At 69.9% G+C, this 111,545-nt stretch carries 115 protein-coding genes and 4 tRNA genes (2 of these 119 only partly in view); 36 read left to right on the top strand and 83 right to left on the bottom strand.

Annotated elements, in window-relative coordinates:
* The 3 genes in view from ACFYY1_RS07155 to glmS are tightly spaced (at most 20 nt apart) and all read right to left on the bottom strand, a layout consistent with a single transcriptional unit that may run on beyond the window.
* Positions 1-1,166: the 5' portion of an NAD(P)H-hydrate dehydratase gene (locus ACFYY1_RS07155; RefSeq protein ID WP_388581937.1), read on the bottom strand. It extends 304 nt beyond the left edge of the window; only the first 1,166 of its 1,470 coding nucleotides appear in the window; it begins with the start codon at positions 1,164-1,166; its stop codon lies beyond the left edge, outside the window.
* A gap of 4 nt (positions 1,167-1,170) precedes the next feature.
* Positions 1,171-1,539, bottom strand: a complete 369-nt coding sequence (locus tag ACFYY1_RS07150) for a holo-ACP synthase (RefSeq protein WP_266730350.1) — start codon at positions 1,537-1,539, stop codon at positions 1,171-1,173.
* Positions 1,540-1,559: 20 nt separating this feature from the next.
* A complete protein-coding gene (gene glmS / locus ACFYY1_RS07145; RefSeq protein WP_388581934.1) occupies positions 1,560-3,407 on the bottom strand; it encodes a glutamine--fructose-6-phosphate transaminase (isomerizing) in 1,848 nt (615 codons plus the stop codon).
* A gap of 177 nt (positions 3,408-3,584) precedes the next feature.
* Between glmS and ACFYY1_RS07140 the strand changes: the two genes are divergently transcribed.
* The 4 genes from ACFYY1_RS07140 to ACFYY1_RS07125 all read left to right on the top strand — a co-directional run bounded on the left by ACFYY1_RS07140 (position 3,585) and on the right by ACFYY1_RS07125 (position 7,314).
* Positions 3,585-4,184 carry an RNA polymerase sigma factor gene (locus ACFYY1_RS07140; RefSeq protein ID WP_388581932.1) on the top strand — a complete coding sequence of 200 codons (600 nt, stop codon included), beginning with the start codon at positions 3,585-3,587 and terminating at the stop codon, positions 4,182-4,184.
* Positions 4,172-5,158 carry a CU044_5270 family protein gene (locus tag ACFYY1_RS07135; RefSeq protein ID WP_388581930.1) on the top strand — a complete coding sequence of 329 codons (987 nt, stop codon included), beginning with the start codon at positions 4,172-4,174 and terminating at the stop codon, positions 5,156-5,158. Before ACFYY1_RS07140 ends, ACFYY1_RS07135 begins: the two co-directional genes overlap by 13 nt.
* A gap of 168 nt (positions 5,159-5,326) precedes the next feature.
* Entirely contained in the window at positions 5,327-6,322 is a 996-nt protein-coding gene (coaA, locus tag ACFYY1_RS07130; RefSeq protein WP_388581928.1) for a type I pantothenate kinase, read from the top strand.
* Positions 6,323-6,357: 35 nt separating this feature from the next.
* Entirely contained in the window at positions 6,358-7,314 is a 957-nt protein-coding gene (locus tag ACFYY1_RS07125; protein ID WP_388581925.1) for a DUF389 domain-containing protein, read from the top strand.
* Between the two features lie 17 nt (positions 7,315-7,331).
* On the opposite strand, the gene glmM is transcribed toward ACFYY1_RS07125, so the two are convergent.
* From glmM to ACFYY1_RS07105, 4 genes are all read right to left on the bottom strand, one after another.
* Positions 7,332-8,690: a phosphoglucosamine mutase gene (gene glmM, locus ACFYY1_RS07120; RefSeq protein ID WP_388581922.1), complete on the bottom strand. Its 1,359-nt coding sequence runs from the start codon at positions 8,688-8,690 to the stop codon at positions 7,332-7,334.
* Between the two features lie 175 nt (positions 8,691-8,865).
* Positions 8,866-9,393 (bottom strand): 30S ribosomal protein S9, encoded by a 528-nt coding sequence (rpsI, locus tag ACFYY1_RS07115; RefSeq protein WP_030979658.1) that lies wholly within the window; start codon positions 9,391-9,393, stop codon positions 8,866-8,868.
* A 44-nt stretch (positions 9,394-9,437) separates the two neighbouring features.
* Positions 9,438-9,881 (bottom strand): 50S ribosomal protein L13, encoded by a 444-nt coding sequence (gene rplM / locus ACFYY1_RS07110; protein ID WP_072486702.1) that lies wholly within the window; start codon positions 9,879-9,881, stop codon positions 9,438-9,440.
* 277 nt (positions 9,882-10,158) lie between these two features.
* Complete coding sequence (locus ACFYY1_RS07105) at positions 10,159-11,787, bottom strand: ABC-F family ATP-binding cassette domain-containing protein (protein ID WP_376635743.1); 1,629 nt, start codon at positions 11,785-11,787, stop codon at positions 10,159-10,161.
* Between the two features lie 57 nt (positions 11,788-11,844).
* On the opposite strand from ACFYY1_RS07105, the gene ACFYY1_RS07100 reads away from it, so the two are divergent.
* Positions 11,845-12,699: a hypothetical protein gene (locus ACFYY1_RS07100; protein ID WP_388581918.1), complete on the top strand. Its 855-nt coding sequence runs from the start codon at positions 11,845-11,847 to the stop codon at positions 12,697-12,699.
* A gap of 33 nt (positions 12,700-12,732) precedes the next feature.
* Here ACFYY1_RS07100 and truA read toward each other — a convergent pair whose 3' ends face one another.
* From truA to rpsJ, 31 genes are all read right to left on the bottom strand, one after another.
* Positions 12,733-13,587 carry a tRNA pseudouridine(38-40) synthase TruA gene (truA, locus tag ACFYY1_RS07095; RefSeq protein WP_388581915.1) on the bottom strand — a complete coding sequence of 285 codons (855 nt, stop codon included), beginning with the start codon at positions 13,585-13,587 and terminating at the stop codon, positions 12,733-12,735.
* 97 nt (positions 13,588-13,684) lie between these two features.
* The gene (rplQ, locus tag ACFYY1_RS07090) at positions 13,685-14,185 is read right to left on the bottom strand and encodes a 50S ribosomal protein L17 (protein WP_383763928.1); all 501 of its coding nucleotides are present in this window, start codon (positions 14,183-14,185) and stop codon (positions 13,685-13,687) included.
* 211 nt (positions 14,186-14,396) lie between these two features.
* Positions 14,397-15,419 (bottom strand): DNA-directed RNA polymerase subunit alpha, encoded by a 1,023-nt coding sequence (locus ACFYY1_RS07085; protein WP_003966937.1) that lies wholly within the window; start codon positions 15,417-15,419, stop codon positions 14,397-14,399.
* Between the two features lie 134 nt (positions 15,420-15,553).
* Entirely contained in the window at positions 15,554-15,958 is a 405-nt protein-coding gene (gene rpsK, locus ACFYY1_RS07080) for a 30S ribosomal protein S11 (RefSeq protein WP_003956432.1), read from the bottom strand.
* A gap of 105 nt (positions 15,959-16,063) precedes the next feature.
* A complete protein-coding gene (rpsM, locus tag ACFYY1_RS07075; protein ID WP_018519286.1) occupies positions 16,064-16,444 on the bottom strand; it encodes a 30S ribosomal protein S13 in 381 nt (126 codons plus the stop codon).
* Positions 16,445-16,638: 194 nt separating this feature from the next.
* Positions 16,639-16,752, bottom strand: coding sequence for a 50S ribosomal protein L36 (gene rpmJ, locus ACFYY1_RS07070; RefSeq protein WP_003956441.1), 114 nt, complete (start codon positions 16,750-16,752; stop codon positions 16,639-16,641).
* 60 nt (positions 16,753-16,812) lie between these two features.
* Positions 16,813-17,034 carry a translation initiation factor IF-1 gene (gene infA, locus ACFYY1_RS07065; protein WP_003956442.1) on the bottom strand — a complete coding sequence of 74 codons (222 nt, stop codon included), beginning with the start codon at positions 17,032-17,034 and terminating at the stop codon, positions 16,813-16,815.
* A gap of 177 nt (positions 17,035-17,211) precedes the next feature.
* Entirely contained in the window at positions 17,212-18,048 is an 837-nt protein-coding gene (gene map, locus ACFYY1_RS07060; protein ID WP_376425377.1) for a type I methionyl aminopeptidase, read from the bottom strand.
* 137 nt (positions 18,049-18,185) lie between these two features.
* Positions 18,186-18,842 (bottom strand): adenylate kinase, encoded by a 657-nt coding sequence (locus tag ACFYY1_RS07055; RefSeq protein WP_358944316.1) that lies wholly within the window; start codon positions 18,840-18,842, stop codon positions 18,186-18,188.
* Positions 18,842-20,161 (bottom strand): preprotein translocase subunit SecY, encoded by a 1,320-nt coding sequence (gene secY, locus ACFYY1_RS07050; RefSeq protein WP_388583425.1) that lies wholly within the window; start codon positions 20,159-20,161, stop codon positions 18,842-18,844. Before secY ends, ACFYY1_RS07055 begins: the two co-directional genes overlap by 1 nt.
* A 214-nt stretch (positions 20,162-20,375) precedes the next feature.
* A complete protein-coding gene (gene rplO, locus ACFYY1_RS07045) occupies positions 20,376-20,831 on the bottom strand; it encodes a 50S ribosomal protein L15 (protein ID WP_018550610.1) in 456 nt (151 codons plus the stop codon).
* Position 20,832: 1 nt separating this feature from the next.
* A complete protein-coding gene (gene rpmD, locus ACFYY1_RS07040; protein ID WP_030914154.1) occupies positions 20,833-21,015 on the bottom strand; it encodes a 50S ribosomal protein L30 in 183 nt (60 codons plus the stop codon).
* Positions 21,015-21,620: a 30S ribosomal protein S5 gene (gene rpsE / locus ACFYY1_RS07035; RefSeq protein WP_072485533.1), complete on the bottom strand. Its 606-nt coding sequence runs from the start codon at positions 21,618-21,620 to the stop codon at positions 21,015-21,017. Before rpsE ends, rpmD begins: the two co-directional genes overlap by 1 nt.
* Before the next feature lie 46 nt (positions 21,621-21,666).
* On the bottom strand, positions 21,667-22,050 hold the full coding sequence (rplR, locus tag ACFYY1_RS07030) for a 50S ribosomal protein L18 (RefSeq protein ID WP_072485534.1): 384 nt from the start codon (positions 22,048-22,050) through the stop codon (positions 21,667-21,669).
* 2 nt (positions 22,051-22,052) lie between these two features.
* Complete coding sequence (gene rplF, locus ACFYY1_RS07025) at positions 22,053-22,592, bottom strand: 50S ribosomal protein L6 (RefSeq protein ID WP_266747962.1); 540 nt, start codon at positions 22,590-22,592, stop codon at positions 22,053-22,055.
* Between the two features lie 21 nt (positions 22,593-22,613).
* Positions 22,614-23,012 (bottom strand): 30S ribosomal protein S8, encoded by a 399-nt coding sequence (rpsH, locus tag ACFYY1_RS07020; RefSeq protein WP_037688013.1) that lies wholly within the window; start codon positions 23,010-23,012, stop codon positions 22,614-22,616.
* Between the two features lie 224 nt (positions 23,013-23,236).
* Positions 23,237-23,422: a type Z 30S ribosomal protein S14 gene (locus tag ACFYY1_RS07015; protein WP_003948630.1), complete on the bottom strand. Its 186-nt coding sequence runs from the start codon at positions 23,420-23,422 to the stop codon at positions 23,237-23,239.
* A gap of 2 nt (positions 23,423-23,424) precedes the next feature.
* Positions 23,425-23,982, bottom strand: a complete 558-nt coding sequence (rplE, locus tag ACFYY1_RS07010) for a 50S ribosomal protein L5 (RefSeq protein WP_072485537.1) — start codon at positions 23,980-23,982, stop codon at positions 23,425-23,427.
* On the bottom strand, positions 23,982-24,305 hold the full coding sequence (gene rplX, locus ACFYY1_RS07005; RefSeq protein ID WP_003966949.1) for a 50S ribosomal protein L24: 324 nt from the start codon (positions 24,303-24,305) through the stop codon (positions 23,982-23,984). Before rplX ends, rplE begins: the two co-directional genes overlap by 1 nt.
* A gap of 2 nt (positions 24,306-24,307) precedes the next feature.
* A complete protein-coding gene (rplN, locus tag ACFYY1_RS07000) occupies positions 24,308-24,676 on the bottom strand; it encodes a 50S ribosomal protein L14 (RefSeq protein WP_003966950.1) in 369 nt (122 codons plus the stop codon).
* Between the two features lie 107 nt (positions 24,677-24,783).
* A complete protein-coding gene (rpsQ, locus tag ACFYY1_RS06995; protein ID WP_030977953.1) occupies positions 24,784-25,068 on the bottom strand; it encodes a 30S ribosomal protein S17 in 285 nt (94 codons plus the stop codon).
* Positions 25,068-25,292 (bottom strand): 50S ribosomal protein L29, encoded by a 225-nt coding sequence (rpmC, locus tag ACFYY1_RS06990; RefSeq protein WP_014047786.1) that lies wholly within the window; start codon positions 25,290-25,292, stop codon positions 25,068-25,070. The genes rpsQ and rpmC overlap by 1 nt, the downstream gene beginning before the upstream one ends.
* Positions 25,292-25,711: a 50S ribosomal protein L16 gene (gene rplP, locus ACFYY1_RS06985; RefSeq protein ID WP_072485538.1), complete on the bottom strand. Its 420-nt coding sequence runs from the start codon at positions 25,709-25,711 to the stop codon at positions 25,292-25,294. Before rplP ends, rpmC begins: the two co-directional genes overlap by 1 nt.
* A gap of 5 nt (positions 25,712-25,716) precedes the next feature.
* Positions 25,717-26,556 carry a 30S ribosomal protein S3 gene (rpsC, locus tag ACFYY1_RS06980; RefSeq protein WP_072485539.1) on the bottom strand — a complete coding sequence of 280 codons (840 nt, stop codon included), beginning with the start codon at positions 26,554-26,556 and terminating at the stop codon, positions 25,717-25,719.
* A complete protein-coding gene (gene rplV / locus ACFYY1_RS06975; RefSeq protein ID WP_004571827.1) occupies positions 26,556-26,903 on the bottom strand; it encodes a 50S ribosomal protein L22 in 348 nt (115 codons plus the stop codon). Before rplV ends, rpsC begins: the two co-directional genes overlap by 1 nt.
* Positions 26,904-26,946: 43 nt before the next feature.
* On the bottom strand, positions 26,947-27,228 hold the full coding sequence (gene rpsS, locus ACFYY1_RS06970; RefSeq protein ID WP_093540761.1) for a 30S ribosomal protein S19: 282 nt from the start codon (positions 27,226-27,228) through the stop codon (positions 26,947-26,949).
* A 12-nt stretch (positions 27,229-27,240) separates the two neighbouring features.
* Positions 27,241-28,077, bottom strand: coding sequence for a 50S ribosomal protein L2 (gene rplB / locus ACFYY1_RS06965; protein WP_376625345.1), 837 nt, complete (start codon positions 28,075-28,077; stop codon positions 27,241-27,243).
* A gap of 39 nt (positions 28,078-28,116) precedes the next feature.
* Entirely contained in the window at positions 28,117-28,440 is a 324-nt protein-coding gene (gene rplW / locus ACFYY1_RS06960) for a 50S ribosomal protein L23 (RefSeq protein WP_003966958.1), read from the bottom strand.
* Positions 28,440-29,090 (bottom strand): 50S ribosomal protein L4, encoded by a 651-nt coding sequence (gene rplD, locus ACFYY1_RS06955; protein WP_266730369.1) that lies wholly within the window; start codon positions 29,088-29,090, stop codon positions 28,440-28,442. The genes rplW and rplD overlap by 1 nt, the downstream gene beginning before the upstream one ends.
* 4 nt (positions 29,091-29,094) lie before the next feature.
* The gene (rplC, locus tag ACFYY1_RS06950; RefSeq protein WP_072485542.1) at positions 29,095-29,739 is read right to left on the bottom strand and encodes a 50S ribosomal protein L3; all 645 of its coding nucleotides are present in this window, start codon (positions 29,737-29,739) and stop codon (positions 29,095-29,097) included.
* A gap of 13 nt (positions 29,740-29,752) precedes the next feature.
* Positions 29,753-30,061 (bottom strand): 30S ribosomal protein S10, encoded by a 309-nt coding sequence (gene rpsJ / locus ACFYY1_RS06945; protein ID WP_003948644.1) that lies wholly within the window; start codon positions 30,059-30,061, stop codon positions 29,753-29,755.
* Positions 30,062-30,567: 506 nt separating this feature from the next.
* Between rpsJ and ACFYY1_RS06940 the strand changes: the two genes are divergently transcribed.
* The 4 genes from ACFYY1_RS06940 to ACFYY1_RS06925 all read left to right on the top strand — a co-directional run bounded on the left by ACFYY1_RS06940 (position 30,568) and on the right by ACFYY1_RS06925 (position 37,297).
* Complete coding sequence (locus ACFYY1_RS06940; protein WP_388581902.1) at positions 30,568-32,238, top strand: RNA ligase family protein; 1,671 nt, start codon at positions 30,568-30,570, stop codon at positions 32,236-32,238.
* A gap of 17 nt (positions 32,239-32,255) precedes the next feature.
* Positions 32,256-34,550, top strand: coding sequence for a poly(A) polymerase (locus ACFYY1_RS06935; protein ID WP_388581900.1), 2,295 nt, complete (start codon positions 32,256-32,258; stop codon positions 34,548-34,550).
* A gap of 23 nt (positions 34,551-34,573) precedes the next feature.
* Positions 34,574-35,032 (top strand): GNAT family N-acetyltransferase, encoded by a 459-nt coding sequence (locus ACFYY1_RS06930; protein ID WP_388581897.1) that lies wholly within the window; start codon positions 34,574-34,576, stop codon positions 35,030-35,032.
* 198 nt (positions 35,033-35,230) lie between these two features.
* Positions 35,231-37,297 carry a PIG-L family deacetylase gene (locus ACFYY1_RS06925; RefSeq protein WP_388583424.1) on the top strand — a complete coding sequence of 689 codons (2,067 nt, stop codon included), beginning with the start codon at positions 35,231-35,233 and terminating at the stop codon, positions 37,295-37,297.
* Positions 37,298-37,462: 165 nt separating this feature from the next.
* Here ACFYY1_RS06925 and tuf read toward each other — a convergent pair whose 3' ends face one another.
* The 4 genes from tuf to rpsL form a co-directional block, all read right to left on the bottom strand.
* Complete coding sequence (gene tuf, locus ACFYY1_RS06920) at positions 37,463-38,656, bottom strand: elongation factor Tu (protein ID WP_356479249.1); 1,194 nt, start codon at positions 38,654-38,656, stop codon at positions 37,463-37,465.
* Positions 38,657-38,816: 160 nt separating this feature from the next.
* Positions 38,817-40,943, bottom strand: coding sequence for an elongation factor G (gene fusA / locus ACFYY1_RS06915; RefSeq protein WP_388581894.1), 2,127 nt, complete (start codon positions 40,941-40,943; stop codon positions 38,817-38,819).
* 38 nt (positions 40,944-40,981) lie between these two features.
* Positions 40,982-41,452 carry a 30S ribosomal protein S7 gene (gene rpsG / locus ACFYY1_RS06910; RefSeq protein ID WP_072485550.1) on the bottom strand — a complete coding sequence of 157 codons (471 nt, stop codon included), beginning with the start codon at positions 41,450-41,452 and terminating at the stop codon, positions 40,982-40,984.
* A 2-nt stretch (positions 41,453-41,454) separates the two neighbouring features.
* Positions 41,455-41,826: a 30S ribosomal protein S12 gene (rpsL, locus tag ACFYY1_RS06905; protein ID WP_003948652.1), complete on the bottom strand. Its 372-nt coding sequence runs from the start codon at positions 41,824-41,826 to the stop codon at positions 41,455-41,457.
* Positions 41,827-42,210: 384 nt separating this feature from the next.
* On the opposite strand from rpsL, the gene ACFYY1_RS06900 reads away from it, so the two are divergent.
* From ACFYY1_RS06900 to ACFYY1_RS06875, 6 genes are all read left to right on the top strand, one after another.
* Entirely contained in the window at positions 42,211-42,957 is a 747-nt protein-coding gene (locus ACFYY1_RS06900) for a Crp/Fnr family transcriptional regulator (protein ID WP_388581891.1), read from the top strand.
* 153 nt (positions 42,958-43,110) lie between these two features.
* The gene (locus ACFYY1_RS06895; RefSeq protein WP_388581890.1) at positions 43,111-43,893 is read left to right on the top strand and encodes a hypothetical protein; all 783 of its coding nucleotides are present in this window, start codon (positions 43,111-43,113) and stop codon (positions 43,891-43,893) included.
* Positions 43,890-46,064 (top strand): hypothetical protein, encoded by a 2,175-nt coding sequence (locus tag ACFYY1_RS06890; protein ID WP_388581887.1) that lies wholly within the window; start codon positions 43,890-43,892, stop codon positions 46,062-46,064. Before ACFYY1_RS06895 ends, ACFYY1_RS06890 begins: the two co-directional genes overlap by 4 nt.
* 33 nt (positions 46,065-46,097) lie before the next feature.
* The gene (locus ACFYY1_RS06885) at positions 46,098-47,603 is read left to right on the top strand and encodes a hypothetical protein (protein ID WP_388581885.1); all 1,506 of its coding nucleotides are present in this window, start codon (positions 46,098-46,100) and stop codon (positions 47,601-47,603) included.
* Positions 47,600-48,109 carry a Pycsar system effector family protein gene (locus tag ACFYY1_RS06880; RefSeq protein WP_388581882.1) on the top strand — a complete coding sequence of 170 codons (510 nt, stop codon included), beginning with the start codon at positions 47,600-47,602 and terminating at the stop codon, positions 48,107-48,109. The genes ACFYY1_RS06885 and ACFYY1_RS06880 overlap by 4 nt, the downstream gene beginning before the upstream one ends.
* A gap of 153 nt (positions 48,110-48,262) precedes the next feature.
* Positions 48,263-49,177: a M48 family metalloprotease gene (locus ACFYY1_RS06875; protein WP_388581879.1), complete on the top strand. Its 915-nt coding sequence runs from the start codon at positions 48,263-48,265 to the stop codon at positions 49,175-49,177.
* A 92-nt stretch (positions 49,178-49,269) separates the two neighbouring features.
* On the opposite strand, the gene ACFYY1_RS06870 is transcribed toward ACFYY1_RS06875, so the two are convergent.
* The 10 genes from ACFYY1_RS06870 to ACFYY1_RS06825 form a co-directional block, all read right to left on the bottom strand.
* Positions 49,270-53,169, bottom strand: a complete 3,900-nt coding sequence (locus ACFYY1_RS06870) for a DNA-directed RNA polymerase subunit beta' (protein WP_266730404.1) — start codon at positions 53,167-53,169, stop codon at positions 49,270-49,272.
* Positions 53,170-53,298: 129 nt separating this feature from the next.
* Positions 53,299-56,784, bottom strand: coding sequence for a DNA-directed RNA polymerase subunit beta (gene rpoB, locus ACFYY1_RS06865; protein WP_266730405.1), 3,486 nt, complete (start codon positions 56,782-56,784; stop codon positions 53,299-53,301).
* A 619-nt stretch (positions 56,785-57,403) separates the two neighbouring features.
* On the bottom strand, positions 57,404-57,787 hold the full coding sequence (gene rplL / locus ACFYY1_RS06860; protein WP_114246089.1) for a 50S ribosomal protein L7/L12: 384 nt from the start codon (positions 57,785-57,787) through the stop codon (positions 57,404-57,406).
* Positions 57,788-57,898: 111 nt separating this feature from the next.
* Positions 57,899-58,429, bottom strand: a complete 531-nt coding sequence (gene rplJ, locus ACFYY1_RS06855; RefSeq protein ID WP_093540771.1) for a 50S ribosomal protein L10 — start codon at positions 58,427-58,429, stop codon at positions 57,899-57,901.
* Between the two features lie 274 nt (positions 58,430-58,703).
* The gene (locus ACFYY1_RS06850; protein WP_388581875.1) at positions 58,704-59,606 is read right to left on the bottom strand and encodes a hypothetical protein; all 903 of its coding nucleotides are present in this window, start codon (positions 59,604-59,606) and stop codon (positions 58,704-58,706) included.
* 162 nt (positions 59,607-59,768) lie between these two features.
* Positions 59,769-60,491: a 50S ribosomal protein L1 gene (rplA, locus tag ACFYY1_RS06845; protein ID WP_072485562.1), complete on the bottom strand. Its 723-nt coding sequence runs from the start codon at positions 60,489-60,491 to the stop codon at positions 59,769-59,771.
* A gap of 82 nt (positions 60,492-60,573) precedes the next feature.
* A complete protein-coding gene (gene rplK, locus ACFYY1_RS06840; protein WP_006126872.1) occupies positions 60,574-61,008 on the bottom strand; it encodes a 50S ribosomal protein L11 in 435 nt (144 codons plus the stop codon).
* A gap of 177 nt (positions 61,009-61,185) precedes the next feature.
* Positions 61,186-62,073, bottom strand: a complete 888-nt coding sequence (gene nusG, locus ACFYY1_RS06835; RefSeq protein WP_388581871.1) for a transcription termination/antitermination protein NusG — start codon at positions 62,071-62,073, stop codon at positions 61,186-61,188.
* Between the two features lie 73 nt (positions 62,074-62,146).
* Positions 62,147-62,434, bottom strand: coding sequence for a preprotein translocase subunit SecE (gene secE, locus ACFYY1_RS06830; RefSeq protein ID WP_072485564.1), 288 nt, complete (start codon positions 62,432-62,434; stop codon positions 62,147-62,149).
* A gap of 106 nt (positions 62,435-62,540) precedes the next feature.
* Positions 62,541-62,613, bottom strand: a tRNA-Trp gene (locus tag ACFYY1_RS06825).
* 225 nt (positions 62,614-62,838) lie between these two features.
* Between ACFYY1_RS06825 and ACFYY1_RS06820 the strand changes: the two genes are divergently transcribed.
* Positions 62,839-64,065 (top strand): pyridoxal phosphate-dependent aminotransferase, encoded by a 1,227-nt coding sequence (locus ACFYY1_RS06820; RefSeq protein WP_388581867.1) that lies wholly within the window; start codon positions 62,839-62,841, stop codon positions 64,063-64,065.
* Positions 64,066-64,184: 119 nt separating this feature from the next.
* Positions 64,185-65,207 (top strand): adenosine deaminase, encoded by a 1,023-nt coding sequence (locus tag ACFYY1_RS06815; RefSeq protein WP_388581864.1) that lies wholly within the window; start codon positions 64,185-64,187, stop codon positions 65,205-65,207.
* A gap of 16 nt (positions 65,208-65,223) precedes the next feature.
* On the opposite strand, the gene ACFYY1_RS06810 is transcribed toward ACFYY1_RS06815, so the two are convergent.
* Positions 65,224-65,829, bottom strand: a complete 606-nt coding sequence (locus tag ACFYY1_RS06810) for a TetR/AcrR family transcriptional regulator (RefSeq protein ID WP_388581862.1) — start codon at positions 65,827-65,829, stop codon at positions 65,224-65,226.
* Between the two features lie 87 nt (positions 65,830-65,916).
* On the opposite strand from ACFYY1_RS06810, the gene ACFYY1_RS06805 reads away from it, so the two are divergent.
* Complete coding sequence (locus tag ACFYY1_RS06805; protein ID WP_388581859.1) at positions 65,917-66,552, top strand: NAD(P)-dependent oxidoreductase; 636 nt, start codon at positions 65,917-65,919, stop codon at positions 66,550-66,552.
* Between the two features lie 12 nt (positions 66,553-66,564).
* Here the strand turns inward: ACFYY1_RS06805 and ACFYY1_RS06800 are convergent, their stop codons facing one another.
* The 6 genes from ACFYY1_RS06800 to ACFYY1_RS06775 all read right to left on the bottom strand — a co-directional run bounded on the left by ACFYY1_RS06800 (position 66,565) and on the right by ACFYY1_RS06775 (position 69,327).
* Positions 66,565-67,620, bottom strand: coding sequence for a UDP-N-acetylmuramate dehydrogenase (locus tag ACFYY1_RS06800; protein WP_388581857.1), 1,056 nt, complete (start codon positions 67,618-67,620; stop codon positions 66,565-66,567).
* Between the two features lie 257 nt (positions 67,621-67,877).
* On the bottom strand, positions 67,878-68,306 hold the full coding sequence (locus ACFYY1_RS06795; RefSeq protein ID WP_266730417.1) for a MaoC family dehydratase: 429 nt from the start codon (positions 68,304-68,306) through the stop codon (positions 67,878-67,880).
* Entirely contained in the window at positions 68,306-68,758 is a 453-nt protein-coding gene (locus ACFYY1_RS06790) for a MaoC family dehydratase N-terminal domain-containing protein (protein ID WP_326767196.1), read from the bottom strand. The genes ACFYY1_RS06795 and ACFYY1_RS06790 overlap by 1 nt, the downstream gene beginning before the upstream one ends.
* A 123-nt stretch (positions 68,759-68,881) precedes the next feature.
* Complete coding sequence (gene rpmG / locus ACFYY1_RS06785; protein ID WP_003956487.1) at positions 68,882-69,046, bottom strand: 50S ribosomal protein L33; 165 nt, start codon at positions 69,044-69,046, stop codon at positions 68,882-68,884.
* 89 nt (positions 69,047-69,135) lie between these two features.
* Positions 69,136-69,208 (bottom strand) — tRNA-Met (locus tag ACFYY1_RS06780).
* 46 nt (positions 69,209-69,254) lie between these two features.
* Positions 69,255-69,327, bottom strand: a tRNA-Thr gene (locus tag ACFYY1_RS06775).
* Positions 69,328-69,628: 301 nt separating this feature from the next.
* Between ACFYY1_RS06775 and ACFYY1_RS06770 the strand changes: the two genes are divergently transcribed.
* Both ACFYY1_RS06770 and ACFYY1_RS06765 read left to right on the top strand, forming a co-directional pair.
* Positions 69,629-70,930: an amidohydrolase family protein gene (locus tag ACFYY1_RS06770; protein ID WP_388581854.1), complete on the top strand. Its 1,302-nt coding sequence runs from the start codon at positions 69,629-69,631 to the stop codon at positions 70,928-70,930.
* A gap of 34 nt (positions 70,931-70,964) precedes the next feature.
* Positions 70,965-71,621 (top strand): SDR family oxidoreductase, encoded by a 657-nt coding sequence (locus ACFYY1_RS06765; protein ID WP_388581851.1) that lies wholly within the window; start codon positions 70,965-70,967, stop codon positions 71,619-71,621.
* A gap of 44 nt (positions 71,622-71,665) precedes the next feature.
* On the opposite strand, the gene ACFYY1_RS06760 is transcribed toward ACFYY1_RS06765, so the two are convergent.
* Positions 71,666-72,115: a DUF523 domain-containing protein gene (locus tag ACFYY1_RS06760; RefSeq protein WP_388581848.1), complete on the bottom strand. Its 450-nt coding sequence runs from the start codon at positions 72,113-72,115 to the stop codon at positions 71,666-71,668.
* A 112-nt stretch (positions 72,116-72,227) separates the two neighbouring features.
* Positions 72,228-72,309, bottom strand: a tRNA-Tyr gene (locus ACFYY1_RS06755).
* 376 nt (positions 72,310-72,685) lie between these two features.
* Here ACFYY1_RS06755 and ACFYY1_RS06750 point away from each other — a divergent pair.
* From ACFYY1_RS06750 to ACFYY1_RS06740, 3 genes are all read left to right on the top strand, one after another.
* A complete protein-coding gene (locus tag ACFYY1_RS06750) occupies positions 72,686-73,174 on the top strand; it encodes a YajQ family cyclic di-GMP-binding protein (protein ID WP_388581846.1) in 489 nt (162 codons plus the stop codon).
* A 161-nt stretch (positions 73,175-73,335) separates the two neighbouring features.
* Entirely contained in the window at positions 73,336-73,836 is a 501-nt protein-coding gene (locus ACFYY1_RS06745) for a methylated-DNA--[protein]-cysteine S-methyltransferase (RefSeq protein ID WP_388581843.1), read from the top strand.
* Position 73,837: 1 nt separating this feature from the next.
* Complete coding sequence (locus tag ACFYY1_RS06740) at positions 73,838-74,551, top strand: alpha-ketoglutarate-dependent dioxygenase AlkB family protein (RefSeq protein WP_388581841.1); 714 nt, start codon at positions 73,838-73,840, stop codon at positions 74,549-74,551.
* Here the strand turns inward: ACFYY1_RS06740 and ACFYY1_RS06735 are convergent.
* A complete protein-coding gene (locus ACFYY1_RS06735; RefSeq protein ID WP_376625427.1) occupies positions 74,512-74,784 on the bottom strand; it encodes a GlsB/YeaQ/YmgE family stress response membrane protein in 273 nt (90 codons plus the stop codon). The two genes, ACFYY1_RS06740 and ACFYY1_RS06735, sit on opposite strands and share 40 nt — an antisense overlap.
* 302 nt (positions 74,785-75,086) lie before the next feature.
* On the opposite strand from ACFYY1_RS06735, the gene ACFYY1_RS06730 reads away from it, so the two are divergent.
* On the top strand, positions 75,087-75,488 hold the full coding sequence (locus ACFYY1_RS06730; protein ID WP_388581837.1) for a YccF domain-containing protein: 402 nt from the start codon (positions 75,087-75,089) through the stop codon (positions 75,486-75,488).
* A 96-nt stretch (positions 75,489-75,584) separates the two neighbouring features.
* On the opposite strand, the gene htpX is transcribed toward ACFYY1_RS06730, so the two are convergent.
* The 12 genes from htpX to ACFYY1_RS06670 all read right to left on the bottom strand — a co-directional run bounded on the left by htpX (position 75,585) and on the right by ACFYY1_RS06670 (position 87,282).
* Complete coding sequence (gene htpX, locus ACFYY1_RS06725) at positions 75,585-76,448, bottom strand: zinc metalloprotease HtpX (protein ID WP_376625429.1); 864 nt, start codon at positions 76,446-76,448, stop codon at positions 75,585-75,587.
* 215 nt (positions 76,449-76,663) lie between these two features.
* A complete protein-coding gene (locus tag ACFYY1_RS06720; RefSeq protein ID WP_383722811.1) occupies positions 76,664-77,119 on the bottom strand; it encodes an MscL family protein in 456 nt (151 codons plus the stop codon).
* Positions 77,120-77,213: 94 nt separating this feature from the next.
* The gene (locus ACFYY1_RS06715) at positions 77,214-78,827 is read right to left on the bottom strand and encodes an NADH-quinone oxidoreductase subunit N (protein WP_388583422.1); all 1,614 of its coding nucleotides are present in this window, start codon (positions 78,825-78,827) and stop codon (positions 77,214-77,216) included.
* A 26-nt stretch (positions 78,828-78,853) separates the two neighbouring features.
* Positions 78,854-80,401 (bottom strand): NuoM family protein, encoded by a 1,548-nt coding sequence (locus ACFYY1_RS06710; RefSeq protein WP_388583420.1) that lies wholly within the window; start codon positions 80,399-80,401, stop codon positions 78,854-78,856.
* Positions 80,402-80,428: 27 nt separating this feature from the next.
* A complete protein-coding gene (locus ACFYY1_RS06705; RefSeq protein ID WP_388581834.1) occupies positions 80,429-82,429 on the bottom strand; it encodes an NADH-quinone oxidoreductase subunit L in 2,001 nt (666 codons plus the stop codon).
* Positions 82,426-82,833, bottom strand: a complete 408-nt coding sequence (gene nuoK / locus ACFYY1_RS06700) for an NADH-quinone oxidoreductase subunit NuoK (RefSeq protein ID WP_358944363.1) — start codon at positions 82,831-82,833, stop codon at positions 82,426-82,428. Before nuoK ends, ACFYY1_RS06705 begins: the two co-directional genes overlap by 4 nt.
* Positions 82,833-83,441: an NADH-quinone oxidoreductase subunit J gene (locus ACFYY1_RS06695; protein ID WP_388581831.1), complete on the bottom strand. Its 609-nt coding sequence runs from the start codon at positions 83,439-83,441 to the stop codon at positions 82,833-82,835. The genes nuoK and ACFYY1_RS06695 overlap by 1 nt, the downstream gene beginning before the upstream one ends.
* Positions 83,438-84,073 carry a NuoI/complex I 23 kDa subunit family protein gene (locus tag ACFYY1_RS06690; RefSeq protein ID WP_388581828.1) on the bottom strand — a complete coding sequence of 212 codons (636 nt, stop codon included), beginning with the start codon at positions 84,071-84,073 and terminating at the stop codon, positions 83,438-83,440. Before ACFYY1_RS06690 ends, ACFYY1_RS06695 begins: the two co-directional genes overlap by 4 nt.
* The gene (locus ACFYY1_RS06685) at positions 84,073-85,041 is read right to left on the bottom strand and encodes an NADH-quinone oxidoreductase subunit H (RefSeq protein ID WP_376306688.1); all 969 of its coding nucleotides are present in this window, start codon (positions 85,039-85,041) and stop codon (positions 84,073-84,075) included. The genes ACFYY1_RS06690 and ACFYY1_RS06685 overlap by 1 nt, the downstream gene beginning before the upstream one ends.
* Positions 85,038-86,261 (bottom strand): NADH-quinone oxidoreductase subunit C, encoded by a 1,224-nt coding sequence (locus ACFYY1_RS06680; protein WP_388581825.1) that lies wholly within the window; start codon positions 86,259-86,261, stop codon positions 85,038-85,040. Before ACFYY1_RS06680 ends, ACFYY1_RS06685 begins: the two co-directional genes overlap by 4 nt.
* Positions 86,258-86,890 (bottom strand): NADH-quinone oxidoreductase subunit B, encoded by a 633-nt coding sequence (locus ACFYY1_RS06675; RefSeq protein WP_388581823.1) that lies wholly within the window; start codon positions 86,888-86,890, stop codon positions 86,258-86,260. The genes ACFYY1_RS06680 and ACFYY1_RS06675 overlap by 4 nt, the downstream gene beginning before the upstream one ends.
* The gene (locus tag ACFYY1_RS06670) at positions 86,881-87,282 is read right to left on the bottom strand and encodes an NADH-quinone oxidoreductase subunit A (RefSeq protein ID WP_189544080.1); all 402 of its coding nucleotides are present in this window, start codon (positions 87,280-87,282) and stop codon (positions 86,881-86,883) included. The genes ACFYY1_RS06675 and ACFYY1_RS06670 overlap by 10 nt, the downstream gene beginning before the upstream one ends.
* Positions 87,283-87,460: 178 nt before the next feature.
* Between ACFYY1_RS06670 and ACFYY1_RS06665 the strand changes: the two genes are divergently transcribed.
* The 6 genes from ACFYY1_RS06665 to ACFYY1_RS06640 all read left to right on the top strand — a co-directional run bounded on the left by ACFYY1_RS06665 (position 87,461) and on the right by ACFYY1_RS06640 (position 96,798).
* Entirely contained in the window at positions 87,461-88,720 is a 1,260-nt protein-coding gene (locus tag ACFYY1_RS06665; protein WP_388581820.1) for a sensor histidine kinase, read from the top strand.
* Between the two features lie 225 nt (positions 88,721-88,945).
* Positions 88,946-90,301 (top strand): sensor histidine kinase, encoded by a 1,356-nt coding sequence (locus ACFYY1_RS06660; RefSeq protein ID WP_388581817.1) that lies wholly within the window; start codon positions 88,946-88,948, stop codon positions 90,299-90,301.
* Positions 90,302-90,630: 329 nt separating this feature from the next.
* Positions 90,631-91,305, top strand: a complete 675-nt coding sequence (locus tag ACFYY1_RS06655; protein WP_388581815.1) for a LuxR C-terminal-related transcriptional regulator — start codon at positions 90,631-90,633, stop codon at positions 91,303-91,305.
* Positions 91,306-91,623: 318 nt separating this feature from the next.
* A complete protein-coding gene (locus ACFYY1_RS06650) occupies positions 91,624-93,579 on the top strand; it encodes a 2-oxoacid:acceptor oxidoreductase subunit alpha (protein WP_388581812.1) in 1,956 nt (651 codons plus the stop codon).
* Positions 93,572-94,630: a 2-oxoacid:ferredoxin oxidoreductase subunit beta gene (locus tag ACFYY1_RS06645; RefSeq protein WP_388581809.1), complete on the top strand. Its 1,059-nt coding sequence runs from the start codon at positions 93,572-93,574 to the stop codon at positions 94,628-94,630. The genes ACFYY1_RS06650 and ACFYY1_RS06645 overlap by 8 nt, the downstream gene beginning before the upstream one ends.
* 212 nt (positions 94,631-94,842) lie before the next feature.
* Positions 94,843-96,798 carry an APC family permease gene (locus ACFYY1_RS06640; protein WP_388581807.1) on the top strand — a complete coding sequence of 652 codons (1,956 nt, stop codon included), beginning with the start codon at positions 94,843-94,845 and terminating at the stop codon, positions 96,796-96,798.
* Between the two features lie 79 nt (positions 96,799-96,877).
* Here ACFYY1_RS06640 and ACFYY1_RS06635 read toward each other — a convergent pair whose 3' ends face one another.
* Positions 96,878-97,267: a winged helix-turn-helix transcriptional regulator gene (locus ACFYY1_RS06635; protein ID WP_388581804.1), complete on the bottom strand. Its 390-nt coding sequence runs from the start codon at positions 97,265-97,267 to the stop codon at positions 96,878-96,880.
* Between the two features lie 109 nt (positions 97,268-97,376).
* Between ACFYY1_RS06635 and ACFYY1_RS06630 the strand changes: the two genes are divergently transcribed.
* From ACFYY1_RS06630 to ACFYY1_RS06620, 3 genes are all read left to right on the top strand, one after another.
* Positions 97,377-98,237: an SDR family oxidoreductase gene (locus tag ACFYY1_RS06630; RefSeq protein ID WP_388581801.1), complete on the top strand. Its 861-nt coding sequence runs from the start codon at positions 97,377-97,379 to the stop codon at positions 98,235-98,237.
* A gap of 118 nt (positions 98,238-98,355) precedes the next feature.
* Positions 98,356-99,348 (top strand): EamA family transporter RarD, encoded by a 993-nt coding sequence (gene rarD, locus ACFYY1_RS06625; protein ID WP_388581799.1) that lies wholly within the window; start codon positions 98,356-98,358, stop codon positions 99,346-99,348.
* 70 nt (positions 99,349-99,418) lie between these two features.
* Complete coding sequence (locus ACFYY1_RS06620) at positions 99,419-100,984, top strand: FAD-dependent monooxygenase (RefSeq protein ID WP_388581798.1); 1,566 nt, start codon at positions 99,419-99,421, stop codon at positions 100,982-100,984.
* 209 nt (positions 100,985-101,193) lie between these two features.
* Here the strand turns inward: ACFYY1_RS06620 and ACFYY1_RS06615 are convergent, their stop codons facing one another.
* Both ACFYY1_RS06615 and ACFYY1_RS06610 read right to left on the bottom strand, forming a co-directional pair.
* A complete protein-coding gene (locus tag ACFYY1_RS06615) occupies positions 101,194-101,484 on the bottom strand; it encodes a hypothetical protein (protein ID WP_388581795.1) in 291 nt (96 codons plus the stop codon).
* Positions 101,485-101,580: 96 nt separating this feature from the next.
* Positions 101,581-102,489: a nitroreductase/quinone reductase family protein gene (locus ACFYY1_RS06610; RefSeq protein ID WP_388581792.1), complete on the bottom strand. Its 909-nt coding sequence runs from the start codon at positions 102,487-102,489 to the stop codon at positions 101,581-101,583.
* A gap of 317 nt (positions 102,490-102,806) precedes the next feature.
* On the opposite strand from ACFYY1_RS06610, the gene ACFYY1_RS06605 reads away from it, so the two are divergent.
* Entirely contained in the window at positions 102,807-103,613 is an 807-nt protein-coding gene (locus ACFYY1_RS06605) for an HAD family hydrolase (RefSeq protein ID WP_388581790.1), read from the top strand.
* Between the two features lie 25 nt (positions 103,614-103,638).
* On the opposite strand, the gene ACFYY1_RS06600 is transcribed toward ACFYY1_RS06605, so the two are convergent.
* From ACFYY1_RS06600 to ACFYY1_RS06575, 6 genes are all read right to left on the bottom strand, one after another.
* Positions 103,639-104,085 (bottom strand): hypothetical protein, encoded by a 447-nt coding sequence (locus ACFYY1_RS06600; protein ID WP_388581787.1) that lies wholly within the window; start codon positions 104,083-104,085, stop codon positions 103,639-103,641.
* A gap of 41 nt (positions 104,086-104,126) precedes the next feature.
* Positions 104,127-104,720, bottom strand: coding sequence for a TetR/AcrR family transcriptional regulator (locus ACFYY1_RS06595; protein WP_388581784.1), 594 nt, complete (start codon positions 104,718-104,720; stop codon positions 104,127-104,129).
* 269 nt (positions 104,721-104,989) lie between these two features.
* Positions 104,990-105,877 carry an ABC transporter permease gene (locus ACFYY1_RS06590; RefSeq protein ID WP_388581781.1) on the bottom strand — a complete coding sequence of 296 codons (888 nt, stop codon included), beginning with the start codon at positions 105,875-105,877 and terminating at the stop codon, positions 104,990-104,992.
* The gene (locus ACFYY1_RS06585; RefSeq protein WP_388581778.1) at positions 105,864-106,847 is read right to left on the bottom strand and encodes an ATP-binding cassette domain-containing protein; all 984 of its coding nucleotides are present in this window, start codon (positions 106,845-106,847) and stop codon (positions 105,864-105,866) included. Before ACFYY1_RS06585 ends, ACFYY1_RS06590 begins: the two co-directional genes overlap by 14 nt.
* Before the next feature lie 167 nt (positions 106,848-107,014).
* The gene (locus ACFYY1_RS06580; protein WP_388581775.1) at positions 107,015-108,316 is read right to left on the bottom strand and encodes an outer membrane lipoprotein carrier protein LolA; all 1,302 of its coding nucleotides are present in this window, start codon (positions 108,314-108,316) and stop codon (positions 107,015-107,017) included.
* Positions 108,317-108,565: 249 nt separating this feature from the next.
* A complete protein-coding gene (locus ACFYY1_RS06575) occupies positions 108,566-109,576 on the bottom strand; it encodes a polyprenyl synthetase family protein (RefSeq protein ID WP_388581772.1) in 1,011 nt (336 codons plus the stop codon).
* Between the two features lie 240 nt (positions 109,577-109,816).
* Here ACFYY1_RS06575 and ACFYY1_RS06570 point away from each other — a divergent pair, with 240 nt between their 5' ends.
* Together ACFYY1_RS06570 and ACFYY1_RS06565 are read left to right on the top strand one after the other, a co-directional pair.
* Entirely contained in the window at positions 109,817-111,232 is a 1,416-nt protein-coding gene (locus tag ACFYY1_RS06570) for a peptide MFS transporter (protein ID WP_388581769.1), read from the top strand.
* A gap of 19 nt (positions 111,233-111,251) precedes the next feature.
* A protein-coding gene (locus tag ACFYY1_RS06565; RefSeq protein WP_388581766.1) for a CocE/NonD family hydrolase crosses the window boundary here: on the top strand, positions 111,252-111,545 show its start. 1,701 nt of this gene lie beyond the right edge of the window; the window shows 294 of its 1,995 coding nt (coding positions 1-294); its start codon is at positions 111,252-111,254; the stop codon falls past the right edge of the window.

Genomic DNA, 111,545 nt, shown 5'->3' with positions numbered 1-111,545 from the left:
GCCAGCTCCCGTACGGCGGCGAGCCGCCCCGCCTCGACCTCCTCGCGCGGGACGCCCAGCAGGGCCGCGGCCTCACCGGCGTGCGGGGTGAGGACGGTCGGCGCGGTGCGTTCCCGTACGGCACCGGCGTCCAGCAGCCGCAGCCCGTCCGCGTCCACCAGCACCGCGACCTCCGTCGCGAGCACGTCCCGGACCGCCTCGGCGGCCTCGGCTCCGTCCCCGAGTCCGGGCCCGACGACCCATGCCTGCACCCGCCCCGCCTTCGACGGCGGTCCCGCGTGGACCAGCGTCTCCGGGTGGCGGGCGATCACCGCGCCGGCCCCCGGACCGACGTACCGCACGGCCCCCGCGCCGCCCCGCAGCGCCCCGGAGACGGCCAGCACCGCCGCGCCCGGGTAGCGCGCGGACCCGGCGACGACGCCGACGACCCCGCGCCGGTACTTGTCGCTCTCGGCGCCGGGGACCGGCAGCAGGGCCGCGACGTCCGCGTACTGGAGCACCTCCAGCTCGGGCACCTCGGGCAGTTCGGGCCCGAGCCCGATGTCGACGAGGTGCAGCGCGCCGGCCCGTTCGGCGGCCGGGTCGACGAGCAGGCCCGGCTTGTACGTGCCGAAGGTGACCGTCGCGTCGGCGCGCACCGCCTCGCCGAGCACCTCGCCGGTGTCGGCCTCGACCCCGCTGGGCAGGTCGACGGCGATCAGGGGCGCGCCGGTCGCCGTGAAGGCCCGCACCAGTGCGGCGGCGTCCGGGCGCAGCCCGCCCCGGCCGCCGATGCCGGTGATCCCGTCCACCACGAGGTCGATGCGGCCGCCCCAGGCGTCGGCGCCGTCCGCCCCCGCCACGCCGTCCGCGAGCCGCCCACCGGCCGCGAGCAGTGCCGCGAGACCGCCCTCGTGGGCGCGGCCGGGCGCGGTCAGCACGGCGCGCACGCCGGCGCCGCGCCGGGCGAGCCGGGCGCCCGCGTACAGCGCGTCGCCGCCGTTGTCGCCGCTGCCGACGAGGAGGACGACCCGGGACCCGTACACCCGGCCGCGCCGCCGCAGCACATCGGCGCAGGCCGCCGCGAGTCCGGCGGCGGCGCGCTGCATCAGCGCGCCCTCGGGGAGCTTGGCCATCAGGGCCCGTTCGGCGGCCCGTACGGTCTGAACGCTGTAGGCGGTACGCATGTGCTCAACCCTCCGCGATCACCACGGCCGACGCCACCCCCGCGTCATGGCTGAGGGACACGTGCCAGTGCCGTACGCCCAGCTCGGCGGCGCGGGCGGCGACGGTGCCGCGGACCCGCAGCCGGGGCTGCCCGCTGTCCTCGACCCACACCTCGGCGTCCGTCCAGAGCAGTCCGCCGGGTGCGCCGAGCGCCTTCGCGAGGGCCTCCTTCGCGGCGAACCTGGCGGCGAGCGAGGCGATCCCCCGCCGCTCACCGCTGGGCAGCAGCAACTCCCGTTCCACGAAGAGCCGTTCGGCCATCTGCGGCGTACGCTCCAGCGCCGCGTCGAACCGTTCGATCTCGGCCACGTCGATCCCGACCCCGATGATCACGCGCGTTCCCTCATCCCTCGCTACTCCACGGTCACGGACTTCGCCAGATTGCGCGGCTGGTCCACGTCGTTGCCGCGGGCCGTGGCCAGTTCGCAGGCGAAGACCTGGAGCGGCACGGCCGACACCAGCGGCTGGAGCAGCGTAGGCGTAATGGGGATGCGGATCAGATGGTCGGCGTACGGGACGACCGCCTCGTCGCCCTCCTCGGCGATGACGACGGTGCGGGCGCCGCGGGCCCGGATCTCCTGGATGTTCGACACGATCTTGTCGTGCAGCACGGACCGGCCGCGCGGCGACGGCACCACCACGACGACCGGGAGGCCGTCCTCGATGAGCGCGATCGGGCCGTGCTTGAGCTCACCGGCGGCGAACCCCTCGGCGTGCATGTACGCGAGCTCCTTGAGCTTCAGCGCGCCTTCCAGGGCCACGGGGTAGCCGACATGGCGGCCCAGGAAGAGCACGGTGTCGTGCCCGGCCAGCGAGCGGGCGAGCTCGCGCACCGGCTCCATGGTCTCCAGGACCTGTTCGACGGCGCCGGAGATCGCGGAGAGCTGGCGGATGACGGTGCGGATCTCGTCGCCCCACTTGGTCCCCCGGAGCTGTCCGAGGTACAGGGCGACGAGGTAGCAGGCGACCAGCTGGGTGAGGAAGGCCTTGGTGGAGGCGACGGCGACCTCGGGCCCGGCGTGCGTGTAGAGCACGGCGTCGGACTCCCGGGGGATGGTGGAGCCGTTGGTGTTGCAGATGGCGAGGACCTTGGCGCCCTGTTCGCGGGCGTGCCGCAGGGCCATCAGGGTGTCCATCGTCTCGCCGGACTGCGAGATCGCGACGACCAGGGTGCGGTGGTCGAGGATCGGGTCGCGGTAGCGGAACTCGCTGGCCAGCTCGGTCTCGCAGGGGATGCGGGTCCAGTGCTCGATGGCGTACTTGGCGATCATCCCGGAGTGGAACGCGGTGCCGCAGGCCACGATGACGACCTTGTCGACCTCCCGCAGCTCGTGCGGCGGGATGCGGACCTCGTCGAGGTGGAGCGAGCCGGCGGCGTCGATCCGGCCGAGGAGGGTGTCGGCGACGGCCTTGGGCTGTTCGGCGATCTCCTTGAGCATGAAGTAGTCGTGGCCGCCCTTCTCGGCGGCGGAGACGTCCCAGTCCACGTGGTACTCGCGGACCTCGGCGGGCCGCCCGTCGAAGTCGGTGACGGTGACGCCGTCCCGGCGCAGCTCGACCACCTGGTCCTGGCCCAGTTCGATCGCGGAGCGGGTGTGCGCGATGAACGCGGCGACGTCGGAGGCCAGGAACGACTCCCCGTCCCCCACCCCCACCACGAGCGGTGAGTTGCGCCGGGCGCCGACCACCGTGCCGGGCGCGTCCGCGTGCACGGCGACGAGGGTGAAGGCGCCCTCCAGCCGGCGGCAGACCTGCCGCATCGCCTCCGCCGGGTCGGCGCAGGAGGAGAACGCCTCGGCGAGCAGATGGGCGACGACCTCGGTGTCGGTCTCGGAGGCCAGGTCGTGGCCGCGCTCGGCGAGTTCGGCGCGCAGGGCGGCGAAGTTCTCGATGATCCCGTTGTGCACGACGGCGACCCGGCCCGCGTTGTCCAGGTGCGGGTGGGCGTTGGCGTCGGTGGGGGCGCCGTGGGTGGCCCAGCGGGTGTGCCCGATGCCGGTGTTCCCGGCCGGGAGGGGCGCCTCGGCCAGCGCCTTCTCCAGATTGACGAGTTTGCCGGCCCGCTTCGTCGCGGCCAGGCCGCCGTCCGCGAGGACGGCGATGCCCGCCGAGTCGTAGCCCCGGTACTCAAGACGCCTGAGCCCGGCGACGACGACGTCCTGCGCCGACTGCCCACCGACGTAACCAACGATTCCGCACATACCGTTCCCTTCGTGGTCACTCCCCCCTCTTCTTCGCATCGTCGCAGAAGCCGAACGGGGCGGCGGGGAGGACGGCACGGCGTGCGCGGCGGTCTCCCCGCATACCCTGTGAACCTTTCCGGCCCCTGCGGGGAACAAGGGGTGACACGCCCACCCGACGAGCCCCCAGGAGCCGATGTGACCGGACCGCCGGCCAGCCCCGACGACGATGCCGAGGTCATCGCGCAGTCGCTGGAGGAACCCGAGATCTTCGCCGGGCTCTACGACCGTCACGCACCGGACATCCACCGCTATGCCGCCCGCCGCCTCGGGGAGGGCGCGGCGGACGACATCACGGCGGACACCTTCCTCGTCGCCTTCCGCTCCCGGCGCCGCTTCGACGGTTCCCGGCGCAGCGCCCGTCCCTGGCTGTACGGCATCGCGGCGAACCTCATCGGCAAGCACCGGCGCAGCGAGGAGCGGGGACTGCGGGCCCTGGCCCGTACCGGGCAGGACCCGGTGGCCGCGTCCTGGAGCGAGCGCTGCGACGACCGGATCGCCGCCCAGGCACCGCTGGCGGCGGCGCTGGCCGCGCTCTCGCCCGGCGACCGCCACGTCCTGCTGCTCGTCGCCTGGGCCGACCTCGGTTACCAGGAAGTCGCCGACGCGCTGGGCATCCCGCTCGGCACCGTACGGTCCCGGCTCAACCGCGCCCGCCGCACAGTCCGCGAGGCCCTCGGCACGGACCCCTCGTTCACGCCCGACGCCATGGAGCTGAATCCGTCATGGACGAAATGACCCGGCTGCGCGAACTCCGCGCGGACGCGCCCGTTCCCGACCGTGCCGCCCTCGCCCCGGGCCGGCAGCGGCTCACCGAGGCCGCGGCCTCGGGCCGCCGCGTCCGCCGCCTGCGGGCCGACTGGCGGATCGCCGCGGCCGGCGCGGCCGCGGCGATCACCGTGGCGGCGGTGCTGGGCACCCAGCTCGGGGACGCCGCCGCGCCCAGCCGCTCCGGGCCCGCGTCGACCGCCAAAGCCCTGCGGCTGGACAGCGCGGCCGAGGTACTGAACCGGGCCGCCGAAGCGCTGGAGAAGCAGCCCGCCGTGCCGGAGCCCCGCGACGACCAGTGGATCTACACCAGAACGGCGCAGGTGGCCTCGCAGGGCGGCCCGAACGGCTCGTCCGTCGGCCCCGTCACCTTCGACCCCGACAGCTGGGTCCCGTACGACAACTCCGCCGCCGCCGAGAACGGCAAGGACGACGACTACCGCACCGCCCGCCAGGTCTACCGGGCCGCCGAGAAGCTGCCCGAGGACCCGGCGCGGCTACTGGCAGAGGTCCGCACCTTCTACCCGACCGGCAGCACGGCCGACAGCCCGCCCGAGAGCAAGGCACAGCACAGCTTCCGCGCGATCGGGCTGATGGCCGAGGCGTACCCGGTCCCCCCGGCCGCCCTCGCCCGGATCTACCGCGCCATGGCCACCATCCCCGGCGTCCGCGTCACCGGCCACCTGGTGAAGGACGCGGCCGGGCGCGAGGCCATCGCCATCACCCGGAAGGAGGACGGCAGCCACGAGCGGCGGGAGATCCTGCTCGACCCGCACGACTTCGGCTACGTCGGAATGCGCTTCGTGGTCGCCGAGGACTACACGTACGAGCTCGTCGGCGGCAAGACCAAGGGCCCGACGATCAAGCTCAAGGCAGGGCAGATCCTGACCAGCGAAGCCCGGGTCGAGGCCGCCGTCGTCGACGCGAAGGGCGAGAAGCCCTGACGTCACCGGGCCGGTGTCCGCCACAGGGGTGCGGACACCGGCCCGGAGGCCCGCCGCTCGTGCTGCCCCGCAGCCGGCAGGACGAGGACGGCGGCGGTCCCCCTGTCTTCTCCCCTACGTGACCGAGCCCACCCTCCACCGCGGCGGAACTCCCGCAACAATGAACCCGTGATCACTTCGCCGCCACGGAGCACCCAGCGACGCGCCGAGCACGCGGCGACGCCGTACGTCGACCTGTCCCGCGCCGAGTGGAGCGCCCTGCGCGACAAGACACCGCTGCCGCTGACCGCCGACGAGGTGGAGCGGCTGCGCGGGCTCGGGGACGTCATCGACCTCGACGAGGTGCGCGACGTCTACCTGCCGCTCTCCCGGCTCCTCAACCTCTACGTCCAGGCCACCTCGGGACTGCGCGGCGCCCTGAACACCTTCCTCGGGGACGCGGGCAACGGCCACGGCGCACAGCGCGGCACCCCGTTCGTCATAGGCGTCGCAGGCAGTGTCGCGGTCGGCAAGTCCACCACCGCGCGCATCCTCCAGGCGCTGCTGGCCCGCTGGCCCGAGCACCCGCGCGTCGAGCTGGTGACCACGGACGGGTTCCTGCTGCCGATGAAGGAGCTCCGGGCCCGCGGGCTGATGTCGCGCAAGGGGTTCCCCGAGTCGTACGACCGGCGCGCCCTGACCCGGTTCGTCGCCGACATCAAGGCCGGCAAGGACGAGGTGACGGCGCCCGTCTACTCGCACCTGATCTACGACATCGTGCCGGACGAACGGCTCACCGTACGCCGTCCCGACATCCTGATGGTCGAGGGGCTGAACGTGCTCCAGCCCGCGATGCCCGGCAAGGACGGCCGCACCAGGGTCGGTCTCGCCGACTACTTCGACTTCAGCGTGTACGTGGACGCGCGCACCGAGGACATCGAGAGCTGGTACCTCAACCGGTTCCGGAAGCTGCGGGAGACGGCGTTCCAGAACCCCTTCTCGTACTTCCGCCAGTACACCCAGGTCTCCGAGGAGGAGGCCATGGAGTACGCGGCGACGATGTGGCGGACCATCAACAAGCCCAATCTGGTGGAGAACGTCGCGCCCACCCGGGGCCGTGCCACCCTGGTGCTCCGCAAGGGCCCGGACCACAAGGTCCAGCGGCTGTCCCTGCGCAAGCTCTGATCCTCCGAACCTCCGATCCTCCTGGGAGTGGCCGCGTGCTGCATCTGCGCCTGATCGTCCCCGCCGACCGCACGGACGAGGTGGTGCACCTGGTGGAGAGCACCCTCGGTACGACACACCTCGTCGTGATGACCGGGGCCGCCCGCAACCCGGCGGGCGACCTGGTCCTGTGCGACGTGGCCCGTGAGGCGGGCGACGAGCTGATCTCCGCGCTGCGCCGGCTCGGTATCGACAAGTCCGGTTCGATCACCGTCGAGAACATGGATCTGACGCTCTCCGCCCACGCCGACAAGGCCGAGGAGGACGCGCCGGGCGAGGGCGCGGACGCGGTGCTGTGGGAGGAGCTGACGGAGGCGACCCACGAGGAGTCGACGTTCAGCGTCACGTACGTGGCGTTCCTCACCGTCGCGACGATGCTCGCGGCCTGCGGTGTGATGCTCGACAACGCGATCCTGATCGTGGGCGCGATGGCGGTCGGTCCGGAGTTCGGTCCGCTGGCCGGGATCTCCACGGCCCTGGTGCAGCGTGCTCCGCGACTGGCGCTGCGTTCGCTGTACGCGCTGATCGGCGGTTTCGCCGTCGCGATGGTGCTGACGGCCGGGTTCGCCTGGCTGATGGACGCCTTCGGGCTGTTCACCCGCTCGATGATCGAGGCCGACCGCCCCAACACGGCGTTCATCTGGAAGCCCGACGCGATGTCCTTCGTGGTGGCCTTCCTGGCCGGGATCGCGGGGACGCTCTCGCTCACCTCGGCGAAGTCGGGCGCGCTGATCGGCGTCGCGATCTCGGTGACGACCGTGCCGGCCGCGGCCAACGCGGCGGTGGCGTTCAGTTACAGCGACTACAGCCAGATGTGGGGCTCCACGGCCCAGCTGCTGGCGAACCTGGGCGGGATCGTGGTCGCGGGGACGCTGACCCTGCTGGTCCAGAAGGCGCTGTGGGCGGTACACCGCCGCCGGACGGGCCTGGTCACGCGCCCGTCCGGCGAATAGGGCGCCGGGGCCACCGGCTACCCGAGCGCGGACTTCACCACATCGGCCAGCCGCTCGGCGACCGCCCGTGCCTGCTCGATGTCGGCCGCCTCGACCATGACCCGCACCAGCGGCTCGGTGCCCGACTGGCGCAGCAGCACGCGGCCGGTGGAGCCCAGCTCGGCCTCGGCCTCGGCCACGGCGGCGGCGATCTCCGGGGAGGTCCCGACCCGGGACTTGTCGACGTCCCGGACGTTGATCAGCAGCTGCGGCAGCCGCTGCATGACCCCGGCCAGATCGGCGAGCGTACGGCCGGTGGCGGCGACCCGGGCCGCCAGCAGCAGGCCGGTCAGCGTGCCGTCGCCGGTCGTGGCGTGGTCCAGGACGATGACGTGGCCGGACTGCTCGCCGCCCAGCGCGTAGCCCTCGGCCTTCATCGACTCCAGTACGTAGCGGTCGCCGACGGCGGTCTGGACGAGCTGGATGCCCTCCCGCTCCATCGCGATCTTGAAGCCGAGGTTGGACATGACGGTGCCGACCACGGTGTCCTTGCGCAGCTGCCCGGCCTCGCGCATGGCGAGGGCGAGGACGGCCAGGATCTGGTCGCCGTCGACCTCCTCGCCGGTGGAGTCCACGGCCAGGCAGCGGTCGGCGTCGCCGTCGTGCGCGATGCCGAAGTCGGCGCCGTGCTCGACGACGGCGGCCTTCAGCGGCTCCAGATGGGTGGAGCCGCAGCCGTCGTTGATGTTCAGGCCGTTCGGGTCCGCACCGATCGTGATCACCTCGGCGCCGGCCCGCGCGAAGGCCTCGGGCGAGACCCGGGCGGCCGCGCCGTGCGCCTCGTCGAGCACGATCTTCAGCCCGTCGAGCCGGTTCGGCAGGACCGCGACGAGGTGTGCCACGTAACGGTCGAAGCCCTCCGCGTACTCGGTGACGCGTCCCACCCCGGCACCGGTCGGACGCTCCCACGGCTCACCGGTGCGGTGCTGCTGGTAGATCGACTCGATCCGGTCCTCCAGCTCGTCGGAGAGCTTGTGACCGCCGCGCGCGATGAACTTGACACCGTTGTCCGGCATCGAGTTGTGGCTCGCGGAGAGCATCACACCGAGGTCGGCGCCCAGCGCACCGGTGAGATACGCCACCGCCGGGGTGGGCAGCACACCGACGCGCAGGACGTCCACGCCGGCGCTGGCGAGACCTGCCACGACGGCGGCCTCCAGGAACTCTCCGGACGCGCGCGGGTCACGGCCCACCACGGCTGTCGGCCGGGTCCCGTCGAGGGTGCTCCCCTCGGCGAGAACATGCGCCGCAGCGACCGAGAGTCCGAGCGCCAGCTCGGCCGTCAGATCCGCATTGGCGACACCGCGCACACCGTCCGTGCCGAAGAGTCGTCCCACTGGTGTCCTCCGAAGATGCTCCGAAACCGCAAAACCAAATCAACCAAATCAAAGCAACGCAACAAGCCTATGAACGCCTTATGCCGTTATACGCCCGAGGGTGCCGATAAACGAACGCCCCGGCAGCACGAGGTGTGCCGCCGGGGCGAACGTGTACAGCAGATGAGCAGGCGGATTAGCGCTTGCTGTACTGCGGGGCCTTACGGGCCTTCTTGAGACCGGCCTTCTTGCGCTCGACCGCACGGTCGTCGCGGGAGAGGAAGCCGGCCTTCTTCAGCGGGGCGCGGTTGTTGTCCACGTCCGCCTCGTTCAGCGCACGGGCCACGCCGAGACGCAGGGCGCCGGCCTGACCCGAGACGCCGCCACCCGAGATGCGGGCGATGACGTCGTAGCGGTTGTCGAGCTCAAGCACCTTGAAGGGCTCGTTGACTTCCTGCTGGTGCACCTTGTTGGGGAAGTAGTCCTCAAGGGTGCGACCGTTGATCTTCCACTTGCCGGTGCCCGGAACGATCCGGACGCGGGCGATGGCGTTCTTCCGACGGCCCAGGCCGGCGGCGGGCTGCGGGTCGCCGAAGCGGGACGCCAGCGACTCGCTGGTGTACTCGCCCTCGACGGGAACCTCGGACTCGAAGGTGGTCACCTCGGCGAAGACCTCTTCGCCCTCGGTGCCCTCGATGGGGTTCTCAACAGTGGTCTCGGCCACGATTCTCCTCAGATCTTTCTTTTGGTCTTAGGGGGAGGCCGGAACTACTGCGCGACCTGGGTGATCTCGAACGGGACCGGCTGCTGAGCAGCGTGCGGGTGCTGGTCGCCCGCGTAGACCTTGAGCTTCGAGAGCATCTGACGGCCCAGGCTGTTCTTGGGGATCATGCCCTTGATGGCCTTCTCGACGGCCTTCTCGGGGCTCTTGGCGAGCAGCTCGTCGTAACGGACGGAGCGCAGACCACCCGGGAACCCGGAGTGGCGGTACGCCATCTTCTGGGTCTTCTTGTTGCCGGAGAGGTGAACCTTCTCGGCGTTGATGATGATGACGAAGTCGCCCATGTCCATGTGGGGGGCGTAGATCGCCTTGTGCTTGCCGCGGAGGAGGTTCGCAGCCGTGGTGGCCAGACGGCCCAGGACGATGTCCTGCGCGTCAATGATGTGCCACTGGCGCGTCACATCGCCGGGCTTGGGGCTGTACGTACGCACTTCGTAGCCTTCGCTTCTTCAGTGGATGGGGTCCAGACACATGGCACCTCTGAAGCGATCATGCAGCTGGGGCTCACAATGCCGGGGACGCTGCCCGTATGCGAGCCACTGGTAACTGCTCCAGAGAACCTACGTAAGGGCCCAACGCGTGAGAACGACGAAGCCAATACGCATAACAATCACCGAGACTACCCGCCCCGCCCCGGACGGGTCAAAACGCGTGGCCCTCGGGCCGGCGGCTCCACGGTCCCCCGCGGGGGACCGTGGAGCGACCGCGTCACCGGGCCCGTTCCACCCGCCGCTCGTCCCACACCGGCTCCGCCGTCTCGCGTACGACGCCGTCCGAGCCGAACACCAGGTAGCGGTCGAAGGACTTCGCGAACCAGCGGTCGTGGGTGACGGCCAGGACCGTTCCCTCGTACGCCTCAAGACCGTCCTGGAGGGCCTCGGCCGACTCCAGGTCCAGGTTGTCCGTCGGCTCGTCGAGGAGCAGCGCGGTCGTGCCGGCCAGTTCCAGGAGGAGGATCTGGAACCGTGCCTGCTGGCCGCCGGACAGCTTCTCGAAGGGCTGGTCGCCCTGGCGTTCCAGCTCGTAGCGGCGCAGCACGGACATCGCCCCGCCGCGGTCCTTGGCGTGCTCGGTCCACAGGATCTCGACGAGCGTCTTGCCCAGCAGCTCCGGATGGGCGTGGGTCTGCGCGAAGTGACCCGGCACGACCCGGGCCCCGAGCTTCCACTCCCCGGTGTGCGCGACCTGCTCGCCCGCGAGGAGCCGCAGGAAGTGCGACTTGCCCGATCCGTTCGAGCCGAGGACGGCGACCCGCTCCCCGTAGAAGATCTCCAGGTCGAACGGCTTCATCAGCCCGGACAGCTCAAGGTTCTTGCAGGTCACCGCGCGTACCCCGGTCCGCCCGCCGCGCAGCCGCATCTTGATGTCCTGCTCGCGCGGCGGCTCCGGCGGCGGGCCCGCGTCCTCGAACTTCTTGAAGCGGGTCTGCATCGCCCGGTAGCGGGACGCCATGTCGGGGCTGATCGCCGCCTGCTGCCGCAGCCGATGGACCAGCGCCTTCAGCCGGGCGTGCTCCTCCTCCCAGCGCCGCAGCAGCTCCTCGAACCGGGCGAACCGGTCCTTGCGGGCCTGGTGGTACGTGTCGAAGCCGGCGCCGTGCACCCACACGTCGCTGCCCGCCGGGCTCGGCTCCACACTGACGATCTTCTCGGCGGCCCTGGACAGCAGCTCGCGGTCGTGCGAGACGAACAGGACCGTCTTGCGGGTCTCCTTGAGCCGGTCCTCCAGCCACCGCTTGCCGGGCACGTCGAGATAGTTGTCCGGCTCGTCGAGCAGCAGCACCTCGTCGGGCCCCCGCAGCAGCGCCTCAAGCACCAGGCGCTTCTGCTCGCCCCCGGAGAGCGTGCGCACCTCGCGCCACTGCGCCTTCTCGTACGGGACGCCGAGCGCGGCCATGGTGCACATGTCCCAGACGGTCTCGGCCTCGTACCCCCTGGCCTCCGCCCAGTCGCTCAGGGCCTGCGCGTACTTCATCTGCGCGGCCTCGTCGTCGACGGTGAGGATCAGCTCCTCGGCCTTGTCGACCGCCAGGGCCGCCTCCCTGATGCGCGGCTGGGACACGGAGACGAGCAGGTCCCGGACCGTGCGTTCGTCCCGCACCGAGCCCACGAACTGCTGCATCACCCCGAGCCCGCCGCTCACCGAGACCGAGCCGCCGTGCGGCTGGAGCTCCCCGGCCAGCAGCCTGAGCAGCGTCGTCTTGCCGGCCCCGTTGGCCCCCACGAGGGCGACCACGGCGCCGTCCGCCACCCGGAACGAAGCATCGCCGAGCAGCACCCGCCCGTCCGGTAGGTAGTACTCCAGGTGGCCCGCTTCAAGATGTCCCATGCACAGCATTGTCACGGCCCGCGAAGCCCTGGCCCAACCGGTTTACCTCTCCTCTAGGATCGCGGCATGAGCTTTGGGCAAGGGGGGCCCTCCTGGGGGCCCGGGGGCACACAGACTCCGGACTGGGCAGCGCTGGCCGACGAGTCCGCCGCGCGGGGCCGGCGCAAGAAGTGGCTGCTGATCGGCGGCGGCGTGCTCGCCACCGCCGCGATCGGCGCGATCGTGGCCACCGCGGTCATCTCGACCAACAAGAACAACAGCCCCACCGGCTCCGGCAAGAACGCGAGCGAGCTGCCCGCGCCGAGCGACCTGCCGCACGAGAGTGCCGAGCCGGAGCCGTCCTTCTCCTCGGTGGCGCCGCTTCCCCCGCCGAACCCGAAGGACTACATCTCCGACGCCAAGAAGGACCGGGCGCCGATCACCGTCGACGCGTTCTTCCCCGGCAAGAAGCTGACGATGGGCGACCGCGTCTACGTCAAGGGCGCGACGCAGCAGACGAAGAACTGCGCCGCGACCACGAAGGGCGCACTCGGCTCGATCCTCGTGAACAACGGCTGCGACCAGGTCGTCCGGGCCACGTACAGCAAGGACGGCGTCGCCGTCACCGTCGGGCTCGCGGTCTTCCGGACGGAGGCCCAGGCCAAGAAGGCGGCCCAGCAGGCGAGCGGCAGCATCGCCACGCTGAGCGGCGCGGGCGTGCCGGCCTTCTGCCCGCCGGGATCGGTCTGCCGCCGTACCGCCAACTCCTACGGCCGTTACGCCTACTTCGCCATCAGCGGGTTCACCAACGGCAAGAGCGTCACCACGGCCGACAAGAAGGTCTACACCACCGGTGACGACCTGACGAACTTCACGTTCCGTCAGATCCACCACCGCGGCGAGGTCCAGGCCTCGGCCGCCGCCACCGCCCAGACCGGCTGACCCCGCCCTCGCTCCTCGCTCCGGGGAACGGCCTCAGCAGCACCCGCTCCCGGGAAGCGTCCGCACATTGCGCGCTTCCCGGGCCCGGACGGCCAGCAACTCGTCGGCCGGGTAGGCCACTTCCTCCAGCGTCAGCCCGTGCGGCCGCACCACGTGCACGCCGGGATCCCGGACCCGGGCCGCGAGCACCTGCGCGGGCCACTCCGGCCCGCGGCGTCCGTCCCCGACGAACAGCGCGGCACCGATCAGCGCGCGGACCATGTTGTGGCAGAACGCGTCGGCCTGCACGGTCGCCGTCAGGATCCCGCTCGCCTCGTCCCGGACCCAACTCAGCTTCTGCAACGTGCGGATGGTGGTCGCGCCGTCGCGCTTCTTGCAGTACGCGGCGAAGTCGTGCTCGCCGGTCATCAGGGCGGCCGCCTCGTTCATCGCGGCCAGGTCCAACGGCCGGTCGTGCCACAGCACATGACCGCGCAACAGCGGATCCACCCCGCCGGGCCGGTCACAGACCCGGTAGGCGTAACGACGCCACAGCGCCGAGAACCGCGCGTTGAACCCTTCGGAGGCCGGCGCGATCCGCCAGATCCGGACGTCCGGAGCCATCCGCCCGGCCATCCGCCGCAGCAGCTTGTCGCCGTGCTCCGCCCACACCTCGTCCGGCAGGTCGACGTGCGCGACCTGCCCCCGCGCGTGCACCCCGGCATCGGTGCGGCCGGCGACGGTCAGATCGTACGTCCGCGAGGACCGCGTCACGGTCCGCAGCGCGTCCTCGATCTCGCCCTGGACGGTCCGCCGGGAGGTCTGCTTCGCCCAGCCCGAGAAGTCCTTGCCGTCGTACGCCAGGTCGAGGCGCACCCGGACGAAGCCGGGCTCCACTTCGTCACTCACCCATGGGTCCTTTCCTGCGCGTGCACGCAGATGCATACGGAACGGGCCCGCACCGCCCCGAAGGGTGATGCGGGCCCGTCCAGTGGTCTCAGAACGCTCAGGCGTCCTTGGACTCGGCGTCGTCGGCCGGCTTGGCGTCCTCGACGGTCTCGGCCGGAGCCTCGTCCTTCTTGAGGGCGTCTTCCTTGACCGCGCGCTTCGTGGCGGCCTCGGCCTCACCGGTGGCCTGCTGGGCCACGGTCAGCGCCTCGACCAGCTCGATGACGGCCATCGGGGCGTTGTCGCCACGACGGTTGCCGATCTTGGTGATGCGGGTGTAACCACCGGGGCGGTTCTCGTACCGCGGGGCGATCTCGGTGAAGAGCGTGTGGACGACGCCCTTGTCCGTGATCGACTGCAGCACCAGGCGACGGTTGTGGATGTCGCCCTTCTTCGCCTTGGTGATGAAACGCTCGGCGACCGGACGCAGGCGACGGGCCTTGGCCTCGGTCGTGGTGATGCGGCCGTGCTCGAACAGCGACTTCGCGAGGTTGTTGAGAAGCAGCTTCTCGTGCGCGGCGCTGCCGCCCAGACGGGCACCCTTGGCGGGCTTCGGCATGGTGTTTCTCCTTGTGTGCTGCACCGGCCGTATCAGGTACCGGTGTCAGTTCCCGGGCGGCGGACGCCACCCGGAAGTTCAAGAGCCGACAGGCGGATCAAGCCCGTCGAGGGGGTCCCCCCATGCCCTTAAGGCTATGGGGGAGATTGAGGACAAAGCCTCACCCCGGCCCGGGGCACCCGGAAACCCAGGCGCCCCGGCCGGAGGCGGATCAGTACTGCTCGGTCTCCACGAAACCGGCGTCCGCGTCGTCGTCGGCGCCGAAGGCGTCGGCGGCGGCGGTCGGGTCGAAGCCGGGAGGCGAGTCCTTCAGCGCGAGGCCCATACCGGCCAGCTTCGCCTTGACCTCGTCGATCGACTTCGCACCGAAGTTGCGGATGTCGAGCAGGTCGGCCTCGGAACGGGCCACGAGCTCACCCACGGAGTGGATGCCCTCGCGCTTGAGGCAGTTGTACGAACGGACCGTGAGCTCCAGCTCCTCGATCGGCAGCGCCAGATCGGCGGCGAGCGCGGCGTCCGTCGGGGACGGGCCCATGTCGATGCCCTCGGCGTCGATGTTGAGCTCGCGCGCCAGGCCGAACAGCTCGACCAGGGTCTTGCCGGCCGAAGCCATGGCGTCACGCGGACGCATGGCCTGCTTGGTCTCGACGTCGACGATCAGCTTGTCGAAGTCGGTGCGCTGCTCGACACGGGTCGCCTCGACCTTGTACGTGACCTTGAGCACCGGCGAGTAGATGGAGTCGACCGGGATACGGCCGATCTCCTGGCCCACCTGCTTGTTCTGGACGGCGGAGACGTAGCCGCGACCGCGCTCGACGGTCAGCTCCATCTCCAGCTTGCCCTTGCCGTTGAGCGTGGCCAGGACCAGGTCCGGGTTGTGGACCTCGACACCGGCCGGCGGGGCGATGTCGGCAGCGGTGACCAGGCCGGGACCCTGCTTGCGCAGGTACATCACGACCGGCTCGTCGTGCTCCGAGGAGACGACCAGCTGCTTGATGTTGAGGATGAGGTCGGTGACGTCCTCCTTGACGCCCGGCACGGTGGTGAACTCGTGCAGGACACCGTCGATCCGGATGCTGGTGACAGCGGCACCGGGGATCGAGGAGAGGAGCGTACGGCGAAGAGAGTTGCCGAGGGTGTAACCGAAGCCCGGCTCCAGCGGCTCGATGACGAACCGGGAGCGGAACTCGTCAACGACCTCTTCGGTCAGCGACGGACGCTGAGCGATAAGCATGTTGCGTTCCTTCAGTCGTGGGCGCCCACTATTTGACGCCCCCAGATACTGACAAGGGTACGGGCGGCACGACCCCGAAGGGGCCGTACCGCCCGGACCCACGGGCTACTGCCTGGAGCAGAGCCCGAAAAAAATCAGACGCGGCGACGCTTGGGCGGGCGGCATCCGTTGTGCGGAGTGGGGGTGACGTCCTGGATCGAGCCGACCTCCAGGCCGGTGGCCTGGAGCGAACGGATCGCGGTCTCGCGGCCGGAGCCCGGACCCTTGACGAAGACGTCAACCTTGCGCATGCCGTGCTCCTGCGCGCGGCGGGCGGCCGACTCGGCGGCCATCTGCGCGGCGAAGGGGGTGGACTTGCGCGAGCCCTTGAAGCCGACGTGGCCGGCGGAGGCCCAGGAGATCACGTTGCCCGAGGGGTCCGTGATCGAGACGATGGTGTTGTTGAACGTGCTCTTGATGTGCGCGTGGCCGTGAGCGACGTTCTTCTTTTCCTTGCGACGCACCTTCTTGGCTGCGCCCTGACGACCCTTGGGGGGCATGTCTTGACTCCAGATGGAGAGGGGAGGTGATCGGTCCTACAGCGAAGACCGCTGGTTGCTGCGGATGACCGGTGGCCCGGACGCCCGCAGTGCGTCCGCTGAGGACTACTTCTTGCCCGGCTTCTTCTTACCGGCGATCGCGCGACGCGGGCCCTTGCGGGTACGAGCGTTCGTGCTGGTGCGCTGGCCGTGGACCGGCAGGCCGCGGCGGTGACGCAGACCCTGGTAGCAGCCGATCTCGACCTTGCGGCGGATGTCGGCCTGGATCTCGCGACGGAGGTCACCCTCGGTGCGGAGGTTGGCGTCCACGTACTCGCGGATCTTGACCAGGTCCTCTTCGGCCAGGTCACGAACGCGGGTGTTGGGGTTCACGCCGGTGGTGGCGAGAATCTCCTTGGACCGGGTGCGCCCGATACCGAAGACGTAGGTGAGGGCAACCTCCACGCGCTTTTCGCGCGGGATGTCAACACCTGAAACGCGTGCCATTCAATGGCTCCAGTTGTTAATTCGGGGGTCTTCCGCAGTGCCGCTCCCGATCGCCGACCCCTCGTGACGAGAGGTGGTACGCCCGGGTCCCCGGCCCCCACCGGAGGTGTCGTCAGCCGAAGCTTGGACGGACTCTGCGTATGTACGTTTTACGTGCGTCGCGCGAAGTGCTGCGAGATGCAGGGGGTCGTGCGTCAGCCCTGGCGCTGCTTGTGGCGCAGGTTGTCGCAGATGACCATGACCCGACCGTGACGGCGGATCACCTTGCACTTGTCGCAGATCTTCTTGACGCTCGGCTTGACCTTCATGGGATGTCAGGTTCTCCGGGTCAGTGCCGTCACCACGCGGAAGCGAGGTGGAGGCAAGATCTACTTGTAGCGGTAGACGATCCGGCCACGCGTCAGGTCGTACGGAGAGAGCTCCACGACGACCCGGTCATCCGGAAGGATTCGGATGTAGTGCATCCGCATCTTGCCGCTGATGTGCGCGAGGACCTTGTGACCGTTCTGGAGCTCCACCTTGAACATGGCGTTCGGGAGGGACTCGATCACGGTGCCCTCAATTTCGATGGCACCTTGCTTCTTGGCCACGCTTCGCCTTTCGAATCGGCTACCTTGATCGACTTTCGGCACAGCATGCGGACACACTGATGCACGAGAGCCGACGAGTCAGTCTACGTCAGCGGACCCCAAAAGACGAATCCGTCAAGTTTGCCCACCGAAGGAGATCCTTAGACCTCGACAAGCGGGTCAAATCCCCCGGCGCCGTCAGCCGAGCGGGTCCGGCGCCACCTCGATGCCGTACTGCGCCAGCCTGGCCCGGCCGCAGTCGGGGGCGGTCAGGACCAGGGGGCCCTGCTCGGTGAGGGCGATCGAGTGCTCCCAGTGGGAGGACCAGGTGCCGTCCGTCGTGATGACCGTCCAGTCGTCCTGGAGCACCTCGGTCTGCGCGGTACCGAGCGAGACCATCGGCTCGATGGCCAGGCAGACGCCGGGAACGAGCTTGATGCCCTTGCCGCGCTTGCGGGCGACGTAGTTCAGCAGGTGCGGGTCCATGTGCATCTCGGTGCCGATGCCGTGGCCGCCGTAGTCCTCGATGATCCCGTACTTGCCGGTGGCGGGACGGGGCTGGCGGCGGATGTAGGACTCGATCGCCTTCGAGATGTCGACGAGGCGGTTGTTCACCTTCATCGCGGCGATACCGGCCCACATGGACTCCTCCGTCACCCGGGAGAGCTCGACCAGCTCCGGAGCGTGACCGGTGCCCACGAAGGCCGTGTACGCGGCGTCGCCGTGCCAGCCGTCGACGATCGCGCCGGCGTCGATGGAGATGATGTCGCCGTCCTTGAGGACCGTCTTCTCGTCCGGGATGCCGTGGACGACGACCTCGTTGACCGAGGTGCAGATGGTCGCGGGGAACCCGCCGTAACCGAGGAAGTTCGACTTCGCACCGTGATCGGCGATCACCTTGCGGGCGACCTGGTCCAGGTCCAGCGTGGTGGCGCCGGGCACCGCCGCCTCGCGGGTCGCCGCGTGAATGGCAGCGACCACCAGCCCCGCCTCGCGCATCTTCGCGATCTGCTCGGGGGTCTTGATCTGCACCATTGCGCGGCGCCTCTCTGCATCGGACTGCATCGAACGGTGATGTCTGCGGCGTACTCACACAACGATACGGCGCAAACAGTCGGCCGCGGCGCCCATGGACGCCGCGGCCGACTGCACGAGTACTGCGGGTTCTGCGCTCAGCCCTTGTCGGACTTGAGAGCCTCCATCGCGCGCTCGGTCACATCGGTGACCTTGCCGAGCGCGGAGATGGTGACCACCAGGTTCTGGGCCCGGTAGTAGTCGATGATCGGCTCGGTCTGCGTGTGGTAGACCTCCAGCCGGGTGCGCACCGTCTCCTCGGTGTCGTCGTCGCGCTGGTACAGCTCGCCGCCGCAGACGTCGCAGACGCCCTCGGCCTTCGGCGGGTTGTACGTCACGTGGAAGACGTGCGAGCCGTCGTTCCGGCAGATACGGCGGCCGGCGATGCGCTTGACCACCTCGTCCTCGGGGACTTCGAGGTCCAGGACCGCGTCGAGCTTGGTGCCCTCGTCCTTGAGCATGGCGTCAAGAGCCTCGGCCTGACCCACGTTGCGCGGGAAGCCGTCCAGCAGGAAGCCGTTCACGGCGTCCGGCTGGGACATGCGGTCCTTGGCCATCCCGATGGTGACCTCGTCCGGGACCAACTTGCCTGCGTCCATGAAGGAGCGGGCCTGCTTGCCAAGGTCGGTGCCCTGGCTGATGTTGGCGCGGAAGAGATCGCCCGTGGAGATCTGCGGAATCGACAGGTTCTTGGCAAGGTACGCAGCCTGCGTTCCCTTGCCGGCACCGGGCGGCCCGACGAGGACGATTCGCATCAGCGGAGGAACCCTTCGTAATTGCGCTGCTGGAGCTGACTCTCGATCTGCTTCACGGTCTCCAGCCCCACACCCACGATGATCAGGATGCTCGTCCCGCCGAACGGGAAGTTGGCGTTCGCACCGCCGAAGCCTGCCAACGCCATCGTCGGCACAAGAGCGATCAGACCCAAGTACAGCGAGCCCGGCCAAGTGATCCTGTTGAGCACGTAGCTCAGGTACTCGGCAGTAGGTCGACCGGCCCGGATACCCGGGATGAACCCACCATACTTCTTCATGTTGTCGGCGACTTCCTCGGGGTTGAACGAAATCGCCACATAGAAGAAGGCGAAGAAAACGATCAACAGGAAGTACGCCGTGATGTAGTACGGGTGGTCGCCCTTGACGAAGTTGTCCTTGATCCATGTCGCCCAGCCCGCAGTGGAGTTGGAGAACTGGACGATCAGGGCAGGGATGTAGAGCAGCGAAGAAGCGAAGATGACGGGAATCACACCCGCCTGATTCACCTTCAGCGGAATGTACGTCGAGGTACCGCCGTACGACCTGCGGCCGATCATGCGCTTCGCGTACTGCACCGGGATACGGCGCTGGGCCTGCTCGACGAAGACGACGAGGCCCACCATCACGAAGCCGATCAGGATGACGGTGCCGAACTCGATCCAGCCGTCGGCCAGCTTGCCGCTGGTCTTGATGGCCCACAGGGCGCCGGGGAAGCTGGCGGCGATCGAGATGAACATCAGGATCGACATGCCGTTGCCGATGCCGCGGTCGGTGATGAGCTCACCGAGCCACATGACGGCCGCGGTGCCCGCGGTCATCGTGATGACCATCACGATGGTCGTGAAGATCGACTGGTTCGGGACGATCTGGTCGGCGACCGGGCAGCCGCTGAAGAGGGCGCCGCTGGTGGCGGTGGCCACCAGGCCGGTGCCCTGGAGGATGGCGAGCGCGACGGTCAGGTAACGCGTGTACTGCGTGATCTTGGCCTGGCCGGACTGCCCCTCCTTCTTGAGCGCCTCGAGTCGGGGGATGACCACGGTCAGCAGCTGAAGAATGATGCTGGCCGTGATGTACGGCATGATGCCGAGCGCGAAGATCGTGATCTGCAGCAGTGCACCACCACTGAACATGTTCACCAGGCCGAAGAGGCTGTTGTTGCCCTTACTGGCCTGATCAACACACATCTGGACGTTCTCGTAGCTCACTCCCGGGACCGGGATGTGTGCCCCGAGCCGGTAGATCACGATGATGCCGAGCGTGAAGAGCAGCTTCTTGCGCAGGTCGGGCGTCTTGAACGCCCGGGCGAACGCGGTGAGCACGGTGCCTCCTGCGACCCCCGCGCAGAGCGTAGAGGTGACGGTCTTGAGGATCGACGGATACGTAAAAGTCAAAGTCCCCGGGCGGCTGCCCAGGGGGGTACCACACAACAACGCACGCCACCTTACCGGCGACCATGCCCCCCTAGGAACGACCAACCGGGGATGCCCCAAATAAGAGGCATCCCCGGTCGGATGTTCAGGCCATCGAGTTGTCTCAGACGAGCTCGGTGACGGTGCCGCCGGCGGCGGCAATCTTCTCCTTGGCGGAGCCGGAGACGGCGTCAACCGAAACCTGCAGTGCCACGGAGATCTCGCCCTGTCCGAGGACCTTGACGAGGTGGTTGTTGCGCACCGCACCCTTGGCGACCAGGTCGGCCACGGTGACCTCTCCACCCTCGGGGTAGAGCGTCGCGAGCTTGTCCAGGTTCACGACCTGGTACTCGGTGCGGAACGGGTTCTTGAAGCCCTTGAGCTTCGGGAGACGCATGTGGAGGGGCATCTGCCCACCCTCGAAGCGCTCCGGAACCTGGTAACGGGCCTTGGTGCCCTTGGTGCCACGACCGGCGGTCTTACCCTTGGACGCCTCACCACGACCCACACGGGTCTTGGCGGTCTTGGCGCCCGGGGCGGGCCGGAGGTCATGGGCCTTCAGCGGCTTGTTCTCCGCCATGTCAGTCGACCTCCTCAACCGTCACGAGGTGGCGCACGGTGTGAGCCATGCCGCGGAACTCGGGACGGTCCTCCTTGACGACCACGTCGTTCAGGCGCTTGAGCCCGAGCGAACGCAGGGTGTCACGGTGGTTCTGCTTGCTGCCGATGTACGACTTCGTCTGCGTGATCTTGAGGCGAGCCATTACGCACCCGCTCCCGCACGCGCACGAAGCAGAGCCGCGGGGGCGACGTCCTCGAGCGGCAGACCGCGGCGGGCCGCGATCTCCTCGGGACGCTGCAGGCCCTTGAGGGCCTCCACGGTCGCGTGCACGATGTTGATCGCGTTGTCGGAGCCGAGCGACTTCGACAGGATGTCGTGAACGCCGGCGCACTCCAGAACGGCGCGCACCGGGCCACCGGCGATAACACCGGTACCGGGGGAAGCAGGCTTCAGCAGGACGACGCCCGCAGCCTTCTCGCCCTGGATCGGGTGAGGAATGGTGCCCTGGATGCGCGGAACCTTGAAGAAGTTCTTCTTGGCTTCCTCGACACCCTTGGCGATGGCCGCGGGAACTTCCTTGGCCTTGCCGTAACCGACACCGACGGTGCCGTCACCATCGCCCACCACGACCAGCGCGGTGAAGCTGAAGCGACGACCACCCTTCACAACCTTGGCGACGCGGTTGATCGCGACAACGCGCTCAACGTACGCGGTCTTCTCGGCGGCAGCTGCGCCGCCGTCACGGCCCTTCCGGTCCCGCCGCTCGCCGCCACCGGCACCGCTTCCGCGGCGCTGGGGTCCAGCCATTGGATTTACCTCTCTCTGTTACGTCCGCTGTGCGTAGGAACCGGGCTCAGAACTTCAGACCGGCTTCACGGGCGGCGTCAGCCAGAGCGGCAATCCGCCCGGCGTACTGGTTACCACCGCGGTCAAACACGACGGCCTCGACGCCTGCGGCCTTGGCGCGCTCAGCGACCAGGGCGCCGACCTGCTTGGCCTGGGTGCTCTTGTCGCCCTCGCCACCACGGATGGAGGCGTCCAGGGTCGACGCCGACGCGAGCGTGTGGCCCGCGATGTCGTCGATGACCTGAGCCACCATGTGGCGGTTGGACCGCGTCACGACCAAGCGCGGACGCTCCGGCGAACCGGAGATGTGCTTGCGGACGCGGATGTGGCGACGCTTGAGGGCGGCACGCTTGTAGGCGTCGCCCTTGGCGATCTTCACGCCGTATGCCATGGCTACTTACCAGCCTTTCCGACCTTGCGGCGGATGACCTCGCCGGCGTACTTGACGCCCTTGGCCTTGTACGGGTCAGGCTTCCGCAGCTTGCGGATCTTGGCCGCGGTCTCGCCGACCTTCTGCTTGTCGATGCCCTCGACGGAGAACTTCGTGGGGGACTCCACCTTGAAGGTGATGCCCTCCGGGGCCTCGATCAGGATCGGGTGGCTGTAGCCCAGGGCGAACTCCAGGTTGGAGCCCTTCGCCTGGACGCGGTAACCGACACCACTGATCTCGAGCGCCTTGGTGTATCCCTGGGTCACACCGGTGATCATGTTCGCCACCAGCGTGCGGGACAGGCCGTGAAGGGCCTTGTTCTGACGCTCGTCGTTCGGGCGGGTGACGCTGAGGAAGCCGTCCTCACCCTTGGTGACCTCGATCGGCGACGCGACGGTGTGCGTGAGGGTGCCCTTGGGCCCCTTCACCGCGACCGTGCGGCCATCGATGGTGACGTCCACACCGGCGGGAACCTGGATGGGGAGCTTGCCGATTCGCGACATGAGCTATTCCTCCGTTCCCGACTACCAGACGTAGGCGAGGACTTCCCCACCTACGCCCTTCTTGCTGGCCTGCTGGCCGGTCAGGAGACCGTGGGACGTGGAGATGATCGCCACGCCCAGGCCGCCGAGGACCTTCGGCAGGTTGGTGGACTTTGCGTATACACGCAGACCCGGCTTCGAGATGCGCTTGATGCCGGCGATCGAGCGCTCGCGGTTCGGGCCGAACTTCAGCTCGAGGACGAGGTTCTTGCCGACCTCGGCGTCCTCGACCTTCCAGCCGGTGATGAAGCCCTCCTGCTGGAGGATCTCCGCGATGTGCGACTTGATCTTGCTGTGCGGCATCACGACGGAGTCGTGGTACGCCGAGTTCGCGTTACGCAGACGCGTGAGCATGTCTGCGATGGGATCAGTCATGGTCATGAATTGGCCTTCGGCCTCTCTCGCCGGGGTTTCCTGTATGCGCCATCCCTCTCCCCACTCAGAGGCAGGACGGGTGCGGTGCGGGGACCTACGGCGTAGTAAGTCGGTCTTGGGCGGCAGGCGCCCAACCCCACAAGCCTACGGCATGTGAGGGCGGGCTCCTGCCGACCAGATGCTTACCGAGAGCTTCCGTCAATTCCCAACGCCCGGAGGGCGAAGGAGAATTACCAGGAGCTCTTGGTCACGCCCGGCAGCTCGCCACGGTGAGCCATCTCACGAAGGCACACGCGGCACAGGCCGAACTTGCGGTAGACGGAGTGGGGCCGGCCGCAGCGCTGGCAGCGGGTGTACCCGCGAACGCCGAACTTCGGCTTACGGGCGGCCTTAGCGATCAGAGCCTTCTTCGCCACGGTCAGTTCTCCTTGAACGGGAAGCCGAGGTGACGAAGGAGGGCACGACCCTCGTCGTCGTTGGTCGCCGTGGTGACCACGGTGATGTCCATGCCCCGGACCCGGTCGATCTTGTCCTGGTCGATCTCGTGGAACATGACCTGCTCCGTGAGACCGAAGGTGTAGTTGCCACGGCCGTCGAACTGCTTCGGCGACAGACCACGGAAGTCACGGATACGCGGCAGCGCGAGCGACAGCGTACGGTCCAGGAACTCCCACATGCGGTCACCACGGAGGGTGACGTGGCAGCCGATCGGCTGACCCTCGCGCAGCTTGAACTGCGCGATGGACTTGCGGGCCTTGGTCACGGCCGGCTTCTGACCGGTGATCGTGGTGAGGTCGCGCACGGCGCCGTCGATCAGCTTGGAGTCGCGGGCGGCGTCGCCCACACCCATGTTGACCACGATCTTGACCAGACCGGGGATCTGCATGACGTTCTCGTACGAGAACTCCTCACGCAGCTTGCCGGAGATTTCCTCGCGGTACTTCGTCTTCAGACGCGGAGTGGTGGTGGTAGCCATCAGATGTCCTCACCCGTCCGCTTGGCAACGCGGATCTTGTTGCCTTCGTCGTCGAAGCGGTAACCGACGCGCGTGACGACCTTGTTGCCGTCCTTCTCCACGACGAGCTGAACGTTGCTCACGTGGATGGGGGCCTCGGTCGTGACGATGCCACCGGTCTGCGAACCGCGAGCGGTCTGACCGGCCTTGGTGTGCTTCTTGACCCGGTTGACACCCTCGACGAGGACGCGGTCCTGAGCGGGGTAGGCCACGATGACCTTGCCCTGCTTGCCCTTGTCCTTACCGGTGATGACCTGAACCAGGTCGCCCTTCTTGATCTTCATGCTTACAGCACCTCCGGCGCGAGCGAGATGATCTTCATGAACTTCTTCTCGCGCAGTTCCCGGCCCACCGGGCCGAAGATGCGGGTGCCGCGGGGGTCACCGTCGTTCTTCAGAATGACGGCGGCGTTCTCGTCGAAGCGGATGTACGAGCCATCCTGACGGCGACGCTCCTTGACGGTGCGAACGATGACGGCCTTGACGACGTCACCCTTCTTCACGTTGCCACCGGGGATCGCGTCCTTGACGGTGGCGACGATGACGTCACCGATGCCCGCGTAGCGGCGACCCGAACCACCGAGAACACGGATGGTGAGGATTTCCTTCGCACCCGTGTTGTCGGCGACGCGAAGTCGCGACTCCTGCTGGATCACGTCTATCTCCTGATCGTCTGCCGGTTCCCGGCGGGGGCCGCTCCGTCACCGGAACGAGCCCCCGCCGAGCCTGGCGGAACTTGCCTGAGGGGAATGCCCCTCAGGAATTACTTGGCCTTCTCGAGGATCTCGACGACGCGCCACCGCTTCGTGGCGGACAGCGGCCGGGTCTCCATCAGGAGGACGCGGTCGCCGACGCCGGCGGCGTTCTGCTCGTCGTGCGCCTTGAGCTTGTTCGTACGGCGGATGACCTTGCCGTACAGCGCGTGCTTGACACGGTCCTCGACAGCGACGACGACGGTCTTGTCCATCTTGTCGCTGACGACCAGACCCTCACGGGTCTTGCGGAAACCGCGGTCGGTGTTCGTCTCAGTCACAGTCTTCTCGCTCATCAGACGCTCTCCACCGTCTCGATGCCCAGCTCGCGCTCGCGCATCAGGGTGTAGATCCGGGCGATGTCCTTACGGACGGACTTGAGCCGACCGTGGTTCTCGAGCTGCCCGGTCGCCGCCTGGAAGCGGAGGTTGAACAGCTCTTCCTTGGCCTCGCGGAGCTTGTTGAGCAGCTCCTCGTTGCCCAGCTCGCGCAGCTCGGACGCCTTGGTTCCGGCCGACATCACGCCTCACCTGCCTCGCGCCGAACGATGCGGCACTTCATCGGAAGCTTGTGAGCAGCGCGGGTGAGCGCCTCACGAGCAATCTTCTCGTTCGGGTAGGACAGCTCGAACATCACGCGACCCGGCTTGACGTTCGCGATCCACCACTCGGGAGAACCCTTACCGGAACCCATGCGGGTCTCGGCCGGCTTCTTCGTCAGGGGACGGTCCGGGTAGATGTTGATCCAGACCTTGCCGCCACGCTTGATGTGACGGGTCATCGCGATACGAGCTGCCTCGATCTGGCGGTTCGTCACGTACGCCGGGGTCAGCGCCTGGATGCCGTACTCGCCGAACGCAACCTGCGTGCCACCCTTGGACATACCGCTGCGCTTCGGGTGGTGCTGCTTGCGGTGCTTGACCCTACGGGGGATCAGCATTTCGGTCAGGCCTCCGTTCCGGTGCTCTCGGCAGCCGGAGCGGCAGCGGCGGGAGCCTCGGCCTTGGGGGCCTCGGTCTGAGCCGACTGCTGCTGCGGCTTGCGACCGCGACCGCCACGCTCGCCACCGCGGCCACCACGGCCGGCCGGGCGGTCAGCGCCGCCACGGGCCGGGCGGTTGCCTGCGCGGGCAGCGGCGTTCTCGGCGCGGACCTCGGCGATGTTCTTGACGTCGCCCTTGTAGATCCAGACCTTCACGCCGATGCGGCCGAAGGTCGTCTTGGCCTCGAAGAAGCCGTAGTCGACGTTCGCGCGGAGCGTGTGCAGGGGCACACGGCCCTCGCGGTAGAACTCCGAGCGGGACATCTCGGCGCCGCCGAGGCGGCCACCGCACTGGATCTTGATGCCCTTGGCGCCGGCCTTCATCGAGCTCTGCATGCTCTTGCGCATGGCCCGACGGAAGGAGACGCGGGAGGAGAGCTGCTCGGCGACGGCCTGGGCCACCAGCTGAGCGTCCACCTCGGGGTTCTTGACCTCGAGGATGTTCAGCTGGACCTGCTTGCCGGTCAGCTTCTCCAGCTCGCCACGGATGCGGTCGGCCTCGGCGCCGCGGCGGCCGATGACGATGCCCGGGCGGGCGGTGTGGATGTCAACGCGGACGCGGTCGCGGGTGCGCTCGATCTCGACCTTCGAGATGCCGGCCCGCTCCATGCCCTTCGTCATCATGCGACGAATGGCGACGTCTTCCTTGACGTAGTCCTTGTACAGCTTGTCGGCGTACCAACGGGACTTGAAGTCCGTGGTAATGCCGAGCCGGAACCCGTGCGGGTTTACCTTCTGGCCCATTACCGGGTTCCTTCCTTGCTGCTGACGACCACGGTGATGTGGCTGGTCCGCTTACGGATCCGGTAGGCACGGCCCTGAGCACGCGGACGGAACCGCTTCAGGGTCGGGCCCTCGTCCACGTACGCCTCGCTGATGACCAGCGAAGAGGCGTCGGTGTGGTCGTAGTTGTGTGCGGCGTTGGCGATGGCGCTGTCCAGCACCTTGCCAACCGGCACGCTCGCGGCCTGCGGGGCGAAACGCAGGACCGCCTGAGCCTCCGTGGCATCCATGCCACGGATGAGGTCCACCACGCGGCGGGCCTTCATGGGCGTGACGCGGATGTACCGCGCCTGGGCCCTGGCTTCCATGGTTGTCCCTTCGGTGTAAGTCATAGTCGTTTCCACCCCGCGGTTAGCGGCGCTTCGACTTCCGGTCGTCCTTGACGTGGCCGCGGAAGGTGCGAGTCGGCGAGAACTCGCCGAGCTTGTGGCCGACCATCGACTCGGTGACGAACACCGGGACGTGGATCTTGCCGTTGTGCACCGCGATGGTGTGACCCAGCATGGCCGGGACGATCATCGAGCGACGGGACCAGGTCTTGATGACGTTCTTGGTGCCTGCCTCGTTCTGAACTTCCACCTTCTTGATGAGGTGGCCGTCGACGAAGGGCCCCTTCTTGAGACTGCGCGGCATCTAAACCCGCTCCTAGCGCTTCTTGTTCGTCTTGCGGCGGCGGACGATGTACTTGTTCGATGCCTTCTTCGGCGAACGAGTACGACCCTCCTTCTGACCCCACGGCGAGACCGGGTGGCGACCACCGGAGGTCTTGCCCTCACCACCACCGTGCGGGTGGTCAACCGGGTTCATCGCGACACCGCGGACGGTCGGGCGAACGCCCTTCCAGCGCATACGGCCGGCCTTGCCCCAGTTGATGTTCGACTGCTCGGCGTTGCCGACCTCGCCGATGGTGGCGCGGCAGCGGGCGTCGACCAGGCGGATCTCACCCGACGGCATACGAAGGTGGGCCATGGTGCCCTCCTTCGCCAGCAGCTGCACGGAGGCACCCGCGGAACGGGCGAACTTCGCGCCGCCGCCGGGCCGCAGCTCGATGGCGTGGATGGTCGTACCGACCGGGATGTTGCGCAGCGCCAGGTTGTTGCCGGGCTTGATGTCGGCGGCCGGGCCGTTCTCGACACGGTCGCCCTGCGCCAGGCCACGCGGCGCGATGATGTAGCGCTTCTCGCCGTCCGCGTAGTGCAGGAGCGCGATGCGCGCGGTGCGGTTGGGGTCGTACTCGATGTGCGCGACCTTGGCCGGCACGCCGTCCTTGTCGTGACGACGGAAGTCGATCACTCGGTAGGCGCGCTTGTGGCCACCGCCCTGGTGGCGAACGGTCACACGACCGGCGTTGTTACGGCCGCCCTTGCTGTGCAGGGGGCGGACCAGCGACTTCTCCGGCGTGGACCGCGTGATCTCGACAAAGTCGGCGACGCTGGAGCCACGACGGCCCGGGGTCGTCGGCTTGTACTTGCGGATACCCATTTCTCAGTCCTCGTCCGATTCCGGACGACTCGACCTCCGTCAGGAGGTCGGGCCGCCGAAGATGTCGATACGGTCGCCCTCGGCGAGGGTCACGATGGCGCGCTTGGTGTCAGCACGCTTGCCGAAACCGGTGCGGGTGCGCTTGCGCTTGCCCTGCCGGTTGATCGTGTTGACCCCGGTGACCTTGACCGAGAAGACCGCTTCCACGGCCTGCTTGATCTGGGTCTTGTTGGAGCCGGGCGCGACGATGAACGTGTACTTGTTCTCGTCGAGCAGCGCGTAGCTCTTCTCGGAAACGACCGGCTTGACGAGAACGTCGCGCGGGTCCGAGTAGGTCTTGCTGGTAACGGTCGCCTCGCTCATCAGGCGTCGCTCCCTTCGGTCTCAGCGGTCTGGGGGCCAGACACGAAGGACTCGAGGGCGGCCTGGGTGAAGACCACGTCGTCAGAGACGATCACGTCGTACGTGTTCAGCTGGCCCGGCTCCAGGATGTGCACCTGGGGCAGGTTGCGGGCGGACAGCCACGCGGCCTCGTCGGCACGCTCGACGACCAGGAGCAGGTTCTTGCGCTCCGAGATCTTGCCGAACAGCGTCTTGGCGGCCTTCGTGGAGACTGCACCGTCGACCACGCCGGTGACGACGTGGATGCGGGAGTGACGGGCCCGGTCGGAGAGGGCACCACGCAGGGCGGCGGCCTTCATCTTCTTCGGGGTCCGCTGCGAGTAGTCACGCGGCTGCGGGCCGTGGACGACGCCACCGCCGGCGAACTGCGGCGCACGGGTCGAACCCTGGCGCGCGCGGCCGGTGCCCTTCTGGCGGTACGGCTTGCGGCCACCACCACGGACTTCGCCGCGGGTCTTGGTCTTGTGCGTGCCCTGACGGGCAGCTGCCAGCTGTGCGACGACGACCTGGTGGATCAGCGGAACGCTGGTCTTCGCGTCGAAGATCTCCGCGGGGAGCTCGACGGTACCGGCCTTGTCGCCTGCCGGCGAAAGGATGTCAATGGTGCTCATTACCTCAAGCCCCCTTGGCCGCGGTACGGACCAGGACGAGGCCGCCGTTCGGACCGGGGACTGCGCCCTTGATGAGGAGCAGACCCTTCTCCGCGTCAACCGCGTGGATGGTCAGGTTCTGGGTGGTGACACGCTCGTTGCCCATGCGACCCGCCATGCGCATGCCCTTGAAGACACGGCCGGGGGTGGCACAGCCACCGATGGAGCCGGGCATGCGGTGCACACGGTGGGCACCGTGGGACGCCTTGCCACCCTTGAAGTTGTGACGCTTCATCACACCGGCGAAGCCCTTGCCCTTGCTCTTGCCCGTGACGTCGACCTTGACGCCGGACTCGAACACCTCGGCAGTGACCTCCTGGCCCAGCGTGTACTCGCTGGCGTCAGGGGTGCGGAGCTCCACCAGGTGGCGGCGCGGGGTCACGTCGGCCTTGGCGAAGTGGCCCTTGAGGGGCTTGTTCACCTTGCGGGGGTCGATCTCGCCGAAGGCGATCTGGACTGCCTCGTAGCCGTCGTTGTCGTTGGTGCGGACCTGGGTGACGACGCAGGGCCCGGCCTTGACGACGGTCACCGGGACGACCCGGTTGTTCTCGTCCCAGACCTGGGTCATGCCGAGCTTCTCGCCCAGGACGCCCTTAATGTTCTTAGCCATCTCGCGCGTCACCTCAGAGCTTGATCTCGATGTCGACGCCCGCCGGCAGGTCGAGACGCATCAGCGAGTCAACCGTCTTCGGCGTGGGGTCGAGGATGTCGATGAGGCGCTTGTGCGTGCGCATCTCGAAGTGCTCGCGCGAGTCCTTGTACTTGTGCGGCGACTTGATGACGCAGTACACGTTCTTCTCAGTGGGCAGCGGCACCGGGCCCGCGACCGACGCACCAGTGCGGGTCACCGTCTCGACGATCTTCTTCGCCGAGGAGTCGATGACCTCGTGGTCGTAGGCCTTGAGCCGGATGCGGATCTTCTGTCCCGCCATGGCTACTAGTAGTCCTGTCTCTCATAACGCTCTGGAACCCGGGGGTTCTAACGACTCCACCTCCGACCCACGCGGTCGGGCGTGTCGCATCCCCTCTACGCAGATCTCCCGAAGGATTTCCCAACCAAGGGGGTGCGGGCCCGAGGACCGCAGGACCGGGGGCGGAACACCCACCGGGTGCCTGGCCGGTGCCCCACTGACGCTTCCCGGAAGATTCCCGTACGTCCGACCCGAGGGGTCGACGAGTACTGTGGGACTCGCTTCCGGTCCTCCCGGCGGGAGGCGCGCAGCATTGACACTCAACCGAGCAACCTGGTCAGTGTGCCATACGGGGTGTGAGCCTGGCCAATCGGGCCGAGGATCTTACCCCGCGCGGTCGCTCGGTCAAACGCGGGCGTGCGGCGGGAGCCGTGCCGGGCGTCCCCACCGTAATTCGGTCGAGCGGTCCGCACCGCCGTGCCTACAGTGACCGGCCGGGCAATCCGTCGTCACCGGGGGCATCGATCATGCGTACGCACTATCCGCGCACCGCCCATCTGCCCTGGTCCCCCGGGGCCACCTCGGACGACGTGCGGATCGCCGGTCTCGCCGCGCTGACCGGCCGCGAGGTCGTCGTCACCGAGAAGCTGGACGGCGAGAACACCACGCTCTACGCCGACGGGCTGCACGCACGCTCCCTGGACTCCGCCCACCACCCCTCGCGGGGCTGGGTGAAGGCGCTCCAGGGGCGGGTCGGGGCGCGGATCCCCGAGGGGTGGCGGGTCTGCGGCGAGAACATGTTCGCGCGCCACTCGATCCCCTACGAGGAGCTGGAGAGCTACTTCTACGGCTTCTCCGTCTGGGACGGGGAGCACTGCCTGGACTGGGACCGGACCGTGGCGTTCCTGCGGGACCTCGGGATACCGGTGCCGCCGGTGGTGTGGCGCGGGGTGTTCGACGCCCGAGCCGAGAAGGAGCTGCGCGCGCTGAAGCTGGACACCGGCCGGCAGGAGGGGTACGTCGTACGGCCCGCGGACGGTTTCGGCGCGGCGGACTTCCGGCGCCTGGTGGCCAAGTGGGTGCGGCCCGGACACGTACGGACCGATACCCACTGGATGCACGCCGCCGTCGTGCCGAACGGGCTCGGCCCGGCCGCCGCCCTGTGGGCCGTACGGTCCGGGGCTCCGGCCGACGCGGCGGCGCTGGCCGCCGCCACCGGCACGGACGCGGGGGACGCCGGGGCCGCCGCCGCGATGGGCGACGCCCTGGACGCGGCGGGCCGGACGGGCGAGGACCGGCTGACCGGGGTGCTGGCCGCACTGCTGCACCGATCCCGCCGCGCCGCGCTCGCGCCCGCGCTGGCCCCCGCGCTCGGGATGCCGCTCGCCCGGCGCGTCGCGGACCTCGTCGGACTGCACCCCGGGCTGCACCGCCCGTACCCGGACGAGGAACGCCGCACCGGACTGGTCCGGATGTCGTTCGCCGCCGATCTGCCGCTGCTGCACGCGCTGGCCGCCACGGTCGCGGACACCGCCGACGCGCGCGAGCAGGTGGAGTGGTCGGCGCTGCACGCCGAGGACGTGGCCGAACCGGCCGGGCTGCGGGAGGCGTTCGCGGATCTGGCACCGGACGCCGCCGACCGCTGCCTGGCGCAGGCCCGTGAGGCGTACGCCCTGGGCCGGGTCACCACCGCCGAGGAGGCCGTCGCCGCGACCTGGCGCTGGCGGACCGGGGACTTCCCGCGCCTGGTCCAGCTGGTCGGCCCGTCCGGCAGCGGCAAGAGCACCTTCGCCCGTGCCCTGCCCGGCACCGACACGTACCTCTCGCTCGACGACCTGCGCCGGGCCCGGGGCTCGCGCGCCGACCAGAAGGCCAATGGGGACGTGCTGCGCGAGGGGCTCGACCGGCTGGACGCCGCGCTCGCGGCGGGCGCCGCGGTCGTCTGGGACGCCACCTCGCTCAACGCCCACCAGCGCTCTCTGGTGCACGCGGTGGCCCGGCGCCGGGACGCGCTGCTCACCCATGCCGTGGCGCTGGTCGACGAGGCGGAACTGATCCGCCGCAACGGGTCCCGCACTCACCCCGTGCCCCCCGAGGTACTGACCGCGCAGCTGCACCGGTTCGTGCCCCCGTACCCCGGCCAGGCGCACCGCACCTGGTACATCGGCGCGAGCGGAACGGTGGAGGACAGGGCGTAGTGGAGGACAGGGCGTAGATGCGTACCAGCGAGGAGATCTACCACCGGGTGCGCTGGGATTCCCGGTTCGACCCGGCGCGCTTCGTGATGGGCGTGGCGCAGCGCGGAACCGTGCCCAAGCGGGTGCCGCTGCCCCGCTTCACGCCCGGCGGGGACATCCCCTGGCACCGGGTGCTGTTCTTCGAGGCGGACGGCGAGGTGGTGTGGGACCGGTCCTCGGGCGTGGACCGGATCGACGCGACGGAGGCCGGGCGGGTGCGCGCCCCGCGCCGGCTGCCGTCCCCGTACTTCGTCTCCCGCACCCCGCACGCGTTCTCAGCGCCGGAGGCCGCCTGGACGCCCGTGCCCGAGGACGCGCCGGCGCCCGAACCGGCCTCCGCCCCCCTGACACTGCTGACCTGGAACACCCTCTGGGACCGCTACGACAGCGACCGCATCGACACCGCCCGGCGCCGCCCGCTCCTGCTCGACGCCCTGCGCGTGGCGGACGCCGATGTCATCGCCCTCCAGGAGGCCGAACCGGCTCTGCTCGCCCTGCTGCTGGCGGCGCCCTGGGTCCGCGACGGCTACACGTTCTGGGCCGATCCGGCGGGCCGGGACGTCGCCGACTGCGGTCTGCTGCTGCTCAGCAGGGTGCCGGTGCGCGAGGCGGGCCTGCATGTACTCGGCCCGCACAAGGCGGTCGCGGCGGTCGTGGTGGACGGGCCGGACGGGCCGGTCACAGTCGCGGCGACCCATCTCAGCAGCGACCACTCGGCCGACGGCGCCGGCCGACGCGATGCCGAACTGGCCGATCTGGCAACGGGGTTGGCGGCCGTCGAGGGCGATGTGACGCTGCTCGGCGACTTCAACGACGGCGGGGACACCCCGCAGGACCGGCTGGCGATGGCGGACGCCTGGAGCCGGGTGCACGGCGCGGACGACCGGACGCCCACCTTCGACCCGTCGGTCAACCCGCTGGCGGCGGTCTCCTCCCTGTCCGGGCGGGCGTCCCGGCTGGACAGGGTCCTGGTCCGCTCGGAGCGGCTGCGCCCCGCCTCGGCGGTGCTGCTGGGCGATGTCCCCGCGCCGGACGGGCTGTACGTCTCGGACCACTTCGGGGTACGCGTGGAGCTGGCCGCCGAGGCGGCGGAGGAAGCGGCCCGGGAGACGGACGTGGCAGAGGAGGCGTGCGCGGCCGATGCCGTGCGCCGGGTGGCCGCCGCCCTGCCCGAAGGCGCTGTCCACCTGGCCGGCTCCCGGCGGATGGGCTGTGCGCTGCCCGGCGCGGACGTGGACCTGATCGCAGCGCTGCCGGGCGCGGTGGACCTGCCGGGGGTACGGGAGCGGCTGGCCGCGGCCCTGCCGGACGCCGTCGGCCTGCGCGAGGTGACCGGGGCCCGTGTACCGGGTCTGCGCTTCGGCCTCGGCGGGCTGAAGGTGGACTTGGTCACCGTGGCGACGGGCCCGCTCGACCCGGCCGGGGCGGTGGCCGGGCGCGCCGGGCTGGGCGGGGCGGCGGCCACGGCGCTCAGCGCGGTGAGCGACGCGGACGCGGTGCTCGCGGCGGCGGACCCGCACCGGGCGGCGTTCACCCGGCTCGCCCGCGAGGTGAAGGGCTGGGCGCGGGCGCGCGGCCTGGACTCCGCGCCGTGCGGCCAACTGCCCGGCCTCGCCTGGTCCGTGCTCGCGGCCCGTACCGCCCACGAGTCGGGCGACCTGCCCCCGCTCCCCCTGCTCAGGCACTTCTTCGCGACCTGGGCCACCTGGGACTGGGACCGTCCGGTCGGCCCCGCCGGAACGGGCGGGACCAACGGCCCCGGCGGCGGGGGTGGCCCCGCCACAGCTCCCGACGCCGGTGGGCTTCCCGTCACCGTGCTGACCCCGACCGACCCCGTCCGCTCCTGCACGGCACAGGTCTCCCCGGCCGGCCGCGACCTCCTCGCCGAGGAGCTCTTCCGCGCCTGGGAGATCCTGGAGTCCGCCGACGACACCGGCCCCGTACCGCGCGCCCTGCTCCGCACCCCGCCGCCGCTGCACCTGCGCCACGCCGCCTGGGCGATCGTCTCCGTGCGCCACGGCGCGGACGAGGGGCGCTTCCGCGGCCGCCTCCTGGCCCTGCTCGCCGCCCTCGCGGAAGCGGGTTCCCCCGACGCCCACGCCTGGCCCCGTCCGTGCGGCGCCGACGCCTCCCACGTCCAGTACGCCATCGGCCTGGGCCGCACCCCGCCCGACGGGGCCCGGCTCGCGGAGATCGGCGCCGGGCTGCTGCGCGGCATCCCGGAGGCGGGGCTGCGCCGGGCGGACCGCGGACAGGCGCCCGAGCTGCGGTGACGGCGGTCGGCGAGAATCCGCCCATGACAACGAGCACCACCCCGCCCTGGACCCTGCGCCCCGCCCTGCCCGAGGACATCGAGGCCCTGGCCGAGCTCAGGGCCGTGGTGATGCGCCCCGACCTGGAGCGGCTCGGGCGCTACGACGAGCACCGCGTACGGCAGCGGCTGCGGGACGGTTTCGTATCGCGGCACACCTCGGTCGTGGTCGTGGACGGCGAGCTCGCCGGCTGCGTCACCCTGCGCCCGGCCGACGACGGGCTGCGGCTGGAGAACTTCTACCTCTCCCCCGCGCTCCACGGGCGCGGCACAGGCACCGCGGTGCTCCGCTCGCTGCTCGCGCGGGCCGACGCGGCGGGCGCGACCGTGCGGCTGGACGTGCTCCAGGGCAGCGCCGCCCGCGCGCTCTACGAACGGCACGGGTTCACCGAGGAGCGCCAGGACCCGATCGATGTGTTCATGGTGCGTACACCCGTGCGTTGAACCGTCAGGGTCACATCATCGGATTTCCAGGCAACCCGCCTCCGGGAAACTCCGTCTATCCCCCCGCAGCAGCGGCTCGCCACCCGCCGCGACCTGCATGGACTCAGTACGCAGGACAGGGCCGCCCGCCCGCTGCGGGGGAAGTGGACGGAGCACGGTGTGACGGATCGACCCGCCTCGCGCGCATCCCGCCCGGGAATGCCGCGGCGCACCCTGCTGGCGGCGGCCGGCGCGACCGGTCTGGCGGGCCTCACCGCCTGCACGGCGCCCTCGCCGCCCCGTCGCCGCGATCCGGCCGCGGACCCGATGCCCGGACTGCCGATCAGTACCTCGCACCCGGCGCTGATGATGCAGGTCCTCGCCCACCCGGACGACGACCTGTACTTCATGAACCCGGACACCCAGCAGGCGCTGGACGCCGGGACCCCACTGGTCTGCGTCTACCTGACCGGCGGTGAGGCCACCGGCATAAACCGCATCCCGGGCCGCCCGCTGCCGGCTCCCGACAAGGCCGCGTACTCCTCCGCGCGCCACCAGGGGCTGCGCCAGGCGTACGCGAGCCTGCTCGGCCTCGGCCGGTTCACCCCGTGGCAGAAGTCCGTCATCGAGCTGCACGGCGGCCACCGCGCCGAGCTCAACACCCTCTCCCACCGCGGCCGCAGGGTCGAGCTGATCTTCATCAGCACCGCCATGCACACCACGTACGGACGCCTCGGACTGCCCAGTCTCTGGCAGGACCGGCGGCTGGTCCTGCCGACCGTCGTCGCCGACGGCTCGCCGCTCAGGAAGGCGGGTTCGTACACCTACGACGGGCTGATCGACGTCCTGGCCGGGCTGTTCGAGCGGTACCGGCCGAGCGTCCTGCACACCATGGACCCGGACCCCGACATCCAGCACAGCAGCGAGGCCGTCCGGCGCCGGGACAGCGAACAGCAGGGCTACTCCGACCATCCCGACCACACCGCGGCCGCGCTGTTCACCTGGGCATCGCTGATCCGCTGGGTGGCGCGGACCACCAGGAGCGGCGGCGAGGTGCCGAGCTTCGCCACCACGTCGTTCCGGGCCTACTACAACCGGCACTGGCCGAAGAACCTGCCGCCCGCCGTACTGGCCGAGAAGGCCTCGCACCTGGTGCCGTACGGCGGCTCGGCCGACTGGCGGTGCGGCAATCCGGCGGGCTGCGGGGACTACAACGTGGGCGGCAACCGGCCGCTGACCAACCGGAAGGGCTGGGTGCGCTCCACCCACTACCGCTACCCCGGCCCCCGGCCCGCCGTGGCCGCCGAACCGGACGGCCGGCTCGTCGCGTACGGGGTGCTGGGCCTGCGGGCGGTGCGGCGGCGCGAGAGCGCACCGGGCAGCGGGGTGTGGGACGCGCCGGACGACCTCGGCGGCGGCCCGCTCGCACCGGTGCTGGGCAGCGCGACCCTGCCGGACGGGCGCCATCTGCTCTTCGGGCTGCGGTTCTCGGCGCTCGGCGGGCACGGCGCGGACAACGAGCGCGAGATCGTCGCGCTGGAGCAGCGCTCCCCCGGTGGCGCCTTCCGCGCCTGGCAGGGGCTGGGGAACCCGGAGCGCGGCCACGACGACGGGCGCCGGATCGGTGTCCCGGTCGCGGTGGCCGCCCCCGACGGGCGGGTGCACCTCTTCGTCCGGAACGCGGAGAAGGGCCTCAGCACCCGGGTACGGGACACGGCCGGCCGCTGGAGCGGGTGGGCGGACATGGGCGGCGGCGAGATCCAGGACGGGCTGAGCGCCGTGGTGGACGCCCAGGGGTGTGTCCATGTCTACGCGGCGGGCCGGTTCGCGGTGCACCACTGGACGCAGGACGCGCCCGGCGAGGCGGTGACCGCGCGCACCCAGATCACCGGGGTGCCGGTTCCCGGGGACGGGCCGGCCGCGCTGCCGGGGGCGGACGGCAGCGTCGAGCTATTCTACCGTGCGGCGGCGAAGGCCGCGCTGACGACCGTACGGACCGGCGAGACGGCCGACGAGACCGGCATCGACGGCTACGGCCGCCGGATCCCGGACCGGGCGCCCTTCGACGGGTACGGGCCGGTGGCCGCCGCCGGGACGCCGGCCGCCCCGGTACTGCTCGGCCGCACCGCCGGGGGCCTCGTCCAGCTCCGTACCCCCGAAGGGATCTTCGTACGGCGGCGCGGTCCGGTGGCGCTGGACGGCCCGGCCCTGCACGTCGGCCGGGACGGCCGCCCGGCGGTGGTGGCCATGGGGCCCGACGCCCTGCCCTGGATCTGGCGCCCCTGAGCGGCGCCCTCCTGCACGCCAGGAAGAACCCCGCACGTCAAGAAGGCCCCGCGCCTGAAGAACGGCCCCGGAACATGAAGAAGGGCCCCGGTCCACCGCTTGCGCGGCGGGCCGGGGCCCTTCTCGGTGCTCTGTGCGGAGCAACCAGGTCAGACAGTCAGGTAATTACTTGACGATCTTGGTGACCTGGCCGGCGCCCACGGTCCGGCCACCCTCACGGATGGCGAACTTCAGGCCCTCCTCCATGGCGACCGGCTGGATCAGCTGGACCGACATGACGGTGTTGTCGCCCGGCATGACCATCTCGGTGCCCTCGGGGAGGGTCACGACGCCGGTCACGTCCGTGGTACGGAAGTAGAACTGCGGGCGGTAGTTGTTGAAGAAGGGGGTGTGACGGCCACCCTCGTCCTTCGACAGGATGTAGGCCTGGGCCTCGAACTCGGTGTGCGGCGTGACCGAACCGGGCTTGATGATGACCTGGCCGCGCTCGACGTCCTCGCGCTTGATGCCACGGAGGAGCAGACCGACGTTCTCACCGGCCTGGCCCTCGTCGAGCAGCTTGCGGAACATCTCGATGCCGGTGACCGTGGTGGTGGTCTTCTCCTGCTTGATACCGACGATGTCGACGGTCTCGTTGACCTTGAGGACACCACGCTCGATACGACCGGTGACGACGGTGCCACGACCGGTGATCGTGAAGACGTCCTCGATCGGCATCAGGAACGGCTTGTCGACGTCACGCTCGGGCTGCGGGATGTTCTCGTCGACGGCCTTCATCAGGTCGAGGACGGTCTGGCCCCACTCCTTGTCGCCCTCGAGCGCCTTGAGCGCCGAGACCTTGACGACCGGCAGGTCGTCGCCCGGGAACTCGTACTCGGAGAGGAGCTCACGGACCTCGAGCTCGACGAGCTCCAGGATCTCCTCGTCGTCCACCATGTCGGCCTTGTTCAGGGCGACGACGATGTACGGAACGCCGACCTGGCGGGCCAGGAGCACGTGCTCCTTGGTCTGCGGCATCGGGCCGTCGGTGGCGGCGACCACGAGGATGGCGCCGTCCATCTGCGCGGCACCCGTGATCATGTTCTTGATGTAGTCCGCGTGACCCGGGCAGTCGACGTGCGCGTAGTGACGCGACTCCGTCTGGTACTCGACGTGCGCGATCGAGATCGTGATACCGCGCTGGCGCTCCTCGGGAGCCTTGTCGATCTGGTCGAAGGCCGAGGCCTCGTTCAGGTCCGGGTACGCGTCGTGCAGCACCTTGGTAATGGCGGCCGTGAGGGTCGTCTTACCGTGGTCGATGTGACCGATGGTGCCGATGTTGACGTGCGGCTTAGTCCGCTCGAACTTCGCCTTCGCCACTGGGTCCTCCTGTGGAGTGGTTCTGTACGCCTTGCTTCATCGGCGCCAGGTGATCTTTGCTGGGATGCCGGAGCCGGGGGCATTCGGCGCGGAACTTCCGCTCTGCGACGAATGCCCCACCAGGCTCCGGTGACAAGCCTAAAGCGTGAGCTCGGGAGAGTTACTCGCCCTTGGCCTTCGCGATGATCTCCTCGGCGACGTTCCGCGGAACCTCGGCGTAGGAGTCGAACTGCATCGAGTAGCTTGCGCGACCCGAGGTCTTGCTGCGGAGGTCTCCGACGTAGCCGAACATCTCCGAGAGGGGCACGAGGCCCTTCACGACGCGAGCGCCGCTGCGCTCCTCCATGGCCTGGATCTGGCCACGGCGGGAGTTGATGTCACCGATGACATCGCCCATGTAGTCCTCGGGCGTGGTCACCTCGATGGCCATCATCGGCTCGAGGAGCACGGGGGACGCCTTGCGGGCACCCTCCTTGAACGCCTGCGAACCGGCGATCTTGAACGCCAGCTCGGAGGAGTCGACCTCGTGGTAGCCACCGTCGAGAAGGATGACGCGGACGCCGACCATCTCGTAACCGGCCAGGATGCCGAACTGCATGGCTTCCTGAGCACCCGCGTCCACCGAGGGGATGTACTCACGGGGGATGCGGCCACCGGTGACCTTGTTGACGAACTCGTACGAGGCCTCGCCGCCCTCGATGGGCTCGATCGCGATCTGCACCTTGGCGAACTGACCGGTACCACCGGTCTGCTTCTTGTGGGTGTAGTCGATGCGCTCGACGGCCTTGCGGATCGTCTCGCGGTACGCGACCTGGGGCTTGCCGACGTTCGCCTCGACGCGGAACTCGCGCTTCATGCGGTCGACGAGCACCTCGAGGTGAAGCTCGCCCATACCACCGATGATGGTCTGGCCGGTCTCCTCGTCGGAGTGGACCTGGAAGGACGGGTCCTCCTCGGAGAGGCGCTGGATGGCGACACCCAGCTTCTCCTGGTCACCCTTGGACTTGGGCTCGATGGCGACCTGAATGACCGGCGCCGGGAAGTCCATGGACTCCAGGATGACCGGGTTCTTGTCGTCGCACAGCGTCTCACCGGTGGTGGTCTGCTTCAGGCCCATGACGGCGATGATGTCGCCGGCGCCCACCGACTCGATCTCCTCACGCTTGTTCGCGTGCATGCGGTAGATCTTGCCGATGCGCTCCTTCTTGCCCTTGACGGAGTTCAGCACCGAGGTGCCGGACTCCAGGCGGCCCGAGTAGACCCGGACGAAGGTGAGCTTGCCGAGGTGCGGGTCGCTCATGATCTTGAACGCGAGGGCCGCGAGCGGCTCGTCGTCGGACGGCTTGCGCTTGACGACCTCCTCCGGGTCCTTGACGCTGTGGCCCTCGATGGCCTCGACGTCCAGGGGGGAGGGGAGGTAGCGCACGACGGCGTCGAGCAGGGGCTGGACGCCCTTGTTCTTGAACGCGGTGCCGCAGAACACGGGGGTGACGGTGGTCTCGCCGCCCTTGCCCGAGTTGATGGTGATGCGACGGATGCCCTCGTAGAGCTGCTCCACGGAAGGCTCTTCGCCCTCCAGGTAGAGCTCCATGAGCGCCTCGTCGTTCTCCGCAGAGGCTTCGAGGAGCTTGCCGCGGTACTCCTCGGCCTTCTCCACGAGGTTCGCGGGGATGTCGACGATGTCGTACGCCTCGCCCTTGGTCGCCTCGACCGGGTAGACGAACGCCTTCATCGTCACGAGGTCGACGACACCAGTGAAGTCGGCCTCGGCACCGATCGGGAGCTGCATGACGATCGGGGTCGCGCCGAGGCGGTCCGTGATCATCTGGACGCAGCGGAAGAAGTCGGCACCGGTGCGGTCGAGCTTGTTGACGAAGCAGATGCGCGGCACGCCGTAGCGGTCCGCCTGACGCCAGACGGTCTCGGACTGCGGCTCGACGCCGGCGACACCGTCGAACACGGTGACGGCGCCGTCGAGGACGCGGAGCGAACGCTCCACCTCGACGGTGAAGTCGACGTGACCCGGGGTGTCGATGATGTTGATGGTGTGGTCAACATCATTGAGCGGCCAGTGGCAGGTCGTCGCGGCGGACGTGATCGTGATGCCGCGCTCCTGCTCCTGCTCCATCCAGTCCATCGTGGCAGCGCCGTCGTGGACTTCACCGATCTTGTACGAAACGCCGGTGTAGAAGAGGATCCGCTCAGTGGTGGTCGTCTTGCCCGCGTCGATGTGGGCCATGATCCCGATGTTGCGGACCTTGGCCAGGTCAAGCGAAGTGGTGGCCATAAGGCTCAATCTTCTCTCGGTCTCGATGTGGGTAGCGACTACCAGCGGTAGTGCGCGAAGGCCTTGTTGGACTCGGCCATCTTGTGGGTGTCCTCGCGCTTCTTGACGGCAGCGCCAAGACCGTTGGAGGCGTCGAGCAGCTCGTTCATGAGGCGCTCGGTCATGGTCTTCTCGCGGCGGGCGCGGGAGTAACCCACGAGCCAGCGCAGCGCGAGGGTGGAGGCGCGACCGGGCTTGACCTCGATCGGCACCTGGTAGGTGGCGCCACCGACACGGCGGGACTTGACCTCGAGCGAGGGCTTGACGTTCTCAAGCGCGCGCTTCAGCGTGATGACCGGGTCGTTGCCGGTCTTCTCGCGGAGGCCCTCCATGGCGCCGTACACGATCCGCTCGGCGGTGGAACGCTTGCCGTCCAGCAGGATCTTGTTGATCAGCGAGGTGACAAGAGGAGAGTTGTAGACCGGGTCGATGATGACCGGGCGCTTCGGGGCGGGGCCCTTACGAGGCATTCTTACTTCTCCTTCTTGGCGCCGTAGCGGCTGCGGGCCTGCTTGCGGTTCTTGACACCCTGGGTGTCGAGCGAGCCGCGGATGATCTTGTAGCGAACACCCGGCAGGTCCTTCACACGGCCACCACGCACGAGCACGATGGAGTGCTCCTGCAGGTTGTGTCCCTCACCCGGGATGTAGGCCGTGACCTCGATACCGGAGGTCAGACGCACACGCGCGACCTTACGGAGGGCCGAGTTCGGCTTCTTCGGGGTGGTCGTGAACACACGCGTGCAGACGCCGCGGCGCTGGGGCGAACCCTCGAGCGCGGGCGTCTTGTTCTTCTCGACCTTGTCCTGCCGGCCCTTCCGGACCAGCTGCTGGATCGTAGGCACTACTTCTCCGGTTTCTGTGTGCCGTTCGTGAAACTAACCTGGAACGTCACCGACCCACGCGGTCGGGTGTGTCGAATACTGCAAGCTCCTGCCGCAAGGCAGAAGGAGCGCAGATTGCGGTGGCCACTGACGGACTCGCCATGCGGTTGAGGACACGCACACGAGCCCAGGCACACCCCAGGCACAAGGTCTGAGCGTACCTACCTCACCGACTCCGGTCAAAACAAATGCTGTCCGCCGCGACGCGCCGGACTTCCGCAGCTCACGGCCAACGGAATTGAGACAGCCGTCCACGGACGCGCGGCAGGAAAGCAACCTTGTCGGTCCGGTAATACGCGTTCTCAGTACATTGAACCGCGCGGTGAACGATCGGGGGGTGGCGGGATGGCGGCGTACGTACCCGACGGCGACGGGCTCGACGACCGGGTGCCCTTCCTGGCCCGGCTGGAGCGCGAGGACCGGGTCTCGCTGCTCGGACTGGGCCGCGAACTGAGTTTCGCCTCCCGGGCTCCTCTGCTCAGGCAGGACGAGCCGTCCGCGTACGTCCTGCTGATCGTCAACGGCTGGACGAAGATCACCACATCCGCGCCGAACGGCTACGAGGCTTTGCACGCGCTGCGCGGCCCCGGCGACATCGTGGGCGAATCGGCCGCGTTGACCGGCCGGCCGCGCTCGGCGACGGTGACCGCGCTCTCCCCCGTGCGGGCCGTGGCCGTGGCGCACGAGAAGTTCCGCGCGTTCGTGGCAGGCTCCGCCAGGGTCTCGCTCACGCTCCTGGCGTTGACCGCCGACCGTACGCGCGCTGCGGACCGGCGCAGCCTGGAGTTCGCGGCGATGACGGTACGGGAGCGCTTCGCCGTTCTGCTGCTGGATCTGGCACACACCCACGGCTGCCGTACGGACGAAGGCATCGAACTCGACATACCGCTCAGCAAACAGGAACTGGCCGGGGCGGTCGGTGCCTCCAGAGAAATGGTCCAGCGGCTGCTGAAGGACCTGCGTGAACGGGGCATCGTGCTGACGGGGCGACGGGCGATGGTGATCGTGCGGCCGGACGCGCTCCGCCGGATCGCACGGGCGCAGGACTCCTCCCGGCCGGTCGTCCGCCACGAAGCCCCGTTCTCCCCGTAGAGAGGCTCCGTGCGCTCCGCGGAGGGAACGCGGTCGCAGATGACTCTGTGCACACGGTCACACTCGAAGTGAGTCATCCTCCCTCACCACCACAGTCCCATCAGCCTCACGCTCGTGCCTTCGGCCCACGGAGACCCGAGCGAGAGGCACCCCATGAACGACCCCGTGAACAGCACGATCCTGCTGCTCGACATCGAGAAGTACAGCGAGCGGGACGATGTCGAGCAGGCGTATCTGCGCCGCATGCTCTACGACCTCACCGACCGGGCACTGCTCGCTGCCGGGATCGACGAGACCCGGCGCAGGCGGGCGGACCGCGGCGACTCCGTGATGGAGCTGATCGACGCCAACTGCTCGGTGATCGCCCTGCTGCGGGCGCTGCTGACCGAGGTGCCGGCCCAGTTGCGCAGCCAGAACCGGCGCGCCTCCGCCTCGGCTCGGATGCGGCTTCGTGGAGTGGTCGCCTCGGGGTACGTCGCCGTGGACCGGCTCGACGGGTGGGTCGGCAGCGATCTCAACCACGCGTGCAGGCTGCTGGACGCGGAGTCGCTGAGGACGGCGCTGCGGGAACGCCCGGACGACTTCGCGCTGTGCGTGTCCGATCCGGTCTACCGGGGCGTCGTACGGCACAGCCACACCGGCGTACCGGCCGAGGAGTTCCGCGCCCTCACTGTGGACAGCAAGAACGGTCCGCTCGCCGCGTGGCTGCACGGCCCGCTTCCGAGTGAGCGTCCGTACCCCGCGAGCGGGAAGGCGGACACTCCCTCGGTCTCCGGCATCGCCCCGGCCACCCCGCAGCAGCCGGCCCAAGCCTTCGACTTCGGCGGTGCCACGGTCAACGGAGGTGTCTTCGGCGGGACGAACAACGGCATCGGCGGCGGCACCTTCTCCGGGGACATCCACCTCGGCGGCGGAGGCCGGGGGGAGAGCCGTTGAACGCCGAGGAACAGCCGCACGGCTCCCCGCCCCCGGCAGGCGGAGACCAGTCCTCCGAGGCGCCGGACGGCCGTCAGGCCGGCGGGGAGGCGACCGAGGAGACCGACCAGCCGCAGCCCGCCTGGGCGGCCCGGCGGGACCTGGAGAACCACACCCCGCGGACCATGGGATTCGGGGACGGCACCCAGGTCGGCGGGGGCGTCTTCGGCGGGACCAACCACGGCATCGGCGGCGGCACCTTCTACGGGGACGTCCTGCTCGACAGGACGGAGATCATCTACCAGTTCGGCGCGTCCTCCTCACTCCACGCCTCGGGCGAGATCTCGCAGTCCACCCTGGAGGAGCTGTCGGCCTGTTTCGTGCCCGCGTGCGCCGACTTCGAGGCGTTGGTCGACCGGCTGCGCGAGGAGCATGTCCTGGTGGTCTCGGGCCCGTACTTCACGGGTCGGCGGACCGCCGCACTCATGCTGCTGCACCGGCTCCGCGCGGATCCGGTCCAGGCGATCGGCCGGGACACCACCCCCGGGCAGCTCACGGCCGGTCTCGGGGGCGGCGAGACGCGCGACGGCCGGACCACCGGCCATGTCCTGTGCGATCTGATCACCGAGCCGGGCCGGCCGCTGCGGGAAGCGGATCTGCTGGCTGCCCGCAAGGAGCTGGGCGAGGACGCGTATCTGGTGATCACCGTGGGGCCGACGGCCCTGCTGGAGGACGTACCGGTGGTGAGCTGGCAGGCTCCCCCGCCTGGTGACGTCCTCGCCGCGCACCTGGGGGTGCTGGTGGGCGAGGACCGCGTGTCGGAGCTGCTGGCCCTGCCCGCCGTGACCGCGTTCCTCGATCGCAGCCATCAGCCGCGCGAGGCCGCCGAGTTCGCCCGGCTCCTGGCGAGGTACGAGACCGGGGAGGCCGATGCCGCGAAGCTCGGGGCCTTCTCACTGGTCGCGTTGGAGAACCAGGTACAGGAGTGGTTCGAGGACGACGGGACCGTACTGCACCTGCGGGACAAGGCGTTCCTCGTCGCCCTGGCCGCCTTCGACGAGGGCCCGTACGCCCTGACAGCGGAGCTGAGCGATCTGCTCTACGTCTTCCTCCACGAGATCGAGAGCGGGAGGCGGTCCGCCACCGTCCCGGTCTTCGGCACGCACATCGGCAAGCGGCTCCAGCTCGCCCGTGCCCGGCGGTTCGAGGCCGAGGAGCCCACCGAGTGGGGTCCGGTCCGACAGGTGAAGGCCGCCTACCTGGACGAACGGGCCCCACTCGTGCTGCTGCGCGAGATATGGACCGGGCACCCCTCGGCACGGCCCGCACTCGTGCACTGGCTGCAACAGCTGGCCGGTGACGGGCGGCCGTTCGTGCGGACCCGCGCCGCCTCCACCGTCGCCGTGCTCGCCCATACCGATCTGCCGTCCGCCATGGCGCTGGTCATCGAGCCGTGGGCCTCCTCGCACCTCTACCGGCACCGCCTCGTCGCGGTCAACGCGCTCACGCTCACCCACGTGCTGGGCACTCCCAACGTGCCACGCATCCTCGACGCCTGGTGCGAGAGCGACGAGTCGCCGCTGCGCTGGGTGGCCATCCGCGCCCACGGACTGATCGGGCCGGAACGCCCCTTCGAGACCCTGGCGGCGCTTCGCGCGGCAGCCCGGCACCAGGCAGGACAGCCGGAGCCCGACACGGATCTCTCGGGGCAACTGGCCGAGTCCGTGGAGCTGTTGCTGCTGTCACCAGCGGGCGACGACGTGCTCGCGGGGCTGCTCAAGACCCTGCACGACGACCGTCCGGCGACCGAACTCGCACTCGGTGGCTTCATCAGTGCCTGCCGTCGGAGCGAGCAGGACGAACGCCACGGGCAGCCGCGGGTTCTGTCCTGGTACGCACGGGCGTCCCAGGCGCGGACACCGGCCGCCACCGGCATCGTCGAGCTGTGGCGCACCGCTCTGGGGAGCCGCGGCCACACTCGGGACGCCCTGGACGTACTGCGCCGCTGGGTGCTGTCTGCGGACCACGACCCCGGCACGGAGTGGGCGCTCGCCGCCCTGCTGCCCTCACTCGCCACCACGTCGTCGGAGCACCAGCGGCTCAGCCATCTCCTGCGGACGATGCCCGGCGAGGACGGCACCGATCCTCCGCCCGTGGCAGGCCGGCTACTGGCCGTCCTGCCTCATCCCTGACCTGCGATCCCACACAGCAACAGGAGAGTGCCCATGCCCGAATTCCGCCGAGCACCCGACTGGGACCAACGGGCCGACCGCGCAACGCGGTTGACCGATCCGGTGGTCACGGTCCGGCAGCTGTCCCGGTTCGGATTCGCCCGCCGTCCGCTCACCCGCATCGACCACGCGCTGGTCTTCTCGGCCCCGGACGGCTCGTACGACACCTACCTCCCGCCCCTCCGCCCCACCCGGGCCGGAGCCGCCGCGAAGCGATACACCTCGGTTTACGAGGTCGACATGGGTGTCCATCCCGTGCGCGAGGTGATCGGCCTGCCGAGCGACGACGACGCCTTCGAGTTCGCCGTGGTCGTCGAGCTGTCGTGGCAGGTCGTCGATCCGGCGCTGTTCGTGGCGAGCCGGCACCGCGACGTACCACGGCTGCTGATCGGCGAGCTGGAGCAGTCGGCCCGGTCAGTCACCCGCCGCTACCCCGCCTCCCGGAGCGCGGAGGCCGAGGAGGCGCTGCTGAGGGAAGTGCGCGCACAGGGCGCGCTCGGCACCCGTGCGGGACTCGCGGCGACCTGGACCGTGCGGCTGCGCGGGGATCAGGGGGTCATCGACCATGTGCGGCGCATGAGGGCCATCGACCACGCGGCCACCGAGCAGGTCCACACCGAGCGGCGTGGCCGGGAGCACGATGCCGCGATCGACCGGCGCGTCAGGGAGCAGGACGCGCTGCAGTGGGGCCGCGCTTCCGAATTCGAGGAGCTTCAGCACGAGCTGAGGCTGCAACAGCAGAAGCGGCAGCACACGGAGGCGGTCGACCGGGCCCGTCGCCAGATGGAGCTGCAGCAGGTGAACGCGGAGAAGATCTCCTTCTACGAAAAGCACTTGGAACAGGGCGGGGTCCGTGCCTGGGCGCTGCACCTGGCCGACCATCCCGGAGACACCGAGCTCGTGGTGGCCAGCCTGCGCCAGGACCAACTGCACATGATCAAGGCGCAGATGGAGCTGGCGGGCGAGCTGCTGAAGGGCGACAGCGCGGAGAACCACGAGCTGGAGGCGCCGAAGAAGAGGGCCCTCCAGGCATTGATCGACGTACTGAACCAGCACCTTCCCGGGGTCACCGCGCAGAGTACGGCTGAAGGCCGGCTGACCGTGTCGATGCCGCAGGACGCGCCGAGAGCGGTGCCGGAAGCGGTCATCCGGGGCACGTCCCGGCCGGGCTTCGATCCGGCCGACGGCGTACGGGAGCACCGGCTCGGCGGGACGCCCGTCCGTGGGGCGGATCCGGAGGCGGCCGCCCCGTCGATTCCCTTCCAGGGCTGGCAGCCGCCGCCGGGCTATGGCAGCGCACCTCTGAGACCGGCGGGCGCCACCACGCCGTCGGCCGATGCGAAGGACGCGTACGCGGACACGACGGCGGAGGCCATCGACACGGCTGACCGGGACGGGACGACCGACGCGGCCGAGGCCGCGAATCCGCCGAACACATCGGACACGCCCCGGGCCACGAACGTGGCAGGAGCGCCGGGCCAGGAGGGCCACGTCACATGACCGACGGATCACCGGTCCGGAACACCGATGCCGGGACGCGGCTCCTCCTCGATCTGCGGTCCGAGATCGCACGGGCCGACAGCAAGGCGTCCGTACTGGTCGCCGCGCTCGGCATGACCGCAGGTGTGATCAGCGGCTGGCTGGCGGGCAGCGAGTGGCGACCGAGCGCGCTCTCCGCCCCCGGAACGGCCCTGTGGTGGACGGGCACCGGCGGGCTGGCGACCGCGCTGCTCTCCATGCTGATGGCCGTACTCCCGCGCTACCGCGGCAGCGCCTGGGTTCCCGGAGACCCGCTCACCTACTTCGGGGACATCCGGCGCGCCGCCCGGCAGAACCAATTACCGGAAGCGCTCGACACCACCGAGAGCACCCGGACCACGGCACTCGTCACGGCCCTGACCGAAACCAGCCGGATCGCCGTCTGTAAACACCAGTGGATACGTGCGGGGCTGCTCGCCTACTCCATCGGCACCTTCCTGCTCCCCGCCTCGCTGCTCCTCGGCTGACACTCCTCCTGCCAAAGGATGATCATGAATCCACCGCCGGCTCAGCCCCGGGACCCGGGCGACGGGCCCGTGCCGCCCTCGGGCCCACACCTGAACGCCGCAGCACCACACCCACCTGATGACTTGGTCTACGAGCACGGACCGGGCCGACGTGTGTACTACACGGCGCACCAGCGGCGTGTCGACATCACCTCGCTCGGGCAGCTGGCGCTGGCCCTGCCCGCCTTCCTGACGAGCGCGCTCGTGGTGTTGCTCGTGAGCACGGTCCTGGACGGCTGCCTCGGCTTGCCGTTCTGGATACCGGCCGTACTCTGGCTTGCGTCCGGCGCCCTGGTCTTCCACCGGCCCACGGAGGATCTCCTCGCCCGCTACCTGCTCGGGCTCCGTCGCCCGATGCCCCAGGAGGCCGCCCGGCTGGAGCCGGTCTGGCGGGAGGTGACGGCCATCGCCGGGATCGACGGATCGCCGTATCAGCTCTGGGTCGAGGAGAGCGACGACCTCAACGCGTACGCCGCCGCGGGCCACATCGTGGGGGTCACCCGGTTCGCACTGGAGCAGCTGCCGAGCGGTCAACTGGCCGCCGTACTCGCCCATGAACTGGGTCACCACACCGGCGGTCATGCGTGGTCGTCGCTGCTGAGCCAGTGGTACGGGCTGCCGGGCCGGGCTCTCTGGCGCGCCCTGCGCGCGATGGCCCGCTCCGTCGTCACGCCTGCCCGGTGTGCCGTCTACCTGGCCGTCGGCGTCCTGCTCCTCGCGATCGGCGGGCTCGCCTCCACGGCGGCCGCCGTCCTGTACGGGTTTCCGTTGCTTCTGGTGCTCCCGTACCTGTCGGCAGCGGTGGGACGCCGTGCCGAACTGCGGGCCGACCGCCACGCCGCCGCACTCGGATTCGCGCCGGAGCTGGCCGAGGTGCTGGAGATGATGCACACGGGCGAGACCCGGGCGCGGCAGATGGCGCTCGCCGCCGCGCAGGAGCGGGCGGAGCGCGATTCGACACCTGCCAGGCTGCTCTCCGCCCACCCCGATTACCCGACCCGGCTGCACCATCTGCGGCACTACCGGTAGCCGCGCCCTGACCTCGCACACCGGAAAACGCCGGAGGGCGGCCACCCCGTACGCAACGGGGTGACCGCCCTCCGGTCGGTCAAGCGACTCGCTTACTGGTTGTACGGACCGTAGTCGTAGTCCTCCAGCGGAACGGCCTGGCCGGAGCCGGTGCCGAACGGCGAGTAGTCGATGTCGTCGTAGCCGACGGCCGAGTACATCGCGGCCTTGGCCTCCTCGGTCGGCTCCACCCGGATGTTGCGGTAGCGGGACAGACCCGTACCGGCCGGGATGAGCTTACCGATGATGACGTTCTCCTTGAGGCCGATGAGGCTGTCGGACTTGGCGTTGATCGCCGCATCCGTCAGGACTCGGGTCGTCTCCTGGAAGGAGGCGGCCGACAGCCAGGACTCCGTCGCCAGCGAGGCCTTGGTGATACCCATCAGCTGCGGACGGCCGGAGGCGGGGTGACCGCCCTCGGTGACCACACGACGGTTCTCGGTCTCGAACTTCGAGCGCTCGACGAGCTCGCCCGGCAGCAGCTCCGCGTCGCCGGACTCGATGATCGTCACGCGGCGCAGCATCTGCCGGATGATGATCTCGATGTGCTTGTCGTGGATCGACACGCCCTGCGAGTTGTAGACCTTCTGGACCTCGCCGACCAGGTGGACCTGGACCGCGCGCTGGCCGAGGATGCGCAGCACGTCGTGCGGGTTGGTGGCACCCACGGTGAGCTTCTGGCCCACCTCGACGTGGTCGCCCTCGCCGACGAGCAGACGGGCGCGCTTCGAGATCGGGAAGGGGATCTCGTCGCTGCCGTCGTCCGGCGTGACCACGATCTTCTTGGTCTTCTCGGTCTCCTCGATCCGGACCCGGCCCGCGGACTCCGAGATCGGGGCGACACCCTTGGGCGTACGGGCTTCGAAGAGCTCGACGACTCGGGGCAGACCCTGGGTGATGTCGTCACCGGCCACACCACCGGTGTGGAAGGTACGCATCGTCAGCTGGGTACCGGGCTCACCGATGGACTGGGCGGCGATGATGCCGACCGCCTCACCGATGTCGACCAGCTTGCCGGTGGCGAGCGAGCGTCCGTAGCAGAAGGCACAGGTGCCGACCGCGGACTCACAGGTCAGGACCGAGCGGGTCTTGACCTCCTCGACGCCGGCGCCCACCAGGGCGTCGATCAGGACGTCACCGAGGTCGACGTTGGCAGGCGCGATGACCTTGCCGTCGACGACGACGTCCTCGGCGAGCATGCGGGCGTAGACCGAGGTCTCGACGTCCTCCGTCTTGCGGAGCACACCGTCCGCACCCTTGACGGCGATCTTCAGCTTGAGGCCGCGGTCGGTGCCACAGTCCTCCTCGCGGATGATCACGTCCTGCGAGACGTCCACCAGACGACGGGTCAGGTAACCCGAGTCGGCGGTACGCAGGGCGGTGTCCGCCAGACCCTTACGGGCACCGTGCGTGGAGATGAAGTACTCCAGAACGGTGAGGCCCTCACGGAAGGACGCCTTGATGGGACGCGGGATCGTCTCGTTCTTGGCGTTGGACACCAGACCACGCATACCGGCGATCTGACGCATCTGCATCATGTTTCCTCGGGCACCCGAGTCAACCATCATGAAGATGGGGTTCGTCTTGGGGAAGTTCGCGTTCATCGCCTCGGCGACCTCGTTGGTCGCCTTGGTCCAGATCGCGATGAGTTCCTGCGTGCGCTCGTCCTTGGTGATCAGACCGCGCTCGTACTGCTTCTGGACCTTCTCGTCCTGCGCCTCGTAACCGGCGACGATCTCCTTCTTGGCCTCGGGGACCACGACGTCGGAGATGGCCACGGTGACACCGGAGCGGGTAGCCCAGTGGAAGCCCGCCGCCTTCAGGTTGTCGAGCGTCGCCGCCACGATGACCTTGGGGTAGCGCTCGGCGAGGTCGTTGACGATCTCGGAGAGCTGCTTCTTGCCGACCGAGTAGTCGACGAACGGGTAGTCCTCGGGCAGCAGCTCGTTGAAGAGCGCGCGGCCCAGGGACGTACGCAGCCGGAACGTGTCGCCCTGCTGGTACTCCTGCTCGCCTTCCTCGGCGACCGGCGGCACCCAGCCGCGCGGCGGGATGGTGCCCACCGGGAAGCGGATGTCGACCTTCGCCTGGAGCGACAGCTCGCGGGCGTCGAAGGCCATGATCGCCTCGGCCGTGGAGCCGAAGGAACGGCCCTGGCCGATGACCTTGCGCTCCTCCTCGTCCGTGGTGAGGAAGAACAGGCCCAGCACCATGTCCTGGGTCGGCATGGTGACGGGACGGCCGTCGGCCGGCTTCAGGATGTTGTTCGAGGACAGCATCAGGATGCGGGCCTCGGCCTGCGCCTCCGCGGAGAGCGGCAGGTGGACGGCCATCTGGTCACCGTCGAAGTCCGCGTTGAACGCGGTGCAGACGAGCGGGTGGATCTGGATGGCCTTGCCCTCGACCAGCTGCGGCTCGAAGGCCTGGATGCCGAGGCGGTGCAGCGTCGGCGCACGGTTCAGGAGAACCGGGTGCTCGGCGATGACCTCTTCCAGGACGTCGTACACGACCGTGCGGCCGCGCTCGACCATGCGCTTGGCCGACTTGATGTTCTGCGCGTGGTTCAGGTCGACCAGGCGCTTCATCACGAACGGCTTGAAGAGCTCCAGCGCCATGGCCTTCGGCAGACCGCACTGGTGCAGCTTGAGCTGCGGGCCGACGACGATCACGGAACGCGCGGAGTAGTCCACACGCTTACCGAGAAGGTTCTGACGGAATCGACCCTGCTTGCCCTTCAGCATGTCGCTGAGGGACTTGAGCGGGCGGTTGCCGGGACCGGTGACCGGGCGACCACGACGACCGTTGTCGAAGAGGGCGTCCACGGCCTCCTGGAGCATGCGCTTCTCGTTGTTCACGATGATCTCGGGGGCACCGAGGTCGAGAAGGCGCTTCAGGCGGTTGTTGCGGTTGATCACGCGGCGGTACAGGTCGTTCAGGTCGGAGGTCGCGAAGCGGCCACCGTCCAGCTGCACCATCGGACGCAGGTCCGGCGGGATGACCGGCACGCAGTCGAGCACCATGCCCTTGGGCTTGTTGCTGGTCTGCAGGAACGCGGAGACGACCTTGAGGCGCTTGAGCGCACGGGTCTTCTTCTGGCCCTTGCCGGTACGGATGATCTCGCGGAGGCGCTCGGCCTCCTCGTCGAGGTCGAACGACTCAAGGCGCTTCTGCAGGGCGGCGGCGCCCATGCAGCCGTCGAAGTACGTGCCGAAGCGGTCACGCAGCTCGCGGTAGAGCAGCTCGTCGCCCTCCAGGTCCTGGACCTTGAGGTTCTTGAAGCGGCTCCACACCTCGTCGAGGCGGTCGATCTCGCGCTGCGCACGGTCGCGCAGCTGCTTCATCTCGCGCTCGGCACCTTCGCGCACCTTGCGGCGCACGTCGGCCTTGGCGCCCTCGGCCTCCAGCTCGGCCAGGTCGGTCTCAAGCTTCTTGGCGCGGGCTTCGAGGTCGGCGTCGCGGCGGTTCTCGATCTGCTGACGCTCGACGGAGACGTGCGCCTCCAGCGAGGGCAGGTCGCGCGTACGGCGCTCCTCGTCCACGAACGTGATCATGTACGCGGCGAAGTAGATGACCTTTTCGAGGTCCTTCGGCGCGAGGTCGAGGAGGTAGCCCAGGCGCGACGGGACGCCCTTGAAGTACCAGATGTGGGTGACGGGAGCGGCAAGCTCGATGTGGCCCATGCGCTCACGGCGCACCTTGGCGCGCGTGACCTCGACGCCACAGCGCTCACAGATGATGCCCTTGAAGCGGACACGCTTGTACTTGCCGCAGTAGCACTCCCAGTCCCGGGTCGGACCGAAGATCTTCTCGCAGAAGAGTCCGTCCTTTTCGGGCTTGAGCGTGCGGTAGTTGATGGTCTCCGGCTTCTTCACTTCGCCGTGGGACCAGGTCCGGATGTCGTCCGCGGTGGCAAGGCCGATCCGCAGCTCGTCGAAGAAGTTGACGTCGAGCACTTGTCGTCAATCCCTCTTTCGGGGGTTCGAGCCCCCTCGCGTCAGGCGAGAAATCGGGGCACTTCAGCAATGGTCTGAACGGGTCCGGGGAGAGCCGGCCGGATCACTGGGATCCGGCCGGCCAACCCGTCAGACCTCTTCGACGCTGCTCGGCTCGCGCCGGGACAGGTCGATACCGAGCTCCTCCGCCGCGCGGAAGACGTCCTCGTCCGTGTCGCGCATCTCGATGGACATGCCGTCCGAGGACAGCACCTCCACGTTGAGGCAGAGCGACTGCATTTCCTTGATGAGCACCTTGAAGGACTCGGGGATGCCGGGCTCGGGGATGTTCTCGCCCTTGACGATGGCCTCGTAGACCTTCACGCGGCCGGTCACGTCGTCGGACTTGATCGTCAGGAGCTCCTGGAGGGCGTATGCGGCGCCGTATGCCTCAAGGGCCCACACCTCCATCTCACCGAATCGCTGACCACCGAACTGAGCCTTACCACCCAGCGGCTGCTGGGTGATCATGGAGTACGGACCCGTCGAACGAGCGTGCAGCTTGTCGTCGACGAGGTGGTGCAGCTTGAGGATGTACATGTAGCCGACCGAGACCGGGTCCGGGAACGGCTCGCCGGAGCGGCCGTCGAACAGCTTGGCCTTGCCGGAGGGCTGCACCAGGCGGTCGCCGTCGCGGTTCGGGATCGTGGCCTCGAAGAGACCGGAGATCTCGTCCTCGCGCGCACCGTCGAAGACGGGGGTGGCGACGTTGGTGCCGGGGGCGACCTGGTCGGCGCCGATGGCCTGCAGGCGCTTGGCCCACTCGTCACCGAGGCCGGAGACGTCCCAGCCGCGGCTGGCGAGCCAGCCGAGGTGGATCTCCAGGACCTGTCCCGGGTTCATTCGGGACGGGACACCCAGCGGGTTGAGGATGATGTCGACCGGGGTGCCGTCCTCCAGGAACGGCATGTCCTCGATCGGCAGGATCTTCGAGATGACGCCCTTGTTGCCGTGACGGCCGGCGAGCTTGTCACCGTCGGTGATCTTGCGCTTCTGCGCGACGTAGACGCGGACCAGCTGGTTCACGCCCGGCGGCAGCTCGTCGCCCTCTTCGCGGTCGAAGACGCGGACGCCGATGACCTTGCCGATCTCACCGTGCGGCACCTTCAGCGAGGTGTCGCGCACCTCGCGCGCCTTCTCACCGAAGATCGCGCGGAGCAGGCGCTCCTCGGGGGTCAGCTCGGTCTCACCCTTGGGCGTGACCTTGCCGACGAGGATGTCGCCGGCGACGACCTCGGCACCGATACGGATGATGCCGCGCTCGTCGAGGTCGGCGAGGACCTCCTCGGAGACGTTCGGGATGTCCCGGGTGATCTCCTCCGGGCCGAGCTTGGTGTCACGGGCGTCGACCTCGTGCTCCTCGATGTGGATCGAGGAGAGGACGTCGTCCTGCACGAGGCGCTGCGACAGGATGATCGCGTCCTCGTAGTTGTGACCCTCCCACGGCATGAACGCCACGAGCAGGTTCTTGCCGAGGGCCATCTCACCGTTCTCGGTGGCCGGACCGTCGGCGAGGACCTGGTCGGCGACGACCCGGTCGCCCTCGGAGACGACAACCTTCTGGTTGACCGAGGTGCCCTGGTTGGAGCGCATGAACTTGGCGATGCGGTACGTGGTGTACGTGCCGTCGTCGTTGGTCACGGTGATGTAGTCCGCGGAGACCTCCTGGACCACACCGTCCTTCTCGGCCTTGAGCACGTCGCCGGCGTCGGTGGCGCAGCGGTACTCCATGCCGGTGCCGACGAGCGGGGCCTCCGACTTAATCAGCGGCACCGCCTGACGCATCATGTTCGCGCCCATGAGGGCACGGTTGGCGTCGTCGTGCTCCAGGAAGGGGATCATCGCGGTCGCGACGGACACCATCTGGCGCGGCGAGACGTCCATGTAGTCGACGTCCGTGCCGGGCACGTAGTCGACCTCGCCGCCACGGCGGCGGACCAGCACGCGGTTCTCGACGAAGCGGAGCTCGTCGCTCAGCGGCGCGTTGGCCTGCGCGATGACGAAGCGGTCCTCCTCGTCGGCGGTCAGGTAGTCGACCTCGTCGGTGACCTGGCCCTCGACGACCTTGCGGTACGGGGTCTCGATGAAACCGAACGCGTTGATCCGGCCGTAGGAGGCCAGCGAGCCGATCAGACCGATGTTCGGGCCTTCGGGCGTCTCGATCGGGCACATGCGGCCGTAGTGCGAGGGGTGCACGTCACGGACTTCGAAGCCGGCCCGCTCACGGGAGAGACCACCCGGGCCCAGCGCGTTGAGACGACGCTTGTGCGTCAGGCCCGACAGCGGGTTGTTCTGGTCCATGAACTGGGACAGCTGGCTGGTGCCGAAGAACTCCTTGATGGAGGCGACGACCGGCCGGATGTTGATCAGGGTCTGCGGCGTGATCGCCTCGACGTCCTGGGTGGTCATGCGCTCGCGCACGACGCGCTCCATACGGGCGAGACCCGTACGGACCTGGTTCTGGATCAGCTCACCGACGTTACGGATACGACGGTTGCCGAAGTGGTCGATGTCGTCGGTCTCGACCATGATCGAGCGGCCGGACTCGCCGACCGTCTCGGTCTCACCGGCGTGCAGCTTGACCAGGTACTTGATCGTCGCGATGACGTCGTCGCTGGTGAGCACACCGGCGTCGAGCGGCTCGTCGGCGCCGAGCTTCTTGTTCACCTTGTAGCGGCCGACCTTCGCGAGGTCGTAGCGCTTCGGGTTGAAGTAGAGGTTCTCCAGCAGCGTCTGAGCGGCCTCACGGGTGGGCGGCTCGCCCGGACGCAGCTTGCGGTAGATGTCGAGCAGCGCGTCGTCCTGGCCCTGGGTGTGGTCCTTCTCCAGGGTGGCGCGCATGGACTCGTACTCGCCGAACTCCTCCAGGATCTGCTCGGTCGTCCAGCCGAGAGCCTTCAGGAGAACGGTGACGGACTGCTTGCGCTTGCGGTCGATGCGGACACCGACCATGTCGCGCTTGTCGATCTCCATCTCCAGCCAGGCACCCCGGGACGGGATGATCTTGGCGGAGAAGATGTCCTTGTCGGACGTCTTGTCGATGGAGGAGTCGAAGTAGACACCCGGCGAGCGGACCAGCTGCGACACGACGACACGCTCGGTGCCGTTGATGACGAAGGTGCCCTTGTTGGTCATGAGCGGGAAGTCGCCCATGAAGACCGTCTGGGACTTGATCTCGCCGGTCTCGTTGTTGGTGAACTCAGCGGTGACGAAGAGCGGGGCGGCGAACGTGAAGTCGCGCTCCTTGCACTCGTCGATCGAGTTCTTCGGGGGCTCGAAGCGGTGGTCGCGGAAAGTCAGCGACATCGACCCGGAGAAGTCCTCGATCGGCGAGATCTCCTCGAAGATCTCTTCCAGGCCGGACTTGGTCGGGACGTTCTGCCCACTGTCCAGAGCAGCCTCGACGCGAGCCTTCCATGCGGCATTGCCGAGGAGCCAGTCAAAGCTCTCGGTCTGCAGCGCGAGGAGGTTCGGAACCTCGAGGGGCTCCTTGATCTTTGCAAAGGAGATGCGCAGCGGGGCGGTGCTGGCACCGTTGTTCGTATTCGCGGTCGAGGCGTTGCGCGAGGCGGCCAAGAGGGGGTCCTTCCGAGGGCTCGGACTCACTACGCGCGTACCGGTCCCAAGCCGGACACAAAGACAGTCGGTTCCTGATCCGACCGAATAAGGCCAGGTCAGAGACGATCAGTCATCGGTGCTCAAGCGAGGGCATGCCCCTGGTGACGGGCAGGAGGCAGCTAACAGGCAGCGCAAAGGGTCAGTGTAGCCAAACGGCACACTGATGTCCAGTCGGGGTTCTCAGAGACCCACGTCGCTCTCAACAGCTGTTCTCAACACCTATGCGTAGACCCTGCGCGTGCTGCGCTCTTCTTTACTGCCCGCTTCGCCCACGATCCATGCCTCGGATTCGGATCGATGTGACGACGCGTCCTGAGAATTGCGCGCCGCGTGCGGTTCGTCAAGGCCCCCCTGCGGGGACAACGCCCCGAGGTCCGCACCCGACCGCCTCCCGGCGCCGGTCGGCCGCTCCGGAGAGGCAACGGCGAAGATCACCATACTCGTCGCCGCCGGAAGAGCAAGGCAGCCGCCTCGGGTACGCCGAAGGGCGACCACCCGGATGGGTGATCGCCCTTCGTGTGATGACGTCCGTGCCGTACGGCAGGAGGCGTCAGAAGGAGTCAGCAGACTCCCTGAGTCACTTGACCTCGACGGAAGCGCCGGCGGCCTTGAGGGACTCGGCAGCCTTCTCGGCGGCCTCCTTGGCGACCTTCTCGAGGACCGGCTTCGGGGTGCCGTCGACGAGGTCCTTGGCCTCCTTCAGACCCAGCGAGGTCAGCTCACGCACGACCTTGATGACCTGGATCTTCTTCTCGCCGGCGCCGGTGAGGATGACGTCGAACTCGTCCTTCTCCTCGACGGCCTCGGCAACGGCGCCCGGGCCGGCCGGACCGGCGACGGCGACGGCCGCGGCGGCGGTGACGTCGAACTTCTCCTCGAAGGCCTTCACGAACTCGGAGAGCTCGATGAGGGTCATCTCTTCGAACTGCGCGAGCAGGTCGTCCTGGGACAGCTTCGCCATGATGGCGTCCTTCCACTAATTCGGCAGGTGCCGGATGTACATGTAGGCGGGCGTACGTTCGGCCCGCTGCGACCGTCTCCCTAGTGGGCGACGATCATTGCGCGAGCCGAGTTACTCGGCACCGCCCTGCTCTTCGAGCTTGACGCGAAGCGCCTCCGCGGTGCGGACGAACTTCGACGGCAGCGCCTGGAAGAGCGAAGCAGCCTGAGACTGCTTGCCCTTGAAGGCACCGGCCAGCTTGCTGAGCAGAACCTCGCGGGACTCGAGGTCCGCAAGCTTCTTGATCTCATCGGCGGACAGCGCCTTGCCATCAAGGACACCGCCCTTGATGATCAGGTTCGGGTTCTCCTTGGCGAAGTCACGAAGACCCTTCGCCGACTCCACCGGGTCACCGGTGATGAAGGCAACCGCCGTCGGACCAGTGAACTGGTCGTCCAGCGAAGTGATCCCGGCCTCGTTGGCCGCAATCTTGGTCAGCGTGTTCTTCACCACGGCGTACTGGGCGTTCTCACCGAGCGAACGACGCAGCGTCTTGAGCTGCGCCACGGTGAGACCCCGGTACTCGGTCAGCACAGCGGCGTTCGAGCTGCGGAACTGGTCCGCGAGCTCGGCTACCGCGGCAGCCTTGTCGGGCCTTGCCATGAGCGTCGGCCTCCTTCCGGGTGATGAGGACCGCTCAGAAGGGGCCGGGAAAGACGAAACGCCCCGGCGCAGGCGCCAGGGCGTAGCTCGACCGAACAAATCCGGGAGCTTTCCACAGTCACCTGCGCAGGTCGCCCGTAGTCAACGGATCCTTCGGTCGCTGTTCCCTCTTGCGAGAGCGCAGCAACGACCAGCGGTCTTTGGCTTCTGTAGGAGAGTACGCGACCGGAGTCGCGCCGAGCAAATCCGTCCCGCCCGGGGCGGCACGGGAGGTTCAGGACGCGCCCGAACCCGCCCCCTGCTGCTGCTTGAGGAGCTCGGCGAAGTCCACCGTGTCGGCGGCCGGCGGCTGCTCGACGGAGACCTTCGTCCCGTAGTCGCTGTAGTACACCGTGGAGTTGAGCTCCCCGGTCTTCATCTGGCCGCGCTCGCTCTTCTTGACCAGCAGGTCGTTGTCGTCGACCCAGATGTCGACCGTCTCCGTGGTGATGCCGGCGTCGCTCAGCTGCTTCTTCAGCTGCTCCAGCTGGTCCGCGTCGAGCTCGGAGTTCTTCGCGGTCAGAGCGGCGACGTCGACGGTCCCGGAGTAGTGCGTGGTGGAGACGCCGCGGACGTCCTCCTTGCCCACCTTCTTCACGTCCCCGGAGGCCAGCAGCGACTTCACGCCCTGGTCGGGGGTGGTGTTCTGCATCTGCTGCTTCATCGCCTCGCCGGAGGCGCCCGCCATCTTGGCGAGGTCGGCGTAGCCGTAGTAGATCCAGTGCTTGCCGCCGGTCTGCTTCGCGAAGCCGTCGCCCATGTTGACGACGTAGCCGTCCTTGAAGTAGCGGGCCTGCATCGTGCCGGTGCCACCGGACTGCTTCATGGCGTCCGCCATGCTGCCGCCGGTGTACGTGATCTCCATGGCGCCGGTGAGACCGTCGGTCCAGTCGATGGAGCCGCTCTGCTCCATGGACATCGTGCTGCCCATCTGCGTGGTGCCCTCGACCTTCGCCGAGCTCTCCCCACCGGTCTTCTTCTCGACGGCGCGCAGCGCGGCTATCGGGTCGGCCTTGACGACGCCGCTGCCCTGCTTGTCGGTCTTGCCGCTGTCCGATCCGCTGCAGGCCGCGACCGACGTCAGCGCCGCCGCCGCTGCCACCGACAGACACACGCGTCGCACGGTACTGGTCCTCATGTCAGCTTCCACCCCTCGTTCGGCTCTGTCGGGGCCTCACGCTAACGCACAGGTCCGACACAGCCTCCGGCAATACGGATACAAGGACGGGCCCCGCACCTCGAAAGGTTGCGGGGCCCGTCAATGTCACACGTGACGCGGCTTGCTGCCGAGCGCTGGGGCTCAGACGGCGGCCGGGTCCTCCTCGACGAGGAGGTTACGGGTGCGGTTGGCGTCCAGCGGGATGCCGGGGCCCATCGTGGTGGCCAGGGTGGCCTTCTTGATGTAACGGCCCTTGGCGGCGGACGGCTTCAGACGGAGGATCTCCTCCAGCGCCGCTGCGTAGTTCTCCACCAGCTTGGTGTCGTCGAACGAGACCTTGCCGATGATGAAGTGCAGGTTCGAGTGCTTGTCGACGCGGAACTCGATCTTGCCGCCCTTGATGTCGTTGACAGCCTTCGCGACATCGGGGGTGACGGTGCCGGTCTTCGGGTTCGGCATCAGACCACGCGGACCGAGCACCCGGCCGAGGCGGCCGACCTTGCCCATGAGGTCCGGGGTGGCGACGACGGCGTCGAAGTCCAGACGGCCCTTCGCCACCTCGTCGATGAGCTCGTCGGCGCCGACGATGTCGGCGCCCGCGGCTTCCGCGGCCGCAGCACGGTCACCGGTCGCGAAGACCAGGACCCGGGCGGTCTTGCCGGTGCCGTGCGGGAGGTTCACGGTGCCACGGACCATCTGGTCGGCCTTGCGCGGGTCGACACCCAGGCAGAACGCGACCTCGACGGTGCCGTCGAACTTGGTGGAGGCGGTGTCCTTGGCGAGACGGACGGCTTCGAGCGGCGCGTAGTTGCGCGACCGGTCGACCTTGGCGTCCGCAGCGCGGAGGTTCTTGCTGCGCTTCACTTCTACTCCTGTTGGTTTCAGGGTGTGGAGTCGTGGTGCGGGCCAGCGCTTGGCCCTACCACTGGGGATGTGAGGGGCTGAATCAGCCTTCGACCGTGATGCCCATGGAACGGGCGGTGCCAGCGATGATCTTCGACGCGGCGTCGAGGTCGTTGGCGTTCAGGTCGGGGAGCTTCGTCGTGGCGATCTCACGGACCTGGGCAGCCGTCAGCTTGGCGACCTTGGTCTTGTGCGGCTCGCCGGAGCCCTTCTCCACGCCCGCAGCCTTGAGGATCAGCTTCGCGGCCGGCGGAGTCTTGGTCACGAAGGTGAAGGAACGGTCCTCGTAGACCGTGATCTCCACCGGCACGACCATGCCACGCTGCGACTCGGTCGCGGCGTTGTAGGCCTTGCAGAATTCCATGATGTTGACGCCGTGCTGGCCGAGCGCGGGGCCGACCGGCGGGGCCGGGTTGGCCGCACCAGCGTTGATCTGGAGCTTGATAAGCCCCGTGACCTTCTTCTTCTTGGGAGGCATTGCTCTCTCCGGGTCCTAGTGAGAGTTGTTTCGCCGCCTTCCGGTCATCCGGATGGAGGCATACCGCACAACGATAACGGGTATAGCTGCGCGACCAAAAACCGAGCAGGTCAGACGGGCTTCTCAGCCGGTCTGACCTGCTCGGTAGGCATGTGTCCAGAAACTGGCGGAAAGCCGCTAGTTCTTCTGGATCTGGTCGAAGCTGAGCTCGACCGGGGTCTCGCGGCCGAAGATCTCCACGAGGCCCTTGACCTTCTTCGAGTCGGCGTTGATCTCGTTGATCGTCGCCTGCAGCGTCGCGAACGGGCCGTCGGTGACGGTGACCGAGTCGCCGACCTCGAAGTCGAGCACCTGGACCTCGACCTTGCGGGCCGGAGCCGGCTTGCCCTCGGCCTCGGCGGCCTCGCGGGCGGCCTTCTCCTCGGCCTCCGGGGCGAGCATCTTGACGATCTCGTCCAGGGTCAGCGGGTACGGGTCGTAGGCGTTGCCCACGAAGCCGGTGACGCCGGGGGTGTTGCGGACGACGCCCCAGGACTCGTTCGTCAGGTCCATGCGCACCAGGACGTAACCCGGGAGCTTGTTCTGGCGGACGTTCTTGCGCTCGCCGTTCTTGATCTGGACGATCTCTTCCTCGGGCACTTCGGCCTGGTAGATGAAGTCCTCGACGTTGAGCGAGACGGCGCGCTGCTCCAGGTTGGCCTTCACGCGCTTCTCGTAACCGGCGTACGTGTGGATGACGTACCACTCGCCGGGAAGGCCGCGCAGCTCGTCGCGCAGGGCGGTGACGGCGTCGACGGGCTCGGCCGGCTCGGCCTCTTCCTCGTCTTCCTCGCCGTCCTCGTCGCTCTCGGATTCGGCGTCGGCCTCCGCGGCCTCTTCCTCGTCCTCTTCGTCCTCGACGTGCAGGGCGGCCTGCTCGGCGGGCTCACCCGCGTCGGCGTCGGCAGCTTCGGCCTGGTCCGGCTCCTCGGCGTCCGCCGCCTCGACGATGTCGAGCTCGTCCTCGGCGGACTCGAAGGCGCCCGCCGTCGGCTCGTCGGCGTCGTTCAGGTTCGGGTCAGACACGGTGGCTGCTTCTTCCTGGTTACAAATGGGTGGAACATGCGAAAGGGGCGCCCATGAGGCGCCCTCCGCGGGATCAGCCGAAGACGTACTTGATGACCCGCTGGAATCCGAAGTCAATCACGGTAACCAGACCGATCATGACGACGACGAAGACAATCACCACACTGGTGTATGTCGTCAGCTGACTGCGGGTCGGCCAGACGACCTTGCGCAGCTCGGCGACGATCTGGCGGTAGAACAGCGCGAGGCGGCCCAGAGGGCCCTTCTTTCCGCGCTTGCCGCCCTTCCGGGTCTTCTTCTTCGACTCGGGTACTTCATCCTCGGCATCAGGCATGTCGATGGAGCCCACGGCGTCCGTCACGCTTCTCACCTGATTCCGGGTCATGGCCGTGCCGCGCCCGGTGGAGCCGCACGGCGGTGCATAGAAGTACGTACATGCGCACACATCCTGGCGAAGGAGTGTGTAGCAGGGCCGGAGGGACTTGAACCCCCAACCGCTGGTTTTGGAGACCAGTGCTCTACCAATTGAGCTACGACCCTTTGTGGTTTCCACCAACCTACCGCATCTCCCTGGATGGTCCAGGTGCAGGAACGGCGCGGCTGGTGAAGGCCAACGACAGGTGAGTGTACGTGTTCAGCGGCCCGGCGTCGAACAGATAGCTCCCGACCGCTCCTGATCGCATGTTGTCCGCATGCTGTCCGAGTCGTGTCCGGTCCCTGAAACCGCTGTGCCGACTGGGATCACGGTCTGGAACCATGGGGGCCATGAGCGCTGCAACTTCCCCCTCCGAGCGCCGGGTCTCCGCCCGCATCGGTGCGATCTCCGAATCCGCCACCCTCGCCGTCGACGCCAAGGCCAAGGCCCTCAAGGCCGCCGGCCGTCCGGTGATCGGCTTCGGTGCCGGTGAGCCCGACTTCCCCACCCCCGGCTACATCGTCGACGCCGCGGTCGAGGCCTGCCGCAACCCGAAGTACCACCGCTACACCCCGGCAGGCGGGCTCCCGGAGCTCAAGGCCGCCATCGCGGAGAAGACGCTGCGCGACTCCGGCTACGAGGTCGACGCCTCGCAGATCCTGGTGACCAACGGCGGCAAGCAGGCCATCTACGAGGCGTTCGCCGCGATCCTCGACCCGGGCGACGAGGTCATCGTCCCCGCCCCGTACTGGACCACCTACCCCGAGTCGATCCGGCTGGCCGGCGGTGTCCCGGTGGAGGTCGTGGCCGACGAGACCACCGGTTACCGGGTCTCCGTCGAGCAGCTGGAGGCGGCGCGCACCGAGCGCACGAAGGTCGTCCTGTTCGTCTCGCCCTCGAACCCGACCGGTGCCGTGTACAGCGAGGCCGACGCCGAGGCGATCGGCCGCTGGGCCGTCGAGCACGGCCTGTGGGTGCTGACCGACGAGATCTACGAGCACCTGGTCTACGGCGACGCGAAGTTCACCTCGCTGCCCGCGATCGTGCCCGAGCTGCGTGACAAGTGCATCGTGGTCAACGGCGTCGCCAAGACGTACGCGATGACCGGCTGGCGGGTGGGCTGGATCGTCGGCCCGAAGGACGTCGTCAAGGCCGCGACCAACCTCCAGTCGCACGCCACGTCCAACGTCTCCAACGTGGCCCAGGTCGCCGCGCTGGCCGCCGTCTCCGGGAACCTGGACGCGGTCGCCGAGATGCGTACCGCCTTCGACCGGCGCCGGCAGACCATCGTCCGGATGCTGAACGAGATCGACGGGGTGCTGTGCCCGGAGCCCGAGGGCGCGTTCTACGCGTACCCCTCGGTGAAGGAGCTGCTCGGCAAGGAGATCCGCGGCAAGCGCCCGGCCACCTCGGTCGAGCTGGCGGCGCTGATCCTGGACGAGGCCGAGGTCGCGGTCGTACCGGGCGAGGCCTTCGGTACGCCGGGCTACCTCCGTCTGTCGTACGCGCTGGGCGACGAGGACCTCGTCGAGGGCGTGTCGCGGCTCCAGAAGCTGCTGGGCGAGGCCAAGGCCTAGCAGTTGCCGAATGAGTGACCGGCCCCCGGCTCCCGCCGGGGGCCGCTTGCTTGTTCGAGGGGCAATCCGATGGGGAAAGCGGCTACCGCTGAGCCCCGGATGTGCGGCAGGATCTTGGGATGGAGCGTGATGTACGGCTGTTGCCCAAGGCCCACCTGCACCTGCATTTCACCGGGTCGATGCGGCCGACGACCCTGCTCGAACTCGCCGACAAGTACGGCGTGCGTCTGCCGGACGCCCTGACCAGTGGCGAACCGCCCAGTCTGCGGGCCACGGACGAGCGCGGATGGTTCCGCTTCCAGCGGCTCTACGACATCGCCCGGTCCTGTCTCAGGGCCCCCGAGGACATTCAGCGGCTGGTCCGCGAGACGGCCCAGGAGGACGTCGCGGACGGCTCCGGCTGGCTGGAGATCCAGGTCGACCCCACCTCGTACGCCCCGCTGCTCGGCGGGCTCATCCCGGCGATCGAGATCATCCTGGACGCGGTGGACGGCGCGTCGCGCGAGACGGGGCTGCCGATCCGGGTGGTGATCGCGGCGAACCGGATGAAGCATCCGCTGGACGCCCGGACGCTCGCCCGGCTCGCGGTGCGGTACGCGGACCGGGGCGTGGTCGGATTCGGGCTCTCCAACGACGAGCGCCGCGGGATGGCCCGGGACTTCGACCGGGCCTTCGCCATCGCCCGCGAGGGCGGCCTGCTGGCGGCGCCGCACGGCGGTGAGCTGTCCGGCCCCGCCAGCGTGCGGGACTGCCTGGACGATCTCGACGCGGCCCGGATCGGGCACGGCGTCCGGGCCGCCGAGGACCCCCGGCTGCTGCGCAGGCTGGCCGAGCGCCAGGTGACCTGCGAGGTCTGCCCGGCGTCGAACGTGGCGCTGGGCGTCTACGAGAAGCCCGCCGACGTACCCCTGCGCCAACTGTTCGAGGCCGGGGTGCCGATGGCGCTGGGTGCGGACGATCCGCTCCTCTTCGGTTCGCGGCTGGCGGCGCAGTACGACCTCGTGCGGCGCCATCACGCGTTCACGGACGAGGAACTGGCCGAACTGGCCCGGCAGTCGGTACGGGGCTCCGCCGCGCCGGCCCCGGTGCGGGACCGGCTCCTGACGGGCGTCGACGACTGGCTGGCCAAGCCCGCGGGGTAGCGCGGGCGGGTCCGGGTTACGCGCCGATGCCCCGCATCAGCGTCCTCGCCAGGGAGGCGGCGAACTCGTCGAGGGGCTGCGGCGGCTCTCCGTCCGCCGTGGCCTCGTAGGCGAAGGCCCGCTGGGCGCAGGCTCCCAGCAGCAGCGACGCGGCCGCGTAGGTGTCCGCGTCGGCCCGGAGTCGGCCGGCGGCCTGTTCGGAGCGCAGATAGGCATCCAGGCCCCTGATGGGCATGTGCGGGCCGGTGCCGAGCTCCCGCATCGCGTCGTCGTGGCGCGCCTTGAGCCTGGGCTCGGCGTACAGCGAGGCGGCAATCGGGAAGACCTGCTGGTAGAAGAGCGCGGCCCGACGGGCGATCTCGGTGAGGTTCTGCTCGACGGTCCGCTCCCCCGGGCCCTGGGCCGCGCCGAGCTGCTTCAGCAGCGGGTCGATCCTGGGCAGCCGTTCCTTGAGCACGGTGACGAACAGCTCTTCCTTGCTCGCGAAGTGCTTGTAGAGCGCGGCCTCGGAGCAGCCCGCGGCTCTGGCGATCTCCTTGGTGGTGGCGCGGGCCAGGCCGATGGTGAGCATCAGCTGATGGGCGGCGTCGACGATACGGACGCGGGCCGGCTTCTGCTCCATGCGCACTCCAACGAAGCTTGACGAGGTGGTGAGTATCCACTCACTCTATGGGTGAGTGAATACTTACCCACCCTGGGAGGGTGTGCAATGAGGATCACGGTGTTCGGCGCCACGGGCGGCGTCGGTCAGGAGATCGTCCGCCAGGCGCTCGCGGCGGGCCACGAGGTGACGGCGGTGGTGCGCGACCCGGCGCGGCTGCCCGTCCCGCTCTCCGACGTGCGGGTGCACACGGTCGCGCGCATGGACGAGCCGGAGGCGCTGCGCGAGGCGGTCGCGGGCCGGGACGCGGTGCTCTCCGCGCTCGGCTCGCGCGGCCGGAAGGCGGACGGGGTCGCCGAGCGGCTCACCGGATCGGTGCTGGCGGCGATGGAGGCGGAGGGGGTACGGCGGCTGCTGGTGGTCAGCGCGGCCCCGGTCGGCCCGCGGCCGGCCGACGACCCGCTCCTGGACCGGCTGGTCCGCAAGGTGGTCGGGGCGGTCCTCAAGGAGGTCTACGCGGACCTGACGCTGATGGAGGCCGCGCTGGCCCGCAGCGCGACGGACTGGACGTCCGTACGGCCGCCGAAGCTCACCGACGGGCCGCTGACGGGGAAGTACCGGACCGCCGTCGGCGGCACCCCGCGCAGCGGCCGGACCATCGCGCGGGCCGACGTGGCCCACGCGATGCTGGCGCTGATCGACGACCCGGCGTCGATGAAGCAGGGCGTCGGCGTGGCGTACTGAGCGGGACGGCCCTCAGAGGCTCACGCCGACCGTCACCGGCTCGTTGACGAGCGTGACGCCGAACGCCTCGCGGACCCCGGCGACGACCTCGCGGGCGAGTGCGACGAGGTCCTCGGTGGTCGCCTCGCCGCGGTTGGTGAGGGCGAGGGTGTGCTTGGTGGAGATACGGGCCGGCCCCGTGCCGTACCCCTTGGTGAATCCGGCCTTGTCGATGAGCCAGGCAGCGGAGGTCTTGACCCGTCCCCCGTCCGCGGGGAAGGCGGGGGGCGTCGTCTCCGGGCCGAGCCGGTCCTTGGCGCGGGCGAGGAACGCCTCGTACTCCGCCTCCTCCAGGATCGGGTTGGTGAAGAACGAGCCGGCCGACCAGGTGTCGTGGTCCGCCGGGTCGAGCACCATGCCCTTGCCTGCGCGGAGCCCGAGCACGGTCTCGCGGGCGGCCGCCGCGGGCACCCGCTCGCCCTGTTCGACGCCCATGGCGCGGGCCGTCTCGGCGTACCGCAGCGGCGCGGACAGACCGCCCGCGTCCTCCAGCTCGAAGCGGACACGCAGCACCACGAAACGATCGGGTTCGGCCTTGAAACGACTGTGCCGGTACGAGAACGCGCACTCGGCGTTCGGGATGGTGACCGTTTCCTCGGTGCGCCGGTCGTAGGCGACGACCTCCGTGATGGTGGAGGAGACCTCCTGGCCGTACGCGCCGACGTTCTGGATCGGCGTCGCACCGGCGGAGCCCGGGATGCCGGCCAGGCACTCGATGCCCGCGAGGCCGGCCTCGACGGTACGGGCCACGGCGTCCGTCCAGATCTCGCCGGCGGCAAGCTCCAGCGTCGTTCCGTCCAGTGCGAAGCCCTCGGTCGCGATGCGCAGGGCGGTGCCTTCGAAGCCCTTGTCGCCGATGACCAGATTGCTGCCGCCGCCGATGACGAGGAGCGGGGTGCCGCGCCTGTCGGCCTCGCGCACGGCTTCGATCACCTCGGCGTCGGTCGTCGCCGTGAGGAGGCGGGTGGCGGGGCCGCCCAGCCGGAAGGTGGTCAGGGGGGCGAGGGGGGCGTCGTGGAGTTCCTGCACGGGGACAAGGGTACGGTCCGCGCCCCCACCGCTCGGGCGGGGCACGGACCGTACGGGCGAAGCCGGGTTCGGGCGGCGGCGTGGGCGAGCCGCTCGGCCGCCCAGGGCGCCGGGGCCGGGGTACGGCGGCGGCCCGGGATCGGCAGGGCGACGAGGGCCGCCGGCGCCACCGCTGCGGAGCCGATCCACACCGCCGGAACGGTCCCGTCGGTGAAGGACTGCGCGGATTCGAAGCCGCCCCGCCGCGCGGTACGGCCTCAGCCGAGCCGCACCACGGCGCGGGACATGCCCAGCACCTTCTTGCCCTCGTTCATGGCCGTCAGGTCCACCCGCACCTGCTTGTCGTCCAGCAGGGCGGCCACCTTGGCGCTGACCTCGATCAGGGCGCCGTCCTCGTCGTTCGGCACGACGACCGGCTTGGTGAACCGCACGCCGTACTCGACGACCGCTCCCGGGTCGCCGACCCAGTCCGTGACCACCCGGATCGCCTCGGCCATGGTGAACATGCCGTGCGCGATCACATCCGGCAGCCCGACCTCGCGGGCGAACTTCTCGTTCCAGTGGATCGGGTTGAAGTCGCCGGAGGCGCCCGCGTACTGCACCAGCGTCGCCCGGGTCACCGGGAAGGACTGCGCCGGCAGCTCCGTACCGACCTCGACCGACTCGTATGCGATCTTCGCCGTCATCACGCCTCCTCGGCGGCGCGCGCCACCAACTTCGTCCACGCGGTCACGACGTGCTCACCGGACTCGTCGTGGACCTCGCCACGGACGTCCAGGATGTCGTTGCCCGCCAAGGACTTGATGGCCTCGATCGTCGAGGTGACCGTCAGCCGGTCCCCCGCCCGTACGGGACGCACGTAGGCGAACTTCTGGTCGCCGTGCACCACCCGGCTGTAGTCCAGGCCCAGCTGCGGGTCGTGGATCACCTGCCCGGCCGCCTTGAACGTGATGGAGAAGACGAACGTCGGCGGCGCGATCACATCGCTGTGGCCGAGCGCCTTGGCGGCCTCGGGGTCGACGTACGCCGGATTCGCGTCGCCCACCGCCTCGGCGAACTCGCGGATCTTCTCCCGGCCGACCTCGTACGGCGGGGTGGGCGGATAGGTCCGCCCCACGAAGGACTGGTCGAGCGCCATGAGCTCGCTACCTCCTGATGAAAGATGAACAGGCCGAAGAAATGATGAACAGGCCGAAGGACAGCCTTCATACAACGACACGAGGCCGCCCCCAATGGGGACGGCCTCGTGTACGAGCCTGTTTCAGCGCGTTTCGCGGTGCGCAGTGTGCGAGTTGCAGCGCGGGCAGTGCTTCTTCATCTCAAGACGGTCCGGGTTGTTACGCCGGTTCTTCTTGGTGATGTAGTTCCGCTCCTTGCACTCCACGCAGGCCAGCGTGATCTTCGGGCGGACGTCGGTGGCAGCCACGTGAGTGCTCCTTGGACGGACGGATGGACGGATGAACGCAAAAAAGAGTAGCCGATCGAAGGACCGACCCCACAATCGGCTACCGTAAGTAGCGGTGACCGGACTTGAACCGGTGACACAGCGATTATGAGCCGCTTGCTCTACCGACTGAGCTACACCGCTTTGATGAATGAGTCCCCCCGCCGAAGCGGGGTTTCCCGATCACCAGAGCCCCAATGCGGAATCGAACCGCAGACCTTCTCCTTACCATGGAGACGCTCTACCGACTGAGCTATTGGGGCGAGCGATGAAGACATTACACGGTCTCTCGCCGATCGCCCAAATCCGTTTCGGGGCCCCCTCCGGAACCCTTGATCGACGCCCCGCCGATCCCTTGGCCGACAGCCTCCGAAACCGCCCGCCGGCCGCCTGAGCAGCGCCTCGGTCTCCCCGCGGGGCACCGCCGTCACGGTCGTACGCACACGCCCCACGCACCCCCAGGGCCACACCGGTACGACTATTTCGCTCCTCCTCGAACCGGGCCGAACACGCCCCTAGGCTCGACTCACTCTGCGTGATCTTGTCCCCATTCCCAGGAGCGCGATGCCCGACAGCCAGCCGTGGCAGCCGGACGACCCCGCCGCCGACGCGGCCGATGCGACCGGCAGCCCCGACATCGCCGCCCCGGCCGGGACCGGCCTGGTGCTCTGCGGGGCCCGGCTCACCGACGGCCGCGTCGTGGACGTACGGCTCGGCGGCGGCCGCATCGAGGCCGTCGGCACGGCGGGCAGCCTGACCGCACCCGGCCCCCGGCTGGACCTGCGCGGCTACCTGCTGCTCCCCGCCCCCGCCGAACCCCACACCCACAGCGACACCGCGCTCACCGCCGACGGGGCGGGCCCCGGCGTCCCGGGACCGGCGTCGCACCGCCCGGAGGACATCCGGCGCCGTGCCACCGAGGCCGCCCTGCTGCAGCTCGGCCACGGCGCCACGGCACTGCGCTCGCACGTGCGGATCGGAGACGTCCAGGGCCTCGCCCCGCTCGAAGCCGTACTGCAGGCGCGCCGTTCGCTGCGCGGGCTGACCGAGCTGACCCCCGTCGCCGTGCCCCGGCTGCTCACCGGCGTCGCGGGCGCCGGCAACCTGGCCATGCTGCGCGACGCGGTGAAGATGGGGGCCGGCGCGGTCGGCGGCTGTCCGGACCTCGATCCGGACCCGACGGGGTACGCGGAGGCGGTGCTGGAGGTCGCCGCCGAGCAGGGCTGCCCCGTCGACCTGCACACGGACGGCGACGATCCGGCCCGGCTCGGCCGGCTGGCCGCCATGGCCGGAGGGCTGCGGACCGGTGTCTCCCTCGGCCCGTGCGCGGGCCTCTCCCGGCTTCCCGCGCAGGCCGCGGGCCGCGCGGCCGACCAGCTGGCCGCGGCCGGTGTGACGGTGATCTGCCTCCCCCAGGGCGGCTGCTGCGGCGTGGAGGGCCGGGGCACCGCCCCCGTACGGCTGCTGCGGGCGGCCGGCGTGCGGGTCGCGGCGGGCAGCGGGGCGCTGCGGGACGTCGCGAACCCCGTGGGCCGCGGTGATCCGCTGGAGGCCGCCTACCTGCTGGCCTCGCAGCACGGACTGCCGGCCGCGGAGGCGTACGAGGCGGTCTCCTCGGCGGCCAGGACGGTGCTGGGGCTGCCCGGGGTCAGGGTCGAGGCGGGCTTCCCGGCCGAGCTGCTCGCCGTGCGCGGGGAGCAGCTGGAGGGGGTGCTGTCGCTGGCCTACAGCCGGGTCGTGGTGCATCGCGGCCGGGTGGTGGCACGGACGAGCGCGGTGCGCGAGTACTGCGACTCCGAGACCGTCGTCGCCCTCGGTCTGCCCCGCCAGGGGAGGCCGGATTCCGGTTCCTGCGGCGGGCCCTGAGCGCGGCGGGCCGTCGCGGCGTACGGTCGAAACCATGCGCATTGTCATCGCAGGTGGACATGGTCAGATCGCGCTGCGGCTGGAGCGGTTGCTCGCCGCGCGCGGGGACGAGGCGGTGGGCGTCATCCGCAATCCGGACCAGGGCAAGGACCTCCGGGCCGTGGGCGCGGAGCCGGTGGTCCTGGATCTCGAATCCGCCTCCGTGCAGGAGGTGGCCCAGGTGCTGCGCGGTGCCGACGCGGCGGTCTTCGCGGCCGGCGCGGGCCCGGACAGCGGTGCGGAACGCAAGGAGACGGTGGATCGCGGGGCGGCGGTGCTCTTCGCCGACGCCGCCGAACTGGCGGGCGTACGGCGCCATGTCGTGGTCTCGTCGATGGGCGCCGACCCCGATCACCCGGGCGACGAGGTCTTCGACGCGTATCTGCGGGCCAAGGGGGCGGCGGACGCGTACGTGCGCTCCAGGACCGGGCTCGACTGGACGATCCTGCGCCCCGGCATGCTGACGAACGACGCGGGCACGGGGGCGGTCCTCCTGACCGCGTCGACCGGCCGCGGTCCGGTGCCGCGCGACGACGTGGCGGCGGCGCTGCTGGAGCTGCTGGAGACCCCGGCGACGGCGGGGCTGACGCTGGAGCTCATCTCGGGGAACGTGCCGGTGTCGGTCGCGGTGAAGGACATCGCGGGCAACTGAACCCGCGGGCGGGGAGCGGGGTGCGGCGCTCAGGCCTGCGGCGCTCAGGCGCGCGGTGCCGGTCGGACGGTGATGCCGTGGCGTTCCAGCAGCGCGGCGGTGACGCCGTCGCCCTCGCGGAGCTTGCCGGTGAACGTACCGTCGTAGACCGCTCCGCGCCCGCAGGACGGGCTGCGCGCCATCAGCAGCGCCTCGGCGCATCCGGCCCGGCGCGCGGCCTCCAACGCCCGTTCCGCGCCGTCCACGAACTCCTCCGTCACGTCGTGTCCGGTGTCGTCGACGACCCGGGCGCGGCCGTCCAGCACGTCATGGCCGTCACCGCCGACGATCTCGGCGGGGCGGCGCGGGGTGGGGAGTCCGGCGGAGACCTCGGGGCAGAAGGCCACGGGGCGGCGGCCGCCGATGGCCGCGGCCACCTCGGCGGAGGCCTTGCCGCGGCCGTCGAAGCGGCAGGGCACACCCTGCAGGCAGGCGCTGACCAGTACGGATTCCATGTCAGGACCCCTCGCGGCAGAAGCGACAGAAGACGCGCAGCAAAGCACACGCGGCAGAGCACGCGCGGCAGAAACAAAGAAGGCCCCTGTCTGAGACAGGGGCCTTACCTTGTGGCGGCGCCAGGGTTCGAACCTGGGTAGGCTGAGCCGGCAGATTTACAGTCTGCTCCCTTTGGCCACTCGGGCACACCGCCGGGGATTGCTGCCGTGAGAACCGCTTTTCGGCGGTGCTCCCTGGCAACGACGTAAACGATACCCGATGCCCGGGGGTGCTTCGCCACCGGATTGATCAGCGGCCCGATCGGGCGCGGGTGGCCAAGGGCTGTCCCGTAATCCCTGGTGGATCAGCGTGCGGCGTCGGACGCGGTGCATCGCAAGGCGGAGGGACGCCCGAATACTGGATGTATTCGGGCGTTCCGACAACGCGGCGAGGTGCCGTGGCCGTCGTCGCACGCCCGCCAGGGATTACGGGACAGCCCTTAGGCTTTGATCGGCGCCGCGGGGCCGGAAGGCCCGCCGCCGCCCTGTGCACCCCCGTTTCCGCATCCCCGATACAAGGAGCCACACGTCATGGCCGACTCCAGTTTCGACATCGTCTCGAAGGTCGAGCGGCAGGAGGTCGACAACGCCCTCAACCAGGCCGCCAAGGAAATCTCGCAGCGTTACGACTTCAAGGGCACCAACGCCTCGATCTCCTGGTCCGGCGAGAAGATCCTGATGGAGGCGAACGGCGAGGAGCGGGTCAAGGCGATCCTCGACATCTTCCAGTCCAAGCTGATCAAGCGGGGCATCTCGCTGAAGTCGCTGGACGCGGGCGAGCCGCAGCTGTCCGGCAAGGAGTACAAGCTCTTCGCCACGATCGAGGAGGGCATCTCCCAGGAGAACGCCAAGAAGGTGGCGAAGATCATTCGCGACGAGGGCCCGAAGGGCGTCAAGGCGCAGGTCCAGGGCGACGAGCTGCGGGTCAGCTCGAAGAGCCGGGACGACCTGCAGGCCGTGCAGGCGCTGCTGAAGGGCCAGGACTTCGACTTCGCCGTGCAGTTCGTGAACTACCGGTAGGTCCCGCCCTTCGCCGGAGTGCGGAGCGGGACGCACCGCTCCGCACCCGGGGTGCGATGTCCGAAAACCGCCGGTCACGGCGGATCGGGGAACGCAGACTTGTCCATGTCGGGCGACGATCCGGTCGCATCCCGGCATGACATGCAGGAAAGGGACGCGTCATGACCATGTACGCAACGGTCGACAGCCCGCTGGGTGAACTGCTGCTGGTCGGCGAGGAGACCACCGGCGGGGTGGCGCTCGCCTCGCTCTCGCTGCCCGGCCAGAAGGGCGCCGCGGTCGTCCGGGACGGATGGGTCCGCGCACCGGAGGCGTTCGCGGGGATCGCCGCTCAGCTGCGGGAGTACTTCGCGGGCCGGCGGACCCGCTTCGACATCGTGTACGCGGACGGCGTGGGCACCGACTTCCAGCGCCGGGTGTGGACCGCCCTGGACGCCGTCCCCTACGGCAGGACCGTGTCGTACGGACAGATCGCCGAACGCATCGGCACTCCGGGAGCGGGCGTGCGCGCCGTGGGGACGGCGATCGGGCGCAATCCGCTGCTGGTCGTGCGGCCGTGCCACCGGGTGATCGGCTCGGACGGGGCGCTGCGGGGTTACGCGGGCGGCCTGGAGCGCAAGGAGCGCCTCCTGCGGCTGGAAGGCGCCCTGGCGGTGCGCTGAGATGTCCGGACTCTTCCCCAGACCCCGTGCCGTCGTCGCGCCGGGGGCGGTGCACGTGCCCGAGTGGCTGTCGCCGGAGCGGCAGCGTGAGTTGGTGGCGGCCTGCCGGGAATGGGCGCGCGGGCCGGTGCCGCTGCGGCACACGGTCCTGCCGGGCGGCGGGGTGATGTCCGTGCAGACGGTCTGCGTGGGGTGGCACTGGCAGCCGTACCGGTATTCGCGCACGGCCGACGACGTGAACGGGGCGCGGGTGGCCGGCTTTCCCGAATGGCTGGCCGAGTTGGGGCGGGAGGCGCTGGTCGCGGCGTACGGGGACGAGAGCCCGGTACGGACGTACGCGCCGGACACCGCGCTCATCAACTTCTACGACGCGGCGGCGCGCATGGGCATGCACCAGGACAAGGAGGAGCGGTCCGGCGCTCCGGTGGTGTCGCTCAGCATCGGCGACACCTGTGTCTTCCGCTTCGGTAACACGGAGAACCGTGGAAGGCCCTACACGGATGTGGAGTTGGCCTCCGGTGATCTGTTCGTCTTCGGCGGGCCCTCGCGTTTCGCCTTCCACGGCGTGCCGAAGATCTGGCCCGGTACTGCCGATCCCGCGACGGGGATGAGCCGCGGCCGGCTCAATCTGACCCTGCGCGAGACCGGGTTGGGCACCTCCGGCACGGACGGGCGTCAGCGGCGTTCGCGGGAGTTCCCGAACAGCAGCCGGTAGGCGATCAGCAGGACCAGCGATCCGCCGATGGCGGCGATCCAAGTGGCCAGGTCGAAGAAGTCGTTGGTAATGGGGCGGTCGAGGAAGCGCGACGATATCCAGCCGCCGAGGAAGGCACCGATGATCCCTATGAGGGTGGTGCCGATCAGGCCGCCCGGGTCACGGCCCGGGAGCAGGATCTTGGCGATGACTCCGGCCGCCAGTCCGAGAATGATCCATCCGATAATGCTCATGCGTGCGAACCTACCCGTCACTCGTTCCTGGAATCCAAGACGTTCGCGCCGGTCAGGCGGTTGCCCGCGCGGCCTGTGAGCGGGCTGTGAACGGGCTGCGAGCAACTGCTCGGTGCCGTTCCTGCGTTCATGGTGAATGACGGCACCGACAACCGGGCGGGGCGGTGGGGCCGTGGGGCCGCGGAGGCCGTGGGGCGGCGGGCGGTCACTCCACGGGCCCGCTCCGGCTGCTCTCCCCCGTGACCAGGGCTGATACTGACCATGCAGAGCGACGACGGGCAACCCCCGGAAGGCGAGTGACCATGAAGCTCATACAGCTGATCCTGAACATCCTGTGGGTGGTGTTCTGCGGGTTCTGGATGGCCCTCGGGTACCTCGTCGCCGCGATCATCTGCTTCGTGCTGATCGTGACGATTCCGTTCGGCATCGCTTCCCTGCGGATCGCCGGCTACGTGCTGTGGCCGTTCGGGCGGACGACCGTGGAGCGGCCCGACGCGGGGGCGCCCTCCTTCGTCGGCAATGTGATCTGGCTCGTCTTCGCCGGGTGGTGGCTCGCGCTGGGGCACCTGATCACCAGCATCCCGCTGTTCGTGTCGATCATCGGGATCCCCTTCGGCTGGGCGAACCTGAAGATGATCCCGATCTCGCTCATGCCGCTGGGCCGTGAGGTCGTCCCGAGCGACGAGGCCTTCGGAGCCCGCTGAGCCTCCGTCGCGCAGCGGGAACGAACGGCCCCAGAGGCGGGAACGAACGGCCTCAGGAGCGGGGACGGGCGACCCCGGGGGCGGAGACGGGCGGCCTCAGGAGCGGGGGCCGGCCATCTGCTCCAGCCGGGCGATGCGCTCCGCCATGGGCGGATGGGTCGAGAACAGCTTGGACATGCCCTGGCCGGGGCGGAACGGATTCGCGATCATCATGTGGCTCGCGGTCTCGATCCTCGGCTCCGGGGGCAGCGGCAGCTGTTTCGTTCCTGCGTCGAGTTTGCGCAGGGCACTGGCCAGGGCCAGCGGGTCGCCGGTCAGCTGGGCACCGGAGGCGTCCGCCTCGTACTCGCGGGAGCGGCTGACGGCCAGCTGGATGACGGAGGCCGCGATCGGGCCGAGGATCATGATCATCAGCATCCCGAAGATGCCCGGTCCGTCGTCGTCGTTGGACCGGCCGACCGGGATCAGCCAGGCGAAGTTGACCAGGAACATGACGACGGAGGCGAGCGCCCCGGCGACGGACGAGATCAGGATGTCCCGGTTGTAGACATGGCTCAGCTCGTGTCCCAGTACGCCGCGCAGCTCCCGCTCGTCCAGGATCTGCAGGATGCCCTCGGTGCAGCAGACCGCCGCGTTGCGCGGGTTGCGGCCGGTGGCGAAGGCGTTGGGGGCCTGCGTCGGGGAGATGTAGAGCCGGGGCATGGGCTGGCGGGCGGCGGTGGAGAGCTCGCGGACCATGCGGTAGAGCTGTGGCGCCTCGAATTCGCTGACGGGGCGGGCCCGCATGGCCCGGAGCGCCAGCTTGTCGCTGTTCCAGTACGCGTAGGCGTTCGTACCGACGGCTACGAAGAGCGCGACGATCAGGCCCGTACGTCCGAAGAAGCTTCCGATGACGATGATGAGTGCGGACAGGCCCCCGAGGAGTACGGCGGTTCTCAGCCCGTTGTGCCGGCGGTGCACGGTACGCCCTCCAAGTGGTGCGGCAGGGGAACCCTTTGCTTGGTGGTCTCCACTCCCCCAGTGGAGCCTCTCGTACCGGTCAACGCCAGGCGAGAGGAGCTAGTTCCCTTGTGCGCGCCGCCGCAGGGCCGGGCCTGTCCGGTACATGTGGCCGGATCAGGCTCTGGGCCGTACGGGTCAGTGGCTGTACGTGTGCCGGTCCGCCCCGGGGTGACTCAGCGCTGGGCGGGGAGTCCGGCGACCGCGAGGGCCTCGGGGTCCGGCTTGATCTCGCTGGTGCAGTGGGCGCAGCGGGAGGCGATGGCCGGGATCTCGGTGTAGCAGCGGGGGCAGTCGCGGGTGGCGGCCTTGATGTCGAGCTTCTCCGCCTTGGCGAAGCGGGCCTGGACCTTCGCCATGGGCACGACGACGCAGAAGTACAGAACGGCTGCGGTGATCAGGAACGCGATGGCGGCGGCGAGGAACTTCCCGTACGGGAAGATGGTGCCCTCGACTGAGAACTCCGCCGAGCTGAAGTCTCCGACGGAACCGGTGGCGAGGCCGATCAGCGGGGTGATGAAGGCCGTGCTGAATCCGGTGACGACCGCGGTGAACGCCGCTCCGACGGCCAGCCCGATGGCCATGGAGATGACGTTTCCGCGCAGGATGAAGTCCTTGAACCCGTTCAGCACCGCTCTTGCTCCTCTGGAATGCGTCCGTGTGGGGGATGTGCGGGCAAGACCTTGCCCTGTACGGACCGTCCCGGGCAAACCGATCTTCGGTATGTCAGAAGAGATTGACGGCGGCGAACCGCAGGACCGCCTGCGGAGCGCCCGACAGCAGCACGCCGACGACGGCGGTGAGCGCGATGGCGACGGTGAGGGAGGCAGGGGCTCCGTGCCTGGTGGGGGCGCGTACGGCGTCCTGCGCCGGGGTCTCTTCGGGGACCGCCGCCGCCGGGGTCTCCTCCGGGGTCTCCTGCGGGGCGCGGAAGAGCGTCGCGGTCCACTGGAGGTAGTAGTAGAGCGCGATCACGACGTTGACGGCCATGACGACGGCGAGCCAGCCGAGTCCGGCGTCGACGGCCGCCGAGAAGACCGTGACCTTGGCGAAGAGGCCGATGATGCCGGGCGGCAGGCCGGCCAGGCAGAGCAGGAAGAAGGCCATCGCCAGGGCGGCGAGCGGGCGGGTGGCGTACAGGCCCCGGTAGTCGGTGAGCCGGTTGCCGGGGCTGGTACGGGCGACCAGGGCGGCGACCGCGAAGGCCCCGAGGTTCACGACGGCGTACATGAGGGCGTACGCGACGGTGGAGCCGATGTGCTCGTCGCTGGAGTAGGCGGCGGCGGCGATCGGTACCAGGAGGTAGCCGGCCTGGGCGACGGACGACCAGGCGAGCAGGCGTACGGCGCTGCGGGCCCGGCCGGCGTTCTGGCGCAGGGCGGCGACGTTGCCGATCGTCATGGTGAGCGCGGCGAGGACGGCGAGCGCCGGTCCCCAGACGTCGGCGTACGCCGGGAACGCGATCACGGTGACGAGGATGAGGCCGGAGAAGCCGACCGCCTTGCCGACCACCGAGAGGTAGGCGGCGATCGGCAGGGGGGCGCCGATGTAGGTGTCGGGAACCCAGAAGTGGAAGGGCGCGGCGGCCGTCTTGAAGGCGAAGCCGACCAGGGTGAGGGCGACGCCCGCCTTGGCGAGGGTGTCCAGCTGACCGGGCACGTCGTCGAGCCGGGCGGCGATCTCGGTGAGGTGCAGGGTGCCGGTGGCCGCGTACACGAAGCTGACGCCGAGCAGCATGACGGCGGTCGCGACGACGGAGGAGAGGAAGAACTTCAGTGCGGCCTCGGAGGACCGCCGGTCGCCACGCTTGATGCCGACGAGGGCGAACGCGGGCAGCGAGGCGACTTCGAGGGCGACGACGAGGGTGGCGAGGTCCCGGGCGGCCGGCAGGAGTGCGGCGCCGGACGCCGAGGACAGCAGCAGGAACCAGAACTCGCCGGCGGGGAGCTTGCGGGTGTCGCCGAGCGAGAGCAGGGCGGTGAGCAGGGCGCCGCCGAGCACGAGGGCCTGGATGACCAGGGCGAAGTGGTCGGCGGTGTAGCTGCAGGCGTCGGCGGAGCCGGGTCCGGTGGCCGCCGCGTCGAGGCAGAAGGTGGAGCGGTCGCCGTCGCGCAGCGGAACGAGGAGGGCGAGGGCGGCGACGAGCCCGGCGATGGTCAGCGCGCCGAGGAGCGGCTTGCGGCGGTCGGGGAGGAAGAGGTCGGTGACCAGGACGATCAGGGCCATGGCCGCGACGACGACCGGGGGTGCGATCGCGAGCCAGTCGACGGACTGGATGAGGCTGGTGGTGTGCTCGGCCGCGGTGGTGACGAGGTCCGGGGTGGCGGCGGCTGGGGTCACGACGCCCGGGGTGACGACGGCTGGGGTCACGACTTGCCTCCTGCGAGGAGCTTCTGCACGGCCGGGTCGGTGAGGCCGAGGAGGGCGGCGGGCCACAGACCGGCGAGGACGGTGAGCGCGACGAGCGGGGTCCAGGCGGCGAACTCGTACGTCTGGACGTCGGCGAGCTGCGGCTCTTCGCGCTTCTCACCCATGCAGACCCGGCGCACGACCATGAGCATGTACGCGGCAGTGAGCAGGGTGCCGAACGCGGCGATCGACATGAAGGTCAGGAAGGCCGGACGGCTGAGGCCGTCGGCGGGGTCGAAGGAGCCGAACAGGGCGAGCATCTCGCCCCAGAACCCGGCGAGGCCCGGCAGGCCCAGGGAGGCGACGGCGGCGAAGGCGAGGAGGCCGCCGAGGCGGGGTGCCCGGCCGTAGAGCGCGGCTCCGGTGGCCCCGGAGAGGGTGTCGAGGTCGGCGGTGCCGTACCGGTCCTTGACCGCGCCGACCAGGAAGAACAGCAGGCCGGTGATGAGGCCGTGGGCGATGTTGGCGAAGAGCGCGCCGTTGACCCCGGTGGGTGTCATGCTCGCGATACCAAGGAGCACGAAGCCCATGTGGCCGACGGAGGAGTACGCGATCAGGCGCTTGAGGTCGCCCTTGGAGCCGGGGCGGACCAGCGCCAGGCAGGCCAGCGATCCGTAGATGATGCCGACGACCGCGAAGGCGGCGAGGTACGGCGCGAAGGTGTGCATCCCGTCGGGGGTGATGGGGAGCAGGATGCGGACGAATCCGTACGTGCCCATCTTCAGCAGGACGCCCGCGAGCAGGACCGAGCCGACGGTCGGGGCCGCGGTGTGGGCGTCGGGCAGCCAGCTGTGCAGCGGCCACATCGGGGTCTTCACGGCGAGCCCGATGCCGATCGCCAGAACGGCGATGACCTGCACGGACGAGGTGAGCCCACGGCCGTTGTCAGTGGCGAGTGCCACCATGTCGAAGGTGCCGCTCTTCAGTCCGATGAGGAGCAGGCCCAGCAGCATGACGACCGAGCCGAGCAGTGTGTAGAGGATGAATTTCCAGGCGGCGGCCTGCCTCTGCGCACCGCCCCAGCGGGCGATGAGGAAGTACATCGGGATGAGCACCATCTCGAACGCCAGGAAGAACAGCAGCAGGTCGAGGACGGCGAAGGTCGCGAGGGTGCCGGACTCCAGGACGAGCAGGAGAGCGACGAAGGCCTTCGGGGAGGGGCCCGCGGGCAGCTTGAAGTAGCTGTAGAGCGCGCAGAGGAAGGTCAGCAGCGCGGTCAGTACGAGAAGGGGGAGCGAGATGCCGTCGATGCCGAGATGGATGCGGACGTCGAGCGCCGGGATCCAGCTGATGTCGGTGGTGGCCTGCATCTTCGACGGGTGGTCGTGGTCGAAGCCCGCGGCGAGGACGATCGCGGCGACGAGGACCGCGCCGGTCACGGTCACGCCGTGGCGGAGCACGGCCTGGTCGGGGCCGGTGCCCTTCAGTCCCGGCGGGGCCGGGAGCAGGGCGGCCACGGCGCCGACCAGCGGGATGACGACGATGAACGCGAGAAGGAACTGCATCACGGATTCACTGATATCGATCACGGCTCACGACCCGGCGTTGACGTTGGCGAAGACGACGGCGGCGATCGCCAGGACCAGCGAACCGGCGAGCAGTGCGCTGAGGTAGGTCTGCACATTGCCGGTCTGCGCGCGGCGGACGGCGGCGCCGAGCCCGCGTGCGACGGCTCCGGAGCCCCGTACGTAGGTGTCGACGACCTCGCGGTCCAGGAAGCGGACGAGGCTCGCCGCGGCCTGGACGGGGCGGACGAACAGCGCCGTGTACAGGGCGTCTAGGTGGAAGCCCGAGGCGGCCGGGCGGTGCAGCGGGCCGAGCAGCAGGCGGCCGGGGTCGGCCGGGTCGGGGACGTCCCCGTCGGCTCCGTAGGCGGCGGTGTGTGCCGTCATGGCCTGGGCCTCGACGAGGGCGGGCTCGGCGTCGGGGTGGGCGACGACGGTACCGGCGGGGGTGCGGGCGGCGAGCGCGGAGGTGTGGCGCCAGGCGCCGTAGGTGACGAGGCCGCCGACGAGGCCGACGCCCGTGGAGAGGACGGCGGTGGTCACGGACGGGGTGAGGGCGTGTCCGTCGAACCAGTCGGTGAGCGTGCCGACGGTCAGCCCGAAGGCGATGGTGGGGACGGCGAGCACCCACAGGACGGCGGTCATCGCGACGGGCTGCCTGCCGTGGTCGGGGGCCTCGGCGCCGCGGCCCCGGAAGGCGAGGAGCCAGAGGCGGGTGGCGTACGCGGCGGTGAGGACGGCGGCGAGCAGTCCGGCGACGAGGACGGTCCAGCCGGCGGCGGCCGGGGCGACGTGCCGGTCCCCGAGCGCGGTGTGCTCGGCGGCCACGAGGACGGCTTCCTTGGAGAAGAAGCCGGCGAACGGGGGGATGGCGGCGAGCGCGAGCAGGGCGACGGTCATCGTCCAGTAGGCGTCCGGGATGCGCTTCGTCAGCCCGCCCATGCGGGACATGGCGGCCAGCGAGTTGGTCCCGGCGGCGTGGATGACGACGCCGGCCGCGAGGAAGAGGACGGCCTTGAACGCGCCGTGGGAGAGGAGGTGGAAGACGGCGGCCCCGCGGTCGCCGACGGCCAGGGCGCCGGCCATGTAGCCGAGCTGGCCGATCGTCGAGTAGGCGAGGACGCGCTTGATGTCGTCCTGGGCGAGGGCGGCCAGTCCTGAGCCGATCATCGTGACCGCCGCCATCACGGCGAGTACGACGAGGGCCGCGCCGGACTCGGCGAAGACGGGGAGGAGCCGGGCCACGAAGTAGATGCCGGCGGCGACCATCGTCGCGGCGTGGATGAGCGCGGAGACGGGGGTGGGACCGGCCATCGCGTCGGGCAGCCAGGTGTGCAGGGGGAACTGCGCCGACTTGCCGGCGACGCCCGCGAGGAGCAGCAGGGCGATGAGCGTGGGGTGGTCCAGGCCGCCGTTGGCGACGGCGCCCAGGATGCCGGTGATGCGGAAGGTGCCGGTGTCGGCGGCGAGCGCGAACAGACCGATCAGGAACGGGACGTCGCCGAGCTTGGTGACCAGGAAGGCCTTGAGGGAGGCGGCGCGGGCCTCGGCCGTCTCCCAGTAGTGGCCGACGAGGAAGTACGAGCAGATGCCCATGATCTCCCAGCCGACCAGCAGCACCATCAGGTCGCCCGAGTAGACGACGAGCAGCATCGCGGAGGTGAACAGGGAGACGAGGGCCGCGTACGAGGGATAGCGGGGGTCGTCGCGCAGATAGGCGGTCGAGTAGATCTGCACGCAGCTCGCGACGAGCCCGACCAGGACGGCGACGAGGACCGCGAAGCCGTCGAGGTGCAGGGCGAGGTCGATCGGGACCGAGCCGGTGGGGGTGAGCTGGGTCGCGGCGTCGATGGCCCGGCCGCCGCCCTGGCGGGCCGCGACGACGGCCGCGATGACGGCGGCGGCGAGCGTGGGCAGTACGGCGAGGGGCCGTACGAAGCCGGGGGCGGTGCGTCCGAGGAGGAGACCGGCCGCGGCGCCCAGGAAGGGAAGGAGGGGGACGAGGACGGCGAGGGTCGTGGTGGTCACGCGGTGGCCTCTGCCTTCTTTGCCTTCCCTGCCGCAGCAGTGGCCTGGTCTTCGGTGCCGGTGTCGGTGTCGTCGTCCGGGAGCGCTTCGGCGGCGTCGGTCTCGGCGGTGTCGCGGAGCCGGTCGACGTCCGAGCTGCCGCGGTTGCGGTACACGGCGAGGACGATCGCCAGGCCGATGCCGATCTCCGCCGCCGCGATGGCGATGGTGAAGAGGGTGAGGGCCTGGCCGGAGTGCACGGCGTCGCGGAGCCAGACGTCGAAGGCGACCAGGTTGAGGTTGACGGCGTTGAGCATCAGCTCGACGGACATCAGGACCAGGATCGCGTTGCGGCGGGCGAGCACTCCGTACAGCCCGGTGCAGAAGAGGAGGGCGGCGAGCACGGCGGGATAGGCGAGGTGCATCAGCTCTGCTCCTTACCGCGCTTGCGGGACAGGACGATCGCGCCGACGAGGGCGGCGAGCAGCAGGACGGAGAGCGCTTCGAAGGGCAGCACCCAGTGCCGGAAGAGGAAGGAGCCGGTGGCCTCGGTCGAGCCCTGGGCCGGTCCGTCCAGGTCGATCCAGGTGGTGCGGAAGGCGTCGACGACGACCCAGACGAGCGCGCCGGCGGCGGCGACCGCCACGGCGAGGGCCGCCCAGCGGTTGCCCGAGTCGGCGTCCGGGGAGCGGCCGATGGGGGCCCTGGTGAGCATCAGCCCGAAGAGCAGGAGGACGACGACGGAACCGACGTAGATCAGTACCTGCACCCAGGCGATGAACTCCGCGGTGAGCAGGAGGTACTCGACGGCGAGCCCGCCGAGCGCCACGACCAGCCAGAGGGCGGCATGCACCAGCTGCTTGGTCGTGACGGTGATGAGGGCCGCGCCGAGGGTGGCGATGCCGACGAGGACGAAGGCGATCTCGATGCCGGTCGGGGAGAGGAAGCCGGAGGGGGCCGGGGCGTCCGGGCGGGCGGCGAGGACGGAATGGGCGGAGTGCGCCGCGGTGGCCGCGGTGGCTGCGAGTGTCACTCCTCCCCCTCTGCTTTCTGCTGGTCCTGCTCTGCTTTCTGCTGGGCCTGTTGCGCTTCCTGGTTCTGCTGGGCTTCCTGGGCGCGCTGGGCTTCGAGTTTCTCCGCCGTCTTGCGGGCGGCGGCGATCTCCTTCGGCTCCTCGGCGCCCGGGTCGAGCGCGGGCGGTTCCGGCACCGTCCACATCCATTCGCGGAGCTTGTCGCGCTCATGGGTGAGTTCGAGGATGTCCGTCTCCGCGTACTCGAACTCGGGCGACCAGAAGAGCGCGTCGAAGGGGCACACCTCGATGCAGATACCGCAGTACATGCAGAGCGAGAAGTCGATCGCGAAGCGGTCGAGGACGTTGCGGCTGCGCTCGCGGCCGCCCGGGGTGGCGGCGGGCACCGTCTCCTTGTGGGAGTCGATGTAGATGCACCAGTCGGGGCACTCGCGGGCGCAGAGCATGCAGACCGTGCAGTTCTCCTCGAACAGCGCGATGACGCCCCGGGAGCGGGGCGGCAGTTCGGGCTGGACGTCCGGGTACTGCGCGGTGACCGTCTTCCTCGTCATCGTCCGCAGGGTGACGGCCAGGCCCTTGGCCAGGCCGGAGCCGGGGATGCGGGGGCGGGAGGGCGGGGGCGACGCGGCCATCAACTGATCGCCACCTTCACGATGCCGGTGAGCGCGATCTGCGCGAGAGCGAGTGGGATGAGCGTGGTCCAGGCGAGCTTCTGCAACTGGTCCTCGCGGAGCCGGGGGTAGGACACCCGTAGCCAGATGACGACGAAGGCGAGGACCGCGGTCTTGAGGAGCGTCCAGACCCAGCCGAGTCCGTCGGCACCGAACGGGCCGTGCCAGCCGCCGAGGAAGAGGACGGTGGTCAGTCCGCACAGCACGACGATGCCCGCGTACTCGGCGAGCAGGAAGAGCGCGAAACGCAGGCCGGTGTACTCGGTGTACGCGCCGAAGATGATCTCCGAGTCGGCGACCGGCATGTCGAACGGCGGGCGCTGGAGCTCGGCGAGTCCGGCGACGAAGAAGACGAGTGCGCCGACGATCTGCCAGGGCAGCCACCACCACTCGAAGGCGTCGAGGATGCCCGGGAGGGAGACGGTGCCGGCCGCCATCGCGACGGAGGCGGCGGCGAGCAGCATCGGCAGCTCGTACGCGAGCAGCTGGGCGGCGGTGCGCAGGCCCCCGAGGAGGGAGAACTTGTTCGCCGAGGCCCAGCCGGCCATCAGCGAGCCGAGGACCCCGACGCCCATGACGGCGAGCACGAAGAAGATGCCCGCGTCGACGACCTGGCCGACCGCGCCCTCGCCGGGGCCGATCGGGATGGCGACGAGCACGAGGAGGTACGGGAGCAGCGCGACGGCCGGCGCGAGCTGGAAGATACGGCGGTCGGCCTGGGCCGGGACGATGTCTTCCTTCTGCGCGAATTTCACGCCGTCCGCGACGAGCTGGGCCCAGCCGTGGAAGCCGCCGGCGTACATGGGACCGAGGCGGCCCTGCATGTGGGCCATCACCTTGTGCTCGGTCTGCCCGACGACGAGCGGCAGGACCATGAACACGGCGAAGACGATGACGAGGCGGAGGGCGACGTCCAGTACGTCGTTCACGCGGGATCGCCTCCGGCGGGGTGGTCGGGGGTTTCGGGGGTTGCTGCGGTTTCCGGGGTCGCTGGGGCTTCTGGGGCTTCGCTCGTTTCCCGGGTCTCCGGGGCGTCGGGCGCGGGCGTGGTGTCGGTCTCGGCGTCGGTGCCCGCGTCGAAGGCCGGGCGGGCGTGGTGCCACGGGGCGTCGCCGGTCGCGGCCCCGGGGCTCGGTCGCGCGGCCCCCGGCTCTTGCCCGGTCGCGGTCCCGGGCTCCGTGCCCGGCGCAGTCCGTGCCCCGGTCCCGGGCTCCGTGCCCGGCTCCGGCTTCGGTTCCGGCGTCTCGGGCTCCGGCTTCGGCTCCGATGTCTTCGGCTCCGGCTTCGGTTCCGGCGTCTCGGGCTCCGGCTTCGGCTCCGGTGTCTTCGGCTGCTGGCTCGCCGAGCCCTGGGACGCGCTGCGGGTGCGGCGCGGGGTCGTGGCCCGGGGCGTCGGCTCCGTGCCCGTGCCCGTCGTCGGCTCCGCGTCCGGGGTCGCTGCCGCTCGCTGGGCGGCCGAGCCCTCGCTTGCGCTGCGGGTACGGCGTACCGGGCGGTCGCCCGCCGCGCGCGGGGTGCGGGCCGGGCGGGAGGGGGCGGGTGGGAGCTGGCCCTTCAGGGGGCCCCATTCGTTCGGGTCGGGGACCCCGGGCGGCAGCATCGTGCGCCGCTTCGGGCCGCCGTGTTCCGACTCGCCCGGCTCCTTCGCGCCGGGCCAGGCCTTCGCGACGCGTGCCGCCAGCACGAAGTCCTTGCGCAGCGGGTGCCCCTCGAAGCCCTCGGGGAGCAGCAGCGGCACCAGGTGCGGATGGCCGTCGAAGCCGATGCCGAACATCTCGTGCGTCTCGCGCTCGTGCCAGGCCGCGCCCGCGTAGACGTCGATGGCGGTGGGGAGGACGGCCGCCTCGTGCGGAACGGTCGTACGGAGCAGGAGCCGGCGGACGCGGCCCTCGGCCAGGGCTGCGACATGGGCGCAGACCCGGAAGCCGATTCCCGGTTCGTCGACCGCGCTCAGCCAGTCGAAATACGTGCAGCCCAGCTGGTCGCGGGCCGTTTCGAGGGCGGCGGTCCAGGAGGTGACGGGTACGTCGACGGTCAGCAGGTCGTACGCGTACTCCGCCGTCGCGCCCTCGCCGAAGAGTTCGGCGGCGGCGTCCGGCAGGCGGTCGTAGGCGTCGGGGGCTTCGTCGGGAGCCGGAGTGGTGGTCATGCGTCGCCCTTCCCCGGGGCCGGCGGGGCGGCGACCAGGCCGCTGCGCAGTGCGGTGGTGGAGGGGCGCGCGCCGCCGGTCGTGTACCGCTCGCCCAGCGATTCCCGGGCGATCTTCTCCTGGAGCTTGAGGATGCCCTGGAGGAGCGCCTCCGGCCGGGGCGGGCAGCCGGGTACGTAGACGTCGACCGGGATGATCTGGTCGACGCCCTTGGTCACGGAGTACGAGTCCCAGTACGGGCCGCCGCAGTTGGAGCAGGCGCCGAAGGAGATGACGTACTTGGGCTCGGGCATCTGCTCGTACAGCCGCTTCACGGCCGGGGCCATCTTGTCGGTCACCGTGCCGGAAACGATCATGAGGTCGGCCTGGCGCGGGCCGGGCGCGAACGGGATCACGCCGAGCCGGATGAAGTCGTGCCGGGCCATGGAGGCGGCGATGAATTCGATGGCGCAGCAGGCGAGCCCGAAGTTGAAGACCCAGAGGCTGTAGCGGCGGCCCCAGTTCAGGACCACCTTCATCGGCTCGGGCGCCAGGCGCGACAGGACGCCGAGCCGCTTGGGCTCCGGCAGGAAGGTCGGCGCGGGCTGGGGTTCGGAACCCTCGCCGGCCTGCGGGCTGGTCACGTCCATTCGAGGACGCCCTTCTTCCATGCGTAGAGCAGTCCCACGGCCAGGAAACCGAGGAAGATGAACATTTCGACGAGCGTGGTCGCCCCGTATCCGGGTGCGGCGAATACCGTCGCCCACGGAAACAGGAAGATCGAGTCGACGGCGAAGATCACGTACAGGAAGGCATAGACGTAATAACGGACCTGGGTATGTGCCCATCCTTCACCCACCGGGTCCACGCCGCACTCGTACGTCAGGAGCTTTTCCGGCGTCGGGACCACGGGGCGCAGCAGTCGGCCGGCCCCGAAGGCGACGGCGACGAACAGCACACCGATGACGGCGAGCAGCCCGACGACTGAATAGCCGTGGAAGTAGTCCGACGCGAGAACGGTCGATTCCGGCAGGTCCGCCACGTCCGTCACGTCCGCCCCTCGCTCCCTCGAATCCGTCCGGTGATCCGTACGCACGGGAGTCTAGGCCCTGTTAAAGAGCGGGTAAGCAGCCGCGTCGGATACGGGGTGGGGTTATCCCCACTTCACCCCACCCACGGGCCCCATGGCGTGCGCCGGTCCCGCCCGGCAGGCTGGGCACATGACCATGAGCCCCACGGTGCCGGACAACGACCGGCCACCGCCCGCCCGCACCATCCCCGACCGGTGGACCTGGAAGGAGATCGGCCATCTTCTGGCCGATCTGCCCATGGCCCTGGTCGGGTTTGTTTACACCGTGTTCATGATCGGCGTCGGCGTGGGACTCGCGGTCACGGTGATCGGTCTGCCGCTGCTCGCCGCCGGGCTGCACGGGGCGCGGCTGATCGGCAAGGCCGAGCGGGGGCGGGCGCGGGCGATGCTCGGGGTGCGGATCGACGAGCCGAGCCCGGTGGTTCTGTCCCGCCGGGAGAAGGGGTTCTTCTCCTGGCTGTGGTCGAGCCTCAAGGATCCGGTGGGCTGGCGGGCGGTGCTGTACTCCTTCGTCCGGCTGCCCTGGGGCGTGCTCACCTTCGCGGTGACGCTCGTGAGCTTCCTCGTGCTGTGGCCGCTGCTCCCCCACATCACCCGGCTCCTCAGCAACGGGGACCGGGCGATGGTGCGGGGGCTGCTCTCGCCCTCCGACGAGCTGGAGCGCCGGATCGCCGAGCTGGAGGCGGACCGGGGGGTGGTCGTCGACACCGCCGCCGCCGACCTCCGCCGCATCGAACGCGACCTGCACGACGGCGCCCAGGCCCGCCTCGTCGCCCTCGCCATGGGCCTCGGCCTGGCGAAGGAGAAGCTGACCGACGACCCCGAAGCCGCCGCCCGCATGGTCGACGAGGCCCACGGCGAGGTCAAGGTCGCCCTCCAGGAACTCCGCGACCTCGCCCGCGGCATCCACCCCGCCGTCCTCACCGACCGCGGACTCGACGCCGCACTCTCCGCCATCGCCTCCCGCTGCACCGTCCCGGTCACGGTGGGCGTGGACCTGCCGGGGCGTCCCGCGGAGGCGATCGAGGGGATCGCGTACTTCACGGTCTCCGAGCTGTTGCAGAACGTGAGCAAGCACAGCGCGGCGCGTTCGGCGTCCGTCGAGGTGTGGCGCTCCGGGGACCGGCTGCTGCTCCAGGTCACCGACGATGGCCGGGGCGGGGCCCGGATGGACGGCGGTACGGGGATGGCGGGGCTGGCCGAGCGGCTGGGCGCCGTCGACGGGCTGTTCGTCCTCGACTCACCGGTCGGCGGACCCACGACGGTCACGGCGGAACTGCCCTGGCGGGACCGTGAGCAGACGCGCGGGCAGAAGCACGAGCAGAAACTTGAGCGGCCGCGTGAACAGAAGCGTGAGCGAAAGCCCGAGCGGACTCGCGTGCAGAAGTGAAGCAGGGCGCGGGACCGGCCTGCGGGGGTGGGGAAAACCCCCGGTCGAAGAGGGATACGCCCCTCATGGTGTGCGGGCCCGCGCATCAGCACCCTTGCAGTAGCGCAGTAGCGCAGTAGCGGCCGGAGCGGGCACCGAGCACCGGTCGCCCGTATCGGCCCGGCACGGACCGGTACGCAGCACGCAGCACCCAGCACCCGCAGACCACCGAAACGGACAGCACCCATGGCCACGGCATACGGACCGGACACTCGGGACCACCAGCGGTCCGGAGCCGGTTTCGGGGACCATCCCCCGGTGAAGCACTTCTTCCCCGCCGCGCTGCGCGCGCCCGTCGAGGGAAGGACCTGGCGCGAGCTCACCTATATGCTGCTGGGCCTGCCGGTCGGCCTGGTCCTGTTCAGCCTCTCGATCACCCTGACGACGCTGGGCGCCGGCATGCTGATCACCTTCCTGGGGGTGCCGATCCTGGCCGGCACGCTGGCGATGTGCCGCGGCTTCGGTGCCCTGGAGCGGGCGCGGGCGCGGGGCCTGCTGAAGCTGGACGTGGCGGCCCCGGCGCCGGTCCGTGGCAGGACCGGCGGCCTGATGTCCTGGATGGGCGCGGCCCTCAAGAGCGGGGCGTCCTGGCGCCATCTGCTCTACTCGCTGCTGTACCTCCCGTGGGCGGGCTTCGCCTTCTGTGTCTCGGTGACGTTCTGGACGTTCGGGTGGACCGCGTTCACCTATCCGCTGTGGCAGTGGGTCTTCCCGGCGGACGTGGGCAGCAACGGCATCCAGCTCTACAGCGACCGGGCCCACGAGGTGCGCCTCGACTCCTTCGCCGAGATGGCGCTGACCAGTGCGTTCGGCCTGGTGTTCGTCCTCGTCACGCCGTGGATCATCCGCGGTCTGGTGAGCGTGGACCGGTTGCTCGTGGGCGGGCTGCTCGGGCCGTCCCGGCTGGCGACCCGCGTCTCGGAGCTGGAGTCGGACCGGGGGGTGGTCGTCGACACCGCCGCCGCCGACCTCCGCCGCATCGAACGCGACCTGCACGACGGCGCCCAGGCCCGCCTCGTCGCCCTCGCCATGGATCTGGGCCTGGCGAAGGAGAAGCTGACCGACGACCCCGAAGCCGCCGCCCGCATGGTCGACGAGGCCCACGGCGAGGTCAAGGTCGCCCTCCAGGAACTCCGCGACCTCGCCCGCGGCATCCACCCCGCCGTCCTCACCGACCGCGGACTCGACGCCGCACTCTCCGCCATCGCCTCCCGCTGCACCGTCCCCGTCACGGTCGAGGTGGATCTGGCGTCCCGGCCGGCCCAGGCGATCGAGGGCATCGCCTACTTCACGGTCTCCGAGCTGTTGCAGAACGTGAGCAAGCACGCACGGGCCACCCGCGCCTCGGTCGACGTGTGGCGGGCGGCGGACCGGCTGATGCTCCAGGTCACCGACGACGGGCGCGGCGGCGCCGACGCGGCGGCGGGCAGTGGGCTCGCCGGGCTGGCCGAGCGGCTGGACGCGGTGGACGGCGTGCTGGCCGTCGATTCCCCGCAGGGCGGCCCGACCCGGATCACGGCCGAGCTGCCGTGGCGCGGCTGAGGTTCCTTGGCGCGGAGCCGAGGTTCTTTGGCGCGGAGCCGAGGTTCTTTGGCGCGGAGCCGAGGTTCTTTGGCGCGGCTGAGGGTCCTCGGCACGGGCTGAGGGGCCGTGGCACGGGCTGAGGGGCCGTGGCACGGGCCGAGGTTCCGTGCCACGACTGAGATCCATCCGAGGCCGGGCGGCGTCCACCCCTTGGCTCCACCCGGGGGTGGGGTGAAGTCCGCCCGTGATGTCCACCCGGCGGCCGAGGACACCGCACCGCCGAAGCTGGGATGCTGGGACGCACAGGCGCGAGACCGGCGAACAGTGACAGTGGGGGCAACGGCTTCATGGTGGAAGACAGGGTGCGAGTAGTCATCGCCGAGGATTCGGTGCTGCTCCGGGAAGGACTCACCCGGCTGCTGACCGATCTCGGGCACGACGTCGTCGCCGGGGTCGGGGACGCGGAGGCGCTGATCAAGACCGTGGGGGACCTGGCGGGGCAGGGCGCGCTGCCCGATGTGGTGGTCGCCGATGTGCGGATGCCCCCGACCCACACCGACGAGGGCGTGCGCGCGGCGGTGCGGCTGCGGAAGGAGTATCCCGGGATCGGGGTCCTGGTCCTTTCGCAGTACGTCGAGGAGCAGTACGCGACCGAGCTTCTGGCCGGATCCAGCCGAGGCGTGGGATACCTGCTGAAGGACCGGGTCGCCGAGGTCAGGGAGTTCGTGGACGCGGTGGTCCGGGTCGCGCAGGGCGGGACGGCTCTGGACCCGGAGGTGGTGGCGCAGCTGCTGGGCCGCAGCCGCAAGCAGGACGTCCTGGCCGGGCTGACCCCGCGCGAGCGCGAGGTGCTCGGCCTGATGGCGGAGGGGCGGACGAACTCGGCGGTGGCCAGACAGCTGGTGGTGAGCGACGGCGCCGTGGAGAAGCACGTCAGCAATATCTTCCTGAAGCTGGGCCTGTCCCCCAGTGACGGGGATCACCGCCGGGTACTGGCCGTATTGACCTACCTGAACTCCTGACGAACTGACACTCTGTCAGATACCTGGTGAAGGTCATCGCGGCAGCCGGTCACGGCGGTCGCGATGACCAGGTCCCGGGGCGGACACGCTCCGGAACCGAAGAACACGTCCTAGCACCAAAGGATGACTGCGCAGCGTCTTCATCGAACGGCTGGGGGGCTTGCAAAGCATGACAAACCGGTATCAAATCGCGTCCCAAAATGGCGTCCATCATGTGATCGGTCAAGGGAAGGCGACCCTTACCGACGTAGGGTGGGCAGTGGGACCGTCGGCGGGCCGGCGGGACCAGAGCCGCCGCCCCGAGGGAGGTCCAGTTCAGTGACCAGCCAGGTCAGTAGCCCAGCCGAACAGGCCGATGAGGCCAGCGAGGCGCTCGTCGGGGGGCAGCGTGCCCCCCGCTCCGATCACGCGGGTGCCGGCGAGAAGGAGATCCGCCGCCTCGACCGGGTGATCATCCGTTTCGCGGGTGACTCCGGAGACGGTATGCAGCTCACCGGTGACCGCTTCACGTCGGAGACCGCGTCGTTCGGGAACGACCTTTCCACGCTGCCGAACTTTCCCGCCGAGATCCGCGCCCCCGCAGGCACTCTGCCGGGGGTCTCTTCGTTCCAGCTGCATTTCGCGGACCACGACATCCTCACCCCGGGCGACGCGCCGAACGTACTGGTCGCGATGAACCCGGCCGCGCTGAAGGCGAACATCGGCGATGTCCCGCGCGGTGCGGAAATCATCGTGAACACCGATGAGTTCACCAAGCGGCCGATGGCGAAGGTCGGCTACGAGACCTCCCCGCTGGAGGACGGTTCCCTGGACGGCTACAACGTCCACCCGGTGCCGCTGACGACGCTCACGATCGAGGCGTTGAAGGAGTTCGGGCTCTCCCGCAAGGAGGCCGAGCGGTCGAAGAACATGTTCGCGCTGGGCCTGCTGTCGTGGATGTACCACCGCCCGACCGAGGGGACCGAGACGTTCCTGCGGGCGAAGTTCGCGAAGAAGCCGCAGATCGCCGAGGCGAACGTGGCCGCGTTCAGGGCGGGCTGGAATTTCGGGGAGACGACGGAGGACTTCGCCGTCTCCTACGAGGTGGCGCCCGCCTCGCAGGCCTTCCCGCCGGGCACGTACCGCAACATCTCGGGGAATCTGGCGCTGTCGTACGGGCTGATCGCCGCGTCCCGCCAGGCGGACCTGCCGCTGTATCTGGGCTCGTACCCGATCACCCCGGCCTCCGACATCCTGCACGAGCTCAGCAAGCACAAGAACTTCGGCGTGCGCACGTTCCAGGCGGAGGACGAGATCGCGGGGATCGGGGCGGCGCTGGGCGCGGCCTTCGGCGGTTCCCTCGCGGTGACGACCACCTCCGGGCCGGGGGTGGCGCTGAAGTCGGAGACGATCGGGCTCGCCGTCTCCCTGGAGCTCCCACTGCTCGTGGTCGACATCCAGCGCGGCGGCCCCTCCACGGGCCTGCCGACCAAGACCGAGCAGGCCGACCTGCTCCAGGCGATGTACGGACGCAACGGCGAGGCCCCCGTCCCGATCGTGGCCCCCAGGACTCCGGCGGACTGCTTCGACGCCGCGCTCGACGCCGCCCGGATCGCGCTGACGTACCGCACCCCCGTCTTCCTGCTCTCCGACGGGTACCTCGCCAACGGCTCCGAGCCGTGGAAGATCCCCGAGACCGACGAGCTGCCCGATCTGCGGGTCCGGTTCGCGACCGGCCCCAACCACGAACTGGCCGACGGTACCGAGGTGTTCTGGCCCTACAAGCGCGACCCGCACACCCTGGCCCGGCCCTGGGCGGTGCCCGGCACGCCCGGTCTCGAACACCGCATCGGCGGCATCGAGAAGCAGGACGGCAGCGGCAACATCTCCTACGACCCCGCCAACCACGACCTCATGGTCCGCACCCGCCAGGCGAAGATCGACGGCATCGAGGTCCCCGATCTCCAGGTCGACGACCCCGACCAGGCACGCACCCTGGTGCTGGGCTGGGGCTCCACGTACGGCCCCATCACCGCCGCCGTCCGCCGGCTCCGCGCCGCCGGACAGCCCATCGCCCAGGCCCACCTGCGCCACCTCAACCCGTTCCCGAAGAACCTCGGCGACGTCCTCGGCGGTTACGACAAGGTCGTCGTCCCCGAGATGAACCTCGGCCAGCTCGCCACCCTCGTCCGGGCCAAATACCTCGTCGACGCGCACAGCTACAACCAGGTCAACGGCATGCCGTTCAAGGCCGAACAGCTCGCAACGGCACTCAAGGAGGCCATCGATGCCTGACACCAACCAGCTCCTGCACCTGGTGCCCAAGGCCGAGGCCAAGCAGTCCATGAAGGACTTCAAGTCCGACCAGGAAGTCCGCTGGTGCCCCGGCTGCGGCGACTACGCCGTCCTCGCCGCCGTCCAGGGCTTCATGCCCGAACTCGGCCTGGCGAAGGAGAACATCGTCTTCGTCTCCGGGATCGGCTGCTCCTCCCGCTTCCCGTACTACATGAACACCTACGGGATGCACTCCATCCACGGCCGCGCCCCGGCCATCGCCACCGGACTCGCCTCGTCCCGCCGCGACCTGTCCGTCTGGGTCGTCACCGGTGACGGCGACGCCCTGTCCATCGGCGGCAACCACCTCATCCACGCCCTGCGCCGCAATGTGAACCTCAAGATCCTCCTGTTCAACAACCGGATCTACGGCCTCACCAAGGGCCAGTACTCCCCCACCTCCGAGATCGGCAAGATCACCAAGTCCACGCCGATGGGCTCCCTCGACGCCCCCTTCAACCCGGTCTCGCTGGCCCTCGGCGCGGAGGCGTCCTTCGTCGCCCGCACCATCGACTCCGACCGCAAGCACCTCACCGGCGTGCTGCGCGCCGCGGCCGACCACCCCGGCACGGCGCTGGTGGAGATCTACCAGAACTGCAACATCTTCAACGACGGCGCCTTCGAGGCCCTCAAGGACAAGGAACGGGCCCAGGACGCGGTCATCCGCCTCGAACACGGGCAGCCCATCCTCTTCGGCATGGACAACAGCAAGGGCGTCGTCCGCGACCCGGCCACCGGCGACCTCCAGGTGGTGACCGTCACCGAGGAGAACCGGTCCCAGGTCCTGGTCCACGACACCCACAACCCGTCGCCGACCACGGCCTTCGCCCTCTCCCGCCTCGCCGACCCCGACACCCTCCACCAGACCCCCATCGGCGTCCTGCGCGACGTCGAGCGCCCCGTCTACGACACCCTGATGACCGAACAGCTCGACACCGCCGTCGAACAGAACGGCAAGGGCGACCTCGCCACCCTCCTCGCCGGCAACGACACCTGGACGGTCATCGGCTAGGTCGGACACGTCCCCGGTGCTCCGGACCGGGGACAGACACCTCCCCGGCACTCCGGTCCCGGGGACGGGCACCGCCCCGGTACTCCGATCCCGGGGACAGAGACCGCTCCGGTCCTGCCGTCTGGATCACGCAGTCGCCGGACGGGCTGAATTTCGGCCCGTCCGGCGGCTGCGTACCGGGCGTGCGTCCGGCCACCGCGCACGATGTGGCCATGACCCTGGACCGTCCCGCGTACCGCATCAAGCGGCGTCTGCTCGGCAAGGCGCTCACCACCGAGCGCATCAGCGAGGAGAAGCTGAGCAACCGGACGGCGCTCGGGGTGCTCGCCTCCGACTGCATCAGCTCGTCCGCGTACGGCTCCGAGGAGATGCTCCGGGTCCTCGTGCCCGTCGTCGGGGCCGCCGCCTTCACCCTGCTGATGCCGGTGACCGGCGCGATCCTGCTGGTACTGCTGCTCCTGACGCTCTGTTACAGCGATGTCGTCATGATCTACACCCGGGCGGGCGGCTCCTATGTCGTCGCGCGGGAGAACTTCGGGCCGGACGTCGCGCAGATCGCCGCCGTGGCCCTGCTCGTCGACTACATCGTCACCGTCGCGGTCCAGGTCTCGGCGGGCACCAACGCTCTGATCTCGCTCGCCCATCTGGCCGGCACCGACTTCACCGGCCTCGACCATCTCCAGATCCCGGTCTCCGTCGGCGTCATCGTGCTGCTCGCGTACGGGAATCTGCGCGGCGTCCGCGAGGCGGGCCGGACCTTCGCGCTGCCCGCCTATCTCTTCATGGCCGCCGTCGGTCTCGTCCTGCTCGTCGCCGCGGTGCGCGGGCTCACGGGCGAGCTGCCGCACGCCGACCTGCACGCCGCCGGGGTGGTACCGCTCGGCACCCCGGGCGACGGCTGGCTCTACGGCGCCTCGCTGTTCATCGTGCTGCGCTCGTTCGCCAACGGTGGCTCGTCCCTCACCGGGCTCGAAGCGATCTCCAACGGCATCTCCGCGTTCCGCGAACCACAGGGCCGCAACGCCCGCCGCACCCTGATCGCGATGAGCTGCGTGCTCGGCGTCCTGGTCCTCGGCGTCTCCACACTGGCGCACTTCACCCATGCCGTCCCCTACACCGACGGCACCCCGACGGTCATCGCGCAGGAGGCCCATCTCGCCTTCGGCGGCGGGCCGCTCGGGACGGCCGGGCTGGTCTTCGTACAGCTGGCGACCGCGCTGGTCCTCTACACCGGCGCCAACACACCGTTCACCGGCTTCCCGTTCCTCGCCAGTTTCGTCGCCGCGGACCGGTTCCTGCCCCGGCAGCTGACCCGGCGCGGACACCGCCTCGCGTTCTCCAACGGCATCATCGCGCTGACCGTCGTCTCGCTGGCGCTGCTGCTGGTCACCGGGGCCAGTGTGGACAAGCTGGTGGCGCTGTACGCGATCGGCGTGTTCACCGCCTTCACCATGGCCGGGGCCGGCCTCACCGCGTACCACCTGCGGCGCCGCGAGCCGTACCGCCGGGTGAAGATCGCCGTCAACGGGCTCGCCGCGGTCATCTCGGCCGCCGTCGTGCTGATCTTCGCGGTCACCAAGTTCACCGAGGGCGCCTGGCTGGTCGTGGTGGTCTTCCCGCTCGGGGTGTGGGCGCTGATCCGGATCAACCGCGAGTACCGGCGCGAGGCCGCGGCGCTCCAGAGCATCCAGGCACCGGGCGCCGACCGGCCCCGGGACCTGCGCCATCTGGTCTTCGTCCTGGTCGAGACGCTGGACCTGGCGACGATCAAGGCGCTGCGGTACGCGCACGAACTGCGCCCGGACGAGATCCGGGCCGTGCACTTCGCGATCGACGAGGCGCACGGCCGGCGGCTGGCCGCCCGGTGGGAGGCGACGGCCGCCACGTCCGTCGCCCTGGAACTGGTGGAGTGCCCGGACCGCCGGCTGCGCCACGCGATGAAGGAGCTGGCGGTCCGCACCACCCAGGACGGCAGGACCTCGCTGACGGTGCTGGTGCCTCGGCGGATGTACACCCATGTGCTCGGCAAACTGCTGCACCGGGGTACGGGCGAGCAGATGGCGAAGGTGCTGGCGCAGCTGCCGCACGTGGCGGTGACGATCCTGCCGTTCGACGTGTCGCGTGCGCTGCGTGACCTGGAGGAGGGACGCGCGCCCCAACCGGAGTGACCGGGCGGGCGCTACGGAGCGACCGGGCGGGTGCTACCGAGCGACCGCGCGGGTGCTACGGAATGTGCGGGCGGGTGCGCTACGGGGTGTGCGCCCTCTGCTCGTCGTACGCCTCGCGCGCCGCCTGCACCGCGCTCAGACGGCGCTCGGTCCAGCGGCCCAGCGCGCACACCTGCTCGGCGGCCTCCCGGCCCAGCTCGGTGAGCGAGTAGTCGACCCTGGGCGGGATCACCGGCTTCGCGTCCCGGTGCACGATGCCGTCGCGCTCCAGCGTCCGGAGGGTCTGGGTCAGCATCTTCTCGCTGACGCCGCCCACCTCGCGGCGCAGTTCGCTGAAGCGGTACGAGCGCTCCAGCAGCGCGATCAGGATCAGGACGCCCCAGCGGCTGGTGACGTGTTCGAGCACCAGCCGGGAGGGGCACATCTGCCCGTTCGCATCGGGCCACGTCCCCAGGTCGCTCACCTTCATCCCAGTACCTTACTTCAAAGTGGGTACTTTCGATTGGTAAGTGCACCTCGTACGGTGAGCAGTGCGAGCCCGAACAAGGACAAGCGCCACCGAAGAGGAGAAACCCCCCATGAGCATCGTCGTCACCGGAGCCACCGGAGAGCTCGGCCGTCTCGTCGTCGAGCAGCTGCTGACCACCGTGCCCGCGAGCGGGATCGCCGCCGTCGTGCGCGACGAGGAGAAGGCGGCCCCGCTCGCCGCCCGGGGCGTCGAGCTCCGCGTCGCGGACTACGACCGGCCGGAGTCCCTCAAGGACGCCTTCCGGGCCGGCGACCGGGTCCTGCTCATCTCCGGCAGCGAGGTCGGCCGACGCGTACCGCAGCACACCGCGGTCATCGACGCGGCAAAGGCGGCGGGCGTCGCCCAGCTCGCGTACACCGGCATCCTGGGCGGCCCCGCCGCCGACTTCCGGCTGGCCGCCGAGCACAAGGTCACCGAGCAGCTGATCCTCGACTCCGGGCTGCCCCACACCTTCCTGCGCAACGGCTGGTACACCGAGAACTACACGGCGAACCTCGCCCCGGTCCTGGAGCACGGCGCCGTCGTCGCCAACGCGGGCGAGGGCCGGATCGCCTCCGCCACCCGCGCCGACTACGCCGCCGCGGCCGCCGCCGTACTGACCGGCGAGGGTCACATCGGCGCGGTCTACGAGCTGAGCGGCGACGTCGCCTGGTCGCTGGCGGAGTACGCGGCCGAGATCTCCAGGGCCACCGGCAAGGAGATCGCGTACCGGAACGTGCCCGCCGCCGCGCACCGGGAGATCCTGACCGGCGCCGGCGTACCCGAGTTCTTCGCGGAGATCCTCACCGACGTGGACGAGGCGATCGCGCGCGGTCTGCTCGCCACCACGAGCGGCGATCTGGCCCGGCTGACCGGCCGCCCCACGACGCCGCTCGCCGAGACGGTGGCCGCCGCGGTGGCCGCGGCGTAACACCGCTCCCCCGCGCCTCAGGGGCCCCGTGTCATGACCGTATCCCGATACGGCCATGACACGAGGCCCCTCCCGGCGCTACCTTCATGCAGTTGACACAGACATGCATGGAGGGCCCGTGAAGGGGATCAACGAACAGCGGGCGGGACTCCTGTCCGGCATCGGCGCATACGGATTGTGGGGACTCGTCCCGCTCTTCTGGCCGCTGCTGAAGCCCGCGGGCGCGATCGAGATCCTCGCCCACCGCATGGTCTGGTCCCTCGCGTTCGTCGCCGTCGCGCTGCTGGCGCTGCGCCGCTGGTCCTGGATCGGCGAGCTGGTCCGGCAGCCGAAGAAGCTCGGCCTGATCTCGGTGGCCGCGGCCACGATCACGGTCAACTGGGGCCTGTACATCTGGTCCGTGAACAACGGCCACGTGGTCGAGGCGTCGCTCGGCTACTTCATCAACCCGCTGGTCACCATCGCCATGGGTGTCCTGCTCCTGGGCGAACGGCTGCGCCCCGTGCAGTGGGTGGCGGTCGGCACCGGTGTCGCGGCGGTGCTGGTGCTGGCGATCGGTTACGGGCGACCACCGTGGATCTCGCTGGTCCTGGCGTTCTCCTTCGCGACGTACGGGCTGATGAAGAAGAAGGTCAACATGGGCGGCCTGGAGTCGCTCACCGCCGAGACCGCCGTGGTGTTCGTGCCCGCGCTCGGCTACCTGCTGTGGCTGGGCGCCCGGGGCGAGTCGACGTTCACCTCCGGGGGCGTCGGCCACGCGGCGCTGCTGGCCTCGGCGGGCCTGGTCACGGCCGTGCCGCTGGTCCTGTTCGGGGCGGCTGCGATACGGGTGCCGCTCTCCACCCTGGGCCTGTTGCAGTACCTCGCGCCGGTCTTCCAGTTCGCCCTGGGCATCGTCTACTTCCACGAGGCGATGCCGCCGGAGCGGTGGGCCGGTTTCGCCTTGGTGTGGCTGGCGCTCACGCTGCTGACGTGGGACGCGTTCCGGACGGCGCGCCGGACGAGGACGCGGATGCAGGAGGTGCGACGGGAAGCGCGGCAGGCGGCGGGGCAGCAGGCAGCGCCGCGGCAGGCGGCCGACGACCCCGCCGCCCCACACGCACAGATTTAGATACCCGGTTGCTTTTTTAACTCGGTTGCGTTTTCCTGGTTGTCCACGGAACCGCGACCGAGGAGCCCTCATGCCCGCATCCACCCCCGCAGCCCCAGCCACCGTCCCCGTACTGATCGTCGGTTCGGGCCCGACCGGCCTGACCCTCGCCTGCGATCTGGCCCGGCGCTCCATCGGCGTACGGATCATCGAGAAGTCCGCCGCGTTCCCGCGCAGCTCGCGGGCCAAGGGCCCCAACCCCCGCTCCCTGGAGGTGCTGGAGGACCTGGGCGTCGTCGACCGGGTGCTGGCCGCGGGATCGGGGCCGCTGCCGATGCGCAAGTACCGGAACGGGCTGCCGGTCGCCGACGCCGACCCGTCCCGGTCCTCGCACCCGACGCCGGACACCCCGTACGCGCACGGTCGGCTGATCGCCCAGTGGCAGCTGGAGGAGATCCTGCGGGAGCGCCTCGCGGAGTACGGCGCGCACGTGGAGCTCGGCTCCGAGGCGGTCAACCTGTCGCAGGGGCCCGGGTCGGTGACCGTCGCGCTCGCCGACGGCCGGAGCATCGAAGCGCGGTACGTGGTGGGCTGCGACGGCGGCCACAGCCCGGTACGCAAGATGCTCGGCATCCCCTTCGAGGGGAAGACGGCCGAGGAGCAGTCGATGGTCTGCGGGGACGTGGAGGCGGACGGCCTCGACCGCGGCCTCTGGCACCAGTGGTTCGACGAGGACGGCGCCGTGATGCTGTGCCCGATCCCGGGTACGCGTACGGGCTGGTGGTTCCAGGCCGGGCCGGAGCGGGACGCGGCGGGAGCCCTCGTGCCGCCCTCCCTGGAGAGCTTCCGCCGCCTGTTCGCCAAGCACACCCGGCTCCCGGCGGCCCGCCTCACGCAGGCCACCCTCCTCTCCACGTACCGCGTCAACGAGCGCATGGCCGACCGGTACGGGGTGGGTCGCGTACTCCTGGCCGGGGACGCCGCGCATGTGCACTCCGTCGCGGGCGGGCTGGGCATGAACACCGGCATCCAGGACGCGTACAACCTGGGCTGGAAGCTCGCCCGGGTCATCGAGGGCCGGTCGGATCCCCGCCTCCTGGACACCTACGAGGAGGAGCGGCTGCCCGTCGCCTCCTGGACGCTGGACATCACCGCCGAGCGGCTGCGGGCGACCCTCGATGCGATCAAGCAGCCCGGCGGCGGCCTGGATTCGGCGATCTCCGGCGACACGGCGGGCCTGGGCCTCGGCTACCCCTGGAGCTCCCTCTCCGCCCCCGGCTCCACCCCCCGCCTGCGGGCGGGCGACCGCGCCCCCGACGCCCCCTGCCGCGACACCGCGACGGGCGCGCCGACCCGCCTGTTCGAGGCGTTCGCGGGCCCGCACTTCACCCTTCTGGGCTTCGGCCCGGACACGGCGGATGCCCTGCGGGCGACGGAGGCGGCATACGGCGACACGGTGCGGGCGTACGGGGTGGACGCCGGAGCCCCCCGCGACCTGACCGACGACGCGGGCCACGCCCGCACGGCGTACGGCGTCGCCCCCGCCACCGCCCTCCTCGTCCTGATCCGCCCCGACAACCACGTGGCCCTGATCGCCCCGGCCCCGGAGAGCGGGGCGATCGGCGACTACCTCGACCGGTTGGCCGGTACGGCCTGACCCGGACGAGCGGCCCCGGCGGCCCGCCCGAACGGGGGCCGCCACCGACCGGCCGGCGTACCCCCGCCGAAATCGACCACGGTGAAGCCGCCGTGTCCGTGGATGTCGTCGCCCTGGGCGGAGCCGCAGAGGCGCACTCCCCTGGCGAAAGCCCCGGCGGTCGCGAGGACCACCGGGGCTCAGGAGAGACGAGGATCAGCAGGCAGGGGTCAGTGGATGAAGACGCTCCCCCCGAACTCCGAGACCTCCGAGGCCCCCGGAGCGACGACCCCGAGGATCGGGCCGGTGCAGTCCGCGCCCTGGAAGATCACGGCCAGTTCGTTGGTGTAGTTCTGGACGGTGAGCGGCCAGCGGTTGGAGGAGTAGCACCCGGAGGGGTCGTTGTGGACCGTGCCGTTGACGACCAGGTCCCCCTGGGCCGCACTGGCCGACTGGGTGACCGAAACGGAGAGCACTGCCGCGGCGGCGAGGGTGCCGAACGCGGTGAGGACACGACGCATAAAGGTTCTCCCGGCTGTTGCGAGGGCTGCTGCGGGGTGCCCGATGCACCCCCGCAGTATGATTACCATGCGTAGCCGTTGATTGCGCAGCGTGACTCACGCGGGAGGGGCGGGAGGCCACGGAACGTCGGCCAACAGGGGCAGGATCTGCTCCTCCTCGTAGTCGAGGTGGGCGTTCAGCTCCGTGGACATCCTCGCCAGCTCGGTGTGGAAGCGCTCGGGATCGGTGATGCCGATGTCCGCCAGCAGGGCCACCAGCTCGCCCTGGATGCGGGCGACCGTGCGGTGTTCACCGGCGAGCCGGGCGAAGGTGTCCGCCAGGTGCGGGTGGTACCGGGCGATGCCGGGGAACAGGTGGTCGTCCTCGCCGGTGTGGTGGAACTCCAGCGCCTGACAGAACGCCAGGCACCGCTGCCTGATCTGGAGCCCGAGGCCCGGGGGCGGGGGCGCGCCGGGACCGCGGTGGGCGGCGCTTGCGGTGAAGTGGGCGTCCGCCTCCGTCTTCACCTGGTGCAACTGACCCCGGAGCCAGGTATGGACCTCCCTCACCTTGCCGGCGAGGGTGGTGATCTCGCGGGGCGGCTCCCAGCCCTCGGGCTCGGCGCGCTCCAGCGCCACGACCGGGAGGAGCCGGGAGGTCCGGGCCTGGTAGTCGGCGTATCCGGGGACCGTCCGCACGGCGTGCGCGAACAGTTCCTCGCGCCGTTCCCCCTGCGCGGGGACCGCCAGGGCCTGGAACGTACGGGTGCCGAGCTCCACCCGGACCACGGGGTGGGCGAGCAGGTTGCGGTACCAGTCGGGGTGGCGCGGGGCGCCGAGGTTGGAGCCGATGACCAGCAGCGCGTCGCCGTGGCGGACGTAGCCGAGGGGTGTGGTGGTCTCCTTCCCCGACCTCGCGCCGGTGGTGGTCAGCAGGAGCAGGTCACCGCCCTCGAAGGGGCCGCCGACCTTTCCGGCGTTGGCACGGAACTCCTCGATGACGGACTGGTTGAAAGATGTGGGCATGCGTTCTCTGTCTCCGTGGGAACGGGTGAGCGCGATGCGCGCGGCCCGTGGCGGTGCACGGTGCCGGGGCATGCGGAAGAAAGGAAGGAAGGACGGAAGGAGGCGTGCGACCAGTGGTCGCGGCTGCGTCAGAGGCAGGGCGCGGAGTACGAACTCATGACGGGCCCCTCGGTGAAGGGTGTTCGCCCGAGCACCGGCCGGCCCACTGCTCTTTGGCCGGCGTCACGCGACACCGGGTTCATTACACGCATCCCGGCGGGGACCTGTCAACGCACGCCCGTCCGGCCCCACTTGCCGGGCACTCCTAGGCTTGGGCCATGCCCAAGCCACCCGCATATGCCCTCGTCGCCACCGACCTGGACGGCACCCTGCTGCACCGTGACGACTCCGTGAGCCCCCGCACCCGCGCCGCGCTCGCCCTGGCCGCCCGCGCCGGGGCCCGGCATCTCGTGGTCACGGGGCGTCCCGTGCCCGCGATACGCGGCCTGCTCGACGGGCTGGGCTACCGGGGGCCGGCGGTGTGCGGGCAGGGAACGCAGTTGTACGACGCCGGGTCCGGGCGGCTGGTGCACGCGCTCACCCTGGACCGGGAGGCCGCCGACACCGCGCTCGGCAAGATCGAGGCCCAGGTGGGGCCGGTCTTCGCGGCGGTGGACCAGGACGGGGCCGAGGGGCGGACCCTGATCGAGCCGGGCTTCGCGATGCCCCATCCGACGCTCCCCGCCCAACGGACCCGGCACCGGCACGAGTTGTGGTCCCGGCCCGTGGTGAAGGTGCTCGTCCGGCACCCGGAGCTCGGGGACGACGCGCTGGCCGCGGCGGTCCGCGAAGCCGTCGGCGATCTCGCCGGCGTCACGCTCTCCGGCCCCGGCACGGTCGAACTCCAGCCGTTCGGCGTCGACAAGGGGACGGGGATGGCGCTGGCCGCCGAGTACCTGGGGATTGCCGCGCGCTCCGCGATCGCCTTCGGGGACATGCCCAACGACCTGCCGATGTTCCGTGCCGCCGGCTACGGCGTGGCCATGGCCGACGCCCATCCGGAGCTGCGGGCGGCGGCGGACGAGGTGACGGCGTCGAACGAGGACGACGGGGTCGCCGACGTGCTGGAGCGGGTGTTCGGCTGAGCGGTCCTGGCCGGCCGATGGAGCGTCAGAGCGACATCAGGCAGTAGAGCCGGTGCGGCTCGTGGTGGGCGCGCGCCTGCTCGGCCAGGCCCGCCAGCATGTCCAGGAAGTCGGCCAGCTCGTCGGGCGGGGCATCGCCCGCGAACTCCTCGATGTGCGACCAGGTTTCGGCCACCGCGTCGAACCCGCCGGGTCTCGCGGCCGCGAGGGCGTCGCGCAGCTCGTCGGTGAGCGTGACCAGCCAGCGGGACTCGTCCTCCGGGGAGCTGAGCAGCCGGTTGAAGCGCGGGAGCGAGGTGACGTCGTCGTACGGGGTGCCGGTGAGCATGCTCTCGGCCCGGCCCAACTGCACGCACGGGTCGATCCCCTTGACCGGGAGCGCGGGGAGGCCGGTCTCCTCGATGCCCTGATCGAAGGCGGCCAGGGCCGTCGGGTCGTCCGGTGCGCTGAAGTAGTCGTACAGGTTTCCCATACGCCGCATGCTCGCACGCCCCTCCGACAGTCGCCCCGCCCTCACGGCTCCGGCGGCACCCCGATCGCCCGCAGCACATGCGCGACCAGGGCCGCGATCTCCTCCTCGTCGTGCACCGGCTTGCGCAGGACATGCCGGTAGTACATCGGGCCGTACAGCATCTCCACCATCAGCGGAAGATTCGCGTCCGGCGGGATCTGCCCCTGCTCCTGGGCCCGGCGCAGACGGGCGACCGCCTCGTCGAAGCGGGGGTCGACCAGCTTCGCCCGGACGGTCCGCGCGAGTTCGGCGTCGTGGTGCATCTCGGAGAGGATCCCGGCGTACGCGGGGCCGAAGGGCGGTGTGTTGATGAGCCGCACCGCGCCCGCCAGATTGGTCCGGAGATCGGCGGCTATGTCGCCGGTGTCGGCGAACGGCGTCGTGCCGACCAGCGCGTCGGCGAACGCCTCCAGGATCACCGCACTCTTCGACGGCCACCAGCGGTAGATCGTCTTCTTGCTGACACCCGCTCTGGCCGCGATGGCTTCGACGGTGACGCGGCCGTACCCCTTCTCCGTGCACAGTTCGAGAGCGGCCTCCAGGGTCGCCCTCCGTGATCTCTCGCTGCGGCGCAGTGAACTCGGCGATGTGATCATTCGGTGAGCATAAGGGGGCTTGAACCGGCTCTTGTTGACAGCCTGTCGCCAGAGGTCGAACAATACTCAGGCAGAAACGGAACGTGCCGTGTCGCGTCGTTCCGCAATTCGCACCGTTCGTGCCGTTCGTGCCGCGACGAGCCGATCGGGGGACGGCTCGCCCGGCCGACGGCACGGGCGGGCGTTGCACCCCTTGCGTCAGGGAAACCTCGTGTGTCAGGGAAACCCCATGCGTCAGGAAGACCCCGGGCGTCAGAAAGCCCCGCGCGTCAGGCGGTGATGTCCTTCGCCGTGAACCGGGCCCAGGCCGCCGAGCCGAACACCGCCGCGTACAAGCCCTGAAGCCCCAGGTTCTTGACCACTTCGTCCCAGTAGACGGGGGCGCGCAGCAGATCCGCGTACGACATCCAGTAGTGCGGGAAGAGATACGGGTGCAGGGCGCTCAACTGCGGGATGCCGTCCACGATCTGCACGGTGATCAGCAACCCGACCGTGGCCGCCATGGCCGCGATGCCGCTGCCGGTGAGGGTCGAGACGAACAGGCCGATCGCCGCGAACCCGGTCAGTGACGCCGCGACGACCACCGCGATCAGCCCGGCCCGCAGCAGCCCCTCGCCGAAGCCGATCCGGGTCCCCGAGATGGTGGTGACCTCTCCCACGGGGAAGAGCAGCGAGCCCACGACGAGCGCGGACAGGGCCACGACCAGGGTCGCGACCAGGCAGAACACCAGCACCGAGGCGTACTTCGTCAGCAGCAGCCTGGTCCGGCCGGCCGGGGCGACCAGCAGGTAGCGCAGCGTTCCGGCGTTCGCCTCGCCCGCGACCGAGTCGCCCGCCACGACCCCGACGGCCATCGGCAGGAAGACCGGGAGGGTCACGGCGAGGGCGGCGAAGACCAGGAAGAGCCCGTTGTTGGTGATCTGGGAGAGGAACGCCGGGCCTCCCCCGCCGCCGCCCGGTCCGGGCGAGGAGCCGTCGTTCGTCTCGATCCGCACCGCGATGCCGATCAGTACGGGCACGGCGGCCAGCACCCCGAGCAGGGCGAGGGTGCGCCAGCGGCGGAGTGTGGTGGTCAGTTCGGAGCGCAGGAGCCCGAAGGCCCACAGCGGGCTCGGTGCCCTGCCCGCCCCGGCGACTGCGGCTTCAGCCTGCGACATCGAAACCCTCTCCGGTGAGTGCGACAAAGGCGTCCTCCAACGAGGCCCGTTCGACGCCGAAGGACCTCAGCCGTACGCCGGCGTGCACCAGCGCCGCGCTGAGGTCGGCGAGTTCGACGTCGCCCGGCGGGGCCTCGGCGCTCACCCGGTCGCCGTCGACCGCGATCCCGGTGACGCCCAGTTCCTTGAGGACCCGGGCCGCGTCGCCCGGGTCGGGGGTGGTGACGGCCAGCCGGCCCCGGGCACCCGCGGCGAGTTCGGCGACCGGGCCCTGGGTGATCAGCCGGCCCCTGGCCATCACGGCGGCGTGCGTGCAGACCTGCTCGATCTCGTCGAGGAGGTGCGAGGAGAGGAAGACGGTGGTGCCGTCCGCCGCCAGTTCCCTGACCAGGGTGCGGATCTCCCGCATGCCCTGCGGGTCCAGGCCGTTGGTCGGCTCGTCGAGCACGAGCAGCCGGCGCGGCTGGAGCAGGGCGGCGGCGAGGCCGAGGCGCTGTTTCATGCCGAGCGAGTACGCCCTGGCCTTCTTCCCGGCCGCCGCGGCCAGCCCGACCCGGTCCAGGGCCTGGTCCACCCGGGCCCGGCGGGTGCGCGGATCGGCGGTGGGGTCGGCGGAGTCGTAGCGCAGCAGGTTGTCCCGGCCGCTCAGGAACCCGTACAGCGCGGGCCCCTCGATCAGCGCGCCGACCTGCGGAAGCACGGTGCGGGCGGCGGCCGGCATGGGCCGGCCCAGCAGCCGGGCGGTGCCGGACGTGGCCTCGATGAGGCCCATCAGCATCCGGATGGTGGTGGTCTTGCCCGAGCCGTTGGGGCCGAGGAAGCCGAAGATGCTGCCGCCGGGGACGCTGAGGTCGAGGCCGTCGACGGCGAGTTGGCCGCCGCGGTAGCGCTTGGTGAGGCCCCGGGTCTCGATCACGGCCCCGGGCTCGGTGACCGCCGTCGGTTCGAGGACGGTCCGGGACTCTGTCATGCGTACTCCCCATGGGTCGGGCAGGGCTCCCGTCCGGCGGACCGGGGCCGGGCCCTTCGGGGCCGGTCCGGCCCCGGGACGGCGGACGGGCGAGGGCGGACCGCCCCGCCGTACGGAGCGTACGGCGGGGCGGTCGGCGGTGCGGGAAAGCGCGGCGCGCCCCGGCGTCAGGAGGCGCTGTTCGCCGCCTTGACCAGCGCGTCCTTCGTGACCGCGCCGACGTACACCTTGCCGTCGTCCGTCAGCAGGGCATTGACCAGGCGGGTCTTGAAGACCGTGCCCGAACCGAACTTGCCGGTGACCTTGTCGCCCAGCGCGTCCATGAACTGCTGGGCCTCGGCCGGGACATCGCCCGACGCCTTCGAGGGGAGTCCGGTGGCACCGGGGGTGGTGATCTCGGCGATCGCGCTCCAGCCCTCGCCGATGACCTTCGTGTTCTGGGCTCCCGGCTCCCCGGCACCCGGCTTCCCGGCGCCCGACTGCGCCGCGTCGGCGCCCGGGATCAGGTCACCGAGGCCCTGGTCGGCCTTGTGCTGCGCCTTGGCGTCGTCGGCCTCGGTCACCTCGGTGCCCTTGGGCGGGGTGAAGGTGAACAGGGAGGCGTCCGGCTTCGCGAAGTCGACCTCGGTGAACCCGGCGTCGACAACGGCCTTGCCACCGGCGGCCGGAAGCAGCGTGAACTTCAGCGGCACGCCGCTCTTCGCGTCGACCGCGACCGTGACCGAACCGATCGTGGAGCCGCTCTGCCTGGGCTTCACCACCAGCTTGTACGCGTCGCGCCCGGCGACCTGCGCGGTGCCGTCGACCGTCACCGACGTGGTGGGACCGGCAGCCTTCAGCACCTGCTCGGCGAGTGCCTTCGGGGTGGTGGGCACGCCCTCGGGAACGGGGTGCCCGGACTTCTTCCCGGCGTCCCGGCCGGCGTCCTCGCCCGCCTGCTTCCCGGTGGCGTGGTACGCCTGGTCGGACTTGCTGTCGTACGCCCAGACCTGGTCGCCGTTGTGGATCAGGCTGTACTCGGACGCGTTGTCCAGGATCGACAGCCGCTGCTTGTCGGGGCCGTCGGCGGCGATCCGCAGGGTGTGCGTGCCGGATGCCAGCTCCGTCATCCGCTCCTGCGGGTCGGCGCTCGAACCGCCCTTGCCGCCCTTGCCGCCGTCGCCTCCCGCGCCTCCCGGCGCGAAGGATCCGGCCAGGCCGCCGAGCGAGGGGATGCCGAGGTCCGTGCTGATCTTCACCGTGCCGGAGAGCTGCTCGGTGTCCGAAGCGGCGATCTTCTCGATGAGTTGCTGTGCGCTGATCTTCGGCAGATCGGGGTCGCCGCTGCTCGCGAGCGCCGGGACGAGCCCGATCGTCGCGGCCGCGACACCCGCCACCGCGACCGGGACGATGTAGCGCGCCGCCTTGCGGCGGCCGGCGGCGGTGCCCCTGGTCCCGCCATTGGTCTCTGCGCTGTCGTTCGGTGCCATCTGTGCCCTACCTCCGTGGTCGGCGGCTTCCGTCCGGTTGCACTCGTCCACTCCGTGCCGCCATTCTCACCCGGTTTGGTCAGGAGTGGTTGTTCTCCATCTGACCAAACCGGGGGCACGGAGGCGTCAGCCCCCGGGAGCAACTCCGCGTACCTCTTCGGTATGACACCGCGCGGCGTTCGCTCCCCCGTCCAGTAGGGGACACCACCGGCAGGGGACACCACCGGCAGGGGACACCGAGGAGACGGATCAGCCCGCGCGGTGCACCACCGCGTCGCACAGCTCCCGCAGCGCGGACTTCGCGTAGCCCTCGGGCAGCGGCGTCAGCGTCGCGCGCGCCTCCTCCGCGTACCGGACGGTGTCCCGCTTGGCCTGCTCCAGCGCCGGGTGGGCGCGCAGCCTGCGCAGCGCCTCGGCGTGCCGGGCGTCGTCGCCGAGGTCGCCGTCGAGCAGCTCGACGAGCTCCAGGTCGTCCGGCTTCCCGTCGGCCGCCGCCTGCGCCCGCAGGTGGAGGACGGGGAGCGTCGGGATGCCCTCGCGCAGATCGGTGCCGGGGGTCTTGCCGGACTCGTGGGAGTCGGACGCGATGTCGAGCACGTCGTCGGCGAGCTGGAAGGCGACGCCGAGCCGCTCCCCGTACTGCGTGAGGATGTCGACCGCGGACTCGTCCGCGCCGGCCATCATCGCGCCGAACCGGCAGGCCACCGCGATCAGCGAGCCGGTCTTGCCGCGCATCACTTCGAGGTAGTGCTCGACCGGGTCGCGGTCTTCGCCCGGCCCCGCGGTCTCCAGGATCTGGCCGGTGACCAGCCGCTCGAACGCCTCCGCCTGGATGCGTACGGCCTCCGGGCCGAGGTCGGCCAGTATGTGCGAGGCGCGGGCGAAGAGGAAGTCGCCGGTCAGCACGGCCACCGAGTTGCCCCAGCGGCTGTTGGCGCTGTCCACGCCGCGCCGCACGTCCGCCTCGTCCATCACGTCGTCGTGGTAGAGCGTCGCGAGGTGCGTCAGCTCGACGACGACGGCGGCAGGCACGACGCCCGGCGCGTCCGGGTCACCGAACTGGGCGGCCAGCATCGCCAGCAGCGGCCGGAAACGCTTGCCCCCGGCGCGTACGAGATGCTGCGCGGCCTCCGTGATGAAGGGCACGCCGCTCTTGGTGGCGTCGAGCAGCCCGGACTCGACAGCAGCCAACCCGGCCTGGACATCGGCCTCAAGTGCCTGGTCCCGCACGCTCAGCCCGAACGGCCCGACGACGGTCACGAGGGGATCTCCTGTCTGCTGACGATCACACGGAATGTCGATGTGTCGCTGTCATCACTCAAGTCAGCGTATCCGGTCCCCTTTGGATCAACGTGGGCGCCTTCCCGCCACCGCCGGTATGTTCGGGATCAGCTCATACGATCAGGAGTCACCCCTTTGTCCCACACGGCCACCGATACCGAACCGAGTCAGCCGCCGCCCGAAGACGACCATGCGTTTTTCGGCCAGCCACGAGGGCTGATGACCCTGTCCGGCCTGGAGGTCTGGGAACGGTTCTCGTTCCTCGGCATGCAGGCGATCCTGGTCCTCTACTTCGCCGACACCGTCGCCCGCGGCGGCATGGGCATGGAGCCGGGCACCGCGGCCTCCGTCTCGGCCGCCTACGGCACCCTGGTCTACCTGGTCTCCGTCGCGGGAGGCTGGCTGGCCGACCGGATCCTCGGCTCCTACCGCGCCGTCCTGTACGGCGGAATCCTCATCGCCTGCGGGCATTACGCCATGGCGGTGCCCACCGACACCATGACGTGGGTCGGCCTCGGGCTGATCAGCGCCGGAACCGGTCTGCTCAAGCCCAATGTGGCGACCATGGTCGGCAAGCTCTACCGCACCGACGACGAGCGCCGCGACGCCGGCTTCGCCCTCTACTACATGGGCATCAACATCGGGGCGTTCCTCGGCCCGCTGGTCACCGGCTGGCTCGGGGACCACGCGAGCTGGCACTGGGGCTTCTCGGCCGCCGCCTTCGGCATGACGCTCGGGCTGATCCAGTACGTACTGGGCCGGCGTCACCTGGCCGGGCGAAAGCACAGCGCCGAATTCGCCCTCGCACCGGCACCCATGCGCCGCGCCATTCGGCTGATCGTGGCCGGCGCCGTCGTGGTCGCCGCCCTCGCCACCGCGCTCGCCCTGGCGGGCTGGCTGACCATGGACCGCTTCGTCGACCTGCTCACCCTGATCTCGGTGATCGCACCGGTCGTCTACTTCGCGGTGATGTTCCGCAGTCCGCAGGTCACCTCGGAGGAACGCGGCAGGCTGCGCCCGTACGTGGTGCTGTTCCTGGCCTCCGTCGTCTTCAACTTCATCCTCTTCCAGGCGTACTCGACGATGATGCTGCTCGCGTCGACCAACGCGCGTACCGAGATCTTCGGCTTCCACTTCCCGGCGAGCTGGTACGCCTCCGCACTCGGCGCCTTCGAGGTCGCGCTCGCCCCGGTGGTCGCCGCCGTCTGGGCCCGGATGGGCCCGCGTCAGCCGCACGCCTCCAACAAGATCGCGATCGGGGTGATCCTCGGCGGGCTGTCCTTCCTGCTGATGGTGCTGCCGACCTCCGGGCACACCGGTGACACCTACAAGATGGCCGCCTGGTGGATCGTCGGCTCGTACCTGCTGCTGGGGCTCGGCGACATCCTGCTGGAGACCTCCGGCATGTCCGCGACCACCAAGCTCGCCCCCAAGGCGTTCGCCAGCCAGACGATGGCGCTCTGGTTCCTCTCGCTGGCCCTCGCCAACGGCATCCAGGCACAGGTCGTGAAGTTGTACGGCGAGGTCTCCAACCCCGCCTACTTCGGCGTCAACGGCGCGATCGCGGTGGTGGCCGGTGTGGCCGTCATCGCCGCCGCACCCTGGCTCAAGCGCACCATGCACCCCGTCCACTGAGGCTCCGCTGAGGTACCCCATGCGCATCCGCACCACGTTCCCGTACGACACCACCCACGAGGACGTCCGCATCCCGCTGCCGGACGGCACCCACCTGTACGCCCGGATCTGGCGGCCCGTCACCGACGAGCCGGTGCCCGCACTCCTGGAGTACCTGCCCTACCGGCTGAGCGACTGGACGGCGCCGCGGGACTGGCAGCGCCACCCCTGGTACGCGGGCCACGGCTACGCCTCCGTCCGGGTGGACGTGCGCGGACACGGCAACAGCGAGGGGCTGCCGGGCGACGAGTACGACGCGACGGAGCTGGCCGAC

Source organism: Streptomyces sp. NPDC001890 (assembly GCF_042891445.1).
In the GTDB taxonomy this organism is placed as follows: domain Bacteria; phylum Actinomycetota; class Actinomycetes; order Streptomycetales; family Streptomycetaceae; genus Streptomyces.
This window is presented reverse-complemented; position numbering and strand designations above follow the sequence as displayed.

Coding starts and splice junctions, on each gene's coding strand:
- glmS (WP_388581934.1), bottom strand. CDS start 3,407: ATGTGCGGAATCGTTGGTTACGTCGGTGGGCAGTCGGCGCAGGACGTC.
- ACFYY1_RS07135 (WP_388581930.1), top strand. CDS start 4,172: ATGGACGAAATGACCCGGCTGCGCGAACTCCGCGCGGACGCGCCCGTT.
- ACFYY1_RS07105 (WP_376635743.1), bottom strand. CDS start 11,787: ATGCTGTGCATGGGACATCTTGAAGCGGGCCACCTGGAGTACTACCTA.
- ACFYY1_RS07100 (WP_388581918.1), top strand. CDS start 11,845: ATGAGCTTTGGGCAAGGGGGGCCCTCCTGGGGGCCCGGGGGCACACAG.
- rplQ (WP_383763928.1), bottom strand. CDS start 14,185: ATGCCGAAGCCCGCCAAGGGTGCCCGTCTGGGCGGCAGCGCCGCGCAC.
- ACFYY1_RS07085 (WP_003966937.1), bottom strand. CDS start 15,419: ATGCTTATCGCTCAGCGTCCGTCGCTGACCGAAGAGGTCGTTGACGAG.
- rpsK (WP_003956432.1), bottom strand. CDS start 15,958: ATGCCCCCCAAGGGTCGTCAGGGCGCAGCCAAGAAGGTGCGTCGCAAG.
- rpsM (WP_018519286.1), bottom strand. CDS start 16,444: ATGGCACGCGTTTCAGGTGTTGACATCCCGCGCGAAAAGCGCGTGGAG.
- rpmJ (WP_003956441.1), bottom strand. CDS start 16,752: ATGAAGGTCAAGCCGAGCGTCAAGAAGATCTGCGACAAGTGCAAGGTG.
- map (WP_376425377.1), bottom strand. CDS start 18,048: ATGGTGCAGATCAAGACCCCCGAGCAGATCGCGAAGATGCGCGAGGCG.
- ACFYY1_RS07055 (WP_358944316.1), bottom strand. CDS start 18,842: ATGCGAATCGTCCTCGTCGGGCCGCCCGGTGCCGGCAAGGGAACGCAG.
- rplO (WP_018550610.1), bottom strand. CDS start 20,831: ATGGCGGAGAACAAGCCGCTGAAGGCCCATGACCTCCGGCCCGCCCCG.
- rpmD (WP_030914154.1), bottom strand. CDS start 21,015: ATGGCTCGCCTCAAGATCACGCAGACGAAGTCGTACATCGGCAGCAAG.
- rpsE (WP_072485533.1), bottom strand. CDS start 21,620: ATGGCTGGACCCCAGCGCCGCGGAAGCGGTGCCGGTGGCGGCGAGCGG.
- rplR (WP_072485534.1), bottom strand. CDS start 22,050: ATGGCATACGGCGTGAAGATCGCCAAGGGCGACGCCTACAAGCGTGCC.
- rplF (WP_266747962.1), bottom strand. CDS start 22,592: ATGTCGCGAATCGGCAAGCTCCCCATCCAGGTTCCCGCCGGTGTGGAC.
- rpsH (WP_037688013.1), bottom strand. CDS start 23,012: ATGACCATGACTGATCCCATCGCAGACATGCTCACGCGTCTGCGTAAC.
- rplE (WP_072485537.1), bottom strand. CDS start 23,982: ATGGCTACCACCACCACTCCGCGTCTGAAGACGAAGTACCGCGAGGAA.
- rplX (WP_003966949.1), bottom strand. CDS start 24,305: ATGAAGATCAAGAAGGGCGACCTGGTTCAGGTCATCACCGGTAAGGAC.
- rpsQ (WP_030977953.1), bottom strand. CDS start 25,068: ATGAGCGAGAAGACTGTGACTGAGACGAACACCGACCGCGGTTTCCGC.
- rpmC (WP_014047786.1), bottom strand. CDS start 25,292: ATGTCGGCCGGAACCAAGGCGTCCGAGCTGCGCGAGCTGGGCAACGAG.
- rplP (WP_072485538.1), bottom strand. CDS start 25,711: ATGCTGATCCCCCGTAGGGTCAAGCACCGCAAGCAGCACCACCCGAAG.
- rpsC (WP_072485539.1), bottom strand. CDS start 26,556: ATGGGCCAGAAGGTAAACCCGCACGGGTTCCGGCTCGGCATTACCACG.
- rplV (WP_004571827.1), bottom strand. CDS start 26,903: ATGGAAGCCAGGGCCCAGGCGCGGTACATCCGCGTCACGCCCATGAAG.
- rpsS (WP_093540761.1), bottom strand. CDS start 27,228: ATGCCGCGCAGTCTCAAGAAGGGGCCCTTCGTCGACGGCCACCTCATC.
- rplB (WP_376625345.1), bottom strand. CDS start 28,077: ATGGGTATCCGCAAGTACAAGCCGACGACCCCGGGCCGTCGTGGCTCC.
- rplW (WP_003966958.1), bottom strand. CDS start 28,440: ATGAGCGAGGCGACCGTTACCAGCAAGACCTACTCGGACCCGCGCGAC.
- rplD (WP_266730369.1), bottom strand. CDS start 29,090: ATGAGCACCATTGACATCCTTTCGCCGGCAGGCGACAAGGCCGGTACC.
- rplC (WP_072485542.1), bottom strand. CDS start 29,739: ATGGCTAAGAACATTAAGGGCGTCCTGGGCGAGAAGCTCGGCATGACC.
- rpsJ (WP_003948644.1), bottom strand. CDS start 30,061: ATGGCGGGACAGAAGATCCGCATCCGGCTCAAGGCCTACGACCACGAG.
- ACFYY1_RS06940 (WP_388581902.1), top strand. CDS start 30,568: ATGCGTACGCACTATCCGCGCACCGCCCATCTGCCCTGGTCCCCCGGG.
- ACFYY1_RS06935 (WP_388581900.1), top strand. CDS start 32,256: ATGCGTACCAGCGAGGAGATCTACCACCGGGTGCGCTGGGATTCCCGG.
- ACFYY1_RS06930 (WP_388581897.1), top strand. CDS start 34,574: ATGACAACGAGCACCACCCCGCCCTGGACCCTGCGCCCCGCCCTGCCC.
- ACFYY1_RS06925 (WP_388583424.1), top strand. CDS start 35,231: ATGCCGCGGCGCACCCTGCTGGCGGCGGCCGGCGCGACCGGTCTGGCG.
- fusA (WP_388581894.1), bottom strand. CDS start 40,943: ATGGCCACCACTTCGCTTGACCTGGCCAAGGTCCGCAACATCGGGATC.
- rpsG (WP_072485550.1), bottom strand. CDS start 41,452: ATGCCTCGTAAGGGCCCCGCCCCGAAGCGCCCGGTCATCATCGACCCG.
- ACFYY1_RS06900 (WP_388581891.1), top strand. CDS start 42,211: ATGGCGGCGTACGTACCCGACGGCGACGGGCTCGACGACCGGGTGCCC.
- ACFYY1_RS06895 (WP_388581890.1), top strand. CDS start 43,111: ATGAACGACCCCGTGAACAGCACGATCCTGCTGCTCGACATCGAGAAG.
- ACFYY1_RS06885 (WP_388581885.1), top strand. CDS start 46,098: ATGCCCGAATTCCGCCGAGCACCCGACTGGGACCAACGGGCCGACCGC.
- ACFYY1_RS06880 (WP_388581882.1), top strand. CDS start 47,600: ATGACCGACGGATCACCGGTCCGGAACACCGATGCCGGGACGCGGCTC.
- rplL (WP_114246089.1), bottom strand. CDS start 57,787: ATGGCGAAGCTGTCCCAGGACGACCTGCTCGCGCAGTTCGAAGAGATG.
- rplJ (WP_093540771.1), bottom strand. CDS start 58,429: ATGGCAAGGCCCGACAAGGCTGCCGCGGTAGCCGAGCTCGCGGACCAG.
- ACFYY1_RS06850 (WP_388581875.1), bottom strand. CDS start 59,606: ATGAGGACCAGTACCGTGCGACGCGTGTGTCTGTCGGTGGCAGCGGCG.
- rplK (WP_006126872.1), bottom strand. CDS start 61,008: ATGCCTCCCAAGAAGAAGAAGGTCACGGGGCTTATCAAGCTCCAGATC.
- ACFYY1_RS06820 (WP_388581867.1), top strand. CDS start 62,839: ATGAGCGCTGCAACTTCCCCCTCCGAGCGCCGGGTCTCCGCCCGCATC.
- ACFYY1_RS06815 (WP_388581864.1), top strand. CDS start 64,185: ATGGAGCGTGATGTACGGCTGTTGCCCAAGGCCCACCTGCACCTGCAT.
- ACFYY1_RS06810 (WP_388581862.1), bottom strand. CDS start 65,829: ATGGAGCAGAAGCCGGCCCGCGTCCGTATCGTCGACGCCGCCCATCAG.
- ACFYY1_RS06805 (WP_388581859.1), top strand. CDS start 65,917: ATGAGGATCACGGTGTTCGGCGCCACGGGCGGCGTCGGTCAGGAGATC.
- ACFYY1_RS06795 (WP_266730417.1), bottom strand. CDS start 68,306: ATGACGGCGAAGATCGCATACGAGTCGGTCGAGGTCGGTACGGAGCTG.
- ACFYY1_RS06790 (WP_326767196.1), bottom strand. CDS start 68,758: ATGGCGCTCGACCAGTCCTTCGTGGGGCGGACCTATCCGCCCACCCCG.
- ACFYY1_RS06770 (WP_388581854.1), top strand. CDS start 69,629: ATGCCCGACAGCCAGCCGTGGCAGCCGGACGACCCCGCCGCCGACGCG.
- ACFYY1_RS06765 (WP_388581851.1), top strand. CDS start 70,965: ATGCGCATTGTCATCGCAGGTGGACATGGTCAGATCGCGCTGCGGCTG.
- ACFYY1_RS06760 (WP_388581848.1), bottom strand. CDS start 72,115: ATGGAATCCGTACTGGTCAGCGCCTGCCTGCAGGGTGTGCCCTGCCGC.
- ACFYY1_RS06750 (WP_388581846.1), top strand. CDS start 72,686: ATGGCCGACTCCAGTTTCGACATCGTCTCGAAGGTCGAGCGGCAGGAG.
- ACFYY1_RS06745 (WP_388581843.1), top strand. CDS start 73,336: ATGACCATGTACGCAACGGTCGACAGCCCGCTGGGTGAACTGCTGCTG.
- ACFYY1_RS06740 (WP_388581841.1), top strand. CDS start 73,838: ATGTCCGGACTCTTCCCCAGACCCCGTGCCGTCGTCGCGCCGGGGGCG.
- ACFYY1_RS06735 (WP_376625427.1), bottom strand. CDS start 74,784: ATGAGCATTATCGGATGGATCATTCTCGGACTGGCGGCCGGAGTCATC.
- ACFYY1_RS06730 (WP_388581837.1), top strand. CDS start 75,087: ATGAAGCTCATACAGCTGATCCTGAACATCCTGTGGGTGGTGTTCTGC.
- ACFYY1_RS06710 (WP_388583420.1), bottom strand. CDS start 80,401: ATGCAGTTCCTTCTCGCGTTCATCGTCGTCATCCCGCTGGTCGGCGCC.
- nuoK (WP_358944363.1), bottom strand. CDS start 82,833: ATGCACCTCGCCTATCCCGCCGTGCTCGCCGCCCTCCTCTTCTGCACC.
- ACFYY1_RS06690 (WP_388581828.1), bottom strand. CDS start 84,073: ATGGCCGCGTCGCCCCCGCCCTCCCGCCCCCGCATCCCCGGCTCCGGC.
- ACFYY1_RS06680 (WP_388581825.1), bottom strand. CDS start 86,261: ATGACCACCACTCCGGCTCCCGACGAAGCCCCCGACGCCTACGACCGC.
- ACFYY1_RS06675 (WP_388581823.1), bottom strand. CDS start 86,890: ATGGACGTGACCAGCCCGCAGGCCGGCGAGGGTTCCGAACCCCAGCCC.
- ACFYY1_RS06665 (WP_388581820.1), top strand. CDS start 87,461: ATGACCATGAGCCCCACGGTGCCGGACAACGACCGGCCACCGCCCGCC.
- ACFYY1_RS06660 (WP_388581817.1), top strand. CDS start 88,946: ATGGCCACGGCATACGGACCGGACACTCGGGACCACCAGCGGTCCGGA.
- ACFYY1_RS06655 (WP_388581815.1), top strand. CDS start 90,631: ATGGTGGAAGACAGGGTGCGAGTAGTCATCGCCGAGGATTCGGTGCTG.
- ACFYY1_RS06645 (WP_388581809.1), top strand. CDS start 93,572: ATGCCTGACACCAACCAGCTCCTGCACCTGGTGCCCAAGGCCGAGGCC.
- ACFYY1_RS06640 (WP_388581807.1), top strand. CDS start 94,843: ATGACCCTGGACCGTCCCGCGTACCGCATCAAGCGGCGTCTGCTCGGC.
- ACFYY1_RS06635 (WP_388581804.1), bottom strand. CDS start 97,267: ATGAAGGTGAGCGACCTGGGGACGTGGCCCGATGCGAACGGGCAGATG.
- ACFYY1_RS06630 (WP_388581801.1), top strand. CDS start 97,377: ATGAGCATCGTCGTCACCGGAGCCACCGGAGAGCTCGGCCGTCTCGTC.
- ACFYY1_RS06620 (WP_388581798.1), top strand. CDS start 99,419: ATGCCCGCATCCACCCCCGCAGCCCCAGCCACCGTCCCCGTACTGATC.
- ACFYY1_RS06615 (WP_388581795.1), bottom strand. CDS start 101,484: ATGCGTCGTGTCCTCACCGCGTTCGGCACCCTCGCCGCCGCGGCAGTG.
- ACFYY1_RS06610 (WP_388581792.1), bottom strand. CDS start 102,489: ATGCCCACATCTTTCAACCAGTCCGTCATCGAGGAGTTCCGTGCCAAC.
- ACFYY1_RS06605 (WP_388581790.1), top strand. CDS start 102,807: ATGCCCAAGCCACCCGCATATGCCCTCGTCGCCACCGACCTGGACGGC.
- ACFYY1_RS06600 (WP_388581787.1), bottom strand. CDS start 104,085: ATGGGAAACCTGTACGACTACTTCAGCGCACCGGACGACCCGACGGCC.
- ACFYY1_RS06595 (WP_388581784.1), bottom strand. CDS start 104,720: ATGATCACATCGCCGAGTTCACTGCGCCGCAGCGAGAGATCACGGAGG.
- ACFYY1_RS06590 (WP_388581781.1), bottom strand. CDS start 105,877: ATGTCGCAGGCTGAAGCCGCAGTCGCCGGGGCGGGCAGGGCACCGAGC.
- ACFYY1_RS06585 (WP_388581778.1), bottom strand. CDS start 106,847: ATGACAGAGTCCCGGACCGTCCTCGAACCGACGGCGGTCACCGAGCCC.
- ACFYY1_RS06580 (WP_388581775.1), bottom strand. CDS start 108,316: ATGGCACCGAACGACAGCGCAGAGACCAATGGCGGGACCAGGGGCACC.
- ACFYY1_RS06570 (WP_388581769.1), top strand. CDS start 109,817: ATGACCCTGTCCGGCCTGGAGGTCTGGGAACGGTTCTCGTTCCTCGGC.